Source organism: Enterococcus sp. FSL R5-0957, assembly GCF_038008005.1.
Lineage (GTDB): Bacteria > Bacillota > Bacilli > Lactobacillales > Enterococcaceae > Enterococcus_B > Enterococcus_B faecium.
This window is the reverse complement of the sequence record NZ_JBBOYG010000001.1, coordinates 1-115,343: the sequence shown is the minus strand read 5'-3', so window position 1 is coordinate 115,343 and position 115,343 is coordinate 1. Positions and strand designations below refer to the sequence as shown.

Genomic DNA, 115,343 nt, shown 5'->3' with positions numbered 1-115,343 from the left:
TGTAGGAGCTACCGTCACGCCAGTATGCTCTCCAGAATAATTATTATTATTTGGTTTAGGCGTGACAAAAGCGACATGTCCATGCCCTCTATTATCAGCAGTTATCTCTCGATCCATTCGATCAGAAGAACCACTATTTTTATACGTATCAAACTCAATCGATAGCGCATTCGCAATGTAAGGTTGGCCAGAACGAGTAGAATATGAGCCAATTCCCATACCTGGCGATCCAATAACTTGACTGGGATTACTAGCCATTCTAGGATCGCCAGTCAATGTAAAGGTCATGCCATCTCCCGCTCTATCTCGTTGATTTCCTAAGTATAAATAAGATTTAAATGTAAAATCCGAGAGTAAACTAATCTTCTTATTTGACCAAATAGCACCTCTTTGAGACCTTTCTGCTGGGTTCAACTGCAGTAACTTCCCATTTTCCAATATGGACGTGCTAGTACCGATAGGTGTTTGAAAAATTTTATCGATAGAAATAATATTGGGATCGTCAGGCAGCTCAACCGCAGAAATTGGTGCATCTTCCAGTCCTTGTTTGTCCGAACCCTCAGCTTCTACGTTGTCAGTGGTCTCTCCACTACTCGAAATACTTAAATCCTCACTGCTTTCTTGTGTCTGGTTGGATTCTATTAAACTGTCGAATGTCGAAGTGAGTTTGCTTTCTTCGTCTCTTCTATTTCCATGCTCCAACTGATTCAATTCCAAAGAGTACCCTATGATCGGAAAGATATTAGTCACTAAGAGACTGCTTAAAATGAGCACGATCCTCCTCTTTTTCAATATATCTTTTCCTCCTGATCGTTAAATTCCTAGATGAACTATTCGTATCCAAACAAATTTAGCCTAGCCTTTGACAATTTTTGCTCGATTACCTCGCAAGACAATATGACTACGTATTTATTTTTAACAGTTCTTTTCAGTAAACTAGTTGTTAGGTGTATCTTCTAATGTCCAAACTAATTTAGTGGAATATTGTTGCGCTAACTTGACAGATTTACCGGGTACCGAAAGCTGTACCGCATCTTGATTTTCATTTTCATTTGCACCAAATCGATAGACCCAAGTCCCCACACCTGTTCCTGATTTAGCATTAATTGCTAACGTATTGTTTCCTCCCGGTGTCAACGTTAATTCAGAATTCACCGTTTGCGGCGTATATGTTGGATCAACCAAAGAAACAGCCTGCCCTTTCGTAAATTTCAGCTGTGCTCCAACTAGTTCATCCCCACTGGCAGTTTTAAACTGTTCTGGTTGAGAGACACTTAATTTCCACCCAGATAAGGTACCTCTCCTATCTGTCACTTGGACATATGTCGGTTTTCTAGACCCATCGTTCATCACATCAGCAGCTGCATAATACGTTTTATCCGCAGTAGAAATTTTTTGAGTCCCAAATTTGAATTTTGATCCATAATCAATCGATAATGCCCCTCCTGTTCCAGGGCTTGGAGGATCTGATGGATCGACAAGTTTATTGGGATCAGGATTCTCTGGATCAACAGGAGGAGTTACACCCTCATCTCCTGCTTCAAATGTAATCGTTCCTTCTGTGTTATATTCCTTTGGGTATACTTCAGTTGCAGAAACAAAAGTCGTACTTGCTACCATGCTGAATAACATCGTTGTTGCTGTTAATACGATTTCTTTTTTCATCATTGACATTCCTCTTTCTTTATTTACTAAACATATCAATCGATTGGATTAATCCATAGCAAAATTCTGTTTTACGATACTTATGGAATAAAAGAACATAGACCTATATTTGGTCCTATGTATCGATTAGTTATAAATGATTATCAGCCCGATTTGATTTCTAGTTTTTATTGCAACTTGATGCAAACACAATCTAGAAATACAGCTGTCATAGCCTTTAAAATAATTCGTAAGTCCCCCTCCTATCTATCAAAATGTGACTTGACTGCCTAGACTTCAATCAATATTAATTATAATTAAATAAAAAATGTATATTATATTTTTTTTTGTGATTATCGTTCAAAAAAAGAATAAACGCTTGCATCTAGTACTCTGCGAGTTACAAATCATCCGATCGAATAAACATTCGCTGATTATTTTCCACAAAAAAAGCAGCATATCCACGATAAATGGATCTACTGCTCTTACTTATCCTTATGTTTTACAAGGTATTTTCTTTTACACATTACTAATGCTGTCTCAATACGGAACGATTGTCATCGCCTGTTCAAATTCCTCTTGCAAATGTTGTGTTTGATAGGCTTGAAAGACCGGATGATGGGCTCGTAAGAGTACACGTAATTTCATAGGATCATAGCTGTCTAACAACTGTTCTTTCAAGACAAAATCTCGGGTCAGCTGCCATTCATAATAATAACCAAAAGGTCTGCAGCTGTAAATCGTGTGACCGATGGATTTATCTTCAAAGCGACGATGCGTATGACCAAAAACTACTTGTTTGATATTTGAGTAATGGTCTAGTAATTTTCCGAATGATTCTGATCCTAAAAACGCATTTAATTTGTTCCAACGCTCATAAGGAGCAGATTGATACACGATAAATGTCCGTTTAGGAACGAAATGAGTGGATAAAATCACCTCAAGGTTTTTTGGTTCCAGCTGGTCTCGCAAATTTTTTGCAGCTGCAAGCATTTCTGCATTGATCTCGAGATCTGTTCTTCCACGCTGGATGAACCGGTCATACCAATACAAACGTTTCATTCGTACGATTGCATCATAATCTTTCAATTCAGAAAACTGATAGTCGTACCAGCCATTCATCCCTAAAAGAACGGTCTGCTCATTTAAAGCAATATACCGTTCATTTAAAAAATGTGGGTCTGGAAAATGGTCCATCATCTGTTCATTGGGCACATCTGCCAACTCGTGATTGCCGAAATGAAATGTCGTAGATAATCCTTTATTGGCGAAAAATTCGACAACAGCTAGGCAACGGTCTACTTTATTAGCCGTATCTCCGGCTAGATGAAGCCGAGTGATTTTGTACTTTTGCAAAACTTGCCAAAGCTGCATTAGCTCTGGTTCGCCGAATTTATTGATGTCCACATGTAGGTCGCTGATGATTGCCAAATTTCCCATTTTATCCCTCTAGTCTTTTCGAACAACTTGCAAGTTGCCTTTTCTCAAGCCGCTTGGTCCTTTTAATTGTAAACTATTATAAGTTGGTTCTAAAGCAAGTGTGGATGGATCATCCATGTAAAGTATCGCACTGTCTTTGATTTTGATTGGCCCAACAGGTGTATCAGCCACTACAGAATAAAGACTTAGATCTGTTTGTGTATCTTTTTTGACAATGATCAATCGAAATGCCGTATCCAATTGGCAACTGACTTGGCTTTCTGCAAATGGACCGTCACCGTTTTCGATATCTAATAAAAGTTGATCGTCTGCTTCTAATTTATTCTTCAATACTTCTTGTGCTTCTTTTGTCACTTCTAATTTCATCTGTATCACCTCATGTCATAGAATAATCACTTTATTCATCAGATGCAACTAATTTGTCTGGTTCTGACTGTTCTCAATTTATTGGAAAGTAAGTCATTCGTTTATTATGATTTCTCTTATCACAAAAGAGACAACTTTCCCTTTTCTTCGTTCAGTTTCTTGAACGGAAAAAGACCCAAAAAGCAACCTGTTATTTGTTTAACCTTATTCCTTTCTTAAATAACAAAAAATACTATAAAAAATAAAAAACCTTTAACAACTATTGGAAAAAGAATTACTTTTTGTTCACGGATTATTAACAATTCTTCGGTAGAGTAAACTTATCAAAAAAAGACTTCTTTGGAGGAAGCACTATGAAGGAATATATATAAAACATCTATTTTATCGAAGAAACACAAAATATCGAGGGTTCTTATATTGAAGTAAAAACACTCTTTGTCAATGAAGATAAAACCAAAGCATTGGATATTTATAAAAAATTAGCTTCAAAAAAAGCGAATAGTTTTGGATTGATATTAAGCGAGTATAAAATCAAAGCAGAAGAAAGTTATTTCTATCAATTATTAAAACGGTGGAGTAAGCTTCCTGCCGATTTTTATCGAAAAATGCAAATCATCAATTATCAACCACTTGCTGAGACACATGCCTAAATAGAGGTTGTGAAATCAGTGCTTTGAGCTAATACCGAAGTTCAGCTGATTGAACATTGTTTAGAAGAGATTGTGACAACTACGATTTGCTTTAAGTAATAAGAACGCTGGACAGAAAATAGCTTCTCATATTTTCTAGTCTAGTGGACTTATTGCCGAGAAGCAGCAGATGGAACATCGTTTAAAGAAGAGATCGGTACAAAATAAAAATATCTAAATTTAAGTTTTATCTAAGTTTCGCTTTGTACCTTTGATTCAAATCAAAGGAGGCGATCTTGATGCTGAAAAAATGGATCACACTATTTTTTGCCACTCCCCATTCTAGAATCAACCCGTATGATGTAGAGAATGAATTCACGTTGAAAAAAGATTTCCCAAATAAATAAAAACCATCCGTAAAATCATCAATACGATTTTATGGATGGTTTTTGACAACTTCTTTGAGGATAGGCTCTTGCTATTTAAGAATGTAAGAAACATTATTGTTACATAGTATGAGAGTTTAATCCTCTGTTATTTATGCTATTTAAATGCTTGATTCACATCTTCGATCATCAGTTTCATTGATTCTAAACCGCCCCCGCTTAAATACCAGACATCTGGTTCAAGGGAGATGATCTGCTGATTTTTACCAGCATTCGTTTGTGCTACCAGTTCATTGGCAGAAATATCATCTTTGCTGTCGTCTCCACCAATAGCTTTTGTTCTGTCTACTACAAATAAGATATCCGGATTTTTTTCCAGCACATATTCATAAGAAACACTTTGACCGTGAGTGGATGCTTCGATTTGATCATCTGCTTGTTCAAAGCCAAATAAATCATGGACGAAACCGAATCTAGAACCAGATCCGTAGGCTGATAATTGCCCTTCATTCACAAGTGTGACTAGTGCTTTTTTGTCAGTAGCTTCTGCTTTCTTTTTCGTCTGATCGATTGCACTAGATAATTCCTCTAATTGAGTTTTAGCTTCTTCTTGCTTACCAAAGATCTCCCCTAAAGCAGTGACATTTTGCTGGAAAGATTCCCATGGATTTTTCGCATCTAAAGAAAGGAAAATGGTCGGAGCAATTTGACTTAGATCTTTTTGAAAATCTCTTTGCCGGCCAGAAATGATGATCAGGTCTGGCTGAAGCTGATTGATTTTTTCTAAGTCTGGTTCTTTGATCCCACCTGCTGATTCCACTTTTTTATAGGAGGAAAGATACTCAGGAAGGCTGCTCGTAGCTGCTCCAACTACCTTATCTCCAACACCAAGAGCATCCATCGTATCTAAAGAACCATTGTCGAATACGACGACTTTTTCAGGATTCTTTGGCACCTCGATTTGATCGCCATTACTGTCTTTTATCGTTAATGCCGTTTCAGCTTGCGTACTGCTTTTCTTTGTATCTGCTTGACTGGTGTTGTTGCTATTTCCACATGCTGCTAAACCAAATGATGCTAGAATCAAGATACCTACTACTAATTTTTTCATCTCTTCTCTCCTAATGTTAGTTTTAGAAATAAAGACAGAATCTGCGGCCTTCAATCTCACAAATCCGTATGTCCATTTCGTATAATTCATCCAATACATCTTTTTTTATCATTTCTTGGGTCGTTCCTTGCGTAAATAACTGTCCATCTTTCATTGCAACAATTTCGTCTGCATAACTTGCAGCAAAGTTGATATCATGAAGAACGATAACAATTGTTTTCCCGATTTCTTGTACTAATTTTTTTAAGATCTGCATGATTTGAACCGCAAAATTCATATCTAGATTGTTCAAAGGTTCATCCAGTAAAATATAATCCGTGTCTTGCGCTAGTACCATTGCAATATACGCACGTTGGAGTTGACCGCCTGAAAGAGTGTCAATCGATTGATCCGCTATTTCTTCTAACCCAAGGTGTTCCAGTGATTCCTGAACGATTTCCTCGTCTTTTGTCGTCAATTTTCCTTTCGTATAAGGAAATCGTCCAAATTCTACTAATTCTTTCACGGTGATTTGGACATTTATTTCATTCGATTGTCGTAGGATCGATAATTTTTTGGCTAATTCATTGGATTTCCAAGCCTTTACTTCGTTATGGTCTAAATAGATTTCACCTGTATCTTTTGGTATCAAACGACTGATCATCGACAACACCGTTGACTTTCCAGCACCATTTGGACCGATAAAAGCAGTCAACTTCTTTTCAGGAATCGTTAACTGTACATCTTTAACCACTGATTTTCCATGGTACAGTTTATTGACCTTTTGTAAATCAATCATAGGATACTCTTCCTTTCGCGAATCAATTTTGTGACAAAATAAATTCCTCCGACAAATTCAACGACGACACTCACTGTTGTATTCCAGCCGAAAATCTGCTCTACTGCGAGCTGTCCTCCTGTCAGAAACAGCATAGCTACCAGAAAGCTTCCGATAAATAGCTGACCATGACGATAAGTAGAAAAGACACGATAACTGATATTTGCGACAATAAACCCTAAAAAAGTAACTGGACCCACAAGAGCCGTTGATGTCCCTGTCAAAAGACTGACACAACATAAAATCAAAAATTCAAAACGATCTGTGTCTATCCCGAGGTTTACTGCTTGTTCATTTCCGAGATGGAAAACGTCTAGCACATGTCGATATCGAAATAACAGGTACCAGCAGCCGATAATGATCAAAGAAGCAGGCAAAAGATACTGACTCTGGATATTGCCAAAGCTTGCAAATAATCTGCCTTGAAGCAAATCATATTCATTCGGATCCATGATGACTTGTAAAAAGGTACTGACACTACCAAAAAGCGTACCTAAAATCATCCCTGACATCAGTAATAAAAAAAGATTCGCTCTCATTTTTTTCAAAAGAAAGAAAAATAACAACAGACTCAGCCCGACCATCAGCCCAACGTTCAATAAGAAAAAACCTGTACCTGTCTGCTGAAGCATCGTCACTCCTCCGATAAAGAAGAAAAGGACCGTTTGGACAAGGACATATAACGACTCAAGTCCCAATACTGAAGGAGTCAAAAACTGGTTATGCGTAATTGTCTGAAAGCTGATTGTGGCACTGCTGACAGCTAGCGAGACAAGGATAAATGCAAAAATTTTCTTACTCCTCAATGCCCATGCAAAATGCCAGTTTCCATATGTATGGATCGTCAAGTACATTCCTGTAACAAATAAAACAAGAACAAGCATACCAATAAAAATAGATGGCTTTTTTTTAAGCATATCGTCGCCCCCTTATCAGAAGATAAAGGAAGATAGCCCCACCGATGATTCCAACGATCACACTGACTGGTATTTCATAAGGAAAAATCAACACGCGAGCGACAAGATCGCAAAATACTAAGAACAAACTACCTGCTAAAGCAGTTACGCCAATTGTTTTGTGTACTTGATCTCCATATATTCTAGAGACAAGATTCGGAATGATCACTCCGATAAAAGGAATGCTTCCTACCATGATCAACATGACTGCACTAGCCAATGATACTAAGCCAATGCCTAAAAACTGCATCTTCTGGTAATCTATTCCCAAATTTACTGCAAACGATTCGCCCAGACCAATGATCGTAAATCGGTAAGCAAATAGCCAAACCAAGAGCAACAATGGAACAACAGCATACAATAACTCATAATTTCCTCGTATCACAGTCGCAAAATTCCCTTGAAGCCATGAAGTCATATTTTGTACCAATTGGAATTGATAAGCAAAAAAAGTAGCAACTGAACCAATGATATTCCCTAACATGACTCCAATCAACGGAAGCATCAATTGATTTTTCTGGGGGAACAATCGCGTAAGGGATAAAAAAAGCAATGTTCCTGCAAAAGCAAAGCAAAATGCTGTCAAGGATCGGACAATCAAGGATGCACCAGGTAGGAAAATCATAGCCACTAAAATACCTAAACGCGCACTATCCATCGTGCCCGCAGTCGTTGGTGAAACAAATTTATTTTGGGTCAAATGTTGCATGATCAGCCCACAAATACTACTGGTCGCTCCCACAAGGATCAAACAAATCGTTCGTGGCAAACGAGTCGCTAGCAAGGTTTGTAAGCTTTGCCCATCTAACTGGAGCAGTTCTGACAATTGTACATTCGATACTCCGATGAACAATGAAATACTACTTAAAATAACTAATAATGCTACTAGTCGTCCGTAGCGCATCCAATCCACCTTTCTAATTGAGAATGATTTTCATTCTTATTTTAAGTGAATCGTTGAACAAAAGCAACCGCTTTTTCATATGTTTTAGGTATTATTGGGAATATGCTATAATCGTAAGAAAGACAAAGAGAAGAAGGAGGGTATTTTTTATGGCACAAGATGATGTAAAAAGCCATTTGGATAAGGGACTTTATGGTACACCTTTAGTGAACCCTGAAGAACAGCATAAATATTTAGGGACATTCAGGGAACGCTGCTATCTTAGTATGACTGTTGCTGAAATGATCCAACCAAAAAACAAAGAAAATTTTTTAAAAGAACTCAAAAAACATCCAGATGCTTCCATACTCTTGAATGGGGCTCTACCCCTTTCTGTCCAAAACCAATATATCCAGCTAGCAACGAAAAACAATAGCCGTTTCACTGTAGTCAACGATTACGTCACTGCAAATCCTGAGGAATTCGGATTGCTCTTAACAGCAAAAGAAGCAGTAAATGAACCTGTGATTGATATCGAAAAAAAATACCCAGAAGAAAACTCTTCGCCAGCTGAAAAAGAAAAACCAAAAAAGAAAAAAAGCTTCTGGGATCGTTTATTTTAAAACGCCGATTGTAAAATTAAGCTAGACAACTAAAAAAGTCATTTGTGCTACACTCAAAATAGTTCCGTCCAAAGAATTATAAGGAGTGAGTACAAATGACCTATACCCATCTTACAACGGATGAACTTGTAATGATAGAGTCTTATTTCAAAATAAATCAATCTGTTGCGAAAACTGCGCATTGCTTGAATCGTTCAAGACAAACGATCCATAAAGTATACCTGTTCTTCAAGCAAGGAAAATCAGCCTTAGAGTACTATCAACAGTATAAGAAAAACAAATCAAACTGTGGTAGACGCCCGCTTGTTTTACCTGAGGAACAATCAGAATATATTCAAAGAAAGGTTGTTCAAGGATGGACACCCGATGTGATTGTTGGTCGTGCAGCGTTTCCTATTCGTTGTTCTGCTCGTACCATTTATCGTATGTTCAAAAAGGGGCTATTTAATCCTTCTGACTTACCGATGAAAGGCAAGCGTAAACCAAATGGACATCAAGAAAGACGTGGAAAACAAGCTTTCCGTCGCTCTATTCATGAACGTGAAAAAGATTATAGCCAATTCTCAAATGAGTTTGGTCACCTTGAAGGTGACACTATCGTAGGTTTGAAACATAAAAGTGCTGTAATTACCTTAGTTGAGCGATTATCAAAAGTTATCATCACATTGAAACCGTGTGGTAGACAAGCGATTGATATTGAAAACAAATTAAATCATTGGTTTGAATCTGTACCGAAAAATCTATTCAAATCCATCACTTTTGATTGTGGAAAGGAATTTTCAAATTGGAAACAGATCAGTAATGCCAATGATATTGCCATTTATTTCGCTGATCCAGGAACGCCGTCTCAAAGAGGCCTAAACGAGAATTCTAACGGATTGTTACGTAGAGATGGTTTATTGAAATCTATGGATTTCAATTCAGTAGATGAATCTTTTATTCAATCTGTCGCATCGAAACGAAATAATATTCCTAGAAAATCACTGAATTATCGAACACCTTTGGAAGTATTTTTGAGTTACGTAAGTATTGATGATTTGTCTAACTTAATTTGACAATTAAGAAAACGAAAAAACACATAAATTTTTACATGCAAAAAAAGCTTTTGATCAGATTGACATCAAATAGGACAATCTGTCAAAAGCTTTTTCTTTTAAAATACTTCAGGATATAACAATTTCAATACATTCATCGTCAATCTTCTGCCTTTTCCTGCAAAAGGATAAACATGCATATGCATCGCTGGATTGAAATTTGCTTCGATGACCCCATATGCTTTTTTATCAGTTGTAGGATCGATTTCTTTATCTGGTATAATCAAATCGATACCACTGATCTTAGCTCCTAGTGCTTCTACCGCAGAAACGGCGATTTTTTTGTAAGCTTCAGAAAATTCATCAGTCATATCGATCGAATCACCGCCCGTACTGATATTTGAGTTCTCCCTTAGATAAACAATTTGATTGGCTTGGGGAACTGATTCGATCGTTAACCCTTGTTCTTTCAACATCAATTGTTCTAATTCACCTAATTGGATCAATTCTAAAGGTGCACGATGATTCGTTCCACGCAAAGGGTCACTATTTTTTTCTTCAACTAGTTCTTTCACTGTTCGGATACCGTCACCAATAACATTAGCAGGGACTCGCAACATGATGGCTTGGACTTCTCCGTCGATCACAAAGAAACGATATTCCGTTCCCGGCATAAATTCTTCTACTAAAACCGAACTGTCTTCACAAAAAGCAATGGCTAAACCTGCTTGATAATCTTCCAGACTAGCTCCTTCTTTGAAAATCGTGATACCTAACCCGTAATTGGTTGATTTAGGTTTGATCACAAATGCCTGATCGGCAAATCTCGGATAAGCTTTTACCGCTTCTTCCATGGATGAAAATTCTGCGCCTCCTGGTACCCGGAACCCAGCTTCTTTTAAGACTTTTTTCGTTACTGTTTTGTTTTCCATGATAAGTGGGACGATATAGCTGTCCTTACTTGTCATGTTTGCATTTTTCACATATTCTACATGGTCTTGGAATTGCAGACGCAAAAATTGATCCGACTCATCTAATACTTTGACTTGGACACCTTTTTGGATGGCATCGAACATAAATATCTGAGTAGAAAGTTCCATTTCGCGAAAACCGGCCAACTGATAGGGACGTTCATGGCTTTCCTTATAATATTGATGTCCCAATGCCACAGCAACTTCTTGCTGACTCGATAGCTGTGCTTCTTGATAGAGTTTCGCTGCTAACGTTTGTTCAGGATGATCCATTTGAGTCAATGCTTCCTCTACTAAATAAAGAGAATCCAACCAATCCAATTCAACCAGCATTTGCTTCATCCCTTCAAGAATTTCTCTACCTTCTTGATGAAATTCTGTTTGATCTGATGGTTGTTCTAGTGCTACTTTGTTATTTCGAGTCGTACCTTCTGCTACCCATTGGTCACTGTCTTCTTTTTCTTCTGTCCATAACATGTACATCAGGAATAATTGTAAAAACCGAACTTGCTCTGGATTGATTCCCAGCCTTGCATAAGGGTTCAGATCGATATTCCGCAATTCAATATAACGAACACCTGTTGTTGCTAAATCTGCGACTTTCTTTCCGCCTCGGAAACGAAGCGGTGTATAAAATTCTTTCTCCTCCGAAAGTTTCCCTTCTTCGATCATTCGCTCGATATCTGCTAAATACTGTTTCATAGAAGCATAGGAAACTTTCACATTTGGATGATTCGTATAGCCCAGCGCACTGTTGCGAATACTGCGAACAGGTTCTTGCGGATGTGATTCATCTAAAAAATAGTTCTTCTCACTCATTGGTGAAGCACCGAATAAATAAGTAATCATCCAGCGATAGCGCATAAAGTTTCTCGCTGTTTTCAAATAAAGTTCTGTTTTGAATTCGGAAAAATCTTGAAATTCTTCCTGATGGCTGAACAATGTTCTTAGCAACTCATCGCCAAATTCAAAATTGAAATGGATACCGCTTACCATCTGTTTTCGCTTCCCGTATTCTTTTGCTAAATAACGTCGATACAAGACATCTTCGAAATTTTTTAATTTTGCAATAATGATCTCTTCGTCTTTTTCCGGTAAGGCAGGTGGCATACTTAATGGCCAGATCATCTCTTCTTTCGGTATAGAACGAGCAGTCACATCATAAACAGCAGCGAGATACTGAAATAATTCGGGAATAGAATCGGTAACAGGGGTGATCATCTCTGTTTGTGTTTCGCTAAAATCTGTTTGGATATAGGGGTGATAGGATCGATCGCCAAAGATTGCTGGATGATCGGTTTTTGCTAGATTTCCTGCAAGATCAACCCGCTGTCCTTCCCGTTCTATACCAAATCGAGCTTGGTCGATAAAAGGGCGCGCATTGACATGCAATAATAATTGCTTAAAATTCATCATTAAGTGACCTCCAATTCATATGAATCTAATTATAATCAAAAAGTCTAAGAAAAAGAACGAAATTGTTTGAGAACCGCTTACAAATAAGTATAAAAATGAAGGCATCAAAAACACAGCTATGTTAAAAACAATCATTCAAACAAGGAGCTGCAACTTTTGTCACAGCTCCTGCTTTTTAGACATGGGTTATTCTTCTTTTAGTAATCCTTTGAACAATCCAACGACAAAATCATTTGGATCAAACGGCTCCAAGTCATCGATTCCTTCACCAAGACCGACCAATTTCACTGGTAAATGCAATTCATTACGGATAGCAAGTACGATACCGCCCTTTGCTGTACCATCTAATTTTGTCAAAACAAGACCGGTCACATCTGTTGTTTCTTTGAATTGTTTTGCTTGAACCATCGCGTTTTGACCAGTTGTTGCATCTAATACAAGAAGTGTTTCTTGGGGTGCTTCTGGTAATTCCCGCTGGATTACTCGTTTTATTTTTTCTAATTCGTTCATCAAGTTCACTTTATTTTGCAGTCGGCCTGCAGTATCAACTAGTAAAACATCTGCCTGCTCTGTCTTTGCTCTTTCCAAAGCATCGAATACGACAGCTGCTGGATCGCCGCCTGCATTGCCACGAACAACTTCAACACCAGCGCGTTCGCCCCAGACAACTAACTGGTCGATTGCTCCAGCGCGGAAGGTATCTGCTGCTGCCATCAATACTTTTTTACCTTCGTTTTTGAACTGATGGGCAAGTTTACCAATACTTGTTGTTTTCCCTACACCATTAACACCGACAAACAAAATAACTGTTAGTCCGTCTTCTTGGATATTTAGTTCATTTACTTCATTGATTCCTTCCGCTTCATAGAGATCCACAAGTTTCTCGATGATCGCATTTTGGACTTCTGCCGATTTTTTCGCATTTCTGAGTTTCACTTCTTGACGTAATGCTTCGGTGATTCGTATCGCTGTTTCAAAACCTACATCTGCACCGATAAGTGTTTCTTCTAATTCTTCAAAAAAGTCTTCATCGACTGTTCGAAAATTGGCAAACAACTCATTCATCCGTTCACCAAATGTTTTACGCGTCTTTTCTAAACCCTTGTCGTACTTCTCCTGTACTTCAACTTCTTCTGTTTTCTCTTCGCCAGTAAAAGCACGCTTGATTTTATCAAAAAATCCCATTTGACTCCCCCTACTCTAATACAAATTTTTGGATCACTTTGGCTACGCCATTTTCTTCATTGCTGGCTGTCACGAAATCTGCTGCTTCTTTGACGAAAGGCACAGCATTCTCCATCGCTACGCCTAGTCCAGCATATTGGATCATCGGTAAATCATTTTCCTCATCACCGATCGCCATGATTTCTTCTTGTTTCAATCCAAGATCTTTTGCCAATAAAGAAATACCATAAGCTTTTGTAACACCTTTTGGCATAAATTCCAAAAGCATACTTCTTGTTTTGATGATCTCATACATTTCATGGAATTCTGCTGGTATTTCTTTGATTTTAGGATCTAATTCTTCTTGGTCATAAGCGATTACTGCCTTATTAAGCACAAATTCATCTGTAATATCGCTTATATCCGCTGGTTGGAATTGCAGCAGCTTATTCAACACATTGTACAAGGATTGCTTCCTTGGGGCACTAGGCAGCTGTAAAACCACATTGTCAGACAAAACATCTAGTGGCAGATCCAATTGCTGAGCCAATTTGTATAAGCGTTGGATATCTGATACTTCCATCACTTTCTTTTCCATGATTTCACCAGTATCATTTTTTTGTACCAAACCGCCATTGAAAGTGATGCTGTAGTCACCTTCATCTACCAGTCCTAATTCTTGCAGATAATGCGCCATCGCAGCTAAGGGGCGTCCTGTACATAGAACGATCTTGACCCCTTGCTGTTTTGCTTGTGCTAATGCTTGTTTATTCTCATCTGAAATCAGCTTTTGTTCATTTAATAATGTACCGTCCAAATCAATTGCTACTAATTTGATCATTTTCGTTCCTACACTTTCGTTTCGTTGATTTTCGCTTCTTCATTGATATCTTCCATCCGTACAGAAACGATTTTTGATACACCGGATTCTTGCATCGTCACTCCGTACAGTACATCTGCTGCAACCATCGTTCCTTTGCGGTGTGTGACTACGATAAATTGTGTGTCATCTTGGAAGTCGCTTAAGTAACGACCAAAACGTTTCACATTTGCTTCATCTAACGCTGCTTCTACCTCATCTAAGATACAAAACGGAACAGGACAGACACGGATAATAGAAAAGAGTAGCGCAATGGCTGTAAGTGCTCGTTCTCCTCCGGAAAGCAAACTTAAACTTTGTAGTTTCTTGCCAGGAGGTTGTACTTCAATCTCAATACCTGTTTTCAGCAGATCAGTTGGTTCTGTCAGTACTAATTCAGCTTTTCCGCCGCCAAACATATTTGGAAAGACAATTTTGAATTCTTGACGGATAGCTTCAAATACTTCTTTGAATCTTGTCCGCACTTCATCATCCATCTCATCCATCGTTTCAAACAATTGGTTTTTCGCTGCTAACAGATCATCTCGCTGTGTTGCTAAGAATGTATGTCTTTCACTGACTTGTTCGTATTGTTCGATTGAATTTAAGTTTACTGGTCCCAGTTTTTCAATCTGTTCTTTTAAGGAGGCAACCTTTGTTCTACTGTCTTCGATATCGGTTGTTTCTTGATAGTCTTGGGAAGCTTTCTCAAATGTCAGCTGATATTCTGACTGCAGATAGGTCAAATGATTATCTAAAATCATTTCAGCTCGGTCTTTTTGGACTTCTAATTTGGATTGTTCCGACAGTCGCGCTTTTTGCTCACGATTACGCTCTGCCAAGACTGCTTCAAGCTCATCGATCTCCCTTTGCCTTCTATCTCGCTGCTCTTTGGCTTTTGCCAACTCGGCTTTTAATGTTTCTCGCTGAGCAGATAATTCGTTAATTTGTTTTTCCAAACTTTCTTCTGTGACTTCATGATCAGAAAAGTCTGCTGTCAATGTCGACAACTGCTTTTCTATCGCTTCTTGACGTTCGGTTGCCTCTGCTTTTTGGACTCGGGCACCGCGGAGCTGGATCTGCAGATGATTAAACTGCTCTTTCAAGACAGCAAGATCTGCTTGTTCTTGTGCTTTTTGACTTTGTACTTGTGCTCTTCTGGCTTCCATCTGGTCGCTTTCTTGACTTAACGATTTGATTTCTTCGTCGATTTTTTGTCGTTGCGATTCAAGATCTGTTTGTTTGTCTTTCAATTCGTTCGTTTGCTTTTCGTAATCTTCGATAAACTGCTGCAGTTCACGTGTCTCAAAAGTTGAGATTTGCTTTTCTTTTTCAAAACGTTCAAGTTCATTTATGATGTTTTGTAGCTGATTTGTCGCTTCTTGTTCTTCAAAACGTAATTGTTCGCCTCGTGTACGCAAAACTTCTTGTTCTTCGGCTAAACGAGCTGTTTCTTGTTGCAGCTCCTGAACTTTTTTTTCTTGTGCTTGGAGTTGTTTATCTGCTTCTTCAAATTCACTAGTCAACTGTTTCAATTCTTTATTTTGTACAAACAAACTGCCTTGGTTTCCTCGTTTATTCGCTCCACCTGTCATGGATCCTCCGGCATTCATCACATCACCTTCTAAGGAAACCACTCGATATTGATAGCGGATCGTTTGCGCGATTGCATTGGCACTAGTTAAGTCTTTGGCTAAAAGGATCGTTCCTAGCAGGTTTTGAACCACAGTTTGGATTTGATCGGGATAACTGACTTGTTCACTGGCAATCCCTATAAACCCTTCTACAGCTGCTGCTTGTGTCAATATATGAGCCGGTAATTGTCTTGGTTTGATTGTCGTCAGTGGAAGGAATGTTGCTATTCCTCCTCTTTGCTGTTTCAAATACGTGATGGCTTGCCGAGCATCTTTTTCATTTTCAACGATGACATGCTGGGCTGCCCCACCTAAAGCTGTTTCGATAGCTAACGTGAAATCTGCAGGAACATCGATCAGTTCAGCCACTGCTCCGACAATACCCGAAAGCTGCTGTTTATGCTGCAAGACCAATCGAACCCCTTGGTAAAAACCAAAATAGTTTTCTTGGATTTCTTGAAGGCTTTTCTGACGAGCACGCAGCTGCTGGACTTGATTCATCAATTGATACATTTTAGGCTGTTCTTTTGCTAATGCTTCTTGGAACTTTTTCCCGTTTTGTTGGATCATTTCTAACTTCTCTTTTGTTTCAGTTAAAGATGATTTTAGCTGCGCCTGCTTTTGTGTCAATTCTTCTTTTTGTAAGATCAATCGGTCTACTGATGCTTCTACTTCCGATTGCTTGGCTAACGTCTGCTTACTTTTTGCTGTTTCTTGTACATATTGACGTTCTAGATACTTCAGTTCGTTTCCTACAGCTGCTTGTTCTTGCATCAAATCAACATATTGATCTCTTAGTTCTGCCAGTAATTCTTTCGTTGATTTTTGGTATTTTTCTAATTCTTGCTGTGTTTTTATGAGATTTGCTTCAGCTTTTTGGATCTCTGTTTCTTTTTCTGCTGCTTCTTTCATCAAGCTTTCTTGAAGCTTTTCAAAATGTTTAACCTTTTTTTGTGCTTCTGCTAATGAAGTTTGATATTCTTGCGAGCTTTTTTGTGTATGCTTTGTCCGCTCCTGCAAAACATCTTTTTGTCCTTCTGTCTGCTTCAGTTTTTCCGAAAGATCTAATAATACTTGCTGATTTTTTTCGATCAGACGGTCGGCTTGCACATTTTCTTTACGCTGCTTCGCCAAAATGGATTCTTGTTCTTGGATCGACTCAGATAGTTTGCCTAATTCGAGATTGAATTTCGCAAGCTGTGCTTGTTTGTTGTCCCAATCTTTTTTTGCTGTCTTGATTTCAGCAACCATCAAAGAAACATCGGTTTGAGTCAGTGTTTTTTTTAGCCGTAAAAACTCCTTTGCTGCCTCACTCTGGGCGGCCAAAGGAGTTAACTGTTCTTCCAATTCATAGATGATGTCTTGGACGCGGCTGAGGTTGTCTTCTGTTTCAAAAAGCTTTTGTTCTGCTTTCTTTTTCCGCTGTTTGTATTTCAACACACCAGCTGCTTCTTCAAAGATCCCACGACGGTCTTCCGGTTTACTACTGAAAATCGCTTCTACTTTTCCTTGAGAAATGATTGAGAATGATTCTTTTCCTAATCCAGAATCTAAGAACAATTCTTGGATATCTTTTAATCTGCAGCTTTGTTTATTGATGAAAAACTCGCTTTCCCCAGTCCGTCGATAACGGCGGGTTACACTGATCTCATTGTACTCCAATGGCAGATAATGATCACTATTGTCTAAAATCACTGTGACTTCTGCAATATTCAGCTGCTTACGGGTATCGGAACCGGCAAAGATGATATCCGGCATTTTTCCGCCCCGCAGACTTTTAGCAGATTGTTCTCCTAATACCCAGCGGATAGCTTCTGTAATATTGCTTTTTCCACTGCCATTTGGTCCAACCACTGCTGTGACGCTATTTTCAAAATCAATGACTGTCTTGTCTGCAAATGATTTAAAACCGGCTATTTCAATTCGTTTCAAATACAAAGCTTTCCCTCACTTACTTTTACAGTGCTGCCAATGCATTTTCCGCCGCAGCTTGTTCTGCTAATTTTTTCGATTTTCCTTGTCCAGTGCCAATCAATTGATCATCTACATAAACTTCGATCCAAAATACTCGTTCATGAGCTGGACCTTCTTCATTGATCAATCGGTATTCGATTGATACATCACCTGATTTTTGCAAGACTTCTTGTAGTTTTGTTTTATGATCCATCTCATGTGAAAAAGCACCTGCTTTGACTTTAGGAAAAATCACTTTTTCGATGAATGCATGGGTCGTGTCGAATCCCTGGTCAAGATATAACGCGCCTAAAAAAGCTTCAAATAGGTCGCAAAGCAATGCTGGTCGCGTACGTCCTCCTGAATTCTCTTCTCCCTTGCCCAACAAAACATATTGATCAAAGTGACATTCTTTGGCAAATTTCGACAAGCTGTCTTCGCGAACGATCGCAGCTCGTGTTTTTGTCAATTTTCCTTCTGGCAAATGAGGATATAAACGGAATAAATACTGAGAAACCATCAGTTCTAAAACGGCATCTCCTAAAAATTCAAGTCGCTCATTATCCGATAATTGCAGATTGCGATGCTCATTCACATAGGATGAATGGGTAAAAGCTTGTTCAAGCAAATTTAGATCGTGAAAAACAATGTTATAGTTTTCTTTTAGTTCTTTTGTCAGCTGGTTGTCCATTTTCCACATTCCTTTTATGGATATTTTTTCGATACTTCCTTATTATACTGGTTTTTTGTCAAATTTGAAATGGTTCGGTCAAAAGGTAAGTAAAGCTTTAATAATCCTAGTGATTGACGAAAAGTTGTGAAAAATTCGTTTAGTTTCGAGTATGAAGAAAAAATTTTGTGAAAATGGCTTTCCATATTTTTGCATAAATTTGACTTAATACCGAGAAACTGGACTTTGTACACCGTTTATTGGAAAAGTCATGGAAACAGCGCCTTGACCTGAATATTAGAGAAATAAACAGAAAAATATTAAAAAACCGAAAAAGGACATCGTCCTTTTTCGGTCATTTTTAGTGATTATGAACGTGAATCTGCTGTAACAGAAACATTTGCCCATGGGTTTGGTACATCATAAGACCAATCCCAGTCTTTGACACGGTCGTTGACTGGCAATACTTCATTACGGAACAACGTTGGAATCGCAAATGCTTCTTCAAACGCATATTGTTGCCATTTTTGATATGCTTCTTTTTGGTACTCTTCATCAAATGCTTTGCTTGAACTGATATCGTTGATCAATTTTGTATTTTCTTCTGATTCATAACGAGTGTAGTTGAACGCAGCATTTGGTCCCCATAGTCCACTTGGATTTGGATCAGTTCCTGTATTCCAAGCAGCTTGGTAAACATCGATTTCAGGATCATCGTTTTCTAATTTATCATAGAAAGAGTTGAATTCGATCAGACGACCTGTTGTGTATTGGACATCCAAACCAATTTCTTTCCATTGTTGGATATAGTAATCTGCCAATGGTTGCGCTGTTTCCCCACCGGACATCGAAGCAAAGTTGATTGTTAGTTTATTTCCATCTTTGTCTTCTCTTAAACCATCGTCATCCACATCTTTGTAGCCAGCATCATCTAATAGTTTTTTCGCTTTGTCTAGATCTTGTGTGAATCCTTTCATCTCATCATCATGATATGACTGGAATACTGGAGGAATCAATGAAGTCGCATTGCTTCTCAAACCTGCATAGAAACGTTCACCTACTGCATCATTATCTAGTGCATAGCCCATTGCTTGACGTAATGATTTATCAGCCATTTTTGAATCTGGATTGTATTCCACACTCTTTGTATCTGCATTCCATTTACCTAACTTGAATCCTAGATAAGTATAAGAAGTTTGTTCACGGCCTAAGTTTGTATAGCCAGCAATTTCTTTATAGGTATCGTAAGTATCTGTTGGCATTTGGAAAATCATATCATATAATTTAGAGTTCAATGCTTCAGTTGCACTTGCAATCGGTACAGATTTCATCGTGATCTTTTTCAATTTAGGCGTACCATTCCAGTAGTGCTCGTTTGGCAAGTATTCTACTGATTCTCCTGCAACGATATTACTCATGTAATAAGGGCCAAAAGTCACTGGATTTTTACGTACTTGATCGCTTGATTCCATATCTTTGATTGCTACACCTTCTAACGTATGCTTTGGTGCTGCATACGACCAGATACCACCACCCGATTGAAGCATGCTTGGGTTTACTTCTTTATATTCGATTTCAACTGTTTTGTCGTCTATTTTTTTGATTCCGGAGATTGTGTCGGCACTTCCATCATGATATTCTTCCATACCTACGATGTTACGGAAAGTGTCGTCATAACGGATACCAGTGTAGTCTTTATTCCCAATGATTTCGTAAGGGAAAATCACATCGTCCGCCGTTACATCTTCACCATCTGACCATTTGACGTTGTCTTTTACTTTAATTGTCGCTTTTTTCGTATCTTCATCTAGATCAAGCGTTGCAGCTCCGTCGTCTGTGATTCTGAAATCGGCATCGTTTGCAAATAGCGGTTCATGAGAAGGAGCCATAAAAGCTGCATCATATGAATCTTGGTAAAACTCCCACTGGAACAATCCTTTAAACTGACTGTCCGTTGCGACCGCAGCTTCTAATTCGCCGTCTTCGATTGCATCATCATTATTTTTTGTTGCAATTGGAAAAGTTAATTCCTCTTTGTTATTGCCGTTGCCTCCAGAGTTGTTTCCAGAGGTATCTGTACCTCCGCCCCCGCATGCTGCAAGAACGACAGCAGACATCAGCGTTGCAAATCCAAAAATTGTTTTCTTCATTCCTATTTCCCCCTTCGCTTCTATACTAGCCTAACCGTTGGCGCGCATCTGCAGAACGCTTGAATGCTTGTCCAACATAATTGATACTCAACATCAAAACTAAAATAAGGATTGATGCGGGTAACCAGATCCATTGCCGATTCACTAAGACTTCTCCGTTACTTGCATAACCGATCAATGTACCTAAACTAGGTACATTTGCCGGCAAGCCGAAACCTAAGAAAGTCAAAGTTGTCTCGATGCCGATGTTTGCCGCAAAGTTCATCGTCAAATTAGTAATGATTAATGAACTTAGATTCGGCATGATTTCGCGGAACATGATTTTAAAATCATTGGTTCCCATTGTTTTTGAGGCACTGACATAATCTCTTCTTGCTTCAGATAATGTCTTGCTTCGGAATAATCGGGCTTTAGCTACCCAATAAAATGCACTCATGATGAAAATAAAGGACCAGACATTGTATCTGGAAATAATCGATACGAAGACGATAATGATCAGCATGATCGGTAGAATCATGATAAAATCAACGATCCGCATCAAGATGTTGTCAATGATCCCTCCGTAGTAGCCAGAGATGATCCCTAATCCAACCCCGATGATCGAAGTAAGGATCGTGATCGCAAATCCGATCGTAACAGAGTTTCTAGCACCTATGATCAATTGTCCTAATACATCACGTCCGCCTTCATCTGCTCCCAGAATGAACTTTTGTCCTTGCGTCGAAACTGTTCCTGGTGCAGCGTATTTGTCGAAGATACTAACATACATCACTTTGTCTTGATCGGTCAGCATCGCACCGATAAAGATCACTAATAATAAAACCACTAGCAAACCTAATGAAAAAATAGCAATTTTATCTTTTTTAAATTCTCGAGCAATCATTCGTATCCCCATAGGAGGAATACTTTCTTGAACTGCTGTATTGTTTTTTTCACTCATCGATCCATTCTCCTTTCTGATTGGTTTTATTGAATCCGAATACGCGGGTCAACGATACTCATGATGATATCTGAAAGTAATGTCCCCACTAGCGTCGCGATTCCTAAAATCAATACTAAGGATGTGATCACGGTATAGTCCCGTTGGCCGATGGAATCAATAAATAGTTTCCCGACTCCCGGATAACCAAAAATCTTTTCGATAACTACAGAACCAGCAATCAACGAAGTGATTTCATACCCCATTTGAGAAGCCATCGGCAACGCTGCATTTCGGAAAATATGTCGACTGAATACTTTATTCGTCGGTACCCCTTTGGAACGGGCTGTTCTGACAAAATCGAGCGATTTCGAATCGATTACTTCACTTCGCAGATATTGGATTGTGACGGCAGTCGCCAAAAATGCTTGGGTAATTGATGGTAACAGAATATATTTCAAACGGTCTATCCATTGAGTGATAAATCCACCTTGCAAACCTAGTGTTTGTGATCCACTTGTTGGGAACCAGCCTAAACGATAACCAAAAACAAATAGCATGATCAAGCCGAAGATAAATAAAGGAACAGCAAAACTAAAGAAGTTGTAGATTACGACAATCTTATCCAAGATTGAATTTTGATACCGGCCAGCAAGCATCCCCAGAGGCACAGCAATCAAATAAGTAAGGACAAAACTGTCAAGATCGATAGATATAAAGTGTTGATGATCCGTTCGCCGATCAAGTCAGCAACAGAGCGTTTGTATAAGAAACTTTGACCAAAATCGCCTTGCAAAGCATTTCCGATCCAACGGAAGTACTGGACATACCATGGGTCATTCAAGCCAGCTGCTTGTCGCATCTGTTCGATCACTGCCGGATCCTGATTTGGATTGATCAAACCGGTAAATGGATCCCCCGGCATCGCTTGGGCTAATAAGAAGATCAGAACACTTAAAATAATAACTTGCGGGATCATCAATAAAACACGTCGCAGAATCGTTTTCCACATTAGCTTGCACCTCCATCTTTCAACGCCACTTTGTGTGTAGTTGTGATCGTACGCAAATCGTAGACTCGACCAGTCGCATCATAGTATTCTTTTTGGTTTTGGATATACTCTTGTTCTACTCTTCGTCGATTTTCTTTGTGGCTTTCCCTATTTTCTACATCGATTTGCGGAATAGCTGAAAGCAGACGTTTCGTATAGATATGTCGCGGGTCATTATAAATGTCTTCTCTTGTACCGATTTCTACAAATCGACCTTTGTACATAATTGCGATGTTGTCGCACATGTGTTTTACTACACCTAAATCATGTGAAATGAATAAATAGCTGAGGCCGTATTCTTGCTGGATTCGTTTCATGAAATTCAATACTTGCGCTTGAACAGATAGATCCAGAGCAGATACAGGTTCATCGGCTACGATTAGTTTTGGATTGGTAGCAACAGCACGGGCTACTCCTAGACGTTGACGTTGTCCGCCTGAAAATTCATGAGGATATTTATATAGCGCATCTTCCGGCATCCCAACGATATCTAGCAGTCCTTTTACCTTTTTCTTTTCTTCTTGATCGCTTAATCGTTCAAAATTTCGGATGGGTTCAGCAATGATATCCAACACTCGCTTTTTAGGATTCAAACTGGACATTGAATCTTGGAAGATCATCTGCACATCCTTGTTATAACCCATTTTTTTGCGGTTGCTTCGCTTCGTTACATCTTTTCCTTCATACATGATTTGTCCGGCTGTCACCTTTTCTAATCCCACAACGGCTTTTCCCGTAGTAGATTTTCCAGAGCCAGACTCTCCCACTAAACCATATGTCTTTCCTTTTTCGATAATAAAATCCACACCATCTACAGCATATACATGATCCGTTACTCGATTGAAGAATCCACTGCGAATAGGGTAATGAACTTTCAGGTCTTTGATTGTGATTAATTCTGTCATCTACACCTCTCCTTTTTCGTCTCTAAAGTGGAAATGCTTATAGCAGGAGCAACGTACCAAGTGGTTCGGTGCGACTTCATGAAGGATAGGCTCTTCTTCATGATCGCTTGCTGGTATCCATGGAATACGTGGTGCAAACCGACAACCTTTACGAGGCATGTTTTTCAGAGAAGGAACGACACCTTCGATCACATGGAGTTCTGCATCATGATTTCCTTCTTGTGGTATAGAGTTCAGTAAAGAGCGTGTATAAGGATGCTTAGGATGATCAAACAGTTCTTTTACACCTGCTACTTCAACGAACTGTCCGCCATACATCACTGCTACTCGATCAGCCATTTCTGCTACGACTCCTAAGTCATGAGTGATCAAGATGATCCCTGTTTTTGTTTCTTCCTGAAGGTCTTTCAGTAAATCAAGAATCTGTGCTTGGATGGTTACATCTAGGGCTGTCGTCGGTTCATCTGCAATGACGATTGGAGGTTTGCAGGCGATTGCGATTGCGATGATGACACGTTGTCTCATACCACCTGATAGTTCATGGGGATATTGGCGTCCAACTCTCGCAGGATTAGGAATCCCTACTTGTTCTAGCAATTCTAGTGCACGAGCTTGACGCTGTTCTGCATTCATCTTTGTGTGATAGGAAAGTCCTTCTTTGATCTGGTCTTCGATTCTCATGAGAGGATTTAATGCAGACAACGGATCTTGGAAAATCATTCCGATATCATTTCCGCGGATTTTATTATAGAGCGTTTCGTTCAGGTCGATTAAATTCAGATCGTTATATAAAATCTCACCTGTAATTTTTGTGTTATTAGGATCAAGTAATCCCATAATCGTAGTAGCCAAGGTACTTTTCCCGCACCCAGATTCCCCAACGATTGCTAAAATCTCGTTTTTGTCTAAAGTAAATGAAACGTCATCTACTGCATCGTAATAGTCATCTTTGAGTCGGAATCCTGTATGTAGGTTCTGAACTTCTAATAATTGTTTATCGGACAATCGAATACCCCTCTCTGCTTCCTAAATGGAAGTTTTTCTTAATAAAAAAGGACATTACACAGAATAAAGCGTTTTATAACAAAGGTTATTCTTATCTTTGTGTAATGAATTATTAATAATTATATAGAAAATCGCTTTACTTTGCAACACAATTTCTGTTTATCGCCAGAATTATCAGAAAAATGACTTTTACGTGTCAAAAAGATTAAAAAAAGAAGGATAAAAAGCTGCATGCAGCTTTTTATCCCTCTTTGCTTTTATTTGAAATTATTTAAGATGGCTGCTGATATAATCTACTGCGCCACCGACTGTTTCAATTTGTTCAGCGTCTTCATCTGAAATTTCCGTACCGAATTCATCTTCAAGCTCTAAAACGAATTCCATAATACTAATTGAATCAGCTTTTAAATCATCTTTGATGTTCAATTCATCCGTCACTTTATCGGTATCTATCTCAAAATGATTTGAAATAATTTTCGCTACTTTGTTAAATACTTCTTCGCGAGTCAACTTTTTCACCTCCAAGAATCATACACTTGTCAATTACCTACACCATGGCTAATTTTACTGGCATTTTTCAGGAATGTCCACCTTTTTTTCAATGGAACGGATTGCTTCAGATATCCAAATGCTATTCTTCACTTTTTTCAAATTGTTCGACTAATTGTCCAACTACATCTGTCTCAAGCATTGTGTGGATTTGGCGGATCGTATAGCGGACAGCATCGGGGCCTGTTGCTCCATGAGTTTTAATGACTGGTGCTTTCAAGCCAAACAAAACGGCACCGCCATGTTTGGAATAATCCATTTCTGCTTTCAAAGAACGTAAGCCGTCTTTTAAAAGCATAGCGCCCATTTTTCCTTTGATCCCTTCATTTAGAATAGCAGATTTTAGTAGATTCATCATATTCATTGCTGTTCCTTCAATAGATTTCAAAACAGCGTTGCCTGTAAATCCATCTGTGACCACTACATCAGCCACACCATTGAGTAGCTCACGAGCTTCTACGTTTCCAATAAAATTCAAGCTTGTTTCATTCTGAAGGAGTTCATAGGCTTTTTTCGTCACTTCACTACCTTTTGTTGCTTCTGTTCCGTTGTTTAAGAGTGCGACACGAGGACGTCCGATACCTCGGACTTTACGTGCATAAAAAGAACCTAAAATACCGTATTGCAACAAATGTTCTGGTTTGTTTTCTGCGTTAGCGCCAAGATCCAGCATATCGAAACCGGCACCTTCTTTCCCTACTACTGGCAAGGTAGACATCAAGCCAGGGCGTTCGATATTTTTGATACGTCCTACGATGAACAAACCTGCTGCTAGTAGCGCGCCTGTATTCCCTGCTGAAAATACAGCATCTGCTTCACCGTTTTTCACTGCTTGTGCAGCAAGGACCATTGATGCAGTCTTTTTTCGTCGAATTGCTTTTACTGGCTCATCATCACTATTGATTTTTTCGTCTGTATGGATAATCGTGATGTTTTTTTCATTTGTTAAGTATTTCTTGATTTCTGCTTCTTTTCCGTAAAGTAAGAATTCTACTTCTGGAAAATCTTGCTGCGCTAAAGCCACGCCTTCTACAATTGCTTGAGGTGCGTGATCTCCGCCCATTGCATCTACGGCAATTTTCATTGTTTCCACTCCTTTTTCCGTCATCAGTATAAAGTATAGCACAGTCTGCTAATCGAAATAACGATTATCCTGATTTTCTATTTGGAGGCTTTGCGCTAAAGGCTGATACTCAGGAAGCATCTGCCAATCCTTTATTTGCCAAAGGGCTGCAGCCTCTTCTCTGGCTACCTCCAAAACATTTCCATCCGTCACCAAGTCAGCAATCGCAAATTGAGGCAGACCAGATTGACGGAAGCCAAATACTTCACCAGGACCACGTAATTCCAGATCTTTTTCGCTTAGTACAAAACCATTGGTGGTCTCTGTCATGATTTTCATCCGTTCCACACCTAGTTCATTTTTAGGATTAGCAACTAAGATACAGTAGGAAGCATCACTTCCGCGTCCAACACGTCCACGAAGTTGATGCAGCTGTGCCAATCCAAATCGATCCGCATCCATGATCAGCATGACGGTCGCGTTCGGCACGTTTACCCCTACTTCAATTACAGTAGTCGAAACTAATATCTGCATCTGGTTGTCTTTGAAGGCTTCCATGATTACTTCTTTTTCCTGATTCTTCATTTTACCATGTAACAAGCCAACTTCATATTTTGGTGCAAATAGTTCACGAAGTTTTTCATAGATTTCCACTGCATTTTTTACATCTAATGCTTCTGATTCTTCAATCAGCGGACAGATGACATACATTTGATGTCCTCTTGCCAGTTCTTTTTTCGTCCAATCCAGTACACTGTCCAATTGAGGTGTTCTTACCCAGCGTGTTTCGATCGGGATACGTCCAGCTGGAAGTTCATCAATGATAGATACATCCATCTCACCATATGCTGTAATAGCTAATGTTCTAGGAATCGGAGTCGCTGTCATAAATAAGACATCTGGTCGCCAGCCTTTTTCACGAAGTACTTTCCGCTGGTTCACGCCAAAACGGTGCTGCTCATCCGTAATAACTAGACCTAAATTCTGAAATTCGACTCCATCTTGGATCAATGCATGTGTGCCGATCACGACGTTAATTTCCCCTTGCTCTAGTTTTTCAAGGAGCTCACGTCGTTCTTTTGCTTTCGTTGACCCCGTAAGCAATGCGATGGTTACTTCATTGGGATCAAACAGCTGTTGCAAGCTTTCCATATGTTGTTGTGCCAAGATTTCTGTAGGCACCATCAACGCACCTTGGAAACCTGCTGTAACGGTAGCGTATAACGCAATCGCGGCAACCACTGTTTTTCCGCTACCTACATCTCCCTGCAAAAGTCGCTGCATATGCTGCGGACTGCGAAGATCCCGACAGATTTCATTCGTTACACGTTTTTGTGCATTTGTCAGTTCAAAAGGTAGCTTTTGAGTAAATTCTTTCAATTTTTGGACATCATAAAGGATCTCCAAACCATTCGTTTCTGCTTTTTCTGCTTTTTTCAATCCTTGAAGACGCATTTGAAATAAAAAGAACTCTTCAAAAACGACACGTCGTTTGGCTTGATGGTTTTCTTCGTGGTCTTTTGGAAAATGCATACTTCTTACAGCAGAAGCACGGTCAAGCAGTCGATATTTCTCCACAAGGTTGTTTGGCAGATTTTCTTCAATCAATGTGCCGTATTCTTGAAACCCTTTTTTGATTAGATCAACTAATGTCGTTTGACGAATTGATTTGTTGACGTGATATATCGGCGAAAAGTCATCCATTGTTTGAGAACCTAAAATCTTCATCCCGTTCAAGGCTTTACGCTTTGCATCCCATTTACCGTATACGGCGATTTCCTCCGATAAAATGACTTTTTCTTTTAGATAAGGTTGATTAAAAAAAGAAACGTTGAACACATCATGTTCTTGCATCATACGAAATTGCAATCGGCTTTTTTTATAACCAAATCGATTCATCACAGGAGGCGAGACTACGATTCCTTTCAAAGTAACCTTTTCTTGATCCTGGATCTCGTTTAGATTTCTTTCCTGAATATCTTCGTAGCGAAAAGGATAATAAGTCAGTAAGTCTTCAATCGTTTGGATGCCCAAGCTGGCAAGACTAGCTGCTCTTTTTTCTCCGACTCCTGCCAGCATAGTGATTGGATCATCTAAAGAACGCATAAATTTTTCCTCCCTCCTTTAACAAAAAAAGGACTTGGTCAGCGATCATACCTGATCACTAACCGAAGGCCTTTTATGAATGAATACTGTGTTAGAAAGATATTCTGACACAGAAATTATTCAGCAGAAAATAGATAAGGATAGACAGGCTGATCTCCTTGGTGGATCTCGATTTCCAAATCAGGATGTTTTTCTGTTAGTTTCTCAGCAAATTCATTTGCTTGTTCAACTGTTCCTTCATCACCTGCCAAGATCGTTACGATCTCTGTGTCCTCATTGATCATTTGTTCTAGTGTACTTAACGCTGTTGCTGTGATATCTGGGTTAGAGATCAGGATTTTTCCATCGATCATACCCAAAAAGTCTCCTTCTTTGATCTCTACACCGTCAATTGAGGTATCTCTGATCGCGTGAGTGACTTGACCGCTCACAACGCTAGACAACATTTCTGTCATCGTTTCTTTGTTTTCTTCTAAAGAAGCTTGATCATTGAATGAAAGCATAGCTGTCAATCCTTGGGAAATCGTTCTTGAAGGAACAACTGCTACTGGGATATCTGCTACTTCTGCTGCTTGATCAGCTGCCATGAAGATGTTCTTATTGTTTGGCAAGACAATCACTTTATCTGCGTTTACTTCTTGAATCGCTTTAACAATGTCTTCCGTACTTGGATTCATTGTTTGCCCACCACTGATAACATAATTAGCGCCTAAACTTTCAAACAGCTCTTGGACGCCTTTACCAGCAGCGATCGCTACGATACCATACGGGATACGTGGTGTTTCTTTTTTCGCAAACTCGTTCACTTCTTCATCGTGTTCCAAAATCGTCTCATGCTGCAAGCGCATGTTGTCGACTTTGATTTTGACTAATGAACCGAATTTTTGTCCATAATTCAAGACTTCTCCTGGGTTTTCTGTATGCACGTGGACTTTGATGATCTCGTCATCATTGACCACAAGTAAAGAATCTCCTATACCATCTAAATAGTTACGGAATTCTTCGTAATCGAATGTACTATCAACTGTAGGTCCTTCTCCGATTTTTACCATGATTTCTGTACAGTAACCAAAATGGATATCTTCTGTCGCCATTTGACCTTGGACACTGCGATGATGTTCTGCATTGACCATATCATCCATTTCTGCTGGAGAAGGTTCATATGTTTCATCCGCTTGGAATTCTCCATTCAATGCACTTAAAAAGCCCTCATAAACAAACAGCAGTCCTTGCCCTCCACTGTCTACGACACCGACTTCTTTTAGGACTGGAAGCAAGTCTGGAGTTTTAGCTAAAGCACGCTTTGCTCCTTTTACAACAGCTGTCATTACTTCAACGACATCATCAGTACTTTTTGCTTTCTTTTCTCCAGCTTTCGCTGCTTCTCTAGCTACTGTCAAAATCGTTCCTTCTACTGGTTTCATTACTGCTTTATACGCAGTTTCAACTCCATGAGTGAAGGCTGCAGCAAGATCAGAAGCATTTAATGAGACAACATCTGGAATTTGCTTAGAAAATCCACGAAACAATTGAGACAAAATAACGCCGGAATTTCCGCGCGCACCCATCAGCAATCCTTTTGAAAGCATTGCTGCTAATTCTCCTACTTTTTCTGAGGTTGAATCTACTACTGCCTTAGCTCCACTAGTCATAGATAGATTCATATTTGTTCCCGTATCGCCATCTGGCACAGGGAATACATTTAATGAATTGACGTATTCTGCATTTACTTGCAGACGATTCGCACCTGCCTGGACCATTTCCTGGAACTGGCTTGCACTTATTTCTGTTACACTCACCTAGATAATCCTCCTTCAGATCGACTGCTGAGTTACCAGCCAGTCTCCTGCCTAGTCTGGCAGTACACGAACACCTTGTACAAAGACATTAACTGAATTGGCAGTTATGCCTAATAATGCCTCTAGATTGTATTTCACTTTTTCTTGGACGTTGCGGGAAACTTCAGAGATTTTCGTACCATAGCTGATAATCGTATAAACATCTACAGCAATACCATTATCTTCTTGGCGGACAACTACTCCTCTTGAGTAATTTTCTTTACGCAAAATCTCAGTAATATTATCTTTAATTTGATTTTTGCTGGCCATTCCTACAACACCGAACACATCTGTCGCGGCGCCACCAACAACTGTTGCAATTACATCATTGGTAATTTCAATGGTTCCAGCTGACGTTTGAATTTTTACAGCCATGAATGAGCCTCCTTAACGGGTAAAAAACTCCCATTTTTCTTCTATCATATTTTATCATAGCGCAACTTGAAATAAAAGGCAGTTACCCAAAGTACTCAAAAACCTTGCAAAATTTCAGGTATAACCTTGTTTAATTTACAATTATTCTTCTCAATTGTCAATTGTATCTATGAAAATGTACTTGCAAATTCCCATTCTATATGATATGTTAGTCTGGTATGAGCTGAATTATTCTATTGCTCCAAATCAAGGCAAAGGAGGAAATTACCATGGCAAAAGTTTGTTACTTTACAGGTCGCAAGACAAAAAGTGGAAACAACCGTTCACACGCTATGAACTCAACAAAACGTACTGTTAAACCTAACTTACAAAAAGTTCGCGTTATGGTCGACGGAAAACCTAAAAAAGTTTGGGTGTCAACTCGTGCTTTGAAATCAGGAAAAGTTGAACGCGTTTAATTGAATGATACTTGGACCGTTCAGATAGTGAACGGTTTTTTATTTAATAAAAATTTTTAAGGGTGGGACTTTTGATTCCTACCCTTTTTTTGCGTTTATTTTTGTTATACGAACAAATTATGAAGTTATTTATTCTAAATTTTATTTTTTTGTGAAAACTAGACTCTTTTTAAGCAGAGAAAAACAAGGATATGATAAACTGAATACAACTTCATAGAAATTTGGTGGAAAATAAATATGAAAAAAAATTTAAAGTCATTCTTTAGAGAAAATGGACGCTACGCAGCAGCTAGTTTCCTGATTCCGTTTTTGATTTTAGCACTTGTTTATCTAAGTATCGAGATCTATCCTGGAAGCAGCAGAAGTATTTTGGCAAGTGATGCCTTTTCACAGTTTTCTAATTTTCATGCCAGCTTCCGAAATGTTCTTCTCGGAAAGCAAAGTATTTTTTATACATGGAATGCTTCTCTAGGATTGAATTATTTATCTTTAATTTCTTACTATCTAGGCGGGATCTTCACGCCACTGGTGTTCTTTTTTCCAAACCAGATGATGCCAGATGCACTGTATGTTCTGACTTTGCTTAAGGTCGGCTGTGCCGGATTGGCTTTTTGGTTTCTTGCACGTACGTTCAAGATTCCTCGCTGGGGGCATGTTGCACTTAGCGTCAGTTACGCATTGATCTCATTTATCACTGCACATTCGGAGATCATCATGTGGCTGGATGCATTTGTTTATCTTCCATTAGTGATTTTGGGGATTCATCGTGTTATGGATCTTAAACGGCCGAAACTTTTATTTATCAGTTATTTACTCTTGTTTTTATCCAGTTTTTATATGGGTTTTATGATTGGCGTCTTTTCTTTCTTATATTTTATCGCCCGTCTATTGACAAACTGGTCAGAATATAAAAAAACGATTGTTCCTTATGGTATCACTTCTTTACTGGCAGGCGGCGCTTCAATGATCATTGTATTGCCAGCAGTGCTGGATCTTCGGTCAAATGGCGAGGCACTGAGTCAGATCACTACGTTGAAAACAGAAGCGACTTCTTATCTGGATCTAATCATGAAAAATATGATTGGTGTTTATGACACGACAAAATACGGATCGATTCCGTTCGTTTACGCAGGTCTGCTCCCGTTAGTCCTCTGTCTGTTTTATTTTGCCAGTCGGAAAGTACCGTTGAAAAATAAATTTTTGTACGGCAGTCTTTTCGCCATACTTATCGCAAGTTTTTATCTTGTTCCATTGAATTTGTTCTGGCATGGTATGCATGCACCGAATATGTTTTTATTCCGTTATGCCTATCTGTTCTCTTTCTTAGTGCTCCTGCTTGCAGGAAAAGGATGGGAAAAGATAGAACAAGACGATCGTGGGCTGTTGTTAGGAATCATTTTGGTCGTAGCTGCTCTCTTTGCGGTGGCATGGGGCATCAAACCTGAAGGAAGCTACACCTATGTGACGATGACTTCCTTTGTATTGACAGTGGTTTTCTTAGGGATTTATGCTTTTGCTGTGGGATTTTATCAGCATAAAAAACTTTCATTCAATCATCTGAGTATATTGTTATTATTGATCATGTCTGCTGAAGCACTGGTCAATACGAACAGTATGATCCATGGCATTCTTGATGATTGGAATTATGCTTCCCGCAGTTTATATACTGATCCTTATCCTGACTTGAAAGCTCTTGTAAATGAAACAAAAAAAGATTCCGACTCGTTTTACCGCTTGGAAAATCTGGATCCAGTATCTGCAAACGATTCGATCAACTACGGTTACAGTGGTATCAGTTTGTTTTCTTCTATAAGAAATCGTAATTCTTCCTCTTACCTGGATAAATTAGGTTTCCGTTCAAGAGGGACAAATTTGAATATCCGTTATAACAATAATACTTTGCTGATGGATGGGTTTACAGGAATCAAATATAACATTTCTAAAAACGAAAGCACGTTCAGTAAATATGGCTTCCGCCAAGCTGGTCAAAGCGGCGACTATACACTGTATCAGAATGTCAATGCATTGCCACTAGCATTTACTGCACCGTTGTCCGTTAATGATGTTGAGCAGCCAGTGACAGATAATTTGACCAGTCAGACAAACTTGATCAATACATTGTCTGGTCTAAATGAACAGTATTTTACATTCTATACACCTACTTTGAAGAATCAGTTGAATACGACGATCACAAAGACAACGACTGGCGTCACTTACTCAGAAACAGCAGATAACCAGCCAAAAGAGCTCACTTGGGAAGTCCATGTGCCTGCAAATACACAAGCTTACTTAAGTTTGTTCCCAACCAATTTTGCACAATTAGAAAGTTCTAGTGCGACGATCACTGTCAATGGTACATCGCGAAAAACACAAATCAACATTTCTGGTCAATACTATGATCTTGGTTATTATCCTCAAGAGACAACAGTGACATTTACTGCAAGTTTTTATGGGACGAAAGAAATAAGTTTCATGGAGCCTAAAGTCGTTGGTCTAGATGTTGTAGCCTATCAAGCCGCAATGAATCAGATCAAAGAAAAAGGTGTCGAAATGGAAGCCACTGGCAGAAAAGCTTCTGGGACTGTAAATACCGCTGAAGATTCCATGTTGGTGACAACTATTCCTTATGACAAAGGATGGAAAGCTAAAATTGATGGGAAACCAGTCAAGGTCAGCAATTTCAAAGACGCATTCTTGATGATAAAAGTTCCAGCAGGTAAACACACTGTCACTTTCAGTTACTTGCCTGAAGGATTTATGATAGGTGCAATCCTTTTTGTCCTATGTATTGCATTGTTTATTCTTTATGTCTGGTACCTTGACCGCAATCGCCCCTTTTATGGCACGATTGATCCAGCAATAGAAGAAAAAACGCGAAATACACACAGAAGAAGACGAAGAAAATAAAGAAACGATGGAACCTGTTCAGACTGTCCGCACCAAGGGCAATCAAAACAACGTTCCATCGTTTTTTGGTTACAAAAAAAGTAGCATGGCAAAAAGAAGGTTCACTTATCCATGCTTCGTTCACAAGTCGCGATATTCATCAAAGATGAGAAGCTGTTTTTTGAAATTGCTCCTTGTGACTCAGAGTTAAATGACAGGCTCACAACCTCTTTCTTAAACGGTGTTCAGTCAGCTGACCTTCGGTATTAGCTCAAAACGCTGATTTCACAACCTCTTCCTTAAACGGTGTTCAAAAGCTTGCATCTGCGGCAATAAGCCCAGCCAAACGAAAAATATGAGGAGCTATTTTGGTTTGGCTGGGCTTATTGCTTGATGCAGGGCAGCTTTTTCACAACCTCTGATTCACGGTGTTCCAGAAGTAGCTCCTTCGAAAATAAGCCGAAATTTTGCAAAATTTTGAGAAGTAATTTTCGTAAATTCCTTCTTATTTCTTGAAGCTGACCACTTCTATCATAACCTCTTATTCATATTTCACTTCATACAAATAAAGTCCTTCAGGGTGTGCTGTAGGTCCTGCTGCATTACGATCTTTTTTCGCAATAATATCTGGGATACTATCTTCAGGCAATCGGCCATTGCCAATTTTCAAAAGCGTTCCTACTAAGATCCGTATCATTTTATACAAGAAGCCATTTCCTCTAAATGTAAACAACAATTCGTCTTTTGTTTCATTTACCTCCATCTTAGCCTCGTAGATCGTACGTACTTTATCCTCTATCGAGCTTCCTGATGCACAAAAAGAGGTGAAATCGTGAGTCCCTAATAAATCAGGAAGTGCCCGCTGAATTTTTTCCAAATCAAGAGGGTAAGGAAAATAACTTGCATAATGGCGTCGAAAAGGACTGCGTGGTTTCCCTATATCCACTCGAAATTGATACGTCTTTTCTTTGACCAAATATCTTGCGTGGAAGTCTTCTGAAACAATTTCTACTTGTCTTACAGCAATATCCTCTGGTGACTGGGTATCTAGCGCGAAACGCATTCGTTCTAACGGACGCTCCTCTGGATAATCAAAATGGATTACTTGCCCGATCGCATGTACTCCGGCATCTGTCCTTCCCGAACCAAAGACCGTGATTTCTTTTCCATTTGCCATTTTTTGTAATGTTTTTTCTACTTCTTCTTGAACAGTACGCCCATTTGGCTGTTTTTGGAATCCATTAAAATTTGTTCCGTCGTACGCAATGATTGCTTTGTAACGTACCATGTTTTTCTCTCCTTTGTTCCTAAAAGGTTATCTGGAATAATGATTTTTCTATAAAATTTTTTCGTTCTTTCTTTTCAGATAAAAGAAAGAGGCCTGTGACCTTAGTCTGCCACAGACCCTAATATTTCTTGTCATACACTGCTCGCATCCTTTCTTCCAAACAGATCAGCAAGAAAAGAATAGATAGCGGCCCACTGAACGTTTATCCTCTTAAAAAGATCAGTAGCACAGTTAATAATACAAAAGCAATAATAACCATCGTGTCTCTATTATGCCAATGCAATACACGATATTTCGTTCTTCCTTCCCCACCTTTGTAGCCTCTTGCTTCCATAGCAGTCGCAAGATCTTCCGCACGGTTGAAGCTGCTGACAAATAAAGGAATCAGCAAAGGAATGACTGCTTTCATTTTCTGAACTAGGTTTCCTTCACCAAAATCAACACCGCGAGCGCGCTGAGCGTTCATGATCTTTTCTGTTTCGTCCATCAATGTAGGCACAAAACGAAGAGCAATCGACAGCATCAATGAAATTTCGTGGACTGGGAACCGTACGGCTTTCAATGGACGAAGCAAGTACTCAATCGCATCCGATAATTCCAAAGGCGGTGTAGTAAGCGTGAGTAGAGTCGACATAAAAATGATCAACACGAATCGACAGAAAATAAAGAGGCCGTTCATCACACCAAATTCAGTGATATGGAAAACACCCCAACTCCAATAAGTTTCTCCGCCACTTGTAAACAAGACCTGCAAAGCTACAGTGAAGAGGATTAGCCAGATCAATGGGCGAATGCCTCGGATAAAAAATTTCAAATCTACTTTTGACAAGAAGACAGAAAGTAATGTGAAAAATGCCAACAAAAGGTACGTTTCCCAATTATTTGCTAAAAAAATGATTCCGATAAAATAAAAACTGGCTAATAATTTAGCTCGGGGATCCAATCGATGGATCAAGGAATCTCCAGGCATATAACGACCAAATATCAATTTATTCATCATGGGCATTTCCTCCAGCATAATGGACGATAGCGTCTGCTAATTCTTCAGCTGTCAAAGGCAAGGTAGCAAAGTTCATCCCTTTAGCCATTAATTCTTCTGCAAACTCGGTGGCAGTAGGTACGCCTAGTTGTTTTTCTTTTAGCCATTCAATGTTTTGAAAGACCTCTTGCGGCTCCCCGCTATTAACGATTCGTCCCTTTTCCAACACATAGACATAATCTGCAAAATTGGCTACATCATCCATTAAATGCGTAACTAATACAATAGTGATCTGTTGTTCCTTATGAAGACGCCAAAACATCTCCATCATTTCTTTTCTACCCTGGGGATCAAGTCCTGCCGTTGGTTCATCCAATACAAGTACTTCCGGCCTCATGGCAAGCACACCAGCGATTGCTACTCTACGCATTTGCCCTCCTGAAAGTTCAAATGGCGAACGTTCCAAATAGCTTTCATCCAGCCCAACTTGTTCTAATGTTTCTTTTGCTAGGACTAGTGCTTCTTCTTCGCTGACACCAAAGTTTTTAGGACCGAAAGCAATGTCTTTTGCTACCGTTTCTTCGAATAGCTGTGCTTCTGGAAACTGAAAGACGATGCCAACTTTTTTTCGGATGGGCTTTAAATTCTTATTATCCGTATCCGGCTGAATATCTCGTTCTCCAATATGGACTGTACCGCTTGTTGGCTTAACAAGCGCATTCAAATGCTGAAGTAAGGTTGATTTTCCGCTTCCGGTATGCCCTACTAATGCAGTATAACTGTTTTCTTTGATCGTCATATTGATGTCAAATAAGGCTCTTTGTTCAAATGGTGTATTCGGCTGATAAGTGAAGTCTACTTGTTCAAAACGGATGTCCATAACCAATCCACCATCCTTTCTTCTGTCATATATTCACTGGGCACATCAACTCCACGTTCTTTCAGTGCGCTCTTCAGTTTTTCAGGAAATGGTAGATCTAGACCTAAGTCGATCAGTTCAGGACCAGCAGAAAAAATTTCTTTTGGTGTACCTTCGCGGACAAGTTCTCCTTGTCTCATCACTAGTATCCGATTGGCATTAGCTGCTTCATCAATATCATGAGTGATAGATATAACGGTCAATTGGCTTTCTTCTTTGATCTTCTTGATCGTAGAGATCACTTCTTCGCGACCTTCTGGATCTAGCATACTGGTTGCTTCATCTAAAATAATGATATCAGGTCGTAAGGCAACCACGCCGGCAATGGCAACACGTTGTTTTTGCCCTCCTGATAAACGAGCAGGCTCGCGTGAAGCAAACTCAGCCATTCTAACTTTCTCAAGTGCATCTTTCACACGCACTAGCATTTCTTCTCTGGGAATCCCTTGATTTTCAAGACCAAAAGCAACGTCATCTTCTACTGTCGAACCAACGAACTGATTGTCTGGATTTTGAAAAACCATTCCAACCATCTGTCGGATCGTCCAAATATTTTCTTCATCCAATATTTGATTTCCCACTTTCACGATCCCTGATTCTGGCAGAAGCAATCCATTAATCGTTTTGGCAAGTGTCGATTTTCCTGAACCATTGTGTCCAATAATAGCGATCCACTCACCTTTATCAATTGTAAAGGAGACATCTTTCAATGCGGGGCGAAGATCATCTGGCTGGTATTTATAATTTATCTTTTCTAATTCAATAATTGGCTCCATGATTACTCCTTCTTCATCCTAAAGTTCCTACTAACACTATCAAAAAAAGACAAAATTTTCAATTATTTCTCGCTTAAAATGTTTTTTTATGCCTTCAAACATATCTGTCATGACAGGTAATTGAAGGTATAAAAAAACACTTTATGATGAGTGCTTACTCCCCAAGCGATATTCGCTTGAGGAGCAGCGCTGAGCTAGACTCGGAAAAATATCTTCCAACATCATAACACTCTAAAAGAATCATCTATAAAGTGATGTTATTAGTGTGATTTTAGACAAGTTCTAAGACAACCATTGGTGCACCATCACCGCGTCTTGGTTCTGTCTTCAAAATGCGTGTGTATCCGCCTTGACGTTCTGCGTAACGAGGTGCAATATCGTTGAACAGTTTTTGTAAAGCTGATTCAATGACGATGTCCTCATTTTCTTCACGCACGCTGGCAACTTCATTACGTACGAAAGCCGCAGCTTGACGACGTGCATGCAAATCTCCGCGTTTACCTAAAGTGATCATTTTTTCTGCAGTTGAGCGAACTTCTTTCGCACGAGCTTCAGTAGTCACAATACGTTCGTTGATTAATAAATCAGTTGTTAAATCACGCAACATCGCTTTACGTTGGCTAGATGTGCGTCCTAGTTTACGATAACTCACGTTGGTTTCCCTCCTTCGTAAAAGGTTTTAATCTTCTTTACGTAAACCTAAACCTAAGTCGTGCAATTTTGCTTTAACTTCTTCTAATGATTTACGTCCTAAGTTACGGACTTTGATCATTTCAGGCTCAGATTTATTTGTAAGTTCTTGTACAGTATTGATTCCTGCACGTTTTAAACAATTGTAAGAGCGAACAGACAAGTCTAACTCTTCGATCGTCATTTCCAACATTTTTTCTTTTTGTGTTTCTTCTTTTTCGACCATGATTTCAGCATTTTTTGCTTCATCAGTTAAGTTCACAAAAATATCCAAATGTTCAGTCATGATTTTCGCAGACAAACTCATTGCTTCCAACGGTTCAATTGAACCATCTGTCCAAATCTCCATCGTCAATTTATCAAAATCTTCACGGTGTCCAACACGTGTGTTCTCAACTTGATAGTTCACACGACGAACAGGTGTGTAGATTGAATCGACTGGAAGAACGCCAATTGGCATATCTTCTTTTTTATTTTCATCTGCTTGAACATAACCACGTCCAGGTTTCACTGTTAAGCGAGCATGGAACGTAGCTCCTTCAGAGACACTACAGATGTACATATCTTTGTTAAGAATTTCTACATCACTATCAACGATAATATCGCCAGCAGTTACTGTAGCAGGTCCGGTAATATCGATTTCAAGGGTTTTTTCTTCTTGGCCATACATTTTCAGCGCTAAGCCTTTAATGTTCAAGATGATTTGAGTGACGTCTTCTCTAACACCTTTGATGGTAGAGAATTCATGCAGTACACCATCGATTTGAATATTAGTGATGGCAGCACCTGGCAAAGAAGATAATAAAATACGACGTAGGGAATTCCCTAAAGTAGTCCCATACCCTCTTTCAAGAGGTTCAACGATGAACTTGCCATAATCTTTTTCTTCATCAATTTTTGCGATTCTTGGTTTTTCGAACTCAATCATTCTTATCTTTACCCCTTTCAAAACGAAAAGTGTCTTGTTCAATGACGTTACTGATAAAACTCAAAATGAGCGGCACTCATTAAACACGACGGCGTTTTGGAGGGCGGGCACCATTATGAGGAACTGGAGTCACGTCACGAATTGCAGTCACTTCTAAACCTGTAGCTTGTAATGAACGAATTGCTGCTTCACGTCCAGAACCAGGTCCTTTAACTGTTACTTCAACAGTCTTTAATCCGTGTTCCATTGCTGCTTTTGTAGCAGTTTCTGCTGCCATTTGAGCGGCAAAAGGAGTTGATTTTTTGCTTCCTTTGAAACCTAATGAACCAGCTGATGACCACGCTAATGCATTTCCGTGAGTATCAGTGATCATGATGATAGTGTTATTGAATGTAGAATGGATATGTGCAATACCTGCTTCTATATTCTTCTTCACACGGCGTTTACGATTCACTTTTTTTGCTGCCATGAAGTTTTAACCTCCTTCACTTAAGAATTATTTTTTCTTGCCAGCGATAGCGCGAGCTGGGCCTTTACGAGTACGTGCATTGTTTTTCGTGTTTTGTCCACGAACAGGCAATCCACGGCGATGACGGATTCCACGGTAAGAACCGATTTCCATCAAACGTTTGATGTTCAAGTTCACTTCACGACGAAGATCCCCTTCAACTTTTAATTTATCTACTTCTGCACGGATAGCATCTGTTTGTTCATTCGTTAATTCACGAACGCGAACATCTTCAGATACACCAGCATCAGCTAAGATCTTTTTAGCAGTAGTGTTACCAATACCATAGATATAAGTAAGTGAAACTACTACACGTTTATCACGAGGAATATCTACTCCTGCAATACGAGCCATATTTATAGCACCTCCAATTATCCTTGACGTTGTTTATGTTTTGGATTTGCTGGGCAAATCACCATAACGCGTCCTTTACGACGAATTACTTTACAATGTTCGCACATTGGTTTTACTGATGGTCTTACTTTCATGATAATACCTCCTGTAGTTTTACGGAGTACAATTATTTAAAGCGATAAGTAATACGGCCACGGTTAAGATCGTATGGAGACAATTCAACCGTTACTTTGTCACCAGGTAAGATACGGATGTAATGCATACGAATTTTACCTGAAACAGTAGCAAGAACTTGGTGTCCGTTTTCTAGTTCAACTTTAAACATTGCATTCGGCAAAGTTTCGACGACTGTACCTTCGACTTCAATCATATCTTCTTTTGCCACGCACAGTACCTCCTTGTACTTGTTTCGCATTTTCACACGATAAAATGGCGGAAACTGCAGTTCCCACCTCAAAATTCTCAAAATGGATCATCTAGAGGATTCTCTAGAAGTCGGACTGACATATTCTATCATAATTTATTGAACTTGACAAGAGTAACTGCATAATGCAAGTCGGCTACGGGCAATCGTGCTATTTTTCAATGATTTTTTGTACATCTGCAAATACAGCATCGATTTCACGAGCACCATCAATAGTGTTTAGCAAACCTTGTTCTTTATAATAAGCCAAGATTGGTTCACTATTTTTGATGTTGATAGCCAGACGATTTTTAACCGTCTCAGGTTTATCATCTTCTCTTTGATAGAATTCATGCCCACCGCAACGATCACATGTGTCTTCAACTTTTGTAGGGTTGAAAATTTTATGGTAAGTTGCTCCACAATTGCTGCAGATAAATCGGCCGGCTAGACGTTCGACCAAGATTTCTTCACCAACATGGATATCGATGACAGCATCAATTTTTTTATTCAAATCTTTTAGCATTGCGTCCAGAGCTTTTGCTTGATCTAGCGTACGTGGAAAGCCATCTAATAAGAAGCCTTTCTCTGTATCTGGTTCAGCTAGTCGCTCTTTCACGATTCCATTTGTTACTTCATCAGGAACTAATGCACCTTTATCCATATAAGACTTTGCTTCCAGGCCAAGAGCTGTTTCGTTTTGCATCGCTGCGCGGAACATATCTCCTGTTGAGATGTGCGGAATACCATAAGCATCAATGATTTTTTCAGCTTGTGTTCCTTTACCTGCGCCTGGCAGCCCCATTAAAATGAGGTTCATTGTTTTCCCTCCTAATAAATGTGTGAGAACGTGTGTTGAGGGAAAACCTCAACACGCTTTCTTACTCAATGAATCCAACATATTTACGTTTCAGCATTAAGCCTTCTAACTGTTTCGCAGTTTCTAAAGCTACACCGATAACGATCAGTAAGCTTGTACCGCCTAATCCGATTGATTGTGGAAGATCCCAAACCATTTGAGCAATGATTGGAAGCAATGCCACTAAACCAAGGAAGACTGCACCAACTGTACTTAAACGCATCAGTAATCTTGAGACATACTCTTCAGTCCCCTTACCAGGGCGTACGCTTGGTATATAACTTCCTTGCTTTTGCAAGTTTTCCGCTAATTTCTCAGGGTTTACTTGAACAAAGGCGTAGAAGAAAGTGAAGGCAACGATCAGAATCGTATAAATCGTAGCACCAGGTGCTGTATTATAGTTAAAGATCTCCATCATCACTTTGTACCAGTTTTCAGAACCGAATCTACCGCTCAATGCTTGTAAAACAGCATTTGGCGTAGCAATAAACGAACTAGCAAAGATAACTGGAATAACTCCAGCTGCATTTACTTTCAACGGCAGATAGCTACTTGTAGGCGCGCCAGCTACGCGTTTCGTATATTGGATCGGGATCTTGCGTTCAGCTTGTTGGAAAAATGTTACGAATGTCACGATCAACAAGACCGCTACTAGTAAAATGGCCACAAAAATAGCAGATTTCCATATTTCTGAAGGATCAATATTTATAAAGTAATCTTCATAAATTTCTCTGATACTTTCAGGCAATCTAGAAATGATACCTGCAAAAATGATCATTGATACGCCATTTCCGATACCTTTTTCTGTGATCTGTTCTCCTAGCCAAGTAACAAACATCGTACCGGCTGTTAGAATCAAACCGATCGTTACGTAAGTTGCTACGTTAGGATTATTCACGAAACCTAATTGAGCGTATTGATTGAATCCAGCAGTGATACCGACAGATTGGATAAATGCCAATACTAATGTCAGATATCGAGTCGCTTGATTCAGTTTTTTACGACCAACTTCCCCTTGTTTCGACCATTCAACAAATCGAGGCACGATGTCCATTTGAAGAAGCTGAATGACGATAGAAGCAGTAATGTATGGTGAAACCCCCATTGAGAAAATGGAAAAGTTTTGCATCGCACTACCACTTACCAAGTTCAACATGTTGAAAAATGGCAAAGAAGAAAGGTTTTGCAATGAAGCAGCATTTACGCCTGGTACAGTAATATGTGCACCTAGGCGAAATACAAACAACACAAATACAGTAAATAGGATTTTCGATCTAATGTCTTTTACTTTAAAAGCATCTTTTAATAGTCTAAACATTAGATCACCTCGATTGATCCACCAGCCGCTTCAATTGCTTCTTGAGCTGCTTTAGAGAATTTTGCTGCTTTCACAGTTAATTTCTTGTTTAGTTCCCCATTAGCTAATACTTTGATTCCAGCTTTTTCGTTTTTCACGATTCCAGCTTCAACTAAAGCAACAGGAGTTACTTCAGCTCCGTCTTCAAAGCGGTTCAATACATCAAGATTAATGACTGCATAGTCTTTACGGTTCACGTTTGTGAATCCTCGTTTTGGTAAACGACGGAACAATGGTGTTTGTCCCCCTTCAAATCCTAAACGCACACCGCCGCCTGAACGAGCTTTTTGTCCTTTTTGTCCGCGTCCGGCAGTTTTTCCGTTACCAGATGAAGTACCACGACCAACACGGTTACGTACTTGGCGTGAACCTTCAGCAGGTTTTAATTCATGAAGTTTCATAGGTTTGGCACCTCCTTAATGTTCTAGTTATGATTTTTCTAAATTAAATTTCTTCAACGTCCACTAGGTGAGAAACAGTATTGATCATGCCTTTAATTGCTTCATTAGAAGGCTTAACCACTGAACTGTTAATCTTTGTAAGACCTAACGCTTTAACTGTATCGCGTTGGTTTTGAGGACGTCCGATAATACTGCGTTTTAAAGTAACTTTTAATTCAGCCATTATTGTTGTCCTCCTTATCCGATTAATTCTTCAACTGATTTGCCGCGAAGTTCTGCAACTTCTTCTGCACGTTTCAATTGTTTCAAACCTTCAACTGTTGCGCGAACAACGTTGATTGGTGTATTTGAGCCTAAAGATTTAGAAGTGATATCTGCTACCCCAGCTAATTCTAATACGGCACGAACTGGTCCACCAGCAGCAACCCCAGAACCTTCTACAGCAGGTTTCATTAGGATTCTACCACCACTAAAAGCACCGATTACTTCGTGTGGGATTGTTGAACCAACCATAGGTACTTCAACTAAGTTTTTCTTCGCATCTTCAATTGCTTTACGGATTGCTTCAGGAACTTCTTGAGCTTTACCTGTACCAAATCCTACGTGTCCGTTTTTGTCACCGACAACAACTAAAGCAGCAAAACGTAGACGACGTCCACCTTTAACAACTTTTGTTACACGGTTAATTGCAACAACGCGGTCTTCTAATTCCAAATGTTTTGGATCGATATAAACCATGAATGGTATTCCTCCTTCTTCTAAAATTCTAGTCCATTTTCGCGAGCAGCTTCAGCTAAAGCTTGCACACGGCCATGGTAAAGGTATCCACCACGGTCAAAGACTACTACTTTAATGCCTTTTTCAGCTGCACGTTCAGCAACTAGTTTACCGACAGCTTGTGCTGCTTCTGTTTTTGTTCCACCTGAAATTTCTTTATCCAAGGTAGAGGCACTTGCTAGCGTTACACCCGCTACGTCATCAATAATTTGAGCGTAGATGTTTTTGTTAGAACGAAAAACGTTCAAGCGTGGGCGCTCAGCAGTACCAGAGATATTGTTACGTACACGACGATGTCTCTTTTGACGTGTTTTGTTCTTATCTGGTTTTGTAATCACAATTGTCACCTCTTTATTTTTATTGTACTACTATTTCAAGCAGTAAATACGTTTCGAAAAATAGAAGCTGCGGCACAAGTAAAAATGTATTTTTTTGAAGGTAAACTTCAGCCAAATGCCTTTTTCCTGCTGCTGGCTTCTATGCAATTTTTCTAAACGATTATTTACCAGTTTTACCTTCTTTACGGCGTACATATTCGCCAACATAACGAATACCTTTACCTTTATAAGGTTCTGGAGGACGAGTTCCACGAATGTTTGCAGCTAATTCGCCAACTTCTTCTTTGTTCGCACCTTTAACAATTACTTGTGTGTTAGCTGGTACTTCAACAGTTACTCCAGCTGGTGGTGTGATTTCTACTGGATGTGAGTAACCAACGTTCAATACAAGTTTTGATCCTTGTAATTGTGCACGGTACCCAACCCCGATTAGTTCTAACGCTTTTTGGAAACCTTCGCTGACACCTATAACCATGTTGTTGAAGTTCGCACGAGTTGTTCCATGAATTGTTTTCATTTCTTTACTGTCGTTTGGACGAGTGAAAGTTACTTCGTTTCCTTCGATATTCATTTTGATATCTGCTGAAAAAGTACGAGTCAATTCACCTTTTGGTCCTTTAACTGTAACGTTGTTTCCGTCTTGAGTAACTGTTACTCCTTCAGGGATAACAACGACTTTATTTCCGATACGGCTCACTTAAAGACACCTCCTTGTAGATTCTACTTGATTACCATACGTAAGCGATAACTTCGCCGCCGATATTTTTTTCACGAGCTTCTTTATCAGTGACAACACCTTCAGAAGTCGAAATGATTGCGATACCTAAACCGTTCAATACTTTTGGTACTTCGTCAGCTTTGACATAAGCACGCAAACCTGGTTTAGAGATACGTTTTAAGTTTGTGATAACACGTTCGCCGTTTTTACCAAATTTTAGGAAAACACGGATCACGCCTTGTTTGTCATCTTCGATGTATTCAACATCACGAACGAAACCTTCACGTTTCAAGATTTCAGCGATGTCACGTTTAATTTTTGATGCAGGTACTTCTAAAGACTCATGTTTAACCATGTTTGCGTTACGGATACGAGTTAGAAAATCTGCAATTGGATCTGTCATGACCATTGATCTTTTACCTCCTTCTTATGCGAATTTACTTTTTACCAGCTAGCTTTCTTCACGCCGGGAATTTGACCTTTATAGGCAAGTTCGCGGAAGCAAATACGGCAAAGATGGAACTTACGATAAACTGAATGTGGACGTCCGCAACGTTCGCAACGAGTATAAGCTTGTGTTGAAAATTTTGCAGGACGTTTGTTTTTAGCAATCATTGATTTTTTAGCCACGTAGTTCGCCTCCTTTAATTATTTTTGGAATGGCATGCCTAATTGTGTCAACAACTCACGAGATTCTTCATCAGAGTTTGCTGTTGTTACAATAACGATGTCCATACCACGTACTTTATCTACTAAATCATAATCTACTTCTGGGAAGATCAATTGTTCTTTAATACCTAAAGTATAGTTTCCACGACCGTCAAAGGCTTTTTTACTTACACCATGGAAGTCACGTACACGTGGTAGTGAAACAGAAACCAATTTGTCTAAGAATTCGTACATTCTTTCTCCGCGCAATGTAACTTTTGCACCAATTGGCATTCCTTCACGTAAACGGAATCCAGCGATTGATTTTTTAGCTTTTGTAATCATTGGTTTTTGACCAGTGATCAAAGTTAATTCTTCAACTGCTTTATCTAAGTTTTTAGCGTTTGATACCGCATCACCAACACCCATGTTGATGACGATTTTTTCAACTTTAGGTGTTTGCATAACAGAGCTATAGTTAAATTTTTCCATCAATGATGGAGTTACTTCTTTAAGATATTTTTCTTTTAGGCGGTTCATTCAGTAAGACCCTCCTTCCTTAAACTTTTATTTATCTAAAACTTCACCGGTTTTTTTAGAAACACGGACTTTTTTGCCGTCTACTTCTTTGTAGCCAACTCGGCCAGCTACACCAGTAGAGTCAACCACCATCACGTTAGAAACATGAATTGGCGCTTCCATCTCAACAATTCCACCTTGAGGAGCAGCTTGAGAAGGTTTTTGGTGTTTTTTAACGACATTTACACCTTCGACAATAACTTTATCTTTTTTCGGGAACGCTGCTAGTACAACGCCTTCTTTGTTTTTGTCTTTTCCAGTGATAACTTTAACTTTATCGCCTTTTTTAACAAACATAACTGTTTCGCACCTCCTTTGATAAGTGTCTCAAGATTATAAAACTTCTGGTGCTAGTGAAACGATCTTCATGAAGTTGTTTTCACGTAGTTCACGTGCAACTGGCCCAAAGATACGTGTTCCACGAGGGCTTTTATCATCACGAATAATCACTGCAGCATTTTCATCAAATTTAATATATGAACCGTCTGTACGACGAGCTCCTGATTTTGTTCGAACGATAACGGCTTTAACGACGTCACCTTTTTTGACAACCCCACCTGGCGTTGCTTGTTTAACCGTAGCAACGATCACATCACCGATGTTAGCAGTTTTACGACCAGATCCACCAAGGACTTTGATCGTCAAAATTTCACGTGCGCCTGAGTTATCAGCGACTTTTAAACGACTTTCTGCTTGGATCACGTTGTGTATCCTCCTTTCAGATTTTGCATTCAATCTATATAGGAAAATCTCGTGTTATTAGATAATAACTGCTTCTTCGACTACTTCCAACAAACGGAAACGTTTTGTAGCTGATAATGGACGAGTTTCCATAATTCTCACGATGTCGCCAACTTTTGCTGTGTTGTTTTCATCATGCACTTTGTATTTCTTAGAATAGTTCATACGTTTGCCATAGATAGGGTGGTTTTTCTTTGTTTCGACAGCAACGGTAATTGTTTTATCCATTTTGTCTGAAACCACGCGACCTTGATAAACTTTGCGTTGATTTCTTCCTTCAGTCATACGCTTAATGGCCTCCTTCCATAATTACTTAGCTTGTTCACGCAACACAGTTTTGATGCGTGCAATCGATTTACGTACTTCTTTAATACGTGCAGTGTTTTCTAATTGACCTGTTGCTAATTGGAATCTAAGATTAAACAATTCTTCTTTTAATTGTTTTTCTTGATCAAGCATTTCGGCAGTGGTTAATTCTCTGATTTCTTTAACCTTCATTCGATTCACCACCCATTTCCTCACGTTTTACGATCTTAGTTTTCATTGGTAATTTGTGAGAAGCTAGACGTAACGCTTCACGAGCTACTTCTTCAGGAACGCCTGCGATTTCAAACATGATTTTACCACGTTTTACTGGTGCAACCCATCCTTCAGGTGCCCCTTTACCAGAACCCATACGTACCCCAATTGCTTTGGCAGTATAAGATTTGTGAGGGAAAATTTTAATCCATACTTTCCCACCACGTTTCATGTAACGAGTCATTGCGATACGAGCAGCTTCGATTTGGCGGTTTGTGATCCAATGTGAATCAACAGCTTGCAAACCGTATTCACCGAATGCTACTTCTTTTCCGCCTTTAGCTTCCCCGCGCATTTTTCCGCGGAATTCACGACGGTGTTTTACACGTTTAGGTACTAACATGATTATTTCCCTCCTTTCTCAGTGTTTTTTTTAGTTGGAAGAATTTCTCCACGATAGATCCACACTTTAACTCCTAGTTTTCCGTATGTTGTATCTGCTTCTTCCCATGCGTAATCAATGTCCGCACGTAAAGTATGAAGAGGAACAGTTCCTTCTGAGTATCCTTCTGAACGAGCGATATCTGCTCCGTTTAGACGACCAGATACTTGAGTTTTGATCCCTTGAGCGCCAGCACGCATTGAGCGTTGGATGGCTTGTTTTTGAGCGCGACGGAAAGCAACACGGTTTTCTAATTGACGTGCGATTCCTTCACCTACTAATTTTGCATCTAGATCTGGTTTTTTGATTTCCACGATATTGATATGGATTCTTTTACCAGTTAATTTGTTTAATTCTTTTCTTAGGCTTTCGACTTCAGAACCGCCTTTACCAATAACCATACCTGGTTTAGCTGTGTGAATTGAAATGTTTACGCGACCTGTTGCGCGTTCGATTTCAACTGTTGATACAGCAGCATCAGCAAGTTTAGTTGAAATAAATTTACGGATTCTTAAATCTTCGTGTAAGAACTCAGCATACTCTTTTTCAGCATACCATTTAGCATCCCAGTCGCGGATGATGCCTACACGCATTCCAATTGGATGTACTTTTTGACCCACTGATTATCCCTCCTTATTTTTCTGATACGACTACCGTGATATGACTTGTACGTTTGTTGATTGGAGAAGCTGATCCTTTTGCACGAGGACGGAAACGTTTCATTGTAGGTCCTTCGTTAACAAAAGCTTCGCTTACTACCAAGTTTTCAACATCTAAGTCAAAGTTATTTTCTGCATTCGCAACTGCTGACATCAATACTTTTTCAATGATTCCAGCAGATTTGTTTGGTGTGAATTTCAAGATTGAAATTGCATCTGCGACACTTTTACCTCTGATAAGGTCAATTACTAAACGGGCTTTTCGAGGTGAAGTGCGAACTGTTTTTGCAGTTGCTTTAGCTGATGTGATTTGTTCTGCCATTTGGATTTATCCTCCCCTCAAATTAGCGTTTCGTTTTCTTATCGTCAGCAGCATGTCCACGATAAGTTCTTGTAGGTGCAAATTCACCTAATTTGTGTCCTACCATGTCTTCTTGGATGTAAACTGGTACATGTTTACGTCCATCATAAACTGCGATGGTATATCCAACAAAACTTGGGAAAACTGTTGAACGGCGTGACCAAGTTTTGATAACTTTTTTCTTTTCAACCCCTGCTTGAGCTTCAACTTTTTTCATTAAATGCTCATCGACAAAAGGTCCTTTCTTTAAACTACGACCCATGGTGAACCTCCTCTCAAAATGTGCGACACATGGTCAAAGTAATTATTTATTTTTGCGACGACGAACAATAAGTTTGTCTGATTTAGCTTTTTTGTTACGAGTTTTGTAACCAAGAGCTGGTTGACCCCAAGGAGAAACTGGTGCTTTACGTCCGATAGGAGCTTTACCTTCACCACCACCGTGTGGGTGATCATTAGGGTTCATTACGCTACCACGTACAGTTGGGCGTTTACGCATCCAACGAGAGCGTCCAGCTTTACCGATGTTGATTAATTCGTGTTGTTCGTTACCTACAGAACCGATTGTTGCGCGGCATGCAGCTAAGATCATACGAACTTCACCAGAGTTCAAGCGGATCAATACGTATTTGCCTTCTTTACCAAGTACTTGAGCACTTGTACCAGCAGAACGGATCAATTGTCCACCTTTACCAGGTTTCATTTCAATGTTGTGGATAACAGTACCAACTGGAATGTTTTCTAATGGAAGAGCATTTCCGACTTTGATATCTGCTTCTGGACCTGAAACAAGTTTCATACCCACTTCTAGTCCTTTAGGTGCTAAGATGTAAGCTTTCACTCCATCTTCATAGTGTACTAACGCGATGTTAGCTGAACGGTTTGGATCATATTCGATTGTTTGAACAGTTGCAACAACGTTATCTTTGTTACGTTTGAAGTCGATCACGCGATATTGGCGTTTGTGTCCGCCACCTTGATGACGTACAGTGATGCGGCCGTTGTTGTTACGTCCAGCATGGTTTTTCAATGGTTGTAACAATGATTTTTCAGGTGTTGATGTTGTGATTTCAGCAAAATCAGAACCTGTCATGTTACGACGACCATTTGAGGTAGGTTTGTACTTTTTAATCGCCACGTTTTTCCCTCCTAATTTAATGAGTTATCTATTAGTGCTTATTCAGCAGCTTCGAATAATTGGATTTCTTTTGAATCTTCAGTCAATGTAACGATCGCTTTGCGACGTTTTTTTGTATATCCTGCATATTTGCCCATACGTTTGAATTTCGCACGTACGTTCACGATGTTAACGTTTTTGACTTTAACGTCAAAAGCAGCTTCTACCGCTTGTTTTACTAAAGTTTTGTTTGCGCGAGTGTCCACTTCAAAAGTGTATTTCTTGTCATCCATGGCAAGCATTGATTTTTCAGTGATCACTGGGCGTTTGATTACGTCTAGTAAGTTCATTATGCAAGCACCTCCTCAATTTGAGTAAGAGCAGTTTGTGTTACTAACACTTTTGTATTTGATACAACGTCTAGCACACTCACATTATCAGAAGTTACTACAGAAACGTTTGGTAAGTTACGTGCTGATAAAGCAGCAAAGTCGTTACCTTTTTCTAGAACAACCAATACTTTAGAGTCGATAGATAAGTTAGCAAGAACTTGTTTGAATTCTTTTGTTTTTGGTGCGTCGAAGTTTAAGCCTTCGATTGCTACCAAGTTGTTTTCAGCAACTTTTTCTGACAATACAGATTTCATTGCTAAACGACGAACTTTTTTAGGAAGTTTGTAGCTGTAAGAACGTGGTGTTGGTCCAAAGACTACGCCACCTCCACGCCATTGTGGTGAGCGGATAGATCCTTGACGTGCACGACCTGTTCCTTTTTGACGCCATGGTTTACGTCCACCGCCACGAACAGCGCTACGGTTTTTAACCGCGTGTGTTCCTTGTCTTAATGACGCACGTTGCATTACGATTGCATCGTAAACAACACTTTCATTAGGTTCAATTCCGAAGATTTCTTCGTTAAGTGTGATTTCACCGTTTTGGCTTCCATCTTGTTTGAATAATGCTACATTCGGCATTCCTTAGTTCCTCCTTTCTTCCTACAATTATTTAGCTTTCACAGCTGATTTGATAGTGATTAAAGATTTTTTAGCTCCAGGAACATTACCTTTGATCAAGATAACATTTCTTTCTGCATCGACACGTACAACTTCCAAGTTTTGGATAGTTACGCGGTTGCCACCCATACGGCCAGCAAGACGTTTGTTTTTAAATACACGGTTAGGTGCAACTGGACCCATTGACCCAGGACGACGATGGTAACGAGAACCGTGAGCCATTGGTCCGCGGCTTTGTCCGTGGCGTTTGATAACCCCTTGGAATCCTTTACCTTTCGTAGTACCTGTTACATCAATAATGTCTCCTGCTTGGAAAACATCTACTGTAATTTCTTTTCCTACTTCATATTCTCCTAGCTCAACATTTTTGAATTCACGAATGAAGCGCTTAGGAGCCGTGTTTGCTTTTGCAACATGACCTTTCGCAGGTTTGTTTGATAAAACTTCACGCATATCTTGGTAACCAACTTGAATAGCTTCGTAGCCATCCGTTTCCATTGTTTTCACTTGTAGTACTACGTTTGGAGTAGCTTCTACAACAGTTACTGGAATTAATTCACCAGATTCAGTGAAGATTTGTGTCATTCCCACTTTTTTCCCTAAGATTCCTTTGGTCATGAGTACACCTCCATTATTTTTGTTTTAGTTTTATAATTTGATTTCGATGTTTACACCAGATGGTAAGTCTAGCTTCATCAAAGCATCAACAGTTTTTGGTGTTGGGTTCACAATGTCGATAAGACGTTTGTGTGTACGCATTTCGAATTGTTCGCGTGAATCTTTGTATTTATGAGTCGCACGGATGATTGTGTAAAGACTGCGTTCAGTTGGTAATGGAATTGGACCAGACACGCTAGCTCCAGTTCTTTTTGCAGTTTCCACGATTTTATCCGCTGATTGATCTAAAATACGGTGTTCATACGCTTTTAAACGGATACGAATTTTTTGTTTTGCCATATTGTTCCCTCCTTCGCCTATTTTGAAAAGTAGACATAGCTCCACGAAAATTTCCGTCACGCTCGTTCGTGGCAAAGCGTCCGGGCGTGTCGCAACCTCTCGTTTCTTAGCCGACGAAATCATTCTGATTACGTCTGTGCAATTCACTAAAGTAAACGCACCTTTGTCATTATAATATATATAAACTCACAAAGCAAGGCTTTTTCTTGTAAAAAACATTTTGTTTTCATAAAGTTTCATTTAGAAAATACTGACTCTTTTATTTCGTGTTTCTTCTATTATAATGCTCCTGTCTTTTTCCCTGATCCTGCAATAAATAAAAAAGCTCGGAACAAAGATCCTAAGACCTTCGTTCCGAGCGATTACGTCCGAATAAATGTTGCTTTACTTTAAAACTTAAGTGAATTAAGCTTTGATTTCTGTAACGACACCGGCACCAACTGTACGTCCGCCTTCACGGATTGAGAATTTAGTACCGTTTTCGATAGCGATTGGGTGGATTAATTCAACTTCCATTGTTACGTTGTCGCCAGGCATAACCATTTCAGTTCCTTCTGGTAATTCAACAACACCTGTTACGTCAGTTGTACGGAAGTAGAATTGTGGACGGTAGTTAGTGAAGAATGGAGTATGACGTCCACCTTCTTCTTTTGTCAACACGTATACTTCTGCAGAGAATTTTGTATGAGGTGTGATTGTACCTGGTTTAGCTAAAACTTGTCCACGTTGGATGTCTTCACGTGCAACACCACGTAGTAAAGCACCAATGTTGTCTCCAGCTTCAGCGTAGTCTAACAATTTACGGAACATTTCAACACCAGTAACTGTTGTTTTTGAAGTTTCTTCAGCAATACCAACAACTTCAACTTCGTCACCAACGCGAACTTGTCCACGTTCAACACGACCTGTAGCAACAGTACCACGTCCAGTAATTGAGAACACGTCTTCAACTGGCATCATGAATGGTTTGTCGTTGTCACGTTCTGGAGTTGGGATGTATTCGTCAACTGCAGCCATTAATTCAAGAATTTTTTCTTCGTATGAAGCGTCGCCTTCTAGAGCTTTCAAAGCTGATCCAGCAACTACAGGAACATCGTCACCAGGGAATTCGTATTCTGTTAATAGGTCACGAACTTCCATTTCAACTAATTCTAGTAATTCTTCGTCATCAACCATGTCTACTTTGTTCAAGAATACAACGATGTAAGGAACACCAACTTGGCGAGACAATAGGATGTGTTCACGAGTTTGAGGCATTGGGCCGTCAGCAGCAGAAACTACCAAGATAGCTCCGTCCATTTGAGCAGCACCAGTGATCATGTTTTTAACGTAGTCCGCGTGTCCTGGGCAGTCAACGTGAGCGTAGTGGCGTGTATCTGTTTCATACTCAACGTGAGCTGTTGAGATTGTGATTCCGCGTTCGCGTTCTTCTGGAGCACCATCGATTTGATCGTAAGCCATAGCTTGGCCGCCGTTTTTCTTAGATAGTACAGTTGTGATTGCAGCTGTTAATGTAGTTTTACCATGGTCAACGTGTCCGATAGTACCAATGTTAACGTGTGGTTTAGAACGGTCAAATTTTTCTTTTGCCATTTTAAAATGTCCTCCTAAAAATACAATATATTTTTTATTTGTCTGATAGGTATATGATGTACACAAGGTACACCACATGCCCATATCATCGATAATTATTTTACACGAAACTATATTAAAAATATAGTCTCTTTGGATAATCTCTTTGCAGGACTATCCGGTTTTAAGAAATTATTCAGCTTTTCCGCCGTTTTTCTTAATGATTTCTTCTTGTACTGATTTTGGTACATCTTCGTAGTGGTCAAATGTCATTGTAAATGTACCACGACCTTGAGTAGCAGAACGAAGAGTTGTAGCATAACCAAACATTTCAGCAAGTGGAACCATCGCACGAACAACTTGTTGGCCGCCAGCGCGAGCTTCCATACCTTCAACACGTCCACGACGAGCAGTTACGTGACCCATAACATCACCTAAGTAATCTTCAGGGATAACAACTTCTACAGCCATGATTGGTTCAAGGATTACTGGATTAGCTTTCTTAGCTGCTGCACGTAATGCCATAGAAGCAGCAACACGGAAGGCAGTTTCATTTGAATCGACATCATGGTATGAACCATCGTAAAGTTTAGCTTTGATATCTACTAATGGATAGCCAGCTAAGACACCATTTTCCATAGCATCTTTCAAACCAGTTTCAACAGCTGGAATGTATTCACGAGGAACAACCCCACCGACGATCGCATTTTCAAATTCGAAACCAGCACCTTCTTCATTTGGTGTAAATTCAATCCATACGTGACCGTATTGACCTTTACCACCAGACTGACGTACAAACTTACCTTCGGCTTGAGTGCCAGCACGGAAAGTTTCACGGTAAGATACTTGAGGCGCACCTACGTTAGCTTCAACTTTGAATTCACGACGCATACGGTCAACGATGATATCTAAGTGAAGTTCACCCATACCAGCGATGATTGTTTCGCCTGTTTCCACGTTTGTTTCAGCACGGAAAGTAGGATCTTCTTCAGATAGTTTTTGTAAAGCCACACCCATTTTATCTTGGTCAGCTTTTGATTTAGGTTCAATAGCGACTTGGATAACTGGTTCTGGGAATTCCATGGATTCAAGAATAACTAGACTCTTTTCATCACATAGTGTGTCCCCAGTAGTTGTGTCTTTCAAACCAACAGCAGCAGCGATATCTCCAGCGTAAACTTCAGAGATTTCTGAACGAGAGTTGGCATGCATCTGTAGGATACGACCAACACGTTCACGTTTGCCTTTTGTTGCGTTTTGTACGTATGAACCTGATTGTAAAACACCAGAGTACACACGGAAGAAAGTTAAACGACCTACGAATGGGTCAGTCATAACTTTAAATGCTAAAGCTGAGAAAGGAGCGCTGTCGTCTGCAGGACGTTCTACTTCTTCATCAGTTTTAGGGTCAATCCCTTTGATAGCTGGGATATCTAACGGTGATGGCAAGTAATCAAGAACAGCGTCCAATAGTAATTGAACCCCTTTGTTCTTAAATGCTGAACCACATAGTACTGGGTAGAATTCTACGTTAACTGTTGCGCGACGGATACCTTCTTTTAACTCAGCTTCAGTGATTTCTTCACCTTCTAAGTATTTCAAAGTAAGTTCTTCATCAGTTTCAGCTACAGCTTCAACCAATTTTTCGCGCCATTCTTCAGCTAATTCGCGGTATTCTTCAGGAATTTCTGTTTCTTCGATCTCTGTTCCAAGATCGTTTGTATACATTTCAGCTTTCATTGTTACAAGGTCGATAATTCCTGTGAAGTCGTCTTCCGCACCAATTGGTAATTGGATTGGGTGAGCGTTTGCTTGCAAACGGTCATGTAAAGTTGATACTGAATATAAGAAGTCAGCACCGATCTTGTCCATTTTGTTTGCAAATACGATACGAGGTACACCATAAGTTGTTGCTTGACGCCAAACTGTTTCAGTTTGAGGTTCAACACCTGATTGTGCATCAAGAACAGTTACAGCACCATCAAGTACACGCAATGAACGTTCAACTTCAACTGTGAAGTCTACGTGTCCTGGTGTGTCGATGATGTTGATTCGGTGACCCTTCCATTGTGCTGTAGTAGCAGCAGAAGTGATCGTAATACCACGTTCTTGCTCTTGTTCCATCCAATCCATTTGTGAAGCTCCTTCATGAGTTTCACCAATTTTATGGATTTTACCAGTGTAGTACAAGATACGTTCAGTAACAGTCGTTTTACCAGCATCGATGTGGGCCATGATACCGATATTACGAGTATTTTGTAAAGAAAATTCTCTGGTCATTCTCCTTGTTTCTCCTCTCTTTACTATCTAGTTGCTAAAAATAAGGACACTATCTGAGGTCGACTTATAAAAGCCGACCAAACAGAGAGAATCTTACCAGCGATAGTGAGCAAACGCACGGTTGGCATCAGCCATTTTATGAGTGTCTTCACGTTTTTTAACAGAAGCACCTGTGTTGTTTGCAGCATCCATGATTTCTTTTGCTAAGCGTTCTTCCATTGTGTGTTCACCGCGCAAGCGAGCGTAGTTTACTACCCAACGAAGACCTAGAGTAACGCGGCGTTCAGGGCGAACTTCAACTGGTACTTGGTAGTTTGAACCCCCAACACGACGTGCTTTAACTTCAAGAACAGGTTGAACGTTTTTCATTGCTTGTTCAAACACTTCTAATGGATCGTTACCTGTAGATTCTTTGATCAAGTCAAAGGCATTATAGATAATGTTAGCTGCAATCCCGCGTTTTCCGTCAACCATTACACGGTTGATCAAGCGAGTTACTAATTTTGAGTTATAAATAGGATCTGGTAAAACATCACGTTTTGCAACAGGACCTTTACGTGGCATCCGTAACTCCTCCTTCCGAAATATTGTTCATAGTAATTACTTCTATATAATAGAAGCAAGTTTCATTTGTTTAATAATTAAAATTAAGCTTTAGGTTTTTTAGTTCCGTATTTAGAACGGCTTTGTTTACGGTCGTTAACACCAGCAGTATCTAAAGCACCGCGAACGATATGGTAACGTACCCCTGGTAAGTCTTTTACACGACCACCGCGTAATAATACAACACTGTGTTCTTGTAAGTTATGACCAATCCCTGGGATATAAGCAGTAACTTCAATTAAGTTTGACAAACGAACACGTGCATATTTACGTAAAGCTGAGTTCGGTTTTTTAGGTGTCATTGTACCCACACGAGTTGCTACCCCACGTTTTTGAGGTGAGTTTACGTTAGTTTGAGTTTTCTTAAAGCTGTTATATCCTTTGTTCAAAGCAGGTGAATTAGATTTTTCCACCTTTGATTTACGAGGTTTACGTACTAATTGGTTAATTGTAGGCATTCCTTGTTTCCTCCTTCCCACGATTTGCGTCTAGTTCCACACATCCAGGTGGTTCTTTTTTTGTGATAAAAAATAAATGCAATGTCTGCATCCTTATCAAATATGCTTTGATAAACAGTCAGCACGTTTCTTCACAGAAACCTGTAGATAAAGCACCTTTGTTAGAATATCACGAATGAAAAAACATGTCAACAAGAGATGCAGATTTTTTTGAAAAAGCTTTATTGGAATAAAAAAGAATGGTATCTTTTTACCGTAAATCACGCTAAAATAGTGAGGAAAGCACGATGCTCAAACTAAAAAAAGGTGGACGCAAAGATGAATTTAAAACAATTAGCTGGCATTGAAGCCGCGAAATTCGTAAAGGACGGGATGATCGTAGGTCTCGGGACCGGTTCAACCGCCTATTATATGGTAGAAGAGATTGGTCGCCGTATGCGTGAAGAAGGTTTACGTATCACAGGAGTTACTACTTCAAATGCGACAAAAGAACAAGCGAAAAAATTAGGAATACCGTTAAAGAGTATTGATGAAGTCCCCGTAGTCGATTTGACAATAGACGGTGCTGATGAAATCAGTGCTGATTTTCAAGGGATCAAAGGCGGCGGCGCTGCTTTGCTTTTCGAGAAAATAGTCGCTACGTACTCAAAAGAAACGATTTGGATCGTTGATTCTTCTAAATTAGTCGATAAACTTGGGGAGTTCCCACTCCCAGTTGAAGTGATCCCTTATGGCTCCCAACAGCTACTTCATATTTTTGAAGAAAAAGGATTCCAACCTGTCTTGCGTACAGACGAAAACGGAGAAGTCCTAACCACAGATGGTGGTCATTACATCATTGATCTGCATCTAGAAGTCATCGAACAGCCAGAAAGCTTAGCTACCTATTTAGATGAACTTGTTGGGGTAGTAGAACATGGGCTTTTCCTAAACATGGTTTCTAAAGTAGTTGTCGGCTCAGAAAAAGGCGTTGAGATTCTTGACGCAATCTGTCGTAAATAAAGAAAAACTGCTTGATCATCCAATAAAAAAAGACAGCGGAAAATTTGCGAAAAAACTATCTTTTTGACGTACTTTATGCTACATTTTTACTGTTATATCCAGTTAGAAAATCACTGCTAGAAAGGAATCACCATGAAAATTATTGGTTATGCACGCACAACCATAAATGACGTCGATTTAACAACTCAGGTTGATCAATTATCTGACTTTGGTTGTCAAGAAATTTTCCATGAGACATATGAAGTGGAACAAAATGATTCTACTGCTGTTCATTTGGAGTCAGTGATCGCTGACATGCAACAAGGCGATGCACTAGTCATTTGCCAACTTCATCGATTAGGCAAATCTACGCGGCAATTAACAGAACTCACGCAATTATTAAAAGATCGCGGGCTACACTTGATTAGTCTTGATGAAGGAATCGATACGCGCGAAATGGGAAAAATCTATTTCCAATTAATGGAAAACCTAGCAAACATGGAGTGCGCATTGATCAAAGAACGTACATTAGTTGGATTAGATGAAGCTCGTAAAAAAGGAAAAATCGGCGGAAGACCAAAAATCGATGCAAAAACGATCAAAAAAATCCGACGTCTCTATTATGAAAAAAAAGAAACGATCCAATTTATTTCTTCAAAATGCGGTGTTTCAGTTGGAACATGTTATAAATATATCAATTTACCTGAAAAAGAAATCGAGCAATTATGCATCTAATACCTAAAAACGAACAGTTGCGTGGGCACTGTTCGTTTTTTTATATTCTCTACTTGTTTTCTCATAGAATCTTATCTAATTTTTCGATGGAAATCTCTTCCAAAAAATTGTACAATAAAACAGAACTGAAAATTTCAGAAATATAAACCTATCTTAAAAGGAGAGCTAAACATGCCAAAATTAGTTTTTTCTCGTCACGGTCTTAGTGAATGGAATGCATTGAACCTATTTACTGGTTGGGCTGATGTAAATCTAGCACCAGAAGGAATCGAAGAAGCAAAAGAAGGCGGACGCAAAATCAAAGAAGCTGGAATCGAATTTGATGTTGCTTACACTTCTGTTTTAACTCGTGCAATCAAAACATGTAACTTGATCTTAGAATATTCAGATCAACTTTGGGTACCACAAATCAAATCATGGCGCTTAAACGAACGTCACTATGGTAAATTACAAGGTTTGAACAAAAAAGAAACAGCTGAAAAATACGGCGACGAACAAGTACACATCTGGCGTCGTTCTTACGATACTCTTCCTCCATTAATGGAAGAAACTGACGAAGGTTCTGCAGCAAATGACCGTCGTTACGCAATGTTAGACAAACGCGATATTCCTGGTGGAGAAAACTTGAAAGTGACATTAGAACGCGCTTTGCCATTCTGGCAAGATGCAATTGCTCCAGCATTACTAGACAACAAAACTGTTTTAGTAGCTGCACATGGTAACTCATTACGCGCCCTAGCTAAACATATCGAAGGTATCTCTGACGAAGACATCATGGATCTTGAAATTCCAACAGGTCAACCACTTGTTTATGAATTAAATGATGACTTAACAGTTGCTAAAAAATACTACCTATAAAAAACACTATAAAAAAGGGACTGTGACACGATTTGTGTACCGACCCCCAAAAGTTAGACCAAAAAATCTAACTTTTGGAGGTCGGTATTTTTTATGGCTAAGTATACTTTTGAACTTAAATTAAAGATCGTTCATGATTATTTGGATGGCAAAGGCGGAAGTGATTATCTGGCAAAGAAGTATTCCATTAAGGCTCCATCACAAGTGAAGCGCTGGATCAATGCCTATCAAGAATTTGGTGAAGAGGGTCTAGTAAGAAAGCGACAAAAGAAAAAATATTCTGTTCAATTTAAGCTGGATGCGATAGAGTTATATCTAACAAGTGAGCTGTCCTATCGTGAAGTTGCCAACACACTTAACATGAACAACCCTAATTTGATCGCTAGTTGGATGCATCAATTCCGTGAGGGTGGGATCGATGGACTCTCAAAAACGAAAGGATGTCCACCTATCTTGTCTAAGAAAAATGAACCCAAAAATAAGAAAAAATCTACAACTAAAGCAACGTCTGAAGAACGTGAACGCATCGAGGAGTTGGAGAAACGAGTCCGTTCCCTTCAAATTGAAAATGCCTTTTTAAAAGAATTGAGGAAGCTGCGAAAACAGGAAGCCCAACAACGACGAATGAAGCAATCGCACGAATCATCGCAAGCCTCCGAGGACCGTTTAAATTAGTTGAGCTTCTAGAAACTTTAAAGTTCCCTAAGGCAACCTTTATGTACTGGCAAAAACGATTGGACCGTAAAAATCCAGATCAAGAGATTGAAGCGGAAATGCTTAAAATTCGGGAGAAGCACAAGGATTATGGCTGTTTACGGATGACCAATGAACTAAGAAACCGCGGTTTCTCTATCAATAAAAAGAAAGTTCAGCGCCTGATCAAGAAGCTAGGAATAAAAGTAACGACATACACACGTAAATCGCGGCGCTACAATTCTTATCGAGGACAAGTCGGAGCAGTAGCCAAAAATCGGATCCATCGTCGTTTCTACACCAGTATCTGCCATCAGAAAATCACGACGGATACAACTGAATTTAAATACCATGAAGTGGATGCCAAAGGCATTATCCGTCAAAAGAAATTGTATCTAGATCCTTTTATGGATATGTTCAATAGTGAGATTTTATCCTATCGTATCTCTGAAAAGCCCAATGCATTAGCGGTAATGGAAGGTTTGGAGGAAGCTATCCAGACCACTAACGATTGTCCCTATCGTCGTACGTTTCACTCAGATCAAGGTTGGGCGTATCAAATGAAAGCTTATAGAAACAAATTGAAGGAGTACAAAATCTTTCAAAGCATGTCTCGGAAAGGGAACTGCTTAGATAATTCACTTATGGAGAATTTTTTTGGCTTATTAAAACAAGAGATTTTTCACGGGAAAGTTTATAACTGTTTCGAGGAATTAAAATCAGCCATCGATAGCTATATCTATTACTACAATAATGAACGGATAAAACAGAAATTAAACTGGCAAAGTCCCGTCCAATTTCGTAAAACAACCGCAACGGTTGTGTAAAAATATCATTTTAGAGCATGAAAAAAGGAGTGGATTTCTCCACTCCAAAAAAGTCTAACTTTTGGGGGTCACTACATTGTCACAGTCCCTTTTTTCGTATAAACGGTGCTCTCCTGCCAACTTCTCGGTCACAAGTCACAATATTCATCAAACATGAAAAGCTGTTTTTTGAAATTGTTCCTTGTGACTCAGAGTTAAACGGCAGATTCACAACCTCTTGGTAAACGGTGTTCAAAAGCTTACATTTGCAATAATAAGTCCAGCCAAGTCAAAAACATGAGGAGCTATTTTTGCTTGGATGTTCTTATTACTTAATGCAGGGCAGCTTTTTCATTTCCTTCTTATTCTGCTATCGCTGTTTCCAATCCTACTTCGATCATTTCATTGAACGTAGATTGACGTTCTGCAGCTGTTGTTTCTTCACCGGTGATCAAATGGTCGCTAACGGTCATCAAACTTAATGTCTGCACATGGTATTTCGCGCCTAAGTAATAAAGAGCCGCTGCTTCCATTTCCACTCCTAAAACGCCAAGTTCAGCTAATTGGAATGTCTCTGTCAAATCATCTTTGTAGAAAGAATCTTCCGAAAGAACATTTCCTACATGAACCGTATAGCCCTTTTCTTTAGCTATCTCATATGCTTTCAGTAATAGATTGAAATCACTGATTGGAGGAAAATGAAAGGCTTGGAAATTTTTTTCGATCATCGAAGAACTGGTCGCTGCACTTTGTGCTAGTATTAAATCACGAACATGGACGTCTTTTGACAATGCACCGCATGTACCTACTCGAATCAATTTCTTTACACCATACGACTGGATCAATTCATGGGCATAGATGGTGGCTGATGGCATACCCATTCCTGTTCCTTGAACAGAAATACGTTCTCCTTTATATTTGCCGGTAAAGCCTAACATACCGCGTACCTGATTGTAACAAACTGGATCTTCCAAAAAAGTCTCCGCAATATATTTAGCTCGCAAAGGATCTCCCGGAAGTAAAATCTTATCGGCGATCTCGCCTTCTTTCGCTTCAATATGCACACTCATTTTATTGTTCCTCCTATTACAATAATGTCAATGTTTCTTTAACCAATGCTTTAAAAGATTGTTTGACTCTCTGAGTTGTTTCTACAACTTCTTCATGGCTCAGATTCGCTTGCATACCTGCTGCTAAGTTAGTAATACAAGAGATTCCTAACACTTTTAATCCGCTGTGAGCTGCTACGATGACTTCTGGAACAGTCGACATCCCTACTGCATCGGCTCCTATTGTCCGAGACATTCGGATCTCCGCAGGCGTTTCATAAGTTGGTCCAGAATAGCCCATATATACGCCTTCTTTAAGATCCAAACCTAGTTTTTCTGCTGCTGCTTTTGCTGTTGCTTGATAGTCAGGCGTATAAGCTTGACTCATATCTGGAAATCTAGGGCCCATTGCATCTTCATTCGGACCGATCAAAGGATTTTCACCAGTAAAATTGATATGATCGGTAATCAGCATCAAATCTCCTGGTACAAATGATTCGTTGACACCACCACATGCATTAGTCACAATGACTGAATGGGCCCCTAGCCCGGCCATCACACGTACTGGATAGGTCACTGTTTGCATGGAATGACCTTCATAGTAGTGGAATCTCCCTTGCATGGCTAACACTTTCTTGCCTGCCAGAGACCCATAAACTAGCTTTCCTGCATGCCCAACTACTGTCGAAACAGGAAAGAACGGGATCTCATCATAAGAAATCATTACAGCATCTTCGATTTCATCTGCTAATTCACCTAATCCTGAACCTAGAATCAAACCAAAATCAATTTCTTTTACTCCTTTATCAAGGATAAACTGGGTCGTTTCTTGTAACATCTCGCTTAACTTGGTCATTTGCTTTCTCCTATTTAAAAAGATTATTTTAATAATTTCAAGAAGCTTTCGCCATTTTCAGTCGAAGAAACACTAAAGTTCTCAGCAATTGTTGCTGAAATATCTGAATAATATCCTTGAGGCAATGCCCCTTGTTCTTTCATTTTTTTACTGTAAACCAATAACGGTACATATTCTCGCGTATGATCGGTACCAGTAAACGTCGGATCGTTTCCGTGATCGGCTGTAATCATTAGCAAGTCGTCTTCTTCCATCGCTTCAAGCAATTCTGGAATTCGTAAGTCAAATTCTTCAATCGCATGCGCATAGCCGACTACATCCCGACGATGACCGTATAATGCATCAAAATCTACTAAATTGGTAAAGCTGATTCCTGAAAAATCGTTTTTCATAACTTTCAGTAGCTGGTCAACGCCATCCATATTGCTTTTCGTGCGGACAGATTCAGTGATTCCTTGTCCGTTGAAAATATCGTTGATCTTTCCAACAGCAATCACGTCCTTTCCTGCTTCTTTCAAAGAATCAAGGACTGTGTGCCCGAATGGATTCAACGCATAATCATGGCGATTGCTTGTTCGTGTGAAGTCTCCTGGTTCACCCACGTACGGACGTGCAATGATTCGGCCAATCATATACGGATCATCTTTTGTTATATCACGAACGAATTGGCAAATCCGATATAATTCTTCTAAAGGAATGATTTCTTCATGTGCCGCGATCTGAAGGACAGGATCGGCAGAAGTATATACAATTAAATCGCCTGTTTTCATTTGGTGTTCACCGTAATCGTCAATAACAGCTGTTCCGCTATAAGGTTTGTTACATACGACTTTACGGCCAGAAAATCCTTCGATTTGTTTGATCAGATCATCAGGGAATCCGTTCGGAAACACACGAAATGGAGTTTTGATATTCAATCCCATGATTTCCCAGTGGCCTGTCATCGTATCTTTCCCTACAGAAACTTCTTCTAATTTCGTCGCATAGCCTTGATGATCTTTCACTGATTCCACACCTTCAAGAGGACGGATCGTTCCTAAACCAAGCTGCTCTAAATGTGGAACGTTCAATCCTGCTTCTTTCGCAATGTGTCCTAATGTATCAGAACCAATATCACCGAACTTATCGGCATCTGGTGCTTCTCCAATTCCTACTGAATCCATGACGATCAGATGTACGCGTTTAAACATGATTATTCCTTCTTTCTTTTTATTTTTATTGCCTTTAAAACAAAAAGGGCGAGACGAAAAACACTCCCCGTAACCCACCCTTTTTATTCGCTAAAAGATTATTTTGATTTGATATAGTTCTTCCCGTTTGCTTTTGGACCAGAAGCTTTCCCTAAGAAAACAACCAGCACAATGATTGTCAGCAAATATGGAGCAATTTGCAGCAATACTGGCGGAATCGAAGAAATAACTGGTAATTGTGCGCCAATGATACTCAAGCTTTGAGCAAAACCAAAGAACAATGAGGCACCCATTGCCCCTAAAGGATTCCACTTACCAAAGATCATAGCAGCCATGGAGATGAACCCTTGTCCAACGATCGTACCAGCTGAAAAGTTACCGGAAATCGACTGAGCAAAAACAGCACCGCCCATACCGCCTAACAAGCCAGAAATCAGTACGCCTGAATAACGCATAGCATATACATTGATACCTAATGTGTCGGCAGCTTGAGGATTTTCACCAACTGAACGGAGGCGCAAGCCGAATTTCGTCTTGAAGATGATCACCCAAGCTAGGACAGCAATCAAAATAGCACAATAAGCAGGTAAGAATGTATTTTTAAAGAAAATTGGTCCAATGACCGGAATATCTGCTAATCCTGGGAAAGAAAAATACCCCAGATTCTGCGTGATGTTATCAGTTTGACCTTTACCATACCATGCTTTGATCAAGAAAACACCTAAAGCAGGTGCCATCAGATTAATTACTGTCCCGCTGATAATATGATCAGCACGCAAACTGACTGTTGCTACTGCGTGAATCAGAGAAAATAGGATACCTACGACGCCACCCACTAAAACAGCGATCCATGGTGTCATAGAACCAAGTGATGGACTCATCGTCAAGTTGAAAACGATGGAACTAAAAGCACCCATGACCATGATTCCCTCTAGCCCTACGTTTACGATCCCGCTTCGTTCAGAAAAAGTTCCGCCTAGTGACGTTAGAATTAGCGGTGTTGAATAAACCAGTGTAGAAGTAAGGATCAAGGCAATTAATTCGATAGTCGACATTATAGTTCGCCCCCTTCATGGTTTTGATTCGTTGGTTTCGATTCGATTGTCGCAACGATCTCTTCTTGTTTTTTCCCTTGGAAGACTTTAGCCATGACGAAACGAATCAGGAAGTTGATCCCGACAAAGAAGATAATCAAAGCAATCGATACATTGACGATCTCAAACGGAACACCTGCTCCTGTCTGCATGCCAAGTCCACCGATCTTCAAAATACTGAACAAGATCGCTGATAAAAGAATACCGATTGCTGATCCAGAACCAAGCAAGGAGACAGCCATTCCGTCAAATCCAATAGATAGCGAAGTCGTTTGAACAAAGAAGTTTTGATACGTTCCTAATCCTTCAACCACACCGCCAAGCCCTGCCAAAGCGCCAGAAATGACCATCGACAAAACGATCGTACGTTTACTACTCATTCCTGCATACTCAGAAGCAAAAGGATTCAATCCAACAGAACGGATTTCAAATCCTAAAGTCGTTTTCTTCATCAGCAGCCAAACGAAAATAAGCGCGATGATTGCTAAAAATAATCCTGAGTTTACGCGAGAGCCGCCAAAAGCTTGTGTTAACCATGGTAACCGCAGTGAGGCATTTTGACTGATCATATTGGAAGAGTCCAAACTTGAGCGATAGCTTTCAGGCATCACTTCATGTAAAGCAAATGTGCTTACGTATAATAAGATATAGTTCATCATGATTGTTACGATCACTTCACTTGTTCCAAAAAATGCTCGAAGTAAACCTGGAACAGCCGCTGCCATCGCACCAGCTAAGGCACCTAAGATCACGCATAACGGAAGCAAAACAACTTTTGGCAGATCTGGAAACGCAAGTGCCACCCAGACACTGACGATCCACCCGCAAAGTGCTTGTCCAGAAAGCCCAATATTGAAAAACCCAGCTGAGTTAGCTACAGAAAAACCTAATGCTGTAAAAATCAACGGTGTTGCTTGCCTTAACGTTTCACCTATCCCTCTTTGCGAACCAAGGGCTGCATCTAGCATAGAAGAATAACCTTGGATGGGCTGAAAACCAAAAGCAGCCATCAATATCGCGCCTAAGATCAATCCTAAAACAACTGAAAGTACAGGCACTAATAAATTACGGAATTTCTCGCTGCGATCATTCATGTGCGCCAGCCCCCTTTTCTAACTCTTTTCGTGCTTCTTCTAAGGTATAGCCCGCCATCAATAGACCTAATTCATTTTCAGATGTTTCTTTCGGATCAACGATACCGACAATTTTTCCTTCATGGATAACAGCAATACGATCCGAAACATTTAAAATTTCTTCTAATTCGAAACTGATCAGTAACACTGCTTTGTATTTGTCCCTTTGTTCGATCAGACGTTTATGAATAAATTCGATCGCACCTACATCCAGTCCACGAGTTGGATTTGCAACAATCAACAGATCAGGATCTCGGTCGACTTCACGAGCGATAATTGCTTTTTGCTGATTTCCGCCTGATAAAGCTTTTGCGGGAACAAGTTCATTCGTTGTTCGAACATCATATTCTTCGATCAATTCTCTGGCATGTTCATTCATTACTGAATAATTCAGCATGCCGTTTTTACTGTAAGGTTTTTGATGATAGGTTTGTAGTGCGATATTTTCAGATAATGTCATATCTAGGACTAACCCGTATTTATGACGGTCTTCTGGCACGTGTCCTACACCATGTTCAGTGATTTTTCGGGGTTTTTTATTAGTGATGTCTTCCCCTTTTAGCTTGATATGTCCGCTTTCTGCCTTTCGCAAACCAGTCAAAGCTTGGATCAACTCCGACTGCCCGTTTCCATCGATTCCAGCGATACCAAGTACTTCGCCAGCACGAACCTCTAAGTTCAAGTTTTTCACGGCTTCTAATCCACGATTTTCTTTCACCACTAGATTTTCAATAGACAAAACGACTTCTTGAGGCTTCGCTTCTTTTTTCATCGTTTTGAATGAAACCGTTCTTCCAACCATCATATCGGCTAATTGTTGTGAGGTTACGTCTTTAACGTTGACTGTACCGATTCCTTTTCCACGGCGGATAACTGTACAGCGGTCAGCTACTGCTTTGATTTCATCTAACTTATGCGTAATCAAAATGATCGACTTGCCTTCTTTGACTAATTCCTTCATGATCACGATTAATTCATCAATTTCTTGAGGGGTCAATACAGCTGTCGGCTCATCAAAAATCAGTACATCTGCTCCTCGGTAAAGTGTTTTTAAAATTTCTACCCGTTGTTCCATCCCAACTGAAATATCACGAACGTAAGCATCTGGGTTGACTGACAATCCATACTGTTCAGAAACTTTTTGGATCTCTTTTCGTGCTTTTTTATGGTCAAGCATCCCTGCGCGACTAGGCTCGCTTCCCAACACGATGTTTTCTGTTACAGTAAAGGCATCAACAAGCATAAAGTGCTGATGGACCATCCCAATCCCTAATTGGTTGGCTTTGGTCGGACTTGTGATCTTTACTTCTTTCCCACGCATCAAAATTTTCCCTGCTGTCGGCTCTAATAATCCGGAAAGCACGTTCATCAATGTAGATTTGCCAGCACCGTTTTCTCCAAGCAACGCATGAATTTCTCCTGCCTTTACTTGTAAATTGATGTTGTCATTTGCCTTGAATGTTCCAAATTCTTTGGTAATATTCTGCATTTCTATGACAATATTTTCTTGAACCACCTTTTTTTCACATCCTAACGATTTCTATCTAGGGCAACGATTGACTAAGATTCACGCTTAGTGAGCGTTCTTCTTTTGAAACAAACATTACTTCAGGGAGTTGTTCCCTTATCCAAACTGTCACAAGGCAGCTTGGATAAATGAACAATTCTTGTTCTAATCAAACCATAGCCTTGTCAAACATGTGTCTAACAAGGCTATAGGAATGGTTTTAGTTTTCTTCAGGAGTTTCTGGAACTTTTACGTCACCTGAAATGATTTTTTCTTTTGCTTCATCAACTGCTTTTTTCGCTTCGTCAGAAAGTTGTCCTTCTGTTAGACCAACACCGTTTTCTTTCAATCCATAAACAGTGTGTTCGCCGCCAGGGAATTTACCGTCCGCTGATTTTTGTGCCAAATCTTCTACTACTGTTCCAACTGCTTTCAGTGTAGATGTCAATGTGAAGTTTTTCTTTTCGCCGTTTAATGTGTATTCGCCTTCGTCTGATTGGTCGCGGTCAACACCGATAACCCAAACTTTTTTGTCGCCTGATTCGTTCAATGATTTTGCTTCTTGGAATACACCGTTACCTGTACCGCCTGAAGCATGGAAGATGATATCTGCGTTTTGTGCATACATACCTTGAGCAATTGAACGTCCTTTATCTGGAGCAGAGAAGTCACCAGCATATTGATTCAATACTTTGATTTCTTTTCCTAATTCTTTCGCACCTGCATCAACACCGGCTTTGAATCCAGCATCAAAACGATCGATTACTTCACCTTTTACACCGCCGATAAAGCCGACTACGTTTGTTTCAGTCGTATAAGCTGCTGCAACACCTGCAAGATAAGAAGCTTCGTTGTCTTTGAAAGTTGCAGATACAACGTTATCTAATCCATCGATGACATCATCGATAATAACAAAGTTCGTACCTGTATTGTTTGTTGCTTGTTCTTGGATCGCTGGTTTTAGTTTATAACCAATACCAAAAATCGTTTTGAATCCAGCATTCAATGCTTGGTCAATATTTGGGATGTAATCTGATTCATTTGAAGATTGGAAATATTGGAAGCCATCATTTCCTCGTGAAAGTCCTTGATCTTTCCCCCATTTTTCTAGTCCTTCCCAAGCTGACTGGTTGAATGAACGGTCGTCTACACCACCTGTGTCTGTGATCAATGCTGCAGTTGTTGTGTCTGATGAGCTTTTGCCACCGGATGAATCAGTAGAGCCGTTGTTGCCGCATGCACCTAAAAATAACCCTGCTGCTAGTGCGACAGCACCTAAACCAAATAATTTTGCTTTTTTCATTTCTGTAAAGCCTCCTAAAATAATTGTTTTATTTTTCAACAGTCAGCTGACTGAATGAACATGAGTTATAGATCTTTTTCAGTAAATGCATAAGGCAGCAGTTCACGAACGGTCGTTGCCTTCGTCACACCATTGTCTCCTACTAGCGTAACCGGCATATCAGGGGAACAGAATTCTGCCATTACTTGTCGACATGCACCACAAGGAGAGATAGGATCGGGGGTGTGCCCCGCTACGACTAGATGCGTAAATGTTTTTTCTCCTTCAGATACTGCTTTGAAAAAAGCTGTGCGCTCGGCACAATTCGTTAATCCAAATGATGCATTCTCAATGTTGATACCTTGATAAATCTTGCCTGATTCCGTTACGAGACAAGCGCCTACCGGAAAATGGGAATAAGGAACATAGGCGTTATCTAACGCTTCAATAGCTGTGTTGATCCATTCTTGTTTGAGTTCTGCCATGAGCTTCTCCTTTGAAAAAATTAATAGCCTTCACCAGTTGAACCAGATACGATTGCTACTCCTGCGCTTGTTCCGATTCTTGTAGCACCAGCTTCGATCATTGCCATTGCTTCTTCTTCGTTATGGATACCGCCGGAAGCTTTGACACCCATTTCTGGTCCTACAGTTTCACGTATCAAACGGACATCCTCTACCTTTGCTCCGCCTGTTGAGAAACCAGTTGATGTTTTGACAAAATCAGCGCCTGCAGCTTTTGCTATTTCGCAAGCTCGGATGATTTCTTCTCTATCTAATAACGATGTTTCAATAATAACTTTGACAAGCGCACGATCTTTTGCTGCTTCAACAACTGCTTCGATATCTTTTTGGACTTGTTGATCATCCTTTGATTTCAAAGCACCGATATTGATGACCATATCGACTTCATCTGCACCGTTATTGATGGCATCTGTTGTTTCAAATGCTTTTGTCTCGGGTGTGTTTGCTCCTAGAGGAAACCCGATTACTGTACATACGGCTACTGGCTCACCTTGTAATTGTTCTTTCGCTAGCGCAACCCATGCTGGATTGATGCAGACAGAATAAAAATGGTATTTTTTTGCTTCTTCGATAATTTGCATCACAGCTTCTTTAGATGCGTCTGCTTTCAAAATAGTATGGTCGATCATTCGGTTTAGTTCCATTTCTTTTCCCCTTTTCTTTAAAACGGTAAAGTCCGCTTTTTTCCTTTATTCTGTGATGATGTCATGAATCAACGTTGGCTTCATTGCCGATTCACCAATTTCAATATTTTTATATAATAATTCAATGACAGAAGTGATTTCTTCGTCGTTACTATAGATCGTCAATAGTGACTCACCTTTTGTCACGGTGTCACCAATTTTTTTATGCAGTTTCAATCCAACAGCGTGATCAATATCTTCTTCTTTGGTTTTACGCCCAGCACCTAGCATCATTGCAGCAATTCCTAATTCATTTGCCACGATTTTTGACACAACTCCGCTTTGTTTAGCAGGAAGCTCCATTGTGTAGCGTGCAGTCAAAATTCGTTCTGGATGTTCCACGATCGCTGGGTCTCCCCCTTGATTTTGGATCATTTCTTTGAATTTTGCTAACGCTTTACCAGATTCCAGAGCTTCTTGAAGCAACATTCTTGCTTCATCGGTTGTCTTAGCTTTGCCAGCAAGAACAACCATTTGGCTTCCTAAGGCGTAGCACATTTCTACTAGATCTTCTGGACCATTTCCTTGTAATGTTTCGATTGCCTCGACAACTTCTAGACTATTTCCGATGGCTTCGCCAAGAGGTTCTGACATATCTGAGATAACCGCCACTGTTTCTCGGTTAGCCAGTTTCCCAATGCTCGTCATGGTCTTTGCCAGACGTCTTGCATCTTCGATGTTCTTCATGAAAGCACCGTCTCCAGTGGTCACATCCAAAACGATTGCATCTGCTCCTGCCGCGATTTTTTTACTCATAATTGAACTGGCAATCAGCGGGAGAGAATCAACGGTCGCTGTGACGTCACGCAAGGCATACAATTTTTTGTCCGCCGGTGCCAAGTTTCCTGATTGACCAATTACCGCTACTTTACTTTCATTAACAATGCGTACAAATTCTTCATCCGAAAGCTCGATCTGAAATCCGGGAATTGCTTCTAGCTTGTCTAGTGTACCACCTGTGTAACCTAGACCGCGTCCAGACATTTTAGCCACTGTCACTCCAACACTAGCTACTAGGGGGGCTAAAATCAATGTGGTCGTGTCACCAACTCCACCTGTCGAATGCTTATCTACCTTTATTCCTTCAAGAGAACTCAAATCGATGACATCACCAGAATTAGCAATCGCCAATGTTAAGTTCGTGATTTCTTCATTTGTCATGTCTTGATAAAAAATTGCCATCAATAATGCACTGACTTGATAATCTGGAATCTTTCCATTCGTATAGTTTGTGACGATGTACTCGATTTCCTCTTTCGACAGCTCGTTTCCATCCCTCTTTTTTTCAATCAGATCCACCATTCGCATTGCCTGATCCTCCTTGTCTTCATTCGGTATTATACATTATTTTTAGGAAAGGTAAACCACTTTAGTAAACTGGTTTACTAAAAATAAAAAAAGCACTAACTCGCCTTTGTAAATGCTTACATAATCAATATACCGCCGAGTTAGCCCTTTGTCAATACTTTTACGCTCTCACGAATAATTAATTTTGTTTCGAACACTTTGTTCGGAACTTTTCTTTGAGGAAATTCGATCGTATCGATCAGGAAACGTGCAGCATAAAATCCAATATCAAAACTTGGCTGCTGCACTGTCGTCAATTGCGGAATCATGTATTCTGACAGCTTTAATCCATCGAATCCTATGACTGAGATATCTTCTGGGATTTTTTTGCCCAATTCATCGATCGCCTGATAGCATCCAATCGCCATGGCATCATTCCCGCAAAAAATAGCCGTGATATCTTTATGTTTGAGTAATTTTTTTGATGCAGTATATCCACCTTGGACAGTCAACTCTCCATGTTCAACAAATTTCCCATTAAAAGGCAGGCCATGATCTTTCAGCGCATGACGATATCCGTTGAAACGTTCTTCTAATTGATAGTATCCAGTGGTTTCCTTCAGCATGCCGATCTTCGTATGGCCATTTTCAATAAACAGCGAAACAGCTTGATAGGCGCCCTCATATTCCTTTACGATAAGCCGTCCGTTATCCCGACGATTCAATCCGCGATCGATTAAAATGATTGGCATTTTTTGATAAAAACCGCTGTCTAATGCATATTTCTCAGGTAAAATATTTGGTGTGGCCAGCAAGATTCCGTCCACCGAACGATGGGAAAGCTCTTGCAAGTACTTGATCTCATTTTCTTGGCTATGACTAGAATTGCATAACATGATCACATAGCCCAAAGGATTCAAATAGCTCTCTACACCTTCGATCAGTTTGGAGAAGAAGAAATCAGTGACATCAGGAACGATCATCCCGATGGTCTTTGAATGTCGATTGATCACATTTGAAGCGAAATAATCGGGTTTATAATGATGTTCATTCACGATCGACAACACTTTTTTTCTTGTCTTATCACTAAATCTGCTTCCTTTGTTATTCAAAATCTGTGAGACAGTTGTTACTGATACGCCTGCCATTTCTGCGATATCTCTGATGGTCAGCTTCATCCTATTGGCTCCCTTCTATCTAAATTCCCTATCAGTGTACCAAAACCCCCAAGAAAAGAATAGAGAAAAAAGGAAAGTATGTTTTTTGATAAAAATCTCCTTTATCTACCGACTTGGCAGCCTTCTATACAAGTTCTGTATCTTATTTATTTTATCGTAAAAAACATGATTCTGATTCTGCTACTTCTTTTTTAAGAAAAGATAGTTCCTTGATTAAAAAAGTCATCAATAAAAAAAGAACTGATGCGTACCATATATGTAATATGTACGCCCAGTTCCACTCTTTCGTCGCTCCACTATTTTTCAGCTAGTTATTCTTTCACACTTTTGATGATATAATATCCTTTATCTTTTGTGACGATTTCTGCATTGCCAAATGTTTCTTCCATTTTCTTTTGCGCACTCGGCGCTCCTTGTTTCTTCTGGATCACAATTGTCAGTGTACCGCCCTTCTTCAACCGAGGATATGCGCCTGTCAAGATTTCATGTACGACTTTTTTTCCAGCACGGATCGGCGGATTGCTGACGATAGCTGCATAGGTTTCTTCATGAAGTACTTCATAGATATTCGATTGATGGATGTCCACTTGTTCGATTTGGTTACGCTTTGCGTTTCTTTGCGCTAGACTCACTGCTCGCTCATTAATGTCGACCATTTCAACAAACCGCTGTGTCGCAAATGCCAAAGCTAGCCCAATCGGTCCATACCCGCATCCCACATCTAAGATCTTTCCTTCATCAGGTAACTCTTCCCAATCGAAAGCATCAATCAGGACACGCGAACCATAATCCACTGTTTCACGTGAAAATACACCAGAATCTGTTACAAATTGAAAGGTTCTGCCTTTTAACTCAAAAGCCCATTGTTCAAAATCGTGCGCCGTATCTGGGCGTTCAGAATAGTAATGATTTGTCATGTCTTCCATCCTTCTCATTTCTTTCATGACAACAGTCTATCCTTTTATGTATCCGTGCGCAAGTCAAGAATAAGACTCCGTTTCTTTCTATTATAAAGATTATACAAAAAGATCGGCAATCTCTCTTAAGTGGTGGGGTTTGCGTTTATTTTGTGTTAAAATAGTTCCATTGATGGGAGAACGCAGGAGGCTAATATGAATGATCCAATGAACTACTACCGTGTGGCAAGAGAAGAATGGCGAGAATTTTATCGTGATGGGCAAGCACCTTTGACACAAGATGAACTAGATAATATCAAAAGTTTGAATGACCGCATTTCCATGCAGGATGTTCGAGATATCTATGTACCTCTTGCTCATCTGATTTATCTTTATATGAAAGAATTTGAATCTTTGTTCTTGAGTAAAGGTTTATTTCTTCATAAATACGTAGAAGTACCGCCTTTTATTATCGGGATCGCCGGAAGTGTAGCCGTTGGAAAAAGTACAACAGCCAGACTGCTGCAGACGATTTTGTCTCGTACCTTCAAACGAAGAAACGTTCAGCTGATCACGACTGACGGATTTCTTTATCCAAATCGTATATTAAAAGAGCGTGGAATCATGGACCGTAAAGGATTTCCTGAAAGTTATGATATGGAGATGCTGATCGACTTCTTGAATCGTGTAAAATCTGGTCAGGAAGAGATAAAAGTACCTGTTTATTCACATGATGTATATGATATCATTCCAGATAAGTACGAGCTGATCCAGCAACCTGATATCTTGATCGTTGAGGGGATCAATACGCTTCAATTACCTGCGAATCAGCAAATCTACGTCAGCGACTTTTTTGATTTTTCTGTCTATGTCGATGCCGATCCCGTGCTGATCGAAAAATGGTATTTGGATCGTTTTGGCGCGTTACTGGATACGGCTTTCCAAAATCCAGAGAATTATTATTATCGTTTTGCTATCGGAGATCGTGAAGAAGCCTTTAAAATGGCAAAAGATGTATGGAAAAATGTGAATTTGAAAAATTTACAGGAATATATCTTGCCTACACGAGGAAGAGCCGATATAATTCTCCATAAAACTGAAAATCATATTATCGATTCGATTTTCATGCGAAAATATTAGCATTTTAAAATAGTTTGACTATTTTGAGATAAAATTTAAAGGGATAGGGGTAATAAATTTGACAAACGTTGCCGATATGACGAACGTTGAAAAGATTATCGTATTAGACTACGGTAGTCAGTATAACCAATTGATCACAAGACGTATTCGTGATCTTGGAGTCTTTTCCGAATTATTGAGCCACCGCATTACTGCAGAAGAAGTAAAAGTGATGAATCCAAAGGGAATCATTCTTTCTGGCGGACCAAACAGTGTATATGATGAGAATGCATTTGGGATCGATCCTGAGATCTTCAATTTAGGTATTCCTGTATTAGGGATTTGCTATGGTATGCAATTGATCACATACAAACTTGGCGGTTCCGTAGAGCCTGCTAAAAACCGCGAATATGGGAAAGCCTTGTTAGAAGTAACAAGCGATCAAGCTGTCTTGTTTAAAGAAACACCAAAACAACAAACAGTATGGATGAGCCATGGTGACTTGGTAACTAAAGTTCCTGAAGGCTTTGAAACAGTCGGAACAAGCAAAGATTGTCCGATTGCTTCTATCCAAGACACAACACGTAATTTTTATGGTATCCAATTCCATGCAGAAGTACGTCATTCCGAATACGGAATCGAATTGTTGCGCCACTTTGCCTTTGATGTTTGCCACTGTGAAGGTAACTGGACAATGGATAACTTTATTGATATGCAAGTAGAAAAAATCCGTGAACAAGTTGGTGACAAAAAAGTCTTGCTTGGTCTCTCAGGCGGCGTTGATTCTAGTGTCGTTGGGGTTCTTTTACAAAAAGCGATTGGTGACCAATTGACATCTATCTTCGTTGACCATGGTCTGCTACGCAAAGGCGAAGCGGAACAAGTAATGGAAAGTCTAGGCGGAAAATTCGGCTTGAACATCATCAAAGTCGATGCAAGAGATCGCTTCTTAGACAAGTTGAAAGGTGTATCTGACCCAGAACAAAAACGTAAAATCATTGGGAATGAATTCGTATATGTTTTTGATGACGAAGCAACAAAACTTGCTGGTGAAGAAGGCGTCTCTTTCTTAGCACAAGGAACGTTGTATACTGACGTTATCGAATCTGGTACAGAAACAGCACAAACGATCAAATCTCACCATAATGTAGGTGGACTGCCAGAAGATATGCAATTTGAATTGATCGAACCATTAAACACACTATTCAAAGACGAAGTCCGTGAATTAGGTACTCAATTAGGCATGCCTGATTCAATCGTTTGGCGTCAGCCATTCCCTGGCCCTGGTCTTGGTATTCGTGTTCTTGGCGAAATCACTGAAGACAAGCTAGAAATCGTACGCGAATCTGATGCTATCTTGCGCGAAGAAATCGCAGCTGCTGGACTTGACTGCGATATCTGGCAATATTTCACTGTTCTTCCAGGAATCCGCTCTGTCGGTGTTATGGGTGACGGACGTACTTACGACTACACAGTCGGTATCCGTGCGGTGACTTCAATCGACGGAATGACAGCTGACTTTGCCCGTATTCCATGGGAAGTCTTGCAAAAAATCTCTGTACGTATCGTAAACGAAGTAGCCCATGTCAACCGCATCGTGTATGACATCACTTCTAAACCACCAGCAACAGTGGAGTGGGAATAAACAAAAATAATTGAAAATAGCCGAAAAACGTTTTTTAACAACGTTTTTCGGCTATTTTTTTATTAAGTTTCCTTCTTCTTACCTTTTTCCACTATTTCGTTTCACATCTTTGATGATTTTCAACGCACGTTTTCGTGTTTTGATATTTGGGCTTTTCAAACGGCGATATGCACTTGAGATATCTGTTTTTTCCATATAGACGACCCACTTTCTTCTTTGATTATAGTCATGTTCAAAATACAAATCGAAATAATTACGATTTGTATTTTGAATGGTATCAAATGTTAAAAAGAAAGTCAACCTGCTAAAACGAGGCTATGGCAAAAGTCGTGTCACAATCACTTTTTCCGAATGAATAGTGTTCCAAAAGGTGCTTCTTCGGAAATAAGTTTTATTATTACATATGATCTACCAATTATTCTTCCCACATTCACATCTTACCGTTTCCGATTGTCTTAAACAATTCAGCTACTTCTTTTTGCGAACAGTCGTAAAAACAAAAAATTTTTTGTAACATCTCGTAACTGGGACGCGATAGACCTGTTTCCCATTTGGAAAGTGTTTGTCTTGTGATACCTAATTGTCGTGCAACGAAATCTTGTGTATAACTTCAGTCTTTTCTTTTTTTTGTCAGCCATCGAGCAAATACCATCCAAGCATCCTCCTCGTTGTTAAACCGCATCCATTTCCCTCAATATCAACTATATTAGAAACATTTGTAATTGAAAAGAGTCTATAACGATTGGGATCTTAAAAAAGAAATGGTGTATCCTAGTTCTTTGTTTCTCTTTCTCTTGTAAACAGTTCTGAAATCTCTTTAGCTGAGCATCCATACAAACAAATCAATTTATAGAGCATCTCATAACTTGGATATGACCGGCCATTTTCCCAATTGGACAAACCTTGTCTTGTAATATGTAACTGAAGTGACACCCATTTTTGAGTATACCCTTTTTCCCTTCTCTTCTCACGCAACCACTGATGGATCTCCATCCCTCGCTCCTTTCATTTAAGTATTCTCTCCCATATTAACTATAACGGAAAATTTAGGAATTGAATATATGGCGCAATGATTTGTGTCTTACATTTGATTGCTAGTTAGAATACACTGTAATTGTTGAAATATAAAAAAATAAAAGGAGTGTTAGAGAATGAAAAAATCGGTAATAGGTGGAATAATATGGGAATGTTTTTTTAGAATATGACCGTTAATAAGGAGATGTCATGAAATATAAATACCTATTTCTTAGCTTGGGGTTCCTTTTATTGTTAGGGATATCGGGATGTACTGATGCAAGAAAAGAACTGACAGGTGATTATGATTATTATCTCTATTTTTCGAATACAATGGACAAGTTTGTAACATCTGGCAGATTCGTTGGTATTGGAAAGAAGGATCAAGTGATTTTAAAAACAGAAGGACTGGAACTAGGCACTTTCGTACAACATGATCAAAAAGTCTTTTTATCTGATCGAACGCATGACTTTGTTTATACACCTCATTCAGGAAAAATCGAAAAGGAAAAGCGCCAAACAAAAGAACATACAGGAATAGACAGCGTCATATTGGACGGGAAGCTGGTTACTTTGTTCAATCATGGCTATCCAGATACCGATGACATCCTTTATCAAAACAATCTTTATTTTAATAATGACTATACGATTATCAACGGGCATATTTTTTCGACTGGAAACGATGAGCAGTCTCTCTATATTTTACGTGACGAAGAAATAGGAAAATTATTTGTTGATAGACTCTATCTTTCTGAAGATACGCTTATCAGTGAGAACCTTGGTTCGTTCCCCAATATAGAAGGGAGTGAATATCTGATAGGTTATCGGCTAAATGTTCATGAAAACCACTTATACGGAGTGGCTTTTGATTTTGCTAATAATCGGCGAGCTGGATTATTTAGCTATTCGTTGAAAGATTCATCGTATACATTTAAAGAAACAGACCGAGAAATAATACTGGAAGATATAGGATTCAGTTTTTCAAAAGGAAGTTTTATTTATAAAGATCAGCTTGTTTACTTTTCAAGTAACGGCACGATCTACTTTATTGATCTTGAGACTGCAGAAACTACTAAAAAACTCCCGACAAACATGGATCTTAGTGGTGTATTTATTGTCTCCGTGATTGATGATGAACACGTAGCGATTGCTACCCATGATCATGATAATAATCTAATCATCTGGGAACTCGACCTAAGTAGCTTGTCTCTTACGGAAAAGCGACGTGTAGAACCTTCACTATGGAGAAAGCAAGAATATCTGTACGACTTTCAAGTAAAGCGATGATTATCTCAAAAAAGTTTACCCAGCCGCCAACATAAACAAAAATTGATGATAAAATAAATATAAAAATTTTTTTGCGAAAAAGATTGGTGGGCATTGGAATGGAAACAAATGATTTGCGTATGGTAGAAGAGAATTTTCAATTTGATATACGGGCATCTGGAATTTTATGGAATGAGGAAACAGAGGATATTCTTTTGAGCAGGGAAAACAATGAACAGGGCATCCAAGTATTGCCTGGTGGAGCGGTCAAACGTTTTGAAACAAGTCAACAATCCGTTGTTCGCGAAATGCTGGAGGAAACTGGTTATGAAACAGAAATCGTCCGTTTGCTTGCCCTTATTGAAAGTACCTTTTCAATTGAAGAAAACACAGATAAAACCTATCAGCAAATCAATTTCGTCTATCTTTTGAAACGTGTAGCTCACTCGGATAGACATAAAATCGTTGCATCAGAAGAAAAAGTGCGACCAGTTTGGAAACACAGACAAGAGGTAAAAACCGTGAAACCAACTATATTAAACGAAATCATTGCGGAATTTCCTACTTCTGTCCGCTTTGAAGTATCATTCGATTAATTGAGGTTGTGAAAAAGCCGCTCAGTTTTGAGTATTAAGAAAAAGGTTATGAAAATGACTTTTTCACAACCTTTTTTAGCACATATATTTCTATTTGTCCTTCTATTCTAGTTTTTGTCGAACAACCGTTAAATAATGTTGCAGCCCGACATTCATTACCCACGCAACACCTAAACCGATGAAACTTCCTATGATGATTCCTAAAAAACGATATTCGATCAAAGACATCAGATAGGCCCCGCGAATAAGTGTAGATAGCATCAACGCCATGGGATTAAGAAAAATATTAGCAACTGCGTAATTTCTAGCAACTAGAATTATGCGATTCCGTAAAGAAACGTAATCAGAAAAATCGTCTGCAGTTGCGTGAACGGCACAAATGACAAGACTGCTGACACACATAACCCACCCATCGATCCAATCAGATATTGGACTTGTCGATGCTTCATCGCATCCAAATTTTCCGCCAGCAAAATCGATGCACATGACAAGGTCAACCAATTAAGGATTATGCAGATTCAAGCCATGACTGACATAAACGGACAGAAACAAGGTGGCACTGTAGAAAACAGAATCAATGATCACCAAAGGCTCTTCATGAAACCTTTCTTTTAGAGTCGCTTTTTCAATTGTCTGCTCAGGTCGTGAATCCAGTAATTTTGTAATCACTGCCGCAATCAGAGCAAAAACGACACCCATAAAAAAATAAAGCGAGACGATCGGTAATTGAGCGATTGGCAGCTGCATACTCGTTCCCATGGCAGAAAGCATCGCAAAAAACAAGCCACCTGGTTTAGAGATATGGAATAATCGCAATACGAATCTGCTGGAAAAAGCAACCAAAGCTACAGCAAATGGTTCAAGCCATAAAACATAAGTTGACAAAATCCCTAGAACGAAAGCAAACAAAAGTCCACAACCGATCAAAAACATACGTTTCAGCAAAGATTTCATCGGTATGTTTTGATAATAGAAAAAAGTAAAGATCCCTAATGATGAAAAACTTGAAATCAAAAAGTCATGATTTATGTAACCTAACCATAATACGATAAAGATAAGTAGCATCAGGTTCATGATACGAAAAGGATTATCTTGTATTTTATTGAAACGAAAATAAGTCTTGAACAATCTATCCCTCCTTCCTAGTGATTTGAAAAGAAGCTGAATCAAAATGAAATACCAATCCCGTTTGTCAGCATTACCTAGTATAACAATTATTTCTTGATTTTTCATAAAATTAGTATCAAGAAGCTGGTGCATAGTCTCTAAATCATTCATCGCGCCGGTAAATAAGGGCCAAGCATCCACCCCATCTTGTTTTTTTCTAGGAATAATATGGAAATGAAGGTGAGAGACATGTTCTTCTACTGTCTCATCTTCTGCTTTAATCAAATTGACGCCATCAAAACCGCAATTTTCGACGCAATAAAGAGAAACCGCTCGAATGACGTTCATCAATTCGATAAATAGTTCTTGCTCGCAATCAATTAAATTGACCCGATGTTTTTTGACTAGAGCGATCATATGACCATCGACATCTCCTGCGTTATCTAAAAATACAAGAATATTTTCACTCTCAACTATTTTTCTTCGGTGCAATCTTCCATTCACTATTTTACAAAATAAACAATCCTCCAATTCATCCACCCCTTTGTGGACTAAGAAGGGGTAAGACTTCTCTGTCTTCCCCTTGCTTTTACCAAAATATCGATTAACTATCATGTTTGATCACCTGACTTTCGGTGTCCAGTCAAACTGCAGATCTCACAATTTTCGATACGCTTCTAATTCCTTTTGATTCCCGTATACAAAATGCCCGGGGCGTACTTCCTCGAAAACCGGACCGTCTTTTGTATAATCATGTATGCTAGGATCATACACATGTAATTTTCTTTTCCTTGCTAAAATAGGATCTGGTATAGGCACAGCTGAAAGCAATGCCTTTGTATATGGATGAAGCGGATGGTTGAATAACTCTTCCGTTTCAGCTAGTTCTAAAATATGTCCTTGTCTGATCACAGCGATCCTATCTGAAATAAAACGTACGACTGATAGATCATGAGCGACAAAAAGATATGTCACTTCTCGTTTTTTTTGTGCATCTTTCAGTAAGTTCAACACTTGCGCACGGATCGAAACATCTAAAGCAGAGATTGGTTCGTCCGCTACGACTAATTCAGGTTCCATCACTAATGCACGAGCGATCCCGATCCGTTGTCTTTGACCGCCGGAAAATTCGTGAGGATAGCGGTACATATGCTCTGGAAGTAGTCCGACTTCTTTGATGATTTTTGCCACCTTTTCCAAACGTTCTTCTTCCGAGTGAAACAGGTTAAAATTATAGAGGCCTTCTGAGATAATATATTCTACTGTTGCCCGTTCGTTCAACGATGCGGATGGGTCTTGGAATATCATTTGGATCTTACGGATTTTTTCTGCTTGTTCTTTTTTCGACAAGGGACCATTGATCTTTTTCCCTTCAAAGAGAATATCCCCTTTGCTTGTCGGATTTAACCCAATGATTGCTCTGCCAATCGTCGTTTTGCCTGAACCAGATTCTCCTACGAGAGAGAACGTTTCTCCTTTATAAATATCAAAGTTGGCGTCTTGGACAGCTACGAACTTGCTTTTTCCTTCTCCAAAAGTGATTTCTAAATCTTTTACAGTTAACAAAGTTTTTTTATCAGCTGACAACTTGCTTCCCCCCGTCTTGCTCTTCACTATCCAATTCTGCAGCCAAAGCAATCATTTTTTCATGAAGATTTTCGATTTGTTTTGGTTTAAGTACTTTCGGTGCACGAGGATCCAGCAGCCAAGTCTTCGCAAAATGGGTTTCGGATACTTGGAACATAGGCGGTTCACTAGTAAAATCGACCTTCATCGCATAGGCGCTGCGAGGCGCAAAAGCATCTCCTTGGATATCTTTATATAAAGAAGGTGGTGTTCCTGGTACAGAGTAAAGCACATCTCCTTTTTGTGCTAATTGTGGCAAAGAAGAAAGCAAGCTCCATGTATAGGGATGTTTTGGATCATAAAAAATTTCTTCAACTGTTCCGCTTTCGATGATCTGTCCAGCATACATAACAGCTACTTTGTCTGCTATAGCCGCGACAACGCCCAAATCATGGGTGATAAAAATCGTTGTGAATTGATATTCTTCCTGAAGCTCTTTGATTAGTTCCAAGATTTGTGCCTGGATCGTTACATCCAAAGCGGTTGTCGGTTCATCACAAATCAAGATTTTAGGTCGGCAAGCCAATGCAATAGCAATGACGATCCGTTGTCTCATCCCACCAGAGTATTGGAAAGGATATTCATCATATCTTTTTGCCGCATTAGGGATTCCTGTTTTTTCCATCAATTCGACAGCTAAGCGTTTCGCTTCCTTCGCTGATTTCTTCTGGTGTTTGATGATGACTTCTGAGATTTGTGAGCCAATTGTTTTGATAGGATTCAGTGAAGTCATAGGATCTTGGAAGATCGTCGCGATTTCTTTTCCCCGAATATCTTCCCATTCTTCATCCTTTTTCAATTCGCTTAATATCTTGTCTTTATAGCGGATCGTTCCTGAAGTGATATTGCCGTTTTGTTCCAGCATCCCGGTGAATGTTTTTGTCAGAACTGATTTTCCTGATCCTGATTCACCAACGATGGCTAATGTTTCTTTTTCTTTTAGCTCTAATGAGACATTTCTGATCGCTTTTAATTCACGGTGACGAACATGGAAGCTGACCGAGATGTTTTCTACTGATAAAATTGTTTGATTCTCCATTGTTTGCCTCCTAAATATGTGTTCTTGGATCTGCCGCATCTGCAAGAGTTTGTCCTACGATGTATAAAGAAACAGAAACTAACGCCAGTACAGTCACAGGAATCCAGAAAAGATAAGGGTAATTGCTCATGTTATTCGTATATTTTGCGATTAATCGTCCGAGGGAAGGAACATCACTGCTTAACCCAACGCCTAAGAATGAAAGAAAGGTTTCATATGAAATAAACGAAGGTAGCGCTCTAGATACATCTGTCACGATGATAGAAATCAGATAAGGCAGGATATTACGAAAAATCATCCGCAAGGTCGGTGTTCCTAGTGTTTTTGAGGCTAAATTATACTCGCGGTCGCGGATGATCATGACTTGTACCCAAATAAAGTAAGCTACGCTCAGCCAGCTCGTCACACACATCGCAAAAATCAAATTCCAAAATCCCGAACCAAACGTATAAGAGAGAACGATAACGATCAGTAAAGTTGGCACATTCGAGATGATGTTGTAAATTTCCAACATGAAACGGTCAATTGCTTTAGATGTTCCCCAAATCGCCCCTACTACTACACCAATAACTGTAGTGATCAATGTAGCAATGACACTGATGGAAATCGATGTTTTCGCCCCTGCCCAAACTGCATCGAATAAGGACATGCCGTTAGCATCTGTACCAAACCAAAATTTTGCACTTGGTGGATTATAGCGTTTCGTAAAGTCATTGATATCTTTTACATCCATAAATTTGTATCCGCTGAATAATGGCTGGATAAAGCTCATCAATAAGACAGCCAGCATCAGTATCAGCATAAAAATCGCAACTTTGTTTGAAAAGAATTTACGCATGACCGAACGCCAATACGAATACTTCGGCGTATCAATCTTTTCTGAAGCTAACGAATTCGTTTCTACAAAAATGAATTCGTTCATTTGTTCTGTTTTCACATTTTCCAAGCTATTTTCCTCCTGACGATAGTTTGATTCGCGGATCGACTAATGCCATCGCAATATCCCCGGCTAAGATTGAAAATACGGATACTGTGGTAAAGACAAAAACGATTGCGATAACTAATGGATTGTTATGGGTAATGATCGCATCAGGTAGCATTTTCCCCATACCTGGTGCAGCAAACACTGTTTCTGTGATCGTCGCCCCAGCAATCGCTCCGATGATACTTCCTGGAATCCCATTGACGATTGGGATAGCTGCATTTTTGAAAATGTGTTTTCTAGCAATTTCTTTCGCATTCAAACCTTTTGCTTTCGCAAATTTAACATAATCGGAAGACTGTTGGTCGATCATGTAACGTCTCAGCCAAATAACGATTCCAGAAACAGACAATAGTCCTAGAATCACTGTCGGTAATATATAGGAGCGAATATCTTGTGCGCCCAATGCTGGGAAGGAATCTGGCAAAGAAAACCAGCTGCTTCCAATAAATCGGAAGAAATAGATAAAGGCTAGACTTGGCACGGAGATCAGCACCGTTACGATAGCGATCCCTGCTTTATCTGGTATCTTTCCTTTGTAACGAGCCATCAACATCGCAGCAGGTATACCGATCGCATAAGCAATAATAACAGCGATGGCTCCCATACGAAATGATGTGCCGATCATCGATGGGTCTTGGTGATTCGTGTCTGTGATGACGTAATTATCAGAAAAATATTTTTTGTCTCGTGAAGAGATGTTTTTTGTTTTCTGATATTGACGGAGATAGATATTAGCAGAAGAGCGCGCTGTAAAATCATCATTAAATGTTGTCTCTGTACTTTCTGTTTTCCCTTGTCCTCCTGAGATGATGCTTGTTACCGCTTGTCCGGCAAATGTCGGATATGAAGTGCCTAGATTCAAATGAACGATATTTTGATGGATATAAGGAAATTGTCCATTGAAATAGATTTGGTATTTATATTGTGTTCCTGAACCGACAAGTGCCCAACCGACCAACTCATCGTTTTCGATACGCAGAGAATGTTTTAAGTTAGGATTGCTGGCATCTTTTACTTTCCATGGGTGATCGATTTGGATCATATTCGCATAGAAATTCACTACGCGTTTTACTAATGGAATATCTTTTGTCGCATAATATTCTTTGCTGATTGGAAATTGTTTGAGCGTCCAACCATTTTTCTTCGCCCAATCTTGGTATTTTTCTTCTAACTGCTCAGAAGAGGCTTTTTCTGATGAACTGCTTCCTACTTCTTTTTTCAGTTCTTTCGTCGTGTAGTATTCGATATAACCCATCTTGCTGAAGGCTGTATTTTCATAATCTGCCAGTTCATCTGGTTTTGCCTTTAATTTTCCGTAATTCACATCATTTTGAAATATCGTTTTTCTCGGAACAAGTGAATAGATCACCGCATAGGTTAAGGTAGTTACAAGAAAAATACTAAGTATAGAGCGCAGGGCCCTAAATAAAAGGTATCTTTTCACAATTTTCCCTCTCTTTCATCATATGAGTAAAAAAGGCTACAATAGAAATTGAAAGCCTTTTTTACTATTCATTCAGCTAAATTACTTAGAACTTGTTGTTTCTGCTTCTTTCGCAGTTTCTTCTTTTTTTGTTTCCCAAGCTTTCTTCGCTTTGTCGTATTGATCTGTTGTGACGATATCGCTTTGTACTTCTACATATTTCAATTTGTTTGCAGCAATACCTGCCCAACCATATGGTCCGCTAAATGGTACTACATTTGTGACACGCGGCGTCCCACCATCTGCATAAATTGGTACTTGCAAAGCATTATCTAACAACCAAGCTTCTGCATCTGCATAAGCAGTGTAACGAGCATCTAAATCATCAGTGATAGCAGCGGCTTTATCCAATAATGCGTCGTATTCAGACAAGTTGATTGCTTTTTTCGCAGCAGTTGATGGATCCGTTCCTTGTACTACGGCAGAAGCTTCCAGTCCAAGTGTATGGATCATATCCCCTTTGCGTGAATCATAGATATTCAAGTAAGAAGATGGATCAGTGTAGTCTGGACCCCAACCAGAGGCATTTGTAATGTCAAAGTCGCCAGCTTGTCCGGTCGTCGCTTGATAAGTAGCAGCTAAATATTTATCTTCATTCAATAGTTGAATATCAACCACTACGTTATCTGATCCTAAAGAAGTTTCCACTGATTTTTTCAAAGATTTGACCATGTTGACACTAATCTCAGAAGTTTCCTCAACTGGCATATCTAAATGAATAGGGAATTGCACACCTTTTGCTTCTAGTTCTGTTTTTGCTTTTTCCATATATTCTTTGGCTTTGTCTGCGTTATAATACCCATCTTGTCCATCAGATAAATTTACATCGCCAAAAGCATCGGAATCCAGTGCTTTTAATTTACTTGCCACTGTATCACCGTAAGGTTTTCCGCCAATTTCTACAAAATCGGCAGGAACAAGTGTATTACGTAATGCTTTAGTGGCTCCTTCTTCTCCTACACTTTGTGCGTTATAGCTTTTCTTATCAAATCCGAATAGAATAGCTAAACGGAAATTGCGGTCTAAAATAGCTTTCTGTGTATCTTCTTTTTCTTTATCTGTTGTTTTTGAAGTTGCATCAAATGTACCTCGGTTAAAGTTAAATGTTAAATTGTATGTGGATCCACCTGTTTGAGACCAAGTCACACCATCTGGATAAGCTTTTGTTACGTCTTTATATCCTGGTGAATTTGGATAAACACGAGCAAGAGATAATTCTCCATTTTCGTAAGATTTAAATAACCCATCGGGATCACTTCCATCATTGTAGGTCCATTTTACTGTGTCTAAATGGACATTTTTAGGATCCCAATAAGATTCATTCTTCGTATATTCGATAACTGATTTAGCTGTATTGTTTGCAAGGATGAAGGGTCCATTATAAAGGATGGAGTCTGGTGTTGGTTTACCGAAATCTTTCCCTTTTGATTTTAGGAACTCTTCATTGATTGGATATAAGATACCGTAAGTCGTTTTTGAGTTCCAGAATGGTTCAGGTTTATTCAATGTGTATTGCAACGTGTAGTCATCTACTGCTTTTACCCCAACAGTAGAAAAATCATTCGTTTTACCATCTATATAATCAGATAAGCCTTTGATACTATCTGCCACGATATATAACGTTTCTGATTGTACATCTACCGCGTGTTTCAACCCAGTAACAAAGTCATTTGCTGTCACATCAGTCCCATACTCATTTCCTTCACTATCCACCCAAGGAACACCTTTGCGAAGATGATACGTATAAGTCAACCCGTCATCACTAACTTCCCATGACTTAGCCATATCGCCTTTCAGGTTCCCGTATTGGTCATTTTCCAAAAGACCTTCCACAAAGTTAGTATAGTGGTCACTATTCGTTTTACGGGATGAGAATGTGTAATCTAGCGTTTCAAGATCTGTTACATATACAGAACTATATTCTGATACAAGGTCACTTTTCTTTGAAGAGCTAGACCCTTTTGCATTACTCCCACATGCTCCCAGCATAACGGCACTTACTAGAAGCAAAGCTAAAACTTTTTTCATATAATGTATATCCCCCTCTTATTTATACTGCTTTCACCCTTTTCAACCCCTATTAACCAGATAATTGCGCAACATGTTTAATCGCGAATTGTAAAATTAAGTTAGAAAAATAAAAAGGCATTTATGGTACACTCAAATTGTATTTCCGACGAAAGAAAACAAAGGAGTGTAACCATAAATGACCTACAAACATCTTACCATAGACGAACTGACAATGATAGAATCATATTATCTTCAACATAATAAGCCGGTTGAAATCGCTAACCGAATGGGACGTGCTATACAAACTATTTATAATGTAGTCAATAAGTTCAAGCAAGGTAAGACTGCTCTTGATTATTGGCACCAGTATAAAGAAAATAAGAAAAAATGTGGTAGAAAAGTCATTCAATTACCTGCTCATGAAGTAGATTACATTAAAGAGAAAGTCACTCTTGGTTGGACGCCTGACGTCATTATCGGGCGAAAAGAAAGACCTGTTTCATGCGGTATGAGAACCCTTTATCGTTTATTTTCTAAAGGAATATTTGATATTGACACACTACCGATGAAAGGTAAAAGAAAACCCAATGGCCATCAGGAAAAACGGGGAAAACAACAGTATCAGCGCTCAATCCATGATCGACCTGATAATTATCCTGATTTCAATTCTGAGTTTGGTCACCTTGAAGGTGATACGATCGTTGGCATTCATCATAAAAGTGCCGTCATTACTTTAGTTGAAAGATTATCTAAAGTCATTATCACGATTAAACCCAACGGCCGTAAGGCATTAGATATTGAAACTGCCCTTAATCAATGGTTTTCTCGCTTCCCTAAAAACTTCTTTAAATCTATTACGTTTGACTGTGGAAAAGAATTTTCTAACTGGAAAGCCATTAGTAACCAACATGATATTGATATATATTTTGCGGACCCTGGAACACCTTCTCAACGCCCATTAAACGAGAATTCTAACGGGATTCTGCGTCGTAATGGACTGCCGAAATCAATGGATTTTAGAGAAGTGAATCAGACATTTATTTCCAGTGTCAGCAATCAACGTAATCATATTCCAAGAAAATCATTGAATTACAGAACACCAATCGAAATATTTTTGAGCTATGTACAAGAAGCATTTTATTCTAGCTTAATTTGACAAATCATATAATTATTAAAAATAATCTTTGAGAGGAAAAAGTGAACGAATAAAAATTACTTAAGTTATATATTTGAATATTTTCTCATTTTAAACTCATTTAAAAGAAACCGGATTCCCAACAAAAAAGCTTCTAATTTTCGTACGATAACTACGTTGGTCCTTAAACTTCATACTTTTTTATGATTTTTCAGCGGTTTTCGATGGTATACTTTTTAGATGGAGGAGATGTCTATGCGGTATATATCAAAATTTTTATTAGGGATTTATTTATTCTTTCTATTATGGTTGATTTTATTCAAGCTATCATTTAATCTTCCACAATTTCTCACTTATTCTTACAGCAATGTCAATCTCGTCCCTTTTTCTACTTTTTCTTTTGAAAATACGACGGTTTTGCGCGAGACCACTTATAACTTCATTGTCTTTTTTCCTTTTGGGGTGCTTTTGAATGTCAATTTCAAAGGGCTTTCCTTTTCTAAAAAATTAGGGATCATTTTCCTTGTAAGCTTCTTCGCAGAGTTTATTCAATTCCTATTCGGTATTGGCGTAGCGGATATCACTGATGTAATTACTAATACAACAGGAGGTCTGATTGGATTATGGTTCTATCAGCTTTTAAACAAACACATATCGACAAATAAGTTGGATCGCCTAGCCGTTATTTTGGGGTACGTTTTATTGTTATTTCTAATCGTAGCTTTTTTATTTTTGACACGTACTATCCGTCTTCGATAAAATCGTTCATAAAAAAGGACCGTCACAGATACATTCCAGTGTGTACCTATGACAGTCCTTTTTTATTCAATTATTGATTCTCAAAAAAATCGATTTTCACCTCTGCTATTTGGAGTATACATCTTACACATTGAAGCAGTCAGGATATGTTTCCCTTTGTTTTTTATCAAAAAATAGTAAAGTAACGGTTATGTCTATTTTCAGATTAATTACATTAATGAAATGTCCTTTTCCTTGAAAAACAAGTATTATCATAACTCCTTCATAATTTAAGTACGCATTTTAATCAAAAATGATTATTTTTTTAGCTTACATGCTTTAAATCTTCGCATTTTCCTATTCGATACTTAAATCGATTGAGAAATCTTCGTTCTTCTTTATACCTCGTATAGGTATATCTATTTATTGTAAAAAGCTTGTTCTATAAATAATTTTTCTTCTTTTCTATCATTTTTCTCTCTTATGAAGGTATCTTTTTCCTTGATTTCTGCCAGTAGATTTTACCTGATCCTACTTTTTGAAGGCATTTCAAAGGAAAAAGTAGCAGTTTTTAGAAGTAGCAGAGAAATCAAAACAAGTGTATCGTTATTTTTTAACTATTAAATAACACGTAAAATATAGTTGGTTCGTTATTTTTCACTCTTCTGAATTTACTTTTTTAACCCCATCTGAACTCTTGTTAATATTTATTCATTTCTATTGTATATCCCCTGACAAAAGACATCTATATGCCTCCTTTAACTAATCTATTGTTTTTTTAGCTATCATAAAGTTATCCACTGTGGAAAAACTAACGATTTTTTTCGATACACTTTTTTAAAAATTTTTTCCACAAATAAAAACATGTTTACAGCAGTATGGTTCTGCTGTAAACATGTTTTTATTAAATAGATAGAATATTAGCTTACATAAAGATGTTTATTTTTTTATTGCTGCGAATAATGTCAAAAATACCGTGACACCAACTACTGTCCAAGTCAAATGACCTTGATCCAAATAAATAAGCATCGTGACAAAACTAGTAATCAGTCCTACATGAAGTCTTTTTTGATCCATCTGCATCCCTCTTTGAATACTAGTATCACTCGGATATTTGATCGTTTGTTTATTTTTTCTATATTTTTCTCTTAAATTTTAAACACGGATCATTTTACCGATATTGTGATTCGATGGTACGGCTTGGGATGATCCAAGCAGCAAGAATCACGATGTTTGCGATCATCACGGCTACTGGCGCTACTAAATAGCCTAAGACAATTCCTAAAACATTCAGCATCGTCTTCAATGCTTTCTCGTGACCCTTATTTGCTTTGACAAGTTCTTTTGCCAAGATATAATACGCAATGTTAGCGGTCAAGGTAACAAAACCATAAGTCATTTCTGGAGCCAGACTATTGATGTACTCACTAATTCATGAAGTGGCAAATGGAAAAAGTGAAAGCGCAAAAATAAAGAAACTGTTCGCCCATAAGACCCGTCCATTTATCTTATGTACAACTTGAAATAAATGATGATGATTGTTCCAGTAAATCGCTAAGATGATGAAACTGACAATATAGATAAAAAATCGGTAACCTAATGCAGCGAGCGCCTCCCACGTATCTCCGTTAGGTTCATGAAGTTCTAAAACTAAAATAGTCATGATAATGGCGATTACAGCATCTGTAAATGCTTCAAGACGATTTTTAGGCATGATATTCTCCTCCTTTTCCGCTCTATTTTAGATGATAAACAAGGGAAAAAGCAATTGTTTGATCATTTAAGTAGATGAAGTAAAAATCAGTCTGCAGTTGGAGGTGTTTTTAGAGAATCCCTGTTATACTTTTTCTATAGTAAAGAATGAACAAGAGGAGGGTTTTGTATGCGTCAAAAAAATATGTTCTTAAATATCTTCATGGTTCTTTTAGTGTTGATTGCCGCTAGCTTTGTCATCAGTCTTTTTGTTAGTATTGTAAGTGGCCTTTTATGGTTTGCGGTCAAAGTTTTGATTCCGATCGCACTTATCATCTGGCTCGTTCGTTGGATCAAAGGCAATACACATAGAAAAAACTATTATTAATGAATCACATTATCACTCCGTTATGATATAACTTACTTAAAAATAGGGTCGCGACATAAGTTCGCGGCCCTATTTGATATATCATATATGGATTTTCCCAATTATCCTAATGCCACATCCAAGATCATCATAATGATAAATCCGCTCATGACACCAAAAACTGCAAAATGACGTTTGCTGGACAATGTCTGCTGTGCTTCGGGAATCAATTCTTCCACCACGACATAAATCATCGCTCCTGCAGCAAAAGCAAGTGCATAAGGAAGCAGCAGCTCCACTTTCGTTACTAGTAGTGCGCCAATCACCCCAGCGATTGGTTCAACGATTCCAGAAGCTTGTCCGTAAACAAAGGCCTTTTTACGGCTCAGACCTTCTTGTCGCAATGGGATTGATACAGCTGCTCCTTCTGGGAAGTTTTGGATACCAATACCTAGCGCTACCGAAACAACGGCTAATATAGCGGCTGTCGGATTATCCGCAGTTGCTGCTGCACCGAATGCTACCCCTACGGCTAAACCTTCAGGAACATTATGCAATGTAATAGAAAAAACAAGCAAGATTGTCCGCTTTAAATGGGTATGCAATCCTTCTGCTTCATGTTGCGGTCCAAAATGCATATGAGGCAGTGTTTTATCTGCCATATATAAAAACACCCCACCTAAACCAAATCCAATACTTACAACTAGCCAAGCAATATCTCCATTTTCTTCTGCTTTTGTAATCGCTGGATCAAGCAAGGACCAAAAACTTGCAGCAATCATGACACCAGAAGCAAATCCTAACATCAAATTTAGCACTTCTTTTTTGATTTCTTTAAAGAAAAAAACCAATCCGGCACCAAGAGCTGTCATAAAATAAGTGAAAGCTGTCCCAGCAAGTGCTTGCTGCCAAGGCTCAAGCCTCAATAGCCATTCAACCATGCCATTCCCCTCTCTTGAATCTATTTATGTACTACTCTAGCATATTCCCAAAAACATGACTACATTTTTGTGAAAAGACGAATTAGTTGGGATTTTCGATAGGAAGTTCTATACTCTAGATACAAAAAATTTATGGATCATCATTGCTAAAGGAGTGAAACACCATGTCAAAAATCAATGCAGGAGTCGCAATGGTAAAAGTTCTTGAAAGCTGGGGCATCGACCATATTTATGGCATTCCCGGAGGATCTTTCAATTCGATTATGGATGCGCTATATCACGAAAAAAACGAAATCAAATATATTCAAGTCCGTCATGAAGAAGTCGGTGCACTAGCAGCAGCCGCAGATGCAAAATTAACCGGGAAAGTCGGCGCTGTCTTCGGCTCTGCAGGACCTGGTGCGACACATTTGATCAATGGTTTGTATGATGCACAAATGGACCATGTGCCTCTAGTAGCGTTCTTAGGACAAGTCGCTTCTACATCCATGAACTATAACTCTTTCCAAGAATTAAACGAAAATCCTATTTTCGCAGATGTCAGCGTATACAATCGTACAGTCATGACGCCCCAAAGTCTTCCACATGTCGTAGATGAAGCCATTAAAGCCGCCTATGAGCATAAAGGTGTGGCTATCGTGACGATTCCTGTTGATCTTGGTTTTGAAGAAATTGATGAACAACCTTTCTCTACTGCTCACACTCACAAAACAAGTGTGATATTACCAGAAGAAAAAGATCTGCTGGCTGCTTTGCCTTATCTTGAAAAAGCAAAAAAACCAGTTCTTTATGTTGGTCAAGGAACGCGAAACGGATTTCCGCAAATCAAAGAATTCTCAGAACATTTTTCAGTTCCTATTGTCGCTTCCGTTCTAGCAAAAGGAATTATTCCTGATGATTATGAAAACTTTCTTGGTTTTGCTGGACGTGTCGCTACTAAACCCGGAAATGAAGCATTGGCAGAAGCCGATCTGATCTTATTTGTCGGTAGCGATTTCCCATTTGGACGTGCATTTTTTAATCCAACTGCTGAATTTATCCAAATCGATATTGATGCGTCAAAATTCGGACGGCGCCATGAAACATCGCTGTCGATTCTCGGTGATGCAAACACAGCTTTGCAAAAACTGGTCGAATTAGGTGATGCTCGTCCTGCTGATAGCTGGTACCTAGCAAATCAGGAAAATAAAGAAAAATGGGTAAATTGGTTGAAATCTTTTGAAGATCGTGAGGAAGAAACGATTCGACCAGAGGCTGTCTATAAAGAAATCAATCGGATTGCTGAAGACGATGCGATTTTCGTCACAGATGTCGGTAACACGACTATCCATTCTATTCGCTTATTAAATATGAACGGTAAACAAAAACATACAACCTCTGGATGGTTCGCAACTATGGGTAATGGTGTGCCTGGAGGAATTGCCGCACAACTAAGCTACCCAGAAAAACAAGTATTTACCTTAAGTGGTGATGGCGGATTTGCTATGGTCATGCAAGATATCATTACACAAGTCAAATATCAGCTTCCAATTGTCAATGTTGTTTTTTCTAATGATTCTTTTGGTTTCATCGAAGCAGAACAAGAAGATACGGAACAAAAGAAATTCGGTGTATTTTTAGAAGATGCAGATTTCGGTAAAGTTGGAGAAGCCCTCGGTGCAAAAAGCTTTACAGTCACAGAATACTCGCAACTTCGGTTTGCCTTTGATGCAGCCGCAAAATCAGACCGTCCTGTAGTGATCGATGTGAAAATCAATAACAAGCGTCCATTGCCAGTAGAAGATCTTCATTTAGATCCAAGAAAATATTCTGAAGAAGAAATCCAAGCATTCAAAGAAAAATATGAAGTCCATGATTTGCCAGTATTGAATGAATTATATGAAAAGAGGTTGTGACAACTGCGCTATGCTTCGAGTAATAAGAACGATGGACAGAAAATAGTTCCTCATATTTTCTAGGACGGCGATCTTATTACCGAGAAGCAGCAGGTGGAGCACCGTGTATCAGAGGTTGTGAAAAAGCTGCCCTGCATCAAGTAATAAGAACAGCCAAACAAAAATAGCTCGTCATATTTTTTCGTTTGGTTGGGCTTATTACCGCAGATGCAAGCTTTTGAACACCGTGTATCAAGAGATTGTGACAACTGCGGTATGTTTCAAGTATTAAGATAAAATTTGTGCCTATTGCTTTTCACATTTTTGCATAAATTTGTCTCGACACCTAAAGATTACCTCGTGCATATTTGTCCATGATAAAAAAGCCAGCTACCAATTGCAACAGTCAAATTGTTACCGGAAGCTGGCTTTTTTATTTGTTTGATTTCACTTATCTAAACGCATAGACGATATTTGTGATGCCGAATAACATAAAATAGAACCCAACTAAAAAGCTTAATGTCAACGCAGAAGAAATTGGATTAAACAATAAGAAAATTCCTAATAAAATTCCTAAAATATTGACGATGATCGTAAACCAATAATATCCTTCACTTACTCCTCTTGCCAAGTCAGCAGTAAATAACGCTAAAACTGAATCAGCAATAAACCATACTGCAAAAACAAAAGGTAATGCTGCGACTCCTGCACCAATATTGAATAAGAAAAAGACGCCAACTAGAATATCGATGATCCCGATTATTAAGGGCATCTTTCCTTTATATCCTGTTAGCTCTTTTAATCTGTTACGTACAAATAGTTCAAATATCCCTTTAATAAAGGAAAAAATCGCAAAGACTACTACAATTGCAACTAAATTTCCGACAGGGTCTTGAAATGATAACAATGAGACAAGTACAAATAAAATTCCCAAAATCAATGAGCCCCAGTCGATGGTTCTTTTTTCATCCATTTTCAATCCTTCTTTCATTTCTTTTATAGTTTTATAATACTCCCTTTTATAAATAACGTCAAAAATTATGCTGTTGCAAACTAAAAAATCCTATAGCAGCTATTTCTACTCCTCTTTTATGTTTATTTTCTTCATTCTGTTTCACGTGAAACACAAAGAATGTTCGATTGCCTTGAATCTTTTACCTTTCCCCTATATAATTCTATAAGACTTGTCAAAAACTAATAATGATAAAAGTGAGGAAAAAAATTGATTACTGTAAATGATGTGAGTTTGCACTTTTCAGACCGCAAACTATTTGATGATGTGAATATTAAATTTACCCCCGGAAACTGCTATGGCTTGATTGGTGCAAATGGTGCAGGTAAATCAACGTTCCTTAAAGTGTTATCAGGGGTTCTGCAGCCTTCCACAGGTTCCGTTACTATGGGACCAGATGAACGGATGGCCGTATTGAAACAGAACCATTACGACTATGAAGACTATACTGTACTTGAAACAGTCATCATGGGGCACAAGCGTCTGTATGAAGTGATGAAAGAAAAAGATGCGATTTACATGAAAGAAGATTTCACTGACGAAGATGGTATTCGAGCAGCTGAATTAGAAGGAGAATTTGCTGAGCTTAATGGATGGGAAGCAGAACCAGAAGCAGCTGTTTTACTGCAAGGTCTGAACATCCCTGAAGAATTGCACCATCAGCAAATGAGTGAATTGACTGGCGGACAAAAGGTAAAAGTGTTGTTAGCACAAACACTATTTGGTAAACCTGATGTTCTTTTACTAGACGAACCAACAAACGGTCTGGATATCCAATCGATCAATTGGTTGGAAGAATTTTTAATCAATTTTGAAAATACTGTGATCGTTGTCTCCCATGACCGTCACTTTTTGAACAAAGTATGTACACATATGGCGGATCTGGATTTTGGTAAAATCAAACTTTATGTAGGAAATTATGATTTTTGGTTGGAATCTAGTCAATTAGCGGCTAAACTCCAAGCGAATGCAAATGCCAAAAAAGAAGAACAAATCAAAGAGCTCCAAGAATTCATTGCTCGCTTTAGTGCGAATGCATCAAAATCAAAACAAGCAACTTCACGTAAAAAAATGCTTGAAAAAATTACTTTGGACGATATCCAGCCTTCTTCTAGACGTTACCCATTCGTTGGATTCAAACCTGAACGTGAGATCGGAAACGACTTATTGCAGGTAGAAAATGTAAGTGTAACGATTGATGGAAAGAAAATCTTAAATGATATATCTTTTAACTTAAACAAAGAAGACAAGGTTGCTTTTGTCGCAGAAAATGATATAACAATGACGACGCTATTCAAAGTTATTATGGGTGAAATTACACCAGATACTGGAACAGTACGTTGGGGAGTAACAACAAGTCATTCTTATTTACCAAAGGATACAACGAAAGAATTCGACACGGATCTAACGATTTTAGACTGGTTGCGCCAATATGCAAGTAAAGAAGAAGATGACAACACCTTCTTAAGAAGTTTCTTAGGAAGAATGCTGTTTTCTGGTGAAGAAGTATTGAAACCAGTGAATGTTTTATCTGGTGGAGAGAAAGTCCGTTGTATGCTCTCAAAAATGATGCTTTCGAAAGCTAACGTACTTGTATTAGACGATCCAACGAACCACTTAGACTTAGAATCAATCACCGCATTGAATGATGGCTTGATGGCATTTACTGGCTCGATCCTGTTTGCCTCTCATGACCATCAATTTATCCAAACATTGGCAAACCGGATCATTGCTGTTTCAGATAAAGGTGTGATTGATCGGGCTGATACGACATATGATGAGTTCTTGGAAAACACAGATATTCAAAAACAATTGAATGAGTTATGGGCGTAACGGCCTATTTAGCTTAAAAAACAAAAAAACAGCGACCTCTAAGAGATAAGATGCTCATCTATCTTTTAAGAGTCGCTATTTTGGTTACATTCAAATCCTGGGCTTTTTTACAGAATGAGTTACTGCTTTTATCGACTGATTCCCATCGAAAAAATCGCGATACAGCCATAGCCTGTGTGACTGGCGATCGTTGGTCCTAAGGGATAAAGCTTCACATCTTTCATCTTTATCTGCTCTTCCAAAAGCCGTTTTGCCTTCTCCGCGCTCTCTAGATCCCCAGCGTAAGCCACATAAACGATTTGATCAAGTGGCGCAACGATTGTTTTTACCGTCTCATTGACGATTGTTTGGATCGACTTGTTCCTTCCGCGAACTTTGTCAACATTCGTCAGCCTTCCTTCTTTATCTACCGTAATAATAGGCTTTACACTCAATAGACTGCCCAGAGTAGCACTTGCTTTGGAAATCCTACCGCCTCGTTCTAGATACTTCAAATCGTCTACAGTTACCCATGAATGGACTTTCAAATAATTTTTTTCCAGCCACTCTAAGGTTTCTTCGATACTTTTCCCTTCTTTTTTCAATCTTGCAGCTTCCAACACTAAAAGCCCTTCCCCGATACTTGCAGCTTTTGTATCAAAAACATAGATCTCAGGGTCTTCGTATTCTTCCTTCAGTAATTCAACAGCTTGAAGCGCACTGCTGTAAGAGCCGCTTAATCCACTGGAAAAAGCCACATATAAGACAGGAATCTGTTTTTCCGCATAAGAACGGAAAAATTCTAAATATCGGCCAACATTGATTTGTGATGTCGTAGGCATCGCACCATTTTTCAGCTGATTCATGTAGCGGTCATAATTGAATGTCTTTCCGAGATCATCTACTAACTCTTGATCATTCAATTGGAGATTCATTGATAAAAAATCAATTTTTTCTTCTGCTAATACATGGTATGGCAGATCACAACAAGAATCTGTTACAATTTGATACACATTTTTCAACCCCTTCTCGTTACATTTTACTCTTATCGTCTATTATAGCAAATCTCTTGCGCTAGACACACTTTAACCGGTTTATTTTCGCAAGTTCTAATCAAAATAAGAGGTTGTGACAGAAGTGGTCAGCTTCAAGAAATAAGAAGGAATTTACGAAAATTGCTTCTCAAATTTTTGTGAAATTTCGGCTTATTTCCGTAGAAGCTACTTCTGGAACACCGTTTAGGAGGTTGTGAAAAAGCTGCTCTGCATCAAGCAGTAAGAACAATCAGATAAAAATAGCACTCCATATTTTTCATCTGATTGGGTTTAGTGCCGTAGATGCAAGCTTTTGAACACCGTTTAAGGAAGAGGTCGTGAGCCTGCCGTTTCACTCTGAGTCACAAGGAGCAATTTCAAAAAACAGCTTCTCATGTTTGTTGAATATTGTGACTTGTGGCCGAGGAGTTGGCAGGAGAACACCGTTTATTCAAAAAAAGGGAACTGCGACAAGACTTTTGTCACAGTCCCTTATTCTGAATAAACAGTGTTCAAGAGACAGCCTATCGGCAATAAGGCTAAACGTCTCTTTCACCACTACCTCTTCAAGTGATTATTATCGTATAGATAAACACTTCGACTCGCTCTGGTAAGAACGTCCTGATTCAGTCGTCGTTTTTATCCTTAGATTTGCGCCCAGACGCTTTCTAAGATGTTTGTTTGTGTTCTATCAGGTCCGACAGAAAATGTTGAGATACGTACACCAACAAGCTCTGAGATACGACGTACATAATTACGTGCGTTTTCTGGCAGTTCTGCAAGTGTTTTGCATCCTGTAATGTCTTCTGACCAGCCTGGCAACTCTTCATAGATTGGTTTGCAGCGGTTCAACTCTTTCAAGCTTGCTGGATAGTGGTAGATTAGTTCGCCATCTAATTCATAAGCCATGCAAATTTTTACGGTTTCCAATCCACTTAATACATCGATTGAGTTTAAAGATAGGTTGGTAATACCTGACACCCGTTTAGAATGGCGCATAACTACAGAATCAAACCAGCCGACACGACGAGGACGTCCTGTTGTCGTACCGTATTCTCGTCCTACTTTGCGGATTTGTTCACCTGTTTCATCAAATAGTTCAGTTGGAAATGGACCATCACCGACACGTGACGTATAGGCTTTGCAGACGCCGACGACTTTATTAATTTTTGAAGGTCCTACACCGCTTCCGATTGTAACACCACCGGCTACTGGATTAGAAGAAGTAACAAAAGGATAGGTTCCTTGGTCGATATCCAACATGACTCCTTGCGCCCCTTCAAACAACACGCGTTTACCTGCATCTAAGGCATCATTCAAGATAACCGAAGTATCTGTGACGTATTGTTTGATTTGTTGTCCATATTCATAATATTCTTCAAAAATATCGTCAAAATCAAGTGGTTCTGAATCAAACATTTTTACAAATTGACGGTTTTTATCATCTAGATTCAAACGAAGACGTTCTTCAAAAATTTCTTTATCCAATAAGTCTGCGATGCGGATACCTACACGAGCGGCTTTATCCATATAAGCTGGTCCGATTCCTTTGATCGTTGTACCGATTTTGTTTTCACCTTTCGCATCTTCTTGTAATTGGTCCAATTTGATATGATAAGGCAAGATTACGTGTGCGCGGTCAGAAATACGCAGATTACTTGTTTCTACACCTTTTTCATGTAAATAAGCTAATTCTTTGACCAATGATTTAGGATTGACTACGACGCCGTTTCCAATCACACTGATCTTGTCTTTATAAAAAATCCCAGAAGGAATCAAATGCAGTTTATAAGTCACACCGTTGAATTTGATTGTGTGCCCTGCATTGTCGCCACCTTGGTACCGTGCAATCACTTCAGCATTTTCACTGAGAAAGTCTGTGATTTTTCCTTTCCCTTCATCGCCCCATTGCGTACCTACTACTACTACAGATGACATGTGAACACCTCGTTCTATATTATTTAATCCTGAACCATTGTATCAATAATAGATACATAATTCAAATAAAATCGAATGATTTTTATTTTTATTTTATAAAAACGCTTAAAAAACGAACTTTTATCCTTTTAGAATGATTATTAAAAAAGAGGTCGTGACAGAAGTGGTCAGCTTCAAGAAATAAGAAGGAATTTACGAAAATTGCTTCTCATATTTTTGTGAAATTTCGACTTATTTTCGAAGAAGCTACTTCTGGAACACCGTGAATCAGAGGTTGTGAAAAAGCTGTCCTACATCAAGTCATAAGAACAGCCAAACAAAAATAGCTTCTCCTATTTTTCGTTTGGTTGGACTTATTACCGCAGATGCAAGCTTTTGAATACCGTTTAAGGAAGAGGTTGTGAAATCAGCGTTCTGATCTGAGTATTAGAGAAACAAACGTCAAAATAGTTCCTCATATTTTGCCGTTTGTTGAGCTAATGCCGAGGGTCAGCTGATTGAACACCGTTTATTCGGAAAAAGGGATTGTGACAAGACTTTTGTCACAATCCCTTTGGAGATCTGTTTTAATTAAGTGCTCTAGTCACTCTTGCAGTTACTCGTCGCATCTTATACGAGTGCCCTTGGTCATTGCGCAAGGCTGAACACTGCTTTCACAACCTATTCTTTAAAATTCTTCTCTTGGCGAAAGCGACGAAAATTTATTGTATTCTTTGATAAACAGCAGTTCAACTGTTCCTCGCGCACCGCTTCGGTTCTTCTCGATGATGACTTCGATGACGTTGTCATTTTTTGGCTCATTTCCATCATCGTCATCTCCGCCTTCTCTTTCATAATAATCATCCCGATACAAGAAGGCTACGATGTCCGCATCTTGTTCGATTGATCCGGATTCACGAATATCACTTAGTACTGGACGTTTGTCTTGTCGCTGTTCTACTCCACGAGACAACTGCGAAAGAGCAATGACAGGTACTTTCAGTTCTTTTGCCAGTTTTTTCAGTTGGCGGGAGATATCTGATACTTCTTGTTGACGGTTCTCTTTACCGTTCCCTTCAATCAACTGCAAATAATCGATCAATATCAAGCCTAGGTTGCCTTTTTCTTGCGCTAGTTTCCGACATTTCGCGCGGATCTCAGAGATCTTGATCCCTGGTGTATCATCGATAAAAATATTTGCTCGAGAAAGACTTCCCATCGCAACGATCAGATTCGACCATTCTTCTTCCGAAAGCTGACCTGTACGCAAATGGCTAGCTTCAATCGAACCTTCTGCACAAAGCATCCGATTTACAAGAGATTCCGCCCCCATTTCCAGACTGAATATCGCAACAGAACGATCTGTTTTGGTTCCTACATTTTGAGCAATATTCAATGCGAACGCTGTTTTACCTACCGCTGGACGGGCAGCCAGAATGATTAGTTCTTCGGGCTGGAAACCTGCTGTCATTTTGTCCAGACCTTGATAGCCAGTTGGTAGGCCTGTGATTTCTTCATTGTTTTGAGCTAGTCGATCGATATTTTCAATCGTTGAGTTCAGTACTTCAGCAATGGATAAAAAGCCGCTTCGATTTCTTTTTTCCGAAACCTCCAAGATACTGCGTTCTGCATCATCTAAGATCGTCTGAACTTCTTCTCCTTGCTCGAATCCTTTTGTAACGATCCCTGTTGCTGTCTGAATCAATGTACGCAATAATGATTTTTCTTCAACGATTTTCGCATAGTAGACGATATTTGCTGCTGTCGGAACTGCTAAAGCCAAATCTGATAGGTAACTTAAACCACCGGCATCTTCTAACAAATTTGCTTGTTCTAGCCGGTCTTTAACAGTAACAACGTCAATCGCTTCATTACGATCGTTCAACTCGATCATTGTCTCAAAAATAATTTGATGGCCGCGACGATAAAAGTCTTTTGGCTCTATGTACTCCATGGCATCAATGATCGTTTCTGCATCAAGAAAAACAGAGCCTAGAACCGCTTGTTCAGCTTCAATATTTTGCGGTGGGATTCGATCCTGCCACACTTCATTCATACGTATCGCTCCTTGTCTTCAATTGCTTCATTTTACAAGAAAATGATGGAAAAGTCATCATTCGCATCGAAAGTATCATAAAAAAATAGCTCTCTTTTATTATACTCGTTTTCTTCATGCTATTTTACTGTTCTCAAAAAAGAAACCGAAATCAATCTGAAATCGATATGCAGCTTGTGCTTTTGTTGCTGCAGCTGCTTTTCTCAGATAAATTTCGGTTTGTCTTTTCTCCTTCTGGTTATTCTTACCAGTTGAACATCACTATCAAGACTTGTTATTCTTGTACGACATGAACTTTGATCGTAGCCGTCACCTCATGATGCAACTTCACAGGTACGTTTGTGTAGCCTAGTGAACGGATTGGGTTTTCTAGTTCGATTTTTCGTTTATCTAATTTGATTTTGTATTGTTTGTTTAGCCCTTCAGCAATTTGTTTTGAAGGAATCGATCCAAACAAACGGCTGTCTTCCCCTGCTTTTGCTTTTAACTCGACTACCGTATCTTCTTTTTCCAAGAATTCTTTTAATTTTTTAGCTTCTTCCAAGATTTCAGCTTCGTGTTTTTCTTGGGCTTTCTTCTGTCCAGCTAACTGACTGATACTACTTTTCGTTGCTTCTTTTGCCAAGTTATTTTTGATTAGATAATTTTGTGCATAACCTGCTGGAACTTCTTTGATGTCCCCTTTTTTACCTTTTCCTTTTACGTCTTGTAAAAAAATTACTTTCATTTGGATTACTCCTTATCATATATTTGATTCATATTTTCTTTGATTGCAGCAAAAAGCTTCTGTTTTGTTTCTTCAACTGTCGTATTCTCCAGTTGAGTAGCTGCATTTGTGAAGTGGCCTCCACCACCTAAGGATTCCATGATGATTTGGACATTGATCGTACCGGTACTTCGGGCACTGATTCCAATCAATCCGTCTGTCCGCTTCGTAATGACGAAAGCTGCGTTGATATTGATCATCGAAAGCAGTGTATCTGCTGTTTTTGCCGCTATGACACTATTATACTCTTTTTCATCTGTTCCTGCCGCCACAACAATATCAGAAGTCACATACTCGCTTCCAGCAATCAAATGACTGATTTCCAAGTATGTCGCTAAGTCCGAGCTCAATAAATATTGTACTAAGGATGCGTCTGCTCCACAAGACCTTAAATAGCTAGCAACATCAAAAGTTCGTGCAGTTGTACGAACATTGAAACTATTCGTATCTACAACCATCCCTGCAAGTAATAGTGTGGCCTCAAAGCGATCTAAACGATTCGTTTTGCTACTTTGGTATTGGATCAGCTCAGAAACTAGCTCTGAAGCGGAAGAGGCTGAAGATTCGATATAAGTCAGCAAAGGCTTGCTTGGAAACTCTTCCCCTCGGCGGTGATGATCAATGATTACGATCTTATCAAATTGCTCATATAGGCTCTGAGAGATCGATAGAGAAGGTTTATGATAATCCACCATCACGAGGAGGTCTTCATCTTTTTTCAGCTCTATGGCGCGTTCTGGAGAGATCAATTGCATTTCTAATTCTGGATGTTTATAGATTTCTTCGAGACAACGTTCTACATCTGGAATGATCTCGTTCTCGTTGATAACGATATAAGCCTTTTTCTGGTTGAAGCGTGCAAGACAACTGACACCAAAAGCAGAGCCTAAAGCATCCATATCCGGAAATTTGTGTCCCATGATGAACACATCGCCTGTTTCATCAAAAATCCGGCGCAAAGCAGTACTCATCGCTCGAGAACGGACACGCGTGCGTTTGACATTCTTAGCTGATTTACCGCCATAATAAACAGGTTTCGCACCTTCTTTTACCTCTTTCACGACAACTTGGTCGCCTCCGCGGACTAGAGCAACATCTAAATTGTTCTGAGCTTCTCCACCGATTTCATCGAGGGATCTTGCGCCATAAGCAATCCCCATACTCAAGGTGATAGGCGAGCTCTGTTTTTCAGCTTCTGCTCGAAAGCGGTCCAACAAATCAAATTTTTTATCCATCATCTTTTTCAGATCGATCATCTGCGCGACGAAGAAAAACCGTTCTGCGTTGATTCTTTTGAAAAAGACATGGTATTCATGCATCCAGTCAGAAACTAGTGTAGTGACGAAAGAGTTCAAATAAGAAATCTCTTTGTCATCCAATTTATCAATAGCATCTGCATAGTTATCAATAGATAAAATACCGATCACTGGCTGACTGTTTGCCTGATGAAGTTTCAATAACTGGTTTTGGGTGATATCATTAAAATAAACGACACCCTTTACTGTATCCATATCAAACTGAAATGTTTTATCTGCTAGATAGACTTGGTTTTTCTTTTTTTCTTTTGCAGTAAAAAAAGTATCTAACAATTCTTCCTCTGTTAATCCACTTTGATCTTTGACTTTCAATGCCAAAGGATTGAGCCATTCGATTTTTTGGCTTGATGGCTGATAAGCAATCACTCCTACAGGCATGACTTCTGAGACATAAGCCAGATTGGTTTCGGCTACGGTCGAAGCCTGCTGGATTTTTTCACGTTTATTTAAAATAAGCCAGCGTTTCATTTTCAACCAATAGCGAACGCCCCATAAATTCATCAAAAGAATGACCGAAGCGCTAACAAAACGAAATGGTAAAATTAAGACTACCAATACTTCGATTAGTATAAACAGGATAAGGAAGAGAGGTTTTGGGGATAAATGATTGTTTTTATTTTCCATAATTTTCCTCCCATATATGACTAACTTGATTTTACCATAACTTTCGTCATTCAAGCGACTAAACGAATATCGGTTATTTTTACAGAAAAAAAAGAATTGAATAGCTGATCAAAAGGATCAGTCATTCAATTCCTCGGATTTATTAGTCTTCGCTAACGAAAGGTAGCAAGCCCATGATACGTGCGCGTTTGATTGCAACAGTAATTTTACGTTGGTTTTTAGCGCCTGTACCAGTTACACGACGTGGCAAGATTTTACCGCGTTCTGAAATAAATCTTTTTAGTAATTCGATATCTTTATAATCGATATATTCAATATGGTTAGCAGCAATGTAGTCTACTTTACGACGTTTACGTCCGCCTCTTCTTTGTTGTGCCATTCTATTTCCCTCCTATCAAATTCGTTTAGAATGGTAAATCATCATCTGAAATGTCGATCGTTGAACTTGAGCCGAATGGGTCAGAAGTATCACGGTCGAAATCAGGCATACCGTTGGATGATTGAGATGTTTGATTAGAGTTATTGTTTCCGCCAAATCCTCCAGCTGATTGACCAGAACTTTGGAATCCGCCGCTTTGTTGGCGATTTTCAGATGCAGAACGACTTTCCAGCAATTGGAAGTTGTCAGCTACTACTTCTGTCACGTATACACGTTGTCCTTGCTGATTATCATAAGAACGAGTTTGAATACGTCCAGTAACACCTAAAAGTGTTCCTTTACGAGCATAGTTTGCTAAAGTTTCTGCTGATTTGCGCCAAATCACACAGTTGATAAAATCAGCCTCGCGATTGCCGCTTTGGTTTGTAAAATTACGATTCACAGCCAAAGTAAATGTTGCGATTGCCGTACCGCTTGCTGTGTAACGCAAATCTGGATCTTTCGTCAGACGTCCAACTAATACAACATTATTAATCAAAATAGTCATCTCCTCTCATCGTTTTTCTATTGTTTCACATGAAACAACAATTAAGCTTCTTCTTTAACAATCATGTGACGAATGATGTCGTCGTTGATTTTAGCAAGACGGTCAAATTCATTGACAGCATTTGCTGATGATGGAGAAGATACTTTAACGATGTGATAGATACCTTCACGGTAACCGTTCATTTCATAAGCGAAACGGCGTTTTTCCCAATCTTTTGATTCGATAACTTCTGCTCCGTTATCTTTCAAGATTGCATCGAAACGTTCGATTAAAGCAGTTTTTGCTTCTTCATCAATGTTTGGACGAATAATGTACATGATTTCATATTTCGTGTTTTCCATTGATATTCACCTCCCTGTGGACTTTCGGCTCTTAGGTTCCTAAGAGCAAGGAGAGTTATCTAATTAATTAGACTACTCACAAGCTTTGATTATACACTCTATTTTGGTCAAAAGCAATACAGAATAAACAGTTTCAAATATTTTAAGAGAAATTCAATTAATCAAAAAAGCGAGCAAGGGAACTGTGACAAAAGTCTTGTCGCAGTTCCCTTTTTTCGAATAAACGGTGTTCTCCTGCCAACTCCTCGGTCACAAGTCACAATATTCAACAAACATGAGAAGCCATTTTTTGAAATTGCTCCTTGTGACTCAGAGTGAAACGGCAGGCTCACAACCTCTTTGCTAACTTAAACACTTCATCTTTATGATTATTCTTCTGTTGCTTGCTCTTCAACTGTTTGTTCTGCCGCTTCTGGCTCGACTGCTGCCATTGTGACGACTTTCGTATCAGCTTCCATCTTCATCAAACGTACACCCAATGTTGAACGTCCAGTTTGAGAAACAGTCGATACGTTGAAACGGATAATCACACCTTTATCTGTAATCAGCATGATGTCTTCATTTCCAGAAACAGTGGTCAATCCGGCTAGTGGACCATTTTTTTCAGTGATATTCGCCGTTTTGATTCCTTTACCTCCGCGGCCTTTCACTGGATATTCCGATACTTTGGTCCGTTTTCCGTAACCTTTTTCTGTAATCACTAGTACTTCTTGGTCTTCCTTCATCAGGGCTGCCCCAACGACGTAATCTTCCTCACGCAGACGTATCCCTCTGACGCCGGAAGCTGTACGTCCCATATCGCGGACTGCTTCTTCTTTGAAGGTCACAGAGTAACCGTTATGTGTGCCAATGATGATATTTGACTGTCCGTCTGTCAATAGAACATTGACTAATTCGTCATCTTCTTTCAAACCAATTGCAATCAGGCCATTGCTTCGGATGTTAGCGAAAGCAGTGACAGACGTACGTTTAACTGTACCTTGACGCGTCGTAAAGAAGAGATAGTGGCCTTCTTCTGCTTCTCCCGTCACCGCAATAATTGCTTGGATGCTTTCACTCGAGTCGATACCCAGCAAATTGATGATTGGGATTCCTTTGGCTGTACGCCCGTATTCTGGAATTTCGTATCCTTTTGCCCGATACACTTTTCCGTTATTCGTAAAGAATAACAATGTATCATGGGTAGAACAAGAAACTAGATTCTTGACGAAGTCGTCATTGTGGATACCCATTCCTTGGACACCACGCCCGCCTCTTCGTTGAGCTCTGAATTCATTATTTGCCAAACGTTTGATATAACCATTGTTTGTCAATGTAATAACGATTTCTTCTTCTTCAATCAAATCTTCATCTTCTAGACTTAAGACCTCACCGACTAGTAATTCTGTGCGTCGTTTATCACCAAATCGTTGATTCAAGTCTGCTAATTCATTCTTGATGATTTCTGTGACACGTTCGGGTCTTGCCAGAATGTCAGTCAAATCTTCAATCAGTTTCAATAGTTCTTGATATTCATTTTCGATTTTTTCCCGTTCCAAACCGGTCAATCGACGCAAACGCATATCTAAGATAGCTTGTGATTGGCGATCGGATAAATCGAACCGTTCGATCATTGTTGCTTTTGCTTCGTCATCTGATTTAGACCCGCGGATAATCGCAATGATTTCATCGATATGATCCAAAGCAATACGCAAACCTTCTAAGATGTGTGCTCTTGCTTCTGCTTTTTCTTTTTCAAAGACCGTCCGTCGTGTGATGACTTCGCGTTGATGTTCGATATAATTTTCAAGGATTTGTTTCAAACTTAAAACTTTCGGCACGCCTTTTTCGATTGCCAACATATTGAATCCAAATGAATTCTGCAAGGATGTCAATTTGTATAAGTTATTCAAAATAACTGATGCGCTGGCGTCACGACGAACGTCAATGACAATTCGCATGCCTTCACGGGAAGATTCATCCCGCAAATCCGTAATTCCTTCGATACGCTTGTCTCTGTGCAACTCAGAAATCCGTTCAATCAATTTTGCTTTATTGACTATATAAGGTAATTCCGTCACGAGGATCCGTTCTTTGCCATTTGGCATCTCAGTGATCTCAACTTTTGCACGTACGGTAATAGAACCTTTACCTGTTTCATACGCTCTTCGGATTCCTGATTTTCCCATGACCAAACCACCTGTTGGAAAATCTGGTCCAGGTAATACTTCCATCAATTCATTGGTCGTCACATCAGGATTATCCATCAGCAAATCGATAGCCGCTACTACCTCAGACAAATTATGAGGTGGGATATTCGTTGCCATACCCACGGCGATCCCCGTCGTTCCGTTCACCAAAAGATTAGGGAAGCGAGCAGGTAATACAACGGGTTCTTTTTCTGTGTCATCATAGTTGCTTTGGAAATCAACAGTGTTCTTATTGATATCACGCAGCATTTCTGTAGCGATTTTGCTCATCCGTGCTTCGGTATAACGCATAGCAGCGGCACCGTCACCGTCAACAGAACCAAAGTTTCCATGACCATCCACTAGCATATAACGGTAGCTAAATGGCTGCGCCATCCGTACCATTGACTCATAGATTGCACTATCCCCATGAGGATGGTATTTACCCATGACATCTCCGACGATTCTGGCAGATTTTTTATGGGCTTTATCCGGTGTCACACCTAATTCGTTCATGCCGTATAAAATACGGCGATGAACGGGTTTCAGACCATCTCTGACATCAGGCAGTGCACGTGCGACAATAACACTCATCGCATAATCGATGAAGGAGTCTTTCATTTCGCTGGTTAGATTGACATCATGGATGTTTTCTCTGATTTCTTCACTCATTCTTTTTCCTCCTTCATGATTAAATATCTAAGTTCTTCACGTAATGTGCATTTTCCTCGATGAATGCACGACGAGGTTCTACTCGATCCCCCATCAACATTTCAAATATCTGGTCTGCCGCGATAGCATCATCCACGCTGACGCGGGCCATCATTCGATTACTTGGGTCCATAGTTGTTTCCCATAGTTGATGATCATCCATTTCTCCAAGTCCTTTATACCGCTGAACACTTGGTTTTGGTGAGGCAGGAAGTGAAGCAACGACTTGTTTCAACTCTTCTTCTGCATTCTTTCCTGGTTGTACATACGTGATATTCTTCCCTTGTTTTACCCCGTATAAAGGTGGCTGAGCAATATAGACATAACCAGCTTCAACAATTGGACGCATGTAACGGTAAAAAAGAGTCAGCAACAATGTACGGATATGTGCACCATCGACATCGGCATCAGTCATGATCACTAATTTATGATAACGAGCTTTCGATACATCGAAAGCTTCTCCAAACCCTGTACCCATAGCAGTAAATAAAGACCGGATCTCTTCATTTGCCAAGATCTTGTCCATGCTTGCTTTTTCAACATTCAAGATTTTCCCACGAATAGGCAAGATGGCTTGAAATTCTCGATTACGACCTTGCTTAGCTGATCCGCCGGCCGAATCTCCTTCGACGATGAACAATTCGCATTTTTCAGGATCGTTGCTAGAGCAGTCTGCTAATTTTCCTGGCAGATTACTGATCTCTAAAGCACCTTTACGTCTCGTTACTTCACGCGCACGTTTCGCTGCTAGACGAGCTCTGGAAGCTAATAATCCTTTTTCAACGATTTGACGGCCCACACTTGGATTTTCTAGCAAGAATTTCATGAAATGCTCGCTAAATAACCGATCAGTGACTGTCCGTACTTCGGAATTGCCCAATTTTGTTTTTGTTTGTCCTTCGAATTGAGGGTCAGGATGCTTAATAGAAATAACAGCTGTCAATCCTTCTCGCACGTCTTCACCAGTCAAGTTGTCATCATTTTCTTTCATCAGCTTTTGTTTTCGGGCATAATCATTGATCACCCGAGTTAATGCAGTCTTGAATCCTGATTCATGTGTTCCGCCTTCATACGTATGGATATTGTTGGCAAAACTCATGATATTGGAATGGTAGCCGTCTGTATATTGCATAGAGACTTCAACTGCGATATCTTGCTGCTCACCTTCCAAATATACAGGTTCTGGGAAAATCACGGTTTTGTTTGCATTCAAGTATTCGACGTAACTTTTGATCCCGCCATCGTAATGGTATTCATTGATGACTGGTTCTTCTTCACGTTTGTCCTCAATCGAGATACGTATCCCGCGGTTCAAGAAAGCTAGTTCACGGATACGGGTAGCCAATTTTGAAAAATCAAACTCAGTTGTCTCTGTAAAAATTTCAGGATCTGGCGTAAAGTGAACCGTTGTTCCATGGCGATCCGTTTGTTCAATGATCTTTAAGTCGTCCACTACAGCTCCACGACGATATTCTTGATAGTACACATTTCCTTCTTTGTATACTTTGACATCAAGTTGCGTAGAAAGTGCGTTTACGACGGAAGATCCCACTCCATGAAGACCACCGGAAACTTTGTACCCGCCACCGCCGAATTTTCCTCCAGCATGTAAAACAGTAAAGACCGTTTCAACTGCAGGACGTCCGGTTTTTGCTTGGATATCCACTGGTATCCCCCGTCCATCGTCAATAACAGTGATACTGTTGTCTCTTTCTATAATCACATGGATTTTTGTTGCAAAACCTGCTAATACTTCATCGATCGAATTATCGACGATTTCCCAAACAAGGTGATGCAGACCTTCAGAACTAGTCGAACCGATATACATACCAGGTCGTTTACGAACGGCTTCAAGTCCTTCAAGTACTTGAATCTGACTGGCATCATATTCTTTAGCGCGTTCTACTAAACTTCTTTCTTCTGTCATTCAGTTTCTTCTCCTTTTAGTTTCCCTTGTCGAACATAAAAAATCTCAGGTTCAACAGTCATTTTATTTTTTACATGGTCAAGTGTCGTCGTTGTTAAGAACGTTTGAACTTTTCCTTCGATTGTTTCCAGCAGATGGAGCTGACGATTATCATCCAGCTCGCTCATCACATCATCTAATAATAGGATCGGGTATTCCCCTGTCTCTTCTTTGATCAAATCGATTTCTGCTAATTTGACACTTAGAGCAGTCGTTCTTTGCTGTCCTTGCGATCCATAAGTCTGCACGTTTTTCTGATTAATAAAAAAGGAAAGATCGTCACGATGAGGACCAACTGTCGTCGTTCCCCGAAAAAGGTCTTTCTTTTTATTTTGATTCAAAAGTGCGAGAAATTGTTCTTGGATTTGTTCTTGCGTATGTGTTTCTAAAGAATCGACTGCGGTGAGATACTCGATTTCCAGCTGCTCTTTGTGATGTGTGATTTGCTGATGTAAAGAATTAGCCCAAAACTCCAATCGCTTGATAAACTGTGCTCTTGCTTTCAATACTTTGCTGCCAAACGCTGCTAGTTGTTCGGACAAAATATCCAAATAAAGCAAATCAGTTTGTTTTTTTTCATTCAGTTGCTTCAAGTACTGGTTTCTTTGCTTCAAAATCGCTTGGTATTGGACAAGATCATAAAGATAGATTGGATTGATCTGACCTAATTCCATATCTAAAAATTTCCGCCTGATCTGCGGGCTGCCTTTTACTAACGAAAGATCCTCTGGTGCAAATAAAATGACATTCATTTGTCCCACGTAAGTACTTAACTTTTTTTGTTCGATATGGTTGATCTTGGTTTTTCGGCCTTTTTTAGATAATAAGATTTCTAATGGGAGAGTGGATGAACCTTTTGTGATCTCTCCTTGGATCATTGCCTGATCGTCATTCCAACCAATCAATTCCTGCTCACTACTTGTCCGATGGCTTCGCGTCATAGCCAATACATAGATACTTTCCAAAAGATTCGTTTTTCCCTGCGCATTTTCACCTAAAAAAATGACCAGATTCTTGGAAAATTCGATGTTCAGCTCTTCGTAATTTCGATAATTTTTTAAATACAGCTTATTCAGCCTCATTATCGTCGTTTCCTTTTTTTACCATAAAAAAAGTTCCTACTTCTGGAACTTCAACCATCATACCGGGATAAAGCTTGCGTCCACGACGATTTTCCGGCTCGCCATCGACTAACACAGTGTTTTCTGCCAAATACCATTTTGCTTGTCCGCCACTACCGATAACGGTGGCTTCTTTCAGCATTTGACCCAACGTCATGAATTCCGTATTTAGAATGACTTGTTGTTTCAATGTCCATCCCTCATTTTCATTATTAAAAGTATACTCTATTATACCTTTTTTTCCGCAATAAAACAAATTTATCCATATATTTTTCCATATAAGACGATTTAATCTAAAAAAGGTGATTTAAACAAAAATAAACAGAAAGCCTTAAAAGAGATTTTAGGGCCTTCTGTTTAAATTTTATTTTTTCTAATTCTTTTCAATTAAATTTTCAAGAACATTGAAAATCTTTGTTAATTTGTACGTACAGGAGTGATCAATTGGATAAATTGAACGCCATCTTCCGTTGGTTCCAACGTGAATGGTCGAATAGCGGAAATAAATTTTACCTTGATACTCATATCTCCAAATGCACGCAACGCTGCTTTCATATAATCCGGGTTGAAAGAAATCTCCAATGGATCACCACTGCTTGCTGTATAGCTCAAGCTTTCTTCTACTTTCCCGATTTCTGGAGAATTTCCGTATAAAACAACCGCATCTGGACGGATGGATAAACGAACGATATTGTTGCGGCCTTCATGAGAAAGTAAAGAAGCACGTTCGATTGCTGCTAGAAAGCTAGGAACAGAAAATTCGACCTCTGTATTAAAGCTTGATGGGATCAAACGATTGGTATCAGGATAGTTTCCTTCTAACAAGCGGGAATAGAAATACATTGTTTCTGTTTTGAACAAGACTTGGTTTTCCATAATGCTGATTTCGACGATTTCTTCTTCATTTGTCAGTGAGCGAGACAATTCGATCAAACTTTTCCCAGGAATAACAATATCAAAATGATCAGCCGTTTGTTCTACTGGGATCACGCGTTGACTTAGACGGTGAGAGTCAGTAGCTACAGCCAATAAAGAATGATCAGATAAAATAAAATGCACACCCGTCAAGATCGGACGACTCTCATGCTGCGACACAGCAAAAACTGTTTCGTTGATTAGTTTAGTCAATACGTGTACTGGTAATTTCATCTGGTTGTGGCTTTCGACAACAGGAAGATGAGGATAATTATCTGCATCTAATCCATTCACGATAAAATTCGCTTTTCCAGAAGTGATCGCTACTTGTTTATTTTCTAATACTTCTAAAGTAAATGTTTCTTCAGGAAGTCTTCGAATGATTTCGCTAAAGAAACGAGCTTGTAAAACAATTGATCCGGTAGATTCGATTTGCATATTTGCTTTTTCGTTTTCAACAGACAAAAAAGTTTCAATTGATATATCAGCGTTGCTCCCCGTCAAAGTCAAACCTTCTTGTGTCAGTGTGATTTTTACACCTGTCAAAATAGGGATAGTGGTTTTGCTTGAAATAGCTCGTTGAACAGTTTGCAATTCCTGCATAAAGCTAGCTCGATTTAAAGTAACTTTCATGATGTATCTCCTTTGAATGTTTGTTTATTTATTATTAGTTAAAAAGAATAATAAAAGTAATAGGGCATGTTGATTCTGTGGAAAACTCAAAAAACGCAAGAGAGAAACGAAAAAATAGCTGTGGAAAAAGTGTGTATAACTTTTGCTTGTTTTTTTCTTTTATCCACATGCTATTTTCAGTTGGTAGAATCGACAAATTAATTTAGTAAAAAGTTTTTAATTTCTGATACTTCATTTTGCATGCTGCCACTAGAATCCATCAGCTGCTGGATCTTCTCATGGGCATGGATAACCGTTGTATGATCCTTGCCGCCGAATTCAGCTCCAATTTTTGGTAAAGAATTATCTGTGAGCTCACGTGCCAAGTACATAGCGATTTGTCTAGGAACAACAATAGATTTGACGCGTTTCTTCCCTTTGAGATCTTTCAATTGGATGTGATAATACTTTGCTACTTCTTCTTGAATCTGCAAAATCGACAATTGAGGATGTCCTTTTCCTGATTTCAACGTTTTCAGCGCATCTGCAGCTAGACTAGTCGAAATATCTTCACTATTCATTGCAGCAAAAGCCTGTACTCGTACAAGTGCCCCTTCTAATTCACGAATATTAGAATCAATTTGTCCTGCGATATAGCTCAGCGTGTCATCTGGGATCTCTAGACGTTCAGCTGCTGCTTTTTTACGCAAAATCGCTGTTCTTGTTTCAAGATCCGGTGGCGTAATATCAACAGACAGCCCCCATGCAAAGCGAGAAACAAGGCGTTCTTGTAATTTCGGAATCTCGTTTGGCAACCGATCACTGGTTAGAACGATTTGTTTACCTTCATTGTACAAGGCATTGAAAGTATGGAAAAACTCCTCTTGCGTAGCTTCTTTTTCTGCGAAAAATTGAATATCATCTACTAATAGTAAATCAACATTTCGATATTCTTGACGGAATTCTTCTGCTGTTTTGTTTTGGATCGAATTGATGAAATCATTAGCAAAAGTTTCACTGCTTACATATTTTACTTTGGCATTAGGCTGACTTTGCAGCATTTGATGACCGATGGCATGCATCAAGTGAGTCTTACCAAGTCCTACGCCTCCATAAAAGAAGAGCGGGTTATAAATAGAACCTGGATCTTCTGCTACAACGAGCGCTGCTGCATGAGCCATCTGGTTTCCTTTACCAATGACAAACGTATCAAAGGTATATTTAGGATTCAGCATGGCTTTTTTTAGCGGACTAGGTGCCGCAACTTTTGGTTTTTTCTCTTCTACAACTTCTTCTTGCTCTGCTTCTTCGCCAGTAATAAAGCGAGGGATAATCTCATTTCCTGATAACATATAACCGACTTCAACGATTTTTGTTGCCAGATTTTTTTCCCAATATTCTTTATGAATCTTGCTAGGAACCTCAACAACGAGCTGGTTTTGATCAAGAGTTCGTGGGTTCGCTGTTTCAATCCATGTATTATAGCTAGCAGGCGATAAATCCTTTTGGTATGTTGCTTTTAATTCATTCCATAAAGCATCGAGGGATACCAT

Annotated in this window: 114 protein-coding genes and 5 pseudogenes (1 of these 119 running past the window's edge); 19 read left to right on the top strand and 100 right to left on the bottom strand. The window is 39.3% G+C overall.

All coding sequences use genetic code 11. The features are described from left to right. The 4 genes and pseudogenes from MKX69_RS00590 to MKX69_RS00575 all read right to left on the bottom strand — a co-directional run. Positions 1 to 792, bottom strand: a pseudogene (locus MKX69_RS00590) (L-type lectin-domain containing protein); its annotated part reaches 336 nt to the left of the window's first position; the annotation flags it as partial. 144 nt (positions 793 to 936) lie between these two features. Then, positions 937 to 1,665 carry a WxL domain-containing protein gene (locus tag MKX69_RS00585; protein ID WP_341010469.1) on the bottom strand — a complete coding sequence of 243 codons (729 nt, stop codon included), beginning with the start codon at positions 1,663 to 1,665 and terminating at the stop codon, positions 937 to 939. A 519-nt stretch (positions 1,666 to 2,184) separates the two neighbouring features. Further along, positions 2,185 to 3,084, bottom strand: coding sequence for a metallophosphoesterase (locus MKX69_RS00580; protein ID WP_341008283.1), 900 nt, complete (start codon positions 3,082 to 3,084; stop codon positions 2,185 to 2,187). 9 nt (positions 3,085 to 3,093) lie between these two features. Next, positions 3,094 to 3,450: an iron-sulfur cluster biosynthesis family protein gene (locus MKX69_RS00575; RefSeq protein WP_002287910.1), complete on the bottom strand. Its 357-nt coding sequence runs from the start codon at positions 3,448 to 3,450 to the stop codon at positions 3,094 to 3,096. A gap of 374 nt (positions 3,451 to 3,824) precedes the next feature. Between MKX69_RS00575 and MKX69_RS00570 the strand changes: the two genes are divergently transcribed. Then, positions 3,825 to 4,100: a hypothetical protein gene (locus tag MKX69_RS00570; RefSeq protein ID WP_341010467.1), complete on the top strand. Its 276-nt coding sequence runs from the start codon at positions 3,825 to 3,827 to the stop codon at positions 4,098 to 4,100. A 522-nt stretch (positions 4,101 to 4,622) separates the two neighbouring features. Here the strand turns inward: MKX69_RS00570 and MKX69_RS00565 are convergent. From MKX69_RS00565 to MKX69_RS00550, 4 genes are read right to left on the bottom strand one after another with little or no spacing between them, the layout of a single operon-like run. Continuing rightward, positions 4,623 to 5,576: a siderophore ABC transporter substrate-binding protein gene (locus MKX69_RS00565; protein ID WP_341008280.1), complete on the bottom strand. Its 954-nt coding sequence runs from the start codon at positions 5,574 to 5,576 to the stop codon at positions 4,623 to 4,625. 22 nt (positions 5,577 to 5,598) lie between these two features. Further along, positions 5,599 to 6,354 carry an iron ABC transporter ATP-binding protein gene (locus MKX69_RS00560; RefSeq protein WP_002297790.1) on the bottom strand — a complete coding sequence of 252 codons (756 nt, stop codon included), beginning with the start codon at positions 6,352 to 6,354 and terminating at the stop codon, positions 5,599 to 5,601. Next, entirely contained in the window at positions 6,351 to 7,310 is a 960-nt protein-coding gene (locus MKX69_RS00555; protein ID WP_002297789.1) for an iron chelate uptake ABC transporter family permease subunit, read from the bottom strand. Before MKX69_RS00555 ends, MKX69_RS00560 begins: the two co-directional genes overlap by 4 nt. Then, positions 7,303 to 8,253 carry an ABC transporter permease gene (locus MKX69_RS00550; protein ID WP_341008277.1) on the bottom strand — a complete coding sequence of 317 codons (951 nt, stop codon included), beginning with the start codon at positions 8,251 to 8,253 and terminating at the stop codon, positions 7,303 to 7,305. Before MKX69_RS00550 ends, MKX69_RS00555 begins: the two co-directional genes overlap by 8 nt. A gap of 149 nt (positions 8,254 to 8,402) precedes the next feature. On the opposite strand from MKX69_RS00550, the gene MKX69_RS00545 reads away from it, so the two are divergent. Both MKX69_RS00545 and MKX69_RS00540 read left to right on the top strand, forming a co-directional pair. After that, entirely contained in the window at positions 8,403 to 8,855 is a 453-nt protein-coding gene (locus MKX69_RS00545) for a YueI family protein (RefSeq protein ID WP_002287902.1), read from the top strand. A gap of 95 nt (positions 8,856 to 8,950) precedes the next feature. After that, on the top strand, positions 8,951 to 9,910 hold the full coding sequence (locus MKX69_RS00540; protein ID WP_000222573.1) for an IS30 family transposase: 960 nt from the start codon (positions 8,951 to 8,953) through the stop codon (positions 9,908 to 9,910). A gap of 98 nt (positions 9,911 to 10,008) precedes the next feature. Here MKX69_RS00540 and gshAB read toward each other — a convergent pair whose 3' ends face one another. The 15 genes and pseudogenes from gshAB to MKX69_RS00465 all read right to left on the bottom strand — a co-directional run bounded on the left by gshAB (position 10,009) and on the right by MKX69_RS00465 (position 30,517). Beyond that, complete coding sequence (gene gshAB, locus MKX69_RS00535; protein WP_341008274.1) at positions 10,009 to 12,276, bottom strand: bifunctional glutamate--cysteine ligase GshA/glutathione synthetase GshB; 2,268 nt, start codon at positions 12,274 to 12,276, stop codon at positions 10,009 to 10,011. 186 nt (positions 12,277 to 12,462) lie between these two features. Continuing rightward, positions 12,463 to 13,461: a signal recognition particle-docking protein FtsY gene (gene ftsY, locus MKX69_RS00530; RefSeq protein WP_002287900.1), complete on the bottom strand. Its 999-nt coding sequence runs from the start codon at positions 13,459 to 13,461 to the stop codon at positions 12,463 to 12,465. A gap of 10 nt (positions 13,462 to 13,471) precedes the next feature. After that, positions 13,472 to 14,281: a Cof-type HAD-IIB family hydrolase gene (locus MKX69_RS00525; protein WP_002287898.1), complete on the bottom strand. Its 810-nt coding sequence runs from the start codon at positions 14,279 to 14,281 to the stop codon at positions 13,472 to 13,474. An 8-nt stretch (positions 14,282 to 14,289) separates the two neighbouring features. After that, positions 14,290 to 17,871, bottom strand: a complete 3,582-nt coding sequence (smc, locus tag MKX69_RS00520) for a chromosome segregation protein SMC (RefSeq protein ID WP_341008271.1) — start codon at positions 17,869 to 17,871, stop codon at positions 14,290 to 14,292. Between the two features lie 19 nt (positions 17,872 to 17,890). Next, the gene (rnc, locus tag MKX69_RS00515; RefSeq protein ID WP_002287896.1) at positions 17,891 to 18,577 is read right to left on the bottom strand and encodes a ribonuclease III; all 687 of its coding nucleotides are present in this window, start codon (positions 18,575 to 18,577) and stop codon (positions 17,891 to 17,893) included. A gap of 347 nt (positions 18,578 to 18,924) precedes the next feature. Continuing rightward, on the bottom strand, positions 18,925 to 20,706 hold the full coding sequence (locus tag MKX69_RS00510; RefSeq protein WP_142644591.1) for an oligopeptide ABC transporter substrate-binding protein: 1,782 nt from the start codon (positions 20,704 to 20,706) through the stop codon (positions 18,925 to 18,927). A 25-nt stretch (positions 20,707 to 20,731) separates the two neighbouring features. Further along, positions 20,732 to 21,646: an ABC transporter permease gene (locus MKX69_RS00505; RefSeq protein ID WP_002287893.1), complete on the bottom strand. Its 915-nt coding sequence runs from the start codon at positions 21,644 to 21,646 to the stop codon at positions 20,732 to 20,734. Between the two features lie 26 nt (positions 21,647 to 21,672). Then, positions 21,673 to 22,637 (bottom strand): annotated as a pseudogene (opp4B, locus tag MKX69_RS00500) (oligopeptide ABC transporter permease). Then, positions 22,637 to 23,581 carry an ABC transporter ATP-binding protein gene (locus MKX69_RS00495; RefSeq protein WP_002287891.1) on the bottom strand — a complete coding sequence of 315 codons (945 nt, stop codon included), beginning with the start codon at positions 23,579 to 23,581 and terminating at the stop codon, positions 22,637 to 22,639. The pseudogene opp4B and the gene MKX69_RS00495 overlap by 1 nt, the downstream one beginning before the upstream one ends. After that, positions 23,582 to 24,586 carry an ABC transporter ATP-binding protein gene (locus tag MKX69_RS00490; protein ID WP_142644590.1) on the bottom strand — a complete coding sequence of 335 codons (1,005 nt, stop codon included), beginning with the start codon at positions 24,584 to 24,586 and terminating at the stop codon, positions 23,582 to 23,584. It lies immediately after the preceding gene. A gap of 267 nt (positions 24,587 to 24,853) precedes the next feature. Then, positions 24,854 to 25,096, bottom strand: a complete 243-nt coding sequence (gene acpP / locus MKX69_RS00485; RefSeq protein WP_002294295.1) for an acyl carrier protein — start codon at positions 25,094 to 25,096, stop codon at positions 24,854 to 24,856. A gap of 121 nt (positions 25,097 to 25,217) precedes the next feature. After that, positions 25,218 to 26,219, bottom strand: coding sequence for a phosphate acyltransferase PlsX (plsX, locus tag MKX69_RS00480; protein ID WP_002289721.1), 1,002 nt, complete (start codon positions 26,217 to 26,219; stop codon positions 25,218 to 25,220). 48 nt (positions 26,220 to 26,267) lie between these two features. Beyond that, the gene (gene recG / locus MKX69_RS00475; RefSeq protein WP_002319434.1) at positions 26,268 to 28,304 is read right to left on the bottom strand and encodes an ATP-dependent DNA helicase RecG; all 2,037 of its coding nucleotides are present in this window, start codon (positions 28,302 to 28,304) and stop codon (positions 26,268 to 26,270) included. A 116-nt stretch (positions 28,305 to 28,420) separates the two neighbouring features. Then, entirely contained in the window at positions 28,421 to 30,103 is a 1,683-nt protein-coding gene (locus tag MKX69_RS00470; RefSeq protein ID WP_002301169.1) for a DAK2 domain-containing protein, read from the bottom strand. A gap of 51 nt (positions 30,104 to 30,154) precedes the next feature. Beyond that, positions 30,155 to 30,517 carry an Asp23/Gls24 family envelope stress response protein gene (locus MKX69_RS00465; RefSeq protein WP_142644589.1) on the bottom strand — a complete coding sequence of 121 codons (363 nt, stop codon included), beginning with the start codon at positions 30,515 to 30,517 and terminating at the stop codon, positions 30,155 to 30,157. 269 nt (positions 30,518 to 30,786) lie between these two features. Here MKX69_RS00465 and rpmB point away from each other — a divergent pair, with 269 nt between their 5' ends. Next, positions 30,787 to 30,975 (top strand): 50S ribosomal protein L28, encoded by a 189-nt coding sequence (rpmB, locus tag MKX69_RS00460; RefSeq protein ID WP_002290463.1) that lies wholly within the window; start codon positions 30,787 to 30,789, stop codon positions 30,973 to 30,975. Between the two features lie 237 nt (positions 30,976 to 31,212). Beyond that, positions 31,213 to 33,882: a YfhO family protein gene (locus tag MKX69_RS00455; protein ID WP_341008261.1), complete on the top strand. Its 2,670-nt coding sequence runs from the start codon at positions 31,213 to 31,215 to the stop codon at positions 33,880 to 33,882. A gap of 520 nt (positions 33,883 to 34,402) precedes the next feature. Here MKX69_RS00455 and truA read toward each other — a convergent pair. The 37 genes from truA to rpsL all read right to left on the bottom strand — a co-directional run bounded on the left by truA (position 34,403) and on the right by rpsL (position 57,104). Then, on the bottom strand, positions 34,403 to 35,149 hold the full coding sequence (gene truA / locus MKX69_RS00450; protein WP_002298563.1) for a tRNA pseudouridine(38-40) synthase TruA: 747 nt from the start codon (positions 35,147 to 35,149) through the stop codon (positions 34,403 to 34,405). Between the two features lie 202 nt (positions 35,150 to 35,351). Next, a complete protein-coding gene (locus MKX69_RS00445) occupies positions 35,352 to 36,149 on the bottom strand; it encodes an energy-coupling factor transporter transmembrane component T family protein (RefSeq protein WP_002288724.1) in 798 nt (265 codons plus the stop codon). Continuing rightward, positions 36,139 to 37,008 carry an energy-coupling factor ABC transporter ATP-binding protein gene (locus MKX69_RS00440; RefSeq protein WP_002288722.1) on the bottom strand — a complete coding sequence of 290 codons (870 nt, stop codon included), beginning with the start codon at positions 37,006 to 37,008 and terminating at the stop codon, positions 36,139 to 36,141. Before MKX69_RS00440 ends, MKX69_RS00445 begins: the two co-directional genes overlap by 11 nt. Further along, positions 36,984 to 37,823 (bottom strand): energy-coupling factor ABC transporter ATP-binding protein, encoded by an 840-nt coding sequence (locus MKX69_RS00435; protein WP_002288720.1) that lies wholly within the window; start codon positions 37,821 to 37,823, stop codon positions 36,984 to 36,986. Before MKX69_RS00435 ends, MKX69_RS00440 begins: the two co-directional genes overlap by 25 nt. 271 nt (positions 37,824 to 38,094) lie before the next feature. Next, positions 38,095 to 38,475, bottom strand: coding sequence for a 50S ribosomal protein L17 (rplQ, locus tag MKX69_RS00430; RefSeq protein ID WP_002288716.1), 381 nt, complete (start codon positions 38,473 to 38,475; stop codon positions 38,095 to 38,097). Positions 38,476 to 38,502: 27 nt separating this feature from the next. Beyond that, complete coding sequence (locus MKX69_RS00425; protein WP_002288715.1) at positions 38,503 to 39,441, bottom strand: DNA-directed RNA polymerase subunit alpha; 939 nt, start codon at positions 39,439 to 39,441, stop codon at positions 38,503 to 38,505. A 79-nt stretch (positions 39,442 to 39,520) separates the two neighbouring features. Continuing rightward, positions 39,521 to 39,910, bottom strand: a complete 390-nt coding sequence (gene rpsK, locus MKX69_RS00420; protein ID WP_002288714.1) for a 30S ribosomal protein S11 — start codon at positions 39,908 to 39,910, stop codon at positions 39,521 to 39,523. Positions 39,911 to 39,937: 27 nt separating this feature from the next. Next, positions 39,938 to 40,303, bottom strand: coding sequence for a 30S ribosomal protein S13 (rpsM, locus tag MKX69_RS00415; protein WP_002288713.1), 366 nt, complete (start codon positions 40,301 to 40,303; stop codon positions 39,938 to 39,940). 17 nt (positions 40,304 to 40,320) lie between these two features. Continuing rightward, entirely contained in the window at positions 40,321 to 40,437 is a 117-nt protein-coding gene (rpmJ, locus tag MKX69_RS00410) for a 50S ribosomal protein L36 (protein ID WP_002288710.1), read from the bottom strand. Positions 40,438 to 40,469: 32 nt separating this feature from the next. Further along, positions 40,470 to 40,688 carry a translation initiation factor IF-1 gene (gene infA, locus MKX69_RS00405; RefSeq protein ID WP_002288695.1) on the bottom strand — a complete coding sequence of 73 codons (219 nt, stop codon included), beginning with the start codon at positions 40,686 to 40,688 and terminating at the stop codon, positions 40,470 to 40,472. Between the two features lie 190 nt (positions 40,689 to 40,878). Continuing rightward, complete coding sequence (locus tag MKX69_RS00400) at positions 40,879 to 41,526, bottom strand: adenylate kinase (RefSeq protein WP_002288690.1); 648 nt, start codon at positions 41,524 to 41,526, stop codon at positions 40,879 to 40,881. 61 nt (positions 41,527 to 41,587) lie between these two features. Next, the gene (gene secY / locus MKX69_RS00395; protein WP_200774578.1) at positions 41,588 to 42,883 is read right to left on the bottom strand and encodes a preprotein translocase subunit SecY; all 1,296 of its coding nucleotides are present in this window, start codon (positions 42,881 to 42,883) and stop codon (positions 41,588 to 41,590) included. Beyond that, entirely contained in the window at positions 42,883 to 43,323 is a 441-nt protein-coding gene (rplO, locus tag MKX69_RS00390; protein WP_002288687.1) for a 50S ribosomal protein L15, read from the bottom strand. Before rplO ends, secY begins: the two co-directional genes overlap by 1 nt. A 43-nt stretch (positions 43,324 to 43,366) precedes the next feature. Next, the gene (gene rpmD / locus MKX69_RS00385) at positions 43,367 to 43,546 is read right to left on the bottom strand and encodes a 50S ribosomal protein L30 (protein WP_002288686.1); all 180 of its coding nucleotides are present in this window, start codon (positions 43,544 to 43,546) and stop codon (positions 43,367 to 43,369) included. 14 nt (positions 43,547 to 43,560) lie between these two features. Further along, the gene (gene rpsE, locus MKX69_RS00380; RefSeq protein ID WP_002288681.1) at positions 43,561 to 44,061 is read right to left on the bottom strand and encodes a 30S ribosomal protein S5; all 501 of its coding nucleotides are present in this window, start codon (positions 44,059 to 44,061) and stop codon (positions 43,561 to 43,563) included. A gap of 20 nt (positions 44,062 to 44,081) precedes the next feature. Beyond that, positions 44,082 to 44,438 carry a 50S ribosomal protein L18 gene (gene rplR, locus MKX69_RS00375; protein WP_002288679.1) on the bottom strand — a complete coding sequence of 119 codons (357 nt, stop codon included), beginning with the start codon at positions 44,436 to 44,438 and terminating at the stop codon, positions 44,082 to 44,084. 160 nt (positions 44,439 to 44,598) lie between these two features. Then, positions 44,599 to 45,135: a 50S ribosomal protein L6 gene (gene rplF, locus MKX69_RS00370; RefSeq protein WP_341008250.1), complete on the bottom strand. Its 537-nt coding sequence runs from the start codon at positions 45,133 to 45,135 to the stop codon at positions 44,599 to 44,601. Between the two features lie 31 nt (positions 45,136 to 45,166). After that, on the bottom strand, positions 45,167 to 45,565 hold the full coding sequence (rpsH, locus tag MKX69_RS00365; protein ID WP_002288675.1) for a 30S ribosomal protein S8: 399 nt from the start codon (positions 45,563 to 45,565) through the stop codon (positions 45,167 to 45,169). Between the two features lie 35 nt (positions 45,566 to 45,600). Then, positions 45,601 to 45,786, bottom strand: a complete 186-nt coding sequence (locus MKX69_RS00360; protein ID WP_002288673.1) for a type Z 30S ribosomal protein S14 — start codon at positions 45,784 to 45,786, stop codon at positions 45,601 to 45,603. An 18-nt stretch (positions 45,787 to 45,804) separates the two neighbouring features. Next, positions 45,805 to 46,344 (bottom strand): 50S ribosomal protein L5, encoded by a 540-nt coding sequence (gene rplE, locus MKX69_RS00355; protein WP_002288671.1) that lies wholly within the window; start codon positions 46,342 to 46,344, stop codon positions 45,805 to 45,807. 27 nt (positions 46,345 to 46,371) lie between these two features. After that, positions 46,372 to 46,680 carry a 50S ribosomal protein L24 gene (gene rplX / locus MKX69_RS00350; protein WP_002288670.1) on the bottom strand — a complete coding sequence of 103 codons (309 nt, stop codon included), beginning with the start codon at positions 46,678 to 46,680 and terminating at the stop codon, positions 46,372 to 46,374. Between the two features lie 36 nt (positions 46,681 to 46,716). Beyond that, positions 46,717 to 47,085, bottom strand: a complete 369-nt coding sequence (gene rplN / locus MKX69_RS00345; RefSeq protein ID WP_002288669.1) for a 50S ribosomal protein L14 — start codon at positions 47,083 to 47,085, stop codon at positions 46,717 to 46,719. 57 nt (positions 47,086 to 47,142) lie between these two features. Next, on the bottom strand, positions 47,143 to 47,409 hold the full coding sequence (gene rpsQ, locus MKX69_RS00340) for a 30S ribosomal protein S17 (protein ID WP_002288668.1): 267 nt from the start codon (positions 47,407 to 47,409) through the stop codon (positions 47,143 to 47,145). Between the two features lie 24 nt (positions 47,410 to 47,433). After that, a complete protein-coding gene (rpmC, locus tag MKX69_RS00335) occupies positions 47,434 to 47,622 on the bottom strand; it encodes a 50S ribosomal protein L29 (RefSeq protein WP_002288664.1) in 189 nt (62 codons plus the stop codon). Beyond that, on the bottom strand, positions 47,612 to 48,046 hold the full coding sequence (gene rplP / locus MKX69_RS00330) for a 50S ribosomal protein L16 (RefSeq protein ID WP_002288661.1): 435 nt from the start codon (positions 48,044 to 48,046) through the stop codon (positions 47,612 to 47,614). The genes rpmC and rplP overlap by 11 nt, the downstream gene beginning before the upstream one ends. 2 nt (positions 48,047 to 48,048) lie before the next feature. Further along, entirely contained in the window at positions 48,049 to 48,705 is a 657-nt protein-coding gene (rpsC, locus tag MKX69_RS00325; protein ID WP_002288659.1) for a 30S ribosomal protein S3, read from the bottom strand. A 13-nt stretch (positions 48,706 to 48,718) separates the two neighbouring features. Further along, positions 48,719 to 49,066: a 50S ribosomal protein L22 gene (rplV, locus tag MKX69_RS00320; protein WP_002288657.1), complete on the bottom strand. Its 348-nt coding sequence runs from the start codon at positions 49,064 to 49,066 to the stop codon at positions 48,719 to 48,721. A gap of 22 nt (positions 49,067 to 49,088) precedes the next feature. Continuing rightward, on the bottom strand, positions 49,089 to 49,367 hold the full coding sequence (gene rpsS / locus MKX69_RS00315) for a 30S ribosomal protein S19 (RefSeq protein WP_002288655.1): 279 nt from the start codon (positions 49,365 to 49,367) through the stop codon (positions 49,089 to 49,091). Between the two features lie 42 nt (positions 49,368 to 49,409). Next, a complete protein-coding gene (gene rplB, locus MKX69_RS00310) occupies positions 49,410 to 50,243 on the bottom strand; it encodes a 50S ribosomal protein L2 (RefSeq protein WP_002290451.1) in 834 nt (277 codons plus the stop codon). A 38-nt stretch (positions 50,244 to 50,281) separates the two neighbouring features. Further along, entirely contained in the window at positions 50,282 to 50,572 is a 291-nt protein-coding gene (rplW, locus tag MKX69_RS00305; protein WP_002290449.1) for a 50S ribosomal protein L23, read from the bottom strand. After that, positions 50,572 to 51,195, bottom strand: coding sequence for a 50S ribosomal protein L4 (gene rplD / locus MKX69_RS00300; protein WP_202764933.1), 624 nt, complete (start codon positions 51,193 to 51,195; stop codon positions 50,572 to 50,574). Before rplD ends, rplW begins: the two co-directional genes overlap by 1 nt. 27 nt (positions 51,196 to 51,222) lie before the next feature. Further along, positions 51,223 to 51,852: a 50S ribosomal protein L3 gene (gene rplC / locus MKX69_RS00295; RefSeq protein WP_002290445.1), complete on the bottom strand. Its 630-nt coding sequence runs from the start codon at positions 51,850 to 51,852 to the stop codon at positions 51,223 to 51,225. Positions 51,853 to 51,882: 30 nt separating this feature from the next. Then, the gene (gene rpsJ / locus MKX69_RS00290) at positions 51,883 to 52,191 is read right to left on the bottom strand and encodes a 30S ribosomal protein S10 (RefSeq protein WP_002290443.1); all 309 of its coding nucleotides are present in this window, start codon (positions 52,189 to 52,191) and stop codon (positions 51,883 to 51,885) included. A 405-nt stretch (positions 52,192 to 52,596) separates the two neighbouring features. Further along, entirely contained in the window at positions 52,597 to 53,784 is a 1,188-nt protein-coding gene (gene tuf / locus MKX69_RS00285) for an elongation factor Tu (protein ID WP_002290442.1), read from the bottom strand. A 171-nt stretch (positions 53,785 to 53,955) separates the two neighbouring features. After that, positions 53,956 to 56,043 carry an elongation factor G gene (fusA, locus tag MKX69_RS00280; RefSeq protein WP_202764932.1) on the bottom strand — a complete coding sequence of 696 codons (2,088 nt, stop codon included), beginning with the start codon at positions 56,041 to 56,043 and terminating at the stop codon, positions 53,956 to 53,958. A 93-nt stretch (positions 56,044 to 56,136) separates the two neighbouring features. After that, positions 56,137 to 56,607: a 30S ribosomal protein S7 gene (gene rpsG / locus MKX69_RS00275; RefSeq protein ID WP_002290440.1), complete on the bottom strand. Its 471-nt coding sequence runs from the start codon at positions 56,605 to 56,607 to the stop codon at positions 56,137 to 56,139. An 83-nt stretch (positions 56,608 to 56,690) separates the two neighbouring features. Beyond that, positions 56,691 to 57,104 (bottom strand): 30S ribosomal protein S12, encoded by a 414-nt coding sequence (gene rpsL, locus MKX69_RS00270; RefSeq protein ID WP_002294318.1) that lies wholly within the window; start codon positions 57,102 to 57,104, stop codon positions 56,691 to 56,693. 318 nt (positions 57,105 to 57,422) lie between these two features. Between rpsL and rpiA the strand changes: the two genes are divergently transcribed. From rpiA to MKX69_RS00250, 5 genes are all read left to right on the top strand, one after another. After that, positions 57,423 to 58,106, top strand: a complete 684-nt coding sequence (rpiA, locus tag MKX69_RS00265; RefSeq protein ID WP_202764931.1) for a ribose-5-phosphate isomerase RpiA — start codon at positions 57,423 to 57,425, stop codon at positions 58,104 to 58,106. A gap of 132 nt (positions 58,107 to 58,238) precedes the next feature. Further along, positions 58,239 to 58,820, top strand: a complete 582-nt coding sequence (locus tag MKX69_RS00260) for a recombinase family protein (RefSeq protein ID WP_341008240.1) — start codon at positions 58,239 to 58,241, stop codon at positions 58,818 to 58,820. 171 nt (positions 58,821 to 58,991) lie between these two features. Beyond that, a complete protein-coding gene (locus tag MKX69_RS00255; protein WP_202764930.1) occupies positions 58,992 to 59,678 on the top strand; it encodes a 2,3-diphosphoglycerate-dependent phosphoglycerate mutase in 687 nt (228 codons plus the stop codon). Between the two features lie 93 nt (positions 59,679 to 59,771). Beyond that, a complete protein-coding gene (locus MKX69_RS14065; RefSeq protein WP_341008892.1) occupies positions 59,772 to 60,353 on the top strand; it encodes a transposase in 582 nt (193 codons plus the stop codon). Next, positions 60,263 to 61,198 (top strand): IS3 family transposase, encoded by a 936-nt coding sequence (locus tag MKX69_RS00250; RefSeq protein ID WP_419761010.1) that lies wholly within the window; start codon positions 60,263 to 60,265, stop codon positions 61,196 to 61,198. The genes MKX69_RS14065 and MKX69_RS00250 overlap by 91 nt, the downstream gene beginning before the upstream one ends. Positions 61,199 to 61,539: 341 nt before the next feature. Here the strand turns inward: MKX69_RS00250 and deoD are convergent, their stop codons facing one another. From deoD to MKX69_RS00190, 12 genes are all read right to left on the bottom strand, one after another. Continuing rightward, positions 61,540 to 62,247, bottom strand: a complete 708-nt coding sequence (gene deoD / locus MKX69_RS00245) for a purine-nucleoside phosphorylase (RefSeq protein ID WP_341008238.1) — start codon at positions 62,245 to 62,247, stop codon at positions 61,540 to 61,542. A 16-nt stretch (positions 62,248 to 62,263) separates the two neighbouring features. Beyond that, positions 62,264 to 63,082 (bottom strand): purine-nucleoside phosphorylase, encoded by an 819-nt coding sequence (locus MKX69_RS00240; RefSeq protein WP_002289198.1) that lies wholly within the window; start codon positions 63,080 to 63,082, stop codon positions 62,264 to 62,266. A gap of 23 nt (positions 63,083 to 63,105) precedes the next feature. Next, positions 63,106 to 64,272: a phosphopentomutase gene (deoB, locus tag MKX69_RS00235; RefSeq protein WP_202764928.1), complete on the bottom strand. Its 1,167-nt coding sequence runs from the start codon at positions 64,270 to 64,272 to the stop codon at positions 63,106 to 63,108. Between the two features lie 98 nt (positions 64,273 to 64,370). Further along, the gene (locus MKX69_RS00230) at positions 64,371 to 65,327 is read right to left on the bottom strand and encodes an ABC transporter permease (RefSeq protein WP_202764927.1); all 957 of its coding nucleotides are present in this window, start codon (positions 65,325 to 65,327) and stop codon (positions 64,371 to 64,373) included. Continuing rightward, positions 65,327 to 66,460, bottom strand: coding sequence for an ABC transporter permease (locus tag MKX69_RS00225; RefSeq protein WP_002289201.1), 1,134 nt, complete (start codon positions 66,458 to 66,460; stop codon positions 65,327 to 65,329). The genes MKX69_RS00230 and MKX69_RS00225 overlap by 1 nt, the downstream gene beginning before the upstream one ends. After that, positions 66,453 to 68,015: an ABC transporter ATP-binding protein gene (locus MKX69_RS00220; protein ID WP_202764926.1), complete on the bottom strand. Its 1,563-nt coding sequence runs from the start codon at positions 68,013 to 68,015 to the stop codon at positions 66,453 to 66,455. The genes MKX69_RS00225 and MKX69_RS00220 overlap by 8 nt, the downstream gene beginning before the upstream one ends. Before the next feature lie 211 nt (positions 68,016 to 68,226). Beyond that, entirely contained in the window at positions 68,227 to 69,309 is a 1,083-nt protein-coding gene (locus MKX69_RS00215) for a BMP family lipoprotein (RefSeq protein WP_202764925.1), read from the bottom strand. A 65-nt stretch (positions 69,310 to 69,374) separates the two neighbouring features. Beyond that, positions 69,375 to 69,773 (bottom strand): cytidine deaminase, encoded by a 399-nt coding sequence (locus MKX69_RS00210; protein WP_202764924.1) that lies wholly within the window; start codon positions 69,771 to 69,773, stop codon positions 69,375 to 69,377. A gap of 20 nt (positions 69,774 to 69,793) precedes the next feature. Continuing rightward, entirely contained in the window at positions 69,794 to 70,456 is a 663-nt protein-coding gene (deoC, locus tag MKX69_RS00205) for a deoxyribose-phosphate aldolase (RefSeq protein ID WP_104876498.1), read from the bottom strand. Positions 70,457 to 70,501: 45 nt separating this feature from the next. Further along, a complete protein-coding gene (locus MKX69_RS00200) occupies positions 70,502 to 71,803 on the bottom strand; it encodes a pyrimidine-nucleoside phosphorylase (protein WP_002298573.1) in 1,302 nt (433 codons plus the stop codon). A gap of 140 nt (positions 71,804 to 71,943) precedes the next feature. Next, positions 71,944 to 72,960, bottom strand: a complete 1,017-nt coding sequence (locus MKX69_RS00195) for a LacI family DNA-binding transcriptional regulator (protein WP_202764923.1) — start codon at positions 72,958 to 72,960, stop codon at positions 71,944 to 71,946. 311 nt (positions 72,961 to 73,271) lie between these two features. Beyond that, complete coding sequence (locus tag MKX69_RS00190) at positions 73,272 to 73,877, bottom strand: class I SAM-dependent methyltransferase (RefSeq protein WP_202764958.1); 606 nt, start codon at positions 73,875 to 73,877, stop codon at positions 73,272 to 73,274. 195 nt (positions 73,878 to 74,072) lie between these two features. On the opposite strand from MKX69_RS00190, the gene coaA reads away from it, so the two are divergent. Continuing rightward, positions 74,073 to 74,996, top strand: a complete 924-nt coding sequence (gene coaA, locus MKX69_RS00185; RefSeq protein WP_202764922.1) for a type I pantothenate kinase — start codon at positions 74,073 to 74,075, stop codon at positions 74,994 to 74,996. Between the two features lie 58 nt (positions 74,997 to 75,054). Continuing rightward, the gene (guaA, locus tag MKX69_RS00180; RefSeq protein WP_202764921.1) at positions 75,055 to 76,620 is read left to right on the top strand and encodes a glutamine-hydrolyzing GMP synthase; all 1,566 of its coding nucleotides are present in this window, start codon (positions 75,055 to 75,057) and stop codon (positions 76,618 to 76,620) included. A 78-nt stretch (positions 76,621 to 76,698) separates the two neighbouring features. On the opposite strand, the gene MKX69_RS00175 is transcribed toward guaA, so the two are convergent. The 3 genes from MKX69_RS00175 to MKX69_RS00165 all read right to left on the bottom strand — a co-directional run bounded on the left by MKX69_RS00175 (position 76,699) and on the right by MKX69_RS00165 (position 77,613). Then, complete coding sequence (locus MKX69_RS00175; protein ID WP_002288644.1) at positions 76,699 to 76,815, bottom strand: putative metal homeostasis protein; 117 nt, start codon at positions 76,813 to 76,815, stop codon at positions 76,699 to 76,701. A 235-nt stretch (positions 76,816 to 77,050) separates the two neighbouring features. Continuing rightward, positions 77,051 to 77,194, bottom strand: a complete 144-nt coding sequence (locus tag MKX69_RS00170) for a helix-turn-helix domain-containing protein (RefSeq protein WP_258082460.1) — start codon at positions 77,192 to 77,194, stop codon at positions 77,051 to 77,053. Positions 77,195 to 77,391: 197 nt separating this feature from the next. Then, a complete protein-coding gene (locus MKX69_RS00165; RefSeq protein ID WP_002309857.1) occupies positions 77,392 to 77,613 on the bottom strand; it encodes a helix-turn-helix domain-containing protein in 222 nt (73 codons plus the stop codon). Positions 77,614 to 77,844: 231 nt separating this feature from the next. Here MKX69_RS00165 and MKX69_RS00160 point away from each other — a divergent pair, with 231 nt between their 5' ends. Together MKX69_RS00160 and MKX69_RS00155 are read left to right on the top strand one after the other, a co-directional pair. Then, a complete protein-coding gene (locus MKX69_RS00160) occupies positions 77,845 to 78,921 on the top strand; it encodes a hypothetical protein (RefSeq protein WP_002315490.1) in 1,077 nt (358 codons plus the stop codon). A 98-nt stretch (positions 78,922 to 79,019) separates the two neighbouring features. Continuing rightward, positions 79,020 to 79,496 carry an NUDIX domain-containing protein gene (locus tag MKX69_RS00155; RefSeq protein ID WP_202765498.1) on the top strand — a complete coding sequence of 159 codons (477 nt, stop codon included), beginning with the start codon at positions 79,020 to 79,022 and terminating at the stop codon, positions 79,494 to 79,496. A 102-nt stretch (positions 79,497 to 79,598) separates the two neighbouring features. Here the strand turns inward: MKX69_RS00155 and MKX69_RS00150 are convergent. The 7 genes and pseudogenes from MKX69_RS00150 to MKX69_RS00120 form a co-directional block, all read right to left on the bottom strand. Further along, positions 79,599 to 80,624: pseudogene (locus MKX69_RS00150) on the bottom strand (FUSC family protein). A gap of 114 nt (positions 80,625 to 80,738) precedes the next feature. Further along, positions 80,739 to 81,134, bottom strand: a pseudogene (locus MKX69_RS00145) (HIT domain-containing protein); the annotation flags it as partial. A gap of 126 nt (positions 81,135 to 81,260) precedes the next feature. Continuing rightward, positions 81,261 to 82,190, bottom strand: a complete 930-nt coding sequence (locus MKX69_RS00140; RefSeq protein WP_002292658.1) for an ATP-binding cassette domain-containing protein — start codon at positions 82,188 to 82,190, stop codon at positions 81,261 to 81,263. Continuing rightward, entirely contained in the window at positions 82,180 to 83,268 is a 1,089-nt protein-coding gene (locus MKX69_RS00135) for an ABC transporter ATP-binding protein (RefSeq protein WP_002292656.1), read from the bottom strand. Before MKX69_RS00135 ends, MKX69_RS00140 begins: the two co-directional genes overlap by 11 nt. Before the next feature lie 10 nt (positions 83,269 to 83,278). Beyond that, positions 83,279 to 84,190: an oligopeptide ABC transporter permease OppC gene (oppC, locus tag MKX69_RS00130; RefSeq protein WP_341010462.1), complete on the bottom strand. Its 912-nt coding sequence runs from the start codon at positions 84,188 to 84,190 to the stop codon at positions 83,279 to 83,281. A gap of 25 nt (positions 84,191 to 84,215) precedes the next feature. Beyond that, positions 84,216 to 85,697: an ABC transporter permease gene (locus MKX69_RS00125; RefSeq protein ID WP_341008220.1), complete on the bottom strand. Its 1,482-nt coding sequence runs from the start codon at positions 85,695 to 85,697 to the stop codon at positions 84,216 to 84,218. Between the two features lie 81 nt (positions 85,698 to 85,778). Next, positions 85,779 to 87,764, bottom strand: a complete 1,986-nt coding sequence (locus MKX69_RS00120; RefSeq protein WP_341008218.1) for a peptide ABC transporter substrate-binding protein — start codon at positions 87,762 to 87,764, stop codon at positions 85,779 to 85,781. Between the two features lie 178 nt (positions 87,765 to 87,942). Here MKX69_RS00120 and MKX69_RS00115 point away from each other — a divergent pair, with 178 nt between their 5' ends. Both MKX69_RS00115 and MKX69_RS00110 read left to right on the top strand, forming a co-directional pair. Then, positions 87,943 to 88,902 (top strand): IS30-like element IS6770 family transposase, encoded by a 960-nt coding sequence (locus MKX69_RS00115; protein ID WP_002293280.1) that lies wholly within the window; start codon positions 87,943 to 87,945, stop codon positions 88,900 to 88,902. 234 nt (positions 88,903 to 89,136) lie between these two features. After that, on the top strand, positions 89,137 to 89,640 hold the full coding sequence (locus tag MKX69_RS00110; protein ID WP_002315482.1) for a VanZ family protein: 504 nt from the start codon (positions 89,137 to 89,139) through the stop codon (positions 89,638 to 89,640). A gap of 918 nt (positions 89,641 to 90,558) precedes the next feature. Here MKX69_RS00110 and MKX69_RS00105 read toward each other — a convergent pair. Beyond that, positions 90,559 to 90,696: a hypothetical protein gene (locus tag MKX69_RS00105; RefSeq protein WP_002319331.1), complete on the bottom strand. Its 138-nt coding sequence runs from the start codon at positions 90,694 to 90,696 to the stop codon at positions 90,559 to 90,561. A 94-nt stretch (positions 90,697 to 90,790) separates the two neighbouring features. After that, positions 90,791 to 91,333 (bottom strand): annotated as a pseudogene (locus MKX69_RS00100) (TMEM175 family protein). 168 nt (positions 91,334 to 91,501) lie between these two features. Between MKX69_RS00100 and MKX69_RS00095 the strand changes: the two are divergent. After that, entirely contained in the window at positions 91,502 to 91,699 is a 198-nt protein-coding gene (locus MKX69_RS00095; RefSeq protein WP_341008215.1) for a hypothetical protein, read from the top strand. 101 nt (positions 91,700 to 91,800) lie between these two features. Here the strand turns inward: MKX69_RS00095 and MKX69_RS00090 are convergent, their stop codons facing one another. Then, complete coding sequence (locus MKX69_RS00090) at positions 91,801 to 92,619, bottom strand: ZIP family metal transporter (RefSeq protein WP_341008213.1); 819 nt, start codon at positions 92,617 to 92,619, stop codon at positions 91,801 to 91,803. Positions 92,620 to 92,783: 164 nt separating this feature from the next. Between MKX69_RS00090 and spxB the strand changes: the two genes are divergently transcribed. After that, the gene (spxB, locus tag MKX69_RS00085; protein WP_341008211.1) at positions 92,784 to 94,514 is read left to right on the top strand and encodes a pyruvate oxidase; all 1,731 of its coding nucleotides are present in this window, start codon (positions 92,784 to 92,786) and stop codon (positions 94,512 to 94,514) included. A gap of 430 nt (positions 94,515 to 94,944) precedes the next feature. Here the strand turns inward: spxB and MKX69_RS00080 are convergent, their stop codons facing one another. Continuing rightward, positions 94,945 to 95,466 carry an HdeD family acid-resistance protein gene (locus MKX69_RS00080; protein ID WP_341008209.1) on the bottom strand — a complete coding sequence of 174 codons (522 nt, stop codon included), beginning with the start codon at positions 95,464 to 95,466 and terminating at the stop codon, positions 94,945 to 94,947. A 249-nt stretch (positions 95,467 to 95,715) separates the two neighbouring features. On the opposite strand from MKX69_RS00080, the gene MKX69_RS00075 reads away from it, so the two are divergent. Further along, on the top strand, positions 95,716 to 97,338 hold the full coding sequence (locus MKX69_RS00075; protein ID WP_341008207.1) for an ABC-F family ATP-binding cassette domain-containing protein: 1,623 nt from the start codon (positions 95,716 to 95,718) through the stop codon (positions 97,336 to 97,338). Positions 97,339 to 97,466: 128 nt separating this feature from the next. On the opposite strand, the gene MKX69_RS00070 is transcribed toward MKX69_RS00075, so the two are convergent. From MKX69_RS00070 to dnaA, 14 genes are all read right to left on the bottom strand, one after another. Next, the gene (locus MKX69_RS00070; RefSeq protein WP_002316532.1) at positions 97,467 to 98,330 is read right to left on the bottom strand and encodes a DegV family protein; all 864 of its coding nucleotides are present in this window, start codon (positions 98,328 to 98,330) and stop codon (positions 97,467 to 97,469) included. Positions 98,331 to 98,996: 666 nt separating this feature from the next. After that, positions 98,997 to 100,289 carry an adenylosuccinate synthase gene (locus MKX69_RS00065; protein WP_341008205.1) on the bottom strand — a complete coding sequence of 431 codons (1,293 nt, stop codon included), beginning with the start codon at positions 100,287 to 100,289 and terminating at the stop codon, positions 98,997 to 98,999. A gap of 667 nt (positions 100,290 to 100,956) precedes the next feature. Beyond that, positions 100,957 to 102,324, bottom strand: a complete 1,368-nt coding sequence (dnaB, locus tag MKX69_RS00060; RefSeq protein WP_002288373.1) for a replicative DNA helicase — start codon at positions 102,322 to 102,324, stop codon at positions 100,957 to 100,959. 274 nt (positions 102,325 to 102,598) lie between these two features. After that, positions 102,599 to 103,051: a 50S ribosomal protein L9 gene (gene rplI / locus MKX69_RS00055; protein WP_002288372.1), complete on the bottom strand. Its 453-nt coding sequence runs from the start codon at positions 103,049 to 103,051 to the stop codon at positions 102,599 to 102,601. Positions 103,052 to 103,056: 5 nt separating this feature from the next. Beyond that, complete coding sequence (locus MKX69_RS00050; protein ID WP_341008202.1) at positions 103,057 to 105,030, bottom strand: DHH family phosphoesterase; 1,974 nt, start codon at positions 105,028 to 105,030, stop codon at positions 103,057 to 103,059. A 142-nt stretch (positions 105,031 to 105,172) separates the two neighbouring features. Beyond that, positions 105,173 to 105,409 carry a 30S ribosomal protein S18 gene (rpsR, locus tag MKX69_RS00045; protein ID WP_002288370.1) on the bottom strand — a complete coding sequence of 79 codons (237 nt, stop codon included), beginning with the start codon at positions 105,407 to 105,409 and terminating at the stop codon, positions 105,173 to 105,175. A 25-nt stretch (positions 105,410 to 105,434) separates the two neighbouring features. Beyond that, entirely contained in the window at positions 105,435 to 105,947 is a 513-nt protein-coding gene (gene ssb / locus MKX69_RS00040) for a single-stranded DNA-binding protein (RefSeq protein WP_341008200.1), read from the bottom strand. Positions 105,948 to 105,997: 50 nt separating this feature from the next. Beyond that, positions 105,998 to 106,297, bottom strand: a complete 300-nt coding sequence (rpsF, locus tag MKX69_RS00035) for a 30S ribosomal protein S6 (protein WP_002288366.1) — start codon at positions 106,295 to 106,297, stop codon at positions 105,998 to 106,000. Between the two features lie 368 nt (positions 106,298 to 106,665). Further along, positions 106,666 to 109,137 carry a DNA gyrase subunit A gene (gene gyrA / locus MKX69_RS00030; RefSeq protein ID WP_341008198.1) on the bottom strand — a complete coding sequence of 824 codons (2,472 nt, stop codon included), beginning with the start codon at positions 109,135 to 109,137 and terminating at the stop codon, positions 106,666 to 106,668. A 19-nt stretch (positions 109,138 to 109,156) separates the two neighbouring features. Continuing rightward, complete coding sequence (gene gyrB, locus MKX69_RS00025) at positions 109,157 to 111,103, bottom strand: DNA topoisomerase (ATP-hydrolyzing) subunit B (RefSeq protein WP_341008196.1); 1,947 nt, start codon at positions 111,101 to 111,103, stop codon at positions 109,157 to 109,159. Continuing rightward, positions 111,100 to 112,224: a DNA replication/repair protein RecF gene (gene recF, locus MKX69_RS00020; protein ID WP_002293126.1), complete on the bottom strand. Its 1,125-nt coding sequence runs from the start codon at positions 112,222 to 112,224 to the stop codon at positions 111,100 to 111,102. The genes gyrB and recF overlap by 4 nt, the downstream gene beginning before the upstream one ends. Further along, positions 112,211 to 112,453, bottom strand: coding sequence for a S4 domain-containing protein YaaA (gene yaaA / locus MKX69_RS00015; protein WP_002293125.1), 243 nt, complete (start codon positions 112,451 to 112,453; stop codon positions 112,211 to 112,213). The genes recF and yaaA overlap by 14 nt, the downstream gene beginning before the upstream one ends. Before the next feature lie 227 nt (positions 112,454 to 112,680). Then, positions 112,681 to 113,811 (bottom strand): DNA polymerase III subunit beta, encoded by a 1,131-nt coding sequence (dnaN, locus tag MKX69_RS00010; RefSeq protein ID WP_002293124.1) that lies wholly within the window; start codon positions 113,809 to 113,811, stop codon positions 112,681 to 112,683. Between the two features lie 197 nt (positions 113,812 to 114,008). Next, a partial coding sequence (gene dnaA, locus MKX69_RS00005; protein ID WP_341008193.1) for a chromosomal replication initiator protein DnaA occupies positions 114,009 to 115,343 on the bottom strand: 1,335 nt, incomplete at its 5' end.

What these genes read in the sequence shown, in the direction of transcription:
- MKX69_RS00445 (WP_002288724.1), bottom strand. Translation starts at nt 36,149, where the DNA reads ATGATGAATAAATTGATATTTGGTCGTTATATGCCTGGAGATTCCTTG.
- gshAB (WP_341008274.1), bottom strand. Translation starts at nt 12,276, where the DNA reads ATGATGAATTTTAAGCAATTATTATTGCATGTCAATGCGCGCCCTTTT.
- recF (WP_002293126.1), bottom strand. Translation starts at nt 112,224, where the DNA reads ATGAGGCTGAATAAGCTGTATTTAAAAAATTATCGAAATTACGAAGAG.
- rpsH (WP_002288675.1), bottom strand. Translation starts at nt 45,565, where the DNA reads ATGGTCATGACAGATCCAATTGCAGATTTTCTAACTCGTATCCGTAAC.
- MKX69_RS00510 (WP_142644591.1), bottom strand. Translation starts at nt 20,706, where the DNA reads ATGAAGAAAACAATTTTTGGATTTGCAACGCTGATGTCTGCTGTCGTT.
- MKX69_RS00115 (WP_002293280.1), top strand. Translation starts at nt 87,943, where the DNA reads ATGACCTACAAACATCTTACCATAGACGAACTGACAATGATAGAATCA.
- rpsJ (WP_002290443.1), bottom strand. Translation starts at nt 52,191, where the DNA reads ATGGCAAAACAAAAAATTCGTATCCGTTTAAAAGCGTATGAACACCGT.
- MKX69_RS00065 (WP_341008205.1), bottom strand. Translation starts at nt 100,289, where the DNA reads ATGTCATCTGTAGTAGTAGTAGGTACGCAATGGGGCGATGAAGGGAAA.
- rplW (WP_002290449.1), bottom strand. Translation starts at nt 50,572, where the DNA reads ATGAACTTACTAGACGTAATCAAACGCCCAGTGATCACTGAAAAATCA.
- gyrA (WP_341008198.1), bottom strand. Translation starts at nt 109,137, where the DNA reads ATGAGTGAAGAAATCAGAGAAAACATCCATGATGTCAATCTAACCAGC.
- rplE (WP_002288671.1), bottom strand. Translation starts at nt 46,344, where the DNA reads ATGAACCGCCTAAAAGAAAAATATCTTAAAGAAGTAACTCCATCATTG.
- deoC (WP_104876498.1), bottom strand. Translation starts at nt 70,456, where the DNA reads ATGGAACTAAACCGAATGATCGACCATACTATTTTGAAAGCAGACGCA.
- rpsS (WP_002288655.1), bottom strand. Translation starts at nt 49,367, where the DNA reads ATGGGTCGTAGTTTAAAGAAAGGACCTTTTGTCGATGAGCATTTAATG.
- rpsQ (WP_002288668.1), bottom strand. Translation starts at nt 47,409, where the DNA reads ATGACTGAAGGAAGAAATCAACGCAAAGTTTATCAAGGTCGCGTGGTT.
- rpsK (WP_002288714.1), bottom strand. Translation starts at nt 39,910, where the DNA reads ATGGCAGCAAAAAAAGTGAATCGTAAACGCCGTGTGAAGAAGAATATA.
- deoB (WP_202764928.1), bottom strand. Translation starts at nt 64,272, where the DNA reads ATGTTTAAACGCGTACATCTGATCGTCATGGATTCAGTAGGAATTGGA.
- rplO (WP_002288687.1), bottom strand. Translation starts at nt 43,323, where the DNA reads ATGAAACTTCATGAATTAAAACCTGCTGAAGGTTCACGCCAAGTACGT.
- fusA (WP_202764932.1), bottom strand. Translation starts at nt 56,043, where the DNA reads ATGACCAGAGAATTTTCTTTACAAAATACTCGTAATATCGGTATCATG.
- rpmD (WP_002288686.1), bottom strand. Translation starts at nt 43,546, where the DNA reads ATGGCTGAATTAAAAGTTACTTTAAAACGCAGTATTATCGGACGTCCT.
- MKX69_RS00225 (WP_002289201.1), bottom strand. Translation starts at nt 66,460, where the DNA reads ATGAATGATCGCAGCGAGAAATTCCGTAATTTATTAGTGCCTGTACTT.
- MKX69_RS00550 (WP_341008277.1), bottom strand. Translation starts at nt 8,253, where the DNA reads ATGCGCTACGGACGACTAGTAGCATTATTAGTTATTTTAAGTAGTATT.
- MKX69_RS00120 (WP_341008218.1), bottom strand. Translation starts at nt 87,764, where the DNA reads ATGAAAAAAGTTTTAGCTTTGCTTCTAGTAAGTGCCGTTATGCTGGGA.
- tuf (WP_002290442.1), bottom strand. Translation starts at nt 53,784, where the DNA reads ATGGCAAAAGAAAAATTTGACCGTTCTAAACCACACGTTAACATTGGT.
- dnaB (WP_002288373.1), bottom strand. Translation starts at nt 102,324, where the DNA reads ATGAATGAAGTGTGGCAGGATCGAATCCCACCGCAAAATATTGAAGCT.
- coaA (WP_202764922.1), top strand. Translation starts at nt 74,073, where the DNA reads ATGAATGATCCAATGAACTACTACCGTGTGGCAAGAGAAGAATGGCGA.
- MKX69_RS00165 (WP_002309857.1), bottom strand. Translation starts at nt 77,613, where the DNA reads ATGGAGATCCATCAGTGGTTGCGTGAGAAGAGAAGGGAAAAAGGGTAT.
- rplP (WP_002288661.1), bottom strand. Translation starts at nt 48,046, where the DNA reads ATGTTAGTACCTAAACGTGTAAAACACCGTCGTGAATTCCGCGGAAAA.
- MKX69_RS00435 (WP_002288720.1), bottom strand. Translation starts at nt 37,823, where the DNA reads ATGGAGCCAATTATTGAATTAGAAAAGATAAATTATAAATACCAGCCA.
- MKX69_RS00190 (WP_202764958.1), bottom strand. Translation starts at nt 73,877, where the DNA reads ATGACAAATCATTACTATTCTGAACGCCCAGATACGGCGCACGATTTT.
- rplX (WP_002288670.1), bottom strand. Translation starts at nt 46,680, where the DNA reads ATGTTTGTTAAAAAAGGCGATAAAGTTAAAGTTATCACTGGAAAAGAC.
- rpiA (WP_202764931.1), top strand. Translation starts at nt 57,423, where the DNA reads ATGAATTTAAAACAATTAGCTGGCATTGAAGCCGCGAAATTCGTAAAG.
- rpsG (WP_002290440.1), bottom strand. Translation starts at nt 56,607, where the DNA reads ATGCCACGTAAAGGTCCTGTTGCAAAACGTGATGTTTTACCAGATCCT.
- rpsE (WP_002288681.1), bottom strand. Translation starts at nt 44,061, where the DNA reads ATGGTTTATATCGATCCAAAACATTTGGAATTAGAAGACCGCGTTGTT.
- MKX69_RS00585 (WP_341010469.1), bottom strand. Translation starts at nt 1,665, where the DNA reads ATGAAAAAAGAAATCGTATTAACAGCAACAACGATGTTATTCAGCATG.
- rnc (WP_002287896.1), bottom strand. Translation starts at nt 18,577, where the DNA reads ATGGACAACCAGCTGACAAAAGAACTAAAAGAAAACTATAACATTGTT.
- rplD (WP_202764933.1), bottom strand. Translation starts at nt 51,195, where the DNA reads ATGCCGAATGTAGCATTATTCAAACAAGATGGAAGCCAAAACGGTGAA.
- MKX69_RS00555 (WP_002297789.1), bottom strand. Translation starts at nt 7,310, where the DNA reads ATGCTTAAAAAAAAGCCATCTATTTTTATTGGTATGCTTGTTCTTGTT.
- MKX69_RS00050 (WP_341008202.1), bottom strand. Translation starts at nt 105,030, where the DNA reads ATGGAAAATAAAAACAATCATTTATCCCCAAAACCTCTCTTCCTTATC.
- MKX69_RS00195 (WP_202764923.1), bottom strand. Translation starts at nt 72,960, where the DNA reads ATGAAGCTGACCATCAGAGATATCGCAGAAATGGCAGGCGTATCAGTA.
- MKX69_RS00260 (WP_341008240.1), top strand. Translation starts at nt 58,239, where the DNA reads ATGAAAATTATTGGTTATGCACGCACAACCATAAATGACGTCGATTTA.
- MKX69_RS00230 (WP_202764927.1), bottom strand. Translation starts at nt 65,327, where the DNA reads ATGTCGACTATCGAATTAATTGCCTTGATCCTTACTTCTACACTGGTT.
- rplV (WP_002288657.1), bottom strand. Translation starts at nt 49,066, where the DNA reads ATGGCAGAACAAATCACATCAGCTAAAGCAACTGCAAAAACAGTTCGC.
- MKX69_RS00175 (WP_002288644.1), bottom strand. Translation starts at nt 76,815, where the DNA reads ATGGAAAAAACAGATATCTCAAGTGCATATCGCCGTTTGAAAAGCCCA.
- MKX69_RS00465 (WP_142644589.1), bottom strand. Translation starts at nt 30,517, where the DNA reads ATGGCTGTAAAAATTCAAACGTCAGCTGGAACCATTGAAATTACCAAT.
- rpmB (WP_002290463.1), top strand. Translation starts at nt 30,787, where the DNA reads ATGGCAAAAGTTTGTTACTTTACAGGTCGCAAGACAAAAAGTGGAAAC.
- MKX69_RS00505 (WP_002287893.1), bottom strand. Translation starts at nt 21,646, where the DNA reads ATGAGTGAAAAAAACAATACAGCAGTTCAAGAAAGTATTCCTCCTATG.
- MKX69_RS00155 (WP_202765498.1), top strand. Translation starts at nt 79,020, where the DNA reads ATGGAAACAAATGATTTGCGTATGGTAGAAGAGAATTTTCAATTTGAT.
- gyrB (WP_341008196.1), bottom strand. Translation starts at nt 111,103, where the DNA reads ATGACAGAAGAAAGAAGTTTAGTAGAACGCGCTAAAGAATATGATGCC.
- MKX69_RS00425 (WP_002288715.1), bottom strand. Translation starts at nt 39,441, where the DNA reads ATGATTGAGTTCGAAAAACCAAGAATCGCAAAAATTGATGAAGAAAAA.
- MKX69_RS00495 (WP_002287891.1), bottom strand. Translation starts at nt 23,581, where the DNA reads ATGACAGAATTAATCACAATCAAAGACCTGAAAGTTCATTACCCTATT.
- MKX69_RS00540 (WP_000222573.1), top strand. Translation starts at nt 8,951, where the DNA reads ATGACCTATACCCATCTTACAACGGATGAACTTGTAATGATAGAGTCT.
- rplI (WP_002288372.1), bottom strand. Translation starts at nt 103,051, where the DNA reads ATGAAAGTAATTTTTTTACAAGACGTAAAAGGAAAAGGTAAAAAAGGG.
- rpsM (WP_002288713.1), bottom strand. Translation starts at nt 40,303, where the DNA reads ATGGCTCGTATTGCAGGAGTAGATATTCCTCGTGATAAACGTGTAGTA.
- MKX69_RS00210 (WP_202764924.1), bottom strand. Translation starts at nt 69,773, where the DNA reads ATGGCAGAACTCAAACAAGAATGGATCAACACAGCTATTGAAGCGTTA.
- MKX69_RS14065 (WP_341008892.1), top strand. Translation starts at nt 59,772, where the DNA reads ATGGCTAAGTATACTTTTGAACTTAAATTAAAGATCGTTCATGATTAT.
- MKX69_RS00560 (WP_002297790.1), bottom strand. Translation starts at nt 6,354, where the DNA reads ATGATTGATTTACAAAAGGTCAATAAACTGTACCATGGAAAATCAGTG.
- oppC (WP_341010462.1), bottom strand. Translation starts at nt 84,190, where the DNA reads ATGAACGAATTCATTTTTGTAGAAACGAATTCGTTAGCTTCAGAAAAG.
- MKX69_RS00255 (WP_202764930.1), top strand. Translation starts at nt 58,992, where the DNA reads ATGCCAAAATTAGTTTTTTCTCGTCACGGTCTTAGTGAATGGAATGCA.
- secY (WP_200774578.1), bottom strand. Translation starts at nt 42,883, where the DNA reads ATGTTTAGACTATTAAAAGATGCTTTTAAAGTAAAAGACATTAGATCG.
- MKX69_RS00200 (WP_002298573.1), bottom strand. Translation starts at nt 71,803, where the DNA reads ATGCGAATGGTGGATCTGATTGAAAAAAAGAGGGATGGAAACGAGCTG.
- plsX (WP_002289721.1), bottom strand. Translation starts at nt 26,219, where the DNA reads ATGAAAATTGCCGTAGATGCAATGGGCGGAGATCACGCACCTCAAGCA.
- MKX69_RS00105 (WP_002319331.1), bottom strand. Translation starts at nt 90,696, where the DNA reads ATGGATCAAAAAAGACTTCATGTAGGACTGATTACTAGTTTTGTCACG.
- spxB (WP_341008211.1), top strand. Translation starts at nt 92,784, where the DNA reads ATGTCAAAAATCAATGCAGGAGTCGCAATGGTAAAAGTTCTTGAAAGC.
- MKX69_RS00090 (WP_341008213.1), bottom strand. Translation starts at nt 92,619, where the DNA reads ATGGTTGAATGGCTATTGAGGCTTGAGCCTTGGCAGCAAGCACTTGCT.
- MKX69_RS00455 (WP_341008261.1), top strand. Translation starts at nt 31,213, where the DNA reads ATGAAAAAAAATTTAAAGTCATTCTTTAGAGAAAATGGACGCTACGCA.
- MKX69_RS00135 (WP_002292656.1), bottom strand. Translation starts at nt 83,268, where the DNA reads ATGGAGAATCAAACAATTTTATCAGTAGAAAACATCTCGGTCAGCTTC.
- dnaN (WP_002293124.1), bottom strand. Translation starts at nt 113,811, where the DNA reads ATGAAAGTTACTTTAAATCGAGCTAGCTTTATGCAGGAATTGCAAACT.
- MKX69_RS00240 (WP_002289198.1), bottom strand. Translation starts at nt 63,082, where the DNA reads ATGACCAAGTTAAGCGAGATGTTACAAGAAACGACCCAGTTTATCCTT.
- MKX69_RS00400 (WP_002288690.1), bottom strand. Translation starts at nt 41,526, where the DNA reads ATGAACCTCATTTTAATGGGGCTGCCAGGCGCAGGTAAAGGAACACAA.
- recG (WP_002319434.1), bottom strand. Translation starts at nt 28,304, where the DNA reads ATGCGTTCTTTAGATGATCCAATCACTATGCTGGCAGGAGTCGGAGAA.
- rpmC (WP_002288664.1), bottom strand. Translation starts at nt 47,622, where the DNA reads ATGAAGGTTAAAGAAATCAGAGAATTAACCACTGCCGAAATGCTTGAT.
- MKX69_RS00545 (WP_002287902.1), top strand. Translation starts at nt 8,403, where the DNA reads ATGGCACAAGATGATGTAAAAAGCCATTTGGATAAGGGACTTTATGGT.
- rplC (WP_002290445.1), bottom strand. Translation starts at nt 51,852, where the DNA reads ATGACCAAAGGAATCTTAGGGAAAAAAGTGGGAATGACACAAATCTTC.
- MKX69_RS00160 (WP_002315490.1), top strand. Translation starts at nt 77,845, where the DNA reads ATGAAATATAAATACCTATTTCTTAGCTTGGGGTTCCTTTTATTGTTA.
- MKX69_RS00575 (WP_002287910.1), bottom strand. Translation starts at nt 3,450, where the DNA reads ATGAAATTAGAAGTGACAAAAGAAGCACAAGAAGTATTGAAGAATAAA.
- ftsY (WP_002287900.1), bottom strand. Translation starts at nt 13,461, where the DNA reads ATGGGATTTTTTGATAAAATCAAGCGTGCTTTTACTGGCGAAGAGAAA.
- MKX69_RS00080 (WP_341008209.1), bottom strand. Translation starts at nt 95,466, where the DNA reads ATGGATGAAAAAAGAACCATCGACTGGGGCTCATTGATTTTGGGAATT.
- deoD (WP_341008238.1), bottom strand. Translation starts at nt 62,247, where the DNA reads ATGAGTGTGCATATTGAAGCGAAAGAAGGCGAGATCGCCGATAAGATT.
- MKX69_RS00525 (WP_002287898.1), bottom strand. Translation starts at nt 14,281, where the DNA reads ATGATCAAATTAGTAGCAATTGATTTGGACGGTACATTATTAAATGAA.
- truA (WP_002298563.1), bottom strand. Translation starts at nt 35,149, where the DNA reads ATGGTACGTTACAAAGCAATCATTGCGTACGACGGAACAAATTTTAAT.
- rpmJ (WP_002288710.1), bottom strand. Translation starts at nt 40,437, where the DNA reads ATGAAAGTAAGACCATCAGTAAAACCAATGTGCGAACATTGTAAAGTA.
- rpsR (WP_002288370.1), bottom strand. Translation starts at nt 105,409, where the DNA reads ATGGCACAACAAAGAAGAGGCGGACGTAAACGTCGTAAAGTAGACTAC.
- MKX69_RS00095 (WP_341008215.1), top strand. Translation starts at nt 91,502, where the DNA reads ATGCGTCAAAAAAATATGTTCTTAAATATCTTCATGGTTCTTTTAGTG.
- MKX69_RS00565 (WP_341008280.1), bottom strand. Translation starts at nt 5,576, where the DNA reads ATGAAAAAATTAGTAGTAGGTATCTTGATTCTAGCATCATTTGGTTTA.
- MKX69_RS00440 (WP_002288722.1), bottom strand. Translation starts at nt 37,008, where the DNA reads ATGGACATCCGTTTTGAACAAGTAGACTTCACTTATCAGCCGAATACA.
- rpsF (WP_002288366.1), bottom strand. Translation starts at nt 106,297, where the DNA reads ATGGAAAACACGAAATATGAAATCATGTACATTATTCGTCCAAACATT.
- MKX69_RS00580 (WP_341008283.1), bottom strand. Translation starts at nt 3,084, where the DNA reads ATGGGAAATTTGGCAATCATCAGCGACCTACATGTGGACATCAATAAA.
- MKX69_RS00215 (WP_202764925.1), bottom strand. Translation starts at nt 69,309, where the DNA reads ATGAAAAAAGCAAAATTATTTGGTTTAGGTGCTGTCGCACTAGCAGCA.
- MKX69_RS00110 (WP_002315482.1), top strand. Translation starts at nt 89,137, where the DNA reads ATGCGGTATATATCAAAATTTTTATTAGGGATTTATTTATTCTTTCTA.
- rpsL (WP_002294318.1), bottom strand. Translation starts at nt 57,104, where the DNA reads ATGCCTACAATTAACCAATTAGTACGTAAACCTCGTAAATCAAAGGTG.